This is a genomic window from Dyadobacter sp. HNCC25DJ183, from assembly GCF_056895175.1.
Genome location: NZ_JBXHAP010000004.1, coordinates 403,699 through 519,041, shown reverse-complemented (window position 1 = coordinate 519,041; position 115,343 = coordinate 403,699). Strand labels below are relative to the sequence as shown.

Annotated in this window: 90 protein-coding genes and 1 tRNA gene (2 of these 91 only partly in view); 45 read left to right on the top strand and 46 right to left on the bottom strand. The window is 47.1% G+C overall.

The window, feature by feature from the left end:
- From recN to AC1XTG_RS12570, 8 genes are all read right to left on the bottom strand, one after another.
- Window positions 1–698, bottom strand: the start of a protein-coding gene (recN, locus tag AC1XTG_RS12605) for a DNA repair protein RecN (protein ID WP_484842234.1). Its footprint begins 958 nt before the window's first position; only the first 698 of its 1,656 coding nucleotides appear in the window; the start codon lies at window positions 696–698; its stop codon lies off the left edge, out of view.
- Between the two features lie 51 nt (window positions 699–749).
- Complete coding sequence (locus tag AC1XTG_RS12600) at window positions 750–989, bottom strand: LSm family protein (protein ID WP_056281766.1); 240 nt, start codon at window positions 987–989, stop codon at window positions 750–752.
- A gap of 1 nt (window position 990) precedes the next feature.
- Complete coding sequence (gene porD, locus AC1XTG_RS12595) at window positions 991–1,920, bottom strand: type IX secretion system protein PorD (protein WP_484842233.1); 930 nt, start codon at window positions 1,918–1,920, stop codon at window positions 991–993.
- Window positions 1,905–3,110, bottom strand: a complete 1,206-nt coding sequence (coaBC, locus tag AC1XTG_RS12590; RefSeq protein ID WP_056281772.1) for a bifunctional phosphopantothenoylcysteine decarboxylase/phosphopantothenate--cysteine ligase CoaBC — start codon at window positions 3,108–3,110, stop codon at window positions 1,905–1,907. The genes porD and coaBC overlap by 16 nt, the downstream gene beginning before the upstream one ends.
- Window positions 3,111–3,238: 128 nt before the next feature.
- Window positions 3,239–3,553 carry a DNA-directed RNA polymerase subunit omega gene (locus tag AC1XTG_RS12585; protein ID WP_056281774.1) on the bottom strand — a complete coding sequence of 105 codons (315 nt, stop codon included), beginning with the start codon at window positions 3,551–3,553 and terminating at the stop codon, window positions 3,239–3,241.
- A 45-nt stretch (window positions 3,554–3,598) separates the two neighbouring features.
- Window positions 3,599–4,525, bottom strand: coding sequence for an outer membrane protein assembly factor BamD (locus tag AC1XTG_RS12580; protein ID WP_056283411.1), 927 nt, complete (start codon window positions 4,523–4,525; stop codon window positions 3,599–3,601).
- 75 nt (window positions 4,526–4,600) lie between these two features.
- Window positions 4,601–5,221, bottom strand: coding sequence for a T9SS type A sorting domain-containing protein (locus AC1XTG_RS12575; RefSeq protein WP_082489094.1), 621 nt, complete (start codon window positions 5,219–5,221; stop codon window positions 4,601–4,603).
- A gap of 175 nt (window positions 5,222–5,396) precedes the next feature.
- Complete coding sequence (locus tag AC1XTG_RS12570) at window positions 5,397–7,007, bottom strand: OstA-like protein (protein ID WP_484842232.1); 1,611 nt, start codon at window positions 7,005–7,007, stop codon at window positions 5,397–5,399.
- A gap of 188 nt (window positions 7,008–7,195) precedes the next feature.
- On the opposite strand from AC1XTG_RS12570, the gene tilS reads away from it, so the two are divergent.
- Both tilS and AC1XTG_RS12560 read left to right on the top strand, forming a co-directional pair.
- Complete coding sequence (tilS, locus tag AC1XTG_RS12565) at window positions 7,196–8,470, top strand: tRNA lysidine(34) synthetase TilS (protein ID WP_484842326.1); 1,275 nt, start codon at window positions 7,196–7,198, stop codon at window positions 8,468–8,470.
- 229 nt (window positions 8,471–8,699) lie between these two features.
- Entirely contained in the window at window positions 8,700–11,384 is a 2,685-nt protein-coding gene (locus AC1XTG_RS12560; protein WP_162242729.1) for a CHAT domain-containing protein, read from the top strand.
- Here AC1XTG_RS12560 and AC1XTG_RS12555 read toward each other — a convergent pair.
- Both AC1XTG_RS12555 and AC1XTG_RS12550 read right to left on the bottom strand, forming a co-directional pair.
- Window positions 11,361–12,065 carry a hypothetical protein gene (locus AC1XTG_RS12555; RefSeq protein ID WP_056281788.1) on the bottom strand — a complete coding sequence of 235 codons (705 nt, stop codon included), beginning with the start codon at window positions 12,063–12,065 and terminating at the stop codon, window positions 11,361–11,363. The two genes, AC1XTG_RS12560 and AC1XTG_RS12555, sit on opposite strands and share 24 nt — an antisense overlap.
- Window positions 12,062–12,628, bottom strand: coding sequence for an RNA polymerase sigma factor (locus AC1XTG_RS12550; protein ID WP_056281790.1), 567 nt, complete (start codon window positions 12,626–12,628; stop codon window positions 12,062–12,064). The genes AC1XTG_RS12555 and AC1XTG_RS12550 overlap by 4 nt, the downstream gene beginning before the upstream one ends.
- Before the next feature lie 165 nt (window positions 12,629–12,793).
- On the opposite strand from AC1XTG_RS12550, the gene AC1XTG_RS12545 reads away from it, so the two are divergent.
- The 10 genes from AC1XTG_RS12545 (at window position 12,794) to AC1XTG_RS12500 (ending at window position 25,439) form a co-directional block, all read left to right on the top strand.
- Window positions 12,794–12,973: a hypothetical protein gene (locus tag AC1XTG_RS12545; RefSeq protein WP_056281793.1), complete on the top strand. Its 180-nt coding sequence runs from the start codon at window positions 12,794–12,796 to the stop codon at window positions 12,971–12,973.
- A 224-nt stretch (window positions 12,974–13,197) separates the two neighbouring features.
- Window positions 13,198–13,953: a porin family protein gene (locus AC1XTG_RS12540; protein WP_484842231.1), complete on the top strand. Its 756-nt coding sequence runs from the start codon at window positions 13,198–13,200 to the stop codon at window positions 13,951–13,953.
- A gap of 194 nt (window positions 13,954–14,147) precedes the next feature.
- On the top strand, window positions 14,148–14,591 hold the full coding sequence (locus AC1XTG_RS12535; protein ID WP_056281800.1) for a hypothetical protein: 444 nt from the start codon (window positions 14,148–14,150) through the stop codon (window positions 14,589–14,591).
- On the top strand, window positions 14,591–15,877 hold the full coding sequence (locus AC1XTG_RS12530; RefSeq protein WP_056281803.1) for a hypothetical protein: 1,287 nt from the start codon (window positions 14,591–14,593) through the stop codon (window positions 15,875–15,877). The genes AC1XTG_RS12535 and AC1XTG_RS12530 overlap by 1 nt, the downstream gene beginning before the upstream one ends.
- 21 nt (window positions 15,878–15,898) lie before the next feature.
- Window positions 15,899–16,357 carry a hypothetical protein gene (locus AC1XTG_RS12525; RefSeq protein WP_056281804.1) on the top strand — a complete coding sequence of 153 codons (459 nt, stop codon included), beginning with the start codon at window positions 15,899–15,901 and terminating at the stop codon, window positions 16,355–16,357.
- 16 nt (window positions 16,358–16,373) lie between these two features.
- Window positions 16,374–17,942, top strand: a complete 1,569-nt coding sequence (locus AC1XTG_RS12520) for a hypothetical protein (RefSeq protein ID WP_056281807.1) — start codon at window positions 16,374–16,376, stop codon at window positions 17,940–17,942.
- An 11-nt stretch (window positions 17,943–17,953) separates the two neighbouring features.
- Window positions 17,954–21,532, top strand: a complete 3,579-nt coding sequence (locus tag AC1XTG_RS12515; RefSeq protein WP_484842230.1) for a hypothetical protein — start codon at window positions 17,954–17,956, stop codon at window positions 21,530–21,532.
- Window positions 21,529–23,073 (top strand): Hsp70 family protein, encoded by a 1,545-nt coding sequence (locus AC1XTG_RS12510; RefSeq protein WP_082489096.1) that lies wholly within the window; start codon window positions 21,529–21,531, stop codon window positions 23,071–23,073. Before AC1XTG_RS12515 ends, AC1XTG_RS12510 begins: the two co-directional genes overlap by 4 nt.
- A 6-nt stretch (window positions 23,074–23,079) precedes the next feature.
- On the top strand, window positions 23,080–25,149 hold the full coding sequence (locus AC1XTG_RS12505; protein ID WP_484842229.1) for a hypothetical protein: 2,070 nt from the start codon (window positions 23,080–23,082) through the stop codon (window positions 25,147–25,149).
- On the top strand, window positions 25,146–25,439 hold the full coding sequence (locus AC1XTG_RS12500; protein WP_056281819.1) for a hypothetical protein: 294 nt from the start codon (window positions 25,146–25,148) through the stop codon (window positions 25,437–25,439). Before AC1XTG_RS12505 ends, AC1XTG_RS12500 begins: the two co-directional genes overlap by 4 nt.
- Before the next feature lie 4 nt (window positions 25,440–25,443).
- Here AC1XTG_RS12500 and AC1XTG_RS12495 read toward each other — a convergent pair whose 3' ends face one another.
- Both AC1XTG_RS12495 and AC1XTG_RS12490 read right to left on the bottom strand, forming a co-directional pair.
- Entirely contained in the window at window positions 25,444–26,235 is a 792-nt protein-coding gene (locus AC1XTG_RS12495) for a hypothetical protein (RefSeq protein WP_484842228.1), read from the bottom strand.
- A gap of 109 nt (window positions 26,236–26,344) precedes the next feature.
- Window positions 26,345–27,292 (bottom strand): OmpA family protein, encoded by a 948-nt coding sequence (locus tag AC1XTG_RS12490; RefSeq protein ID WP_056281826.1) that lies wholly within the window; start codon window positions 27,290–27,292, stop codon window positions 26,345–26,347.
- A gap of 125 nt (window positions 27,293–27,417) precedes the next feature.
- Between AC1XTG_RS12490 and AC1XTG_RS12485 the strand changes: the two genes are divergently transcribed.
- Window positions 27,418–28,968 carry a caspase family protein gene (locus tag AC1XTG_RS12485; RefSeq protein WP_056281830.1) on the top strand — a complete coding sequence of 517 codons (1,551 nt, stop codon included), beginning with the start codon at window positions 27,418–27,420 and terminating at the stop codon, window positions 28,966–28,968.
- 53 nt (window positions 28,969–29,021) lie between these two features.
- Here AC1XTG_RS12485 and AC1XTG_RS12480 read toward each other — a convergent pair whose 3' ends face one another.
- Complete coding sequence (locus AC1XTG_RS12480; RefSeq protein WP_484842227.1) at window positions 29,022–29,765, bottom strand: hypothetical protein; 744 nt, start codon at window positions 29,763–29,765, stop codon at window positions 29,022–29,024.
- 258 nt (window positions 29,766–30,023) lie between these two features.
- On the opposite strand from AC1XTG_RS12480, the gene AC1XTG_RS12475 reads away from it, so the two are divergent.
- The 13 genes from AC1XTG_RS12475 (at window position 30,024) to AC1XTG_RS12415 (ending at window position 43,018) form a co-directional block, all read left to right on the top strand.
- Complete coding sequence (locus AC1XTG_RS12475) at window positions 30,024–30,605, top strand: hypothetical protein (RefSeq protein WP_056281838.1); 582 nt, start codon at window positions 30,024–30,026, stop codon at window positions 30,603–30,605.
- A gap of 50 nt (window positions 30,606–30,655) precedes the next feature.
- Window positions 30,656–31,564: a tetratricopeptide repeat protein gene (locus AC1XTG_RS12470; protein WP_056281841.1), complete on the top strand. Its 909-nt coding sequence runs from the start codon at window positions 30,656–30,658 to the stop codon at window positions 31,562–31,564.
- 11 nt (window positions 31,565–31,575) lie between these two features.
- Window positions 31,576–33,105, top strand: a complete 1,530-nt coding sequence (locus AC1XTG_RS12465; protein WP_484842226.1) for a hypothetical protein — start codon at window positions 31,576–31,578, stop codon at window positions 33,103–33,105.
- 24 nt (window positions 33,106–33,129) lie between these two features.
- Complete coding sequence (locus tag AC1XTG_RS12460) at window positions 33,130–34,569, top strand: C1 family peptidase (protein ID WP_484842225.1); 1,440 nt, start codon at window positions 33,130–33,132, stop codon at window positions 34,567–34,569.
- A gap of 147 nt (window positions 34,570–34,716) precedes the next feature.
- Window positions 34,717–35,328: an FHA domain-containing protein gene (locus AC1XTG_RS12455; RefSeq protein WP_056281852.1), complete on the top strand. Its 612-nt coding sequence runs from the start codon at window positions 34,717–34,719 to the stop codon at window positions 35,326–35,328.
- A gap of 27 nt (window positions 35,329–35,355) precedes the next feature.
- Complete coding sequence (locus AC1XTG_RS12450) at window positions 35,356–36,072, top strand: hypothetical protein (RefSeq protein ID WP_056281854.1); 717 nt, start codon at window positions 35,356–35,358, stop codon at window positions 36,070–36,072.
- A 36-nt stretch (window positions 36,073–36,108) separates the two neighbouring features.
- A complete protein-coding gene (locus AC1XTG_RS12445; protein WP_484842224.1) occupies window positions 36,109–36,825 on the top strand; it encodes a hypothetical protein in 717 nt (238 codons plus the stop codon).
- Window positions 36,826–36,842: 17 nt separating this feature from the next.
- Window positions 36,843–37,481, top strand: a complete 639-nt coding sequence (locus tag AC1XTG_RS12440) for an FHA domain-containing protein (protein WP_082489097.1) — start codon at window positions 36,843–36,845, stop codon at window positions 37,479–37,481.
- A 7-nt stretch (window positions 37,482–37,488) separates the two neighbouring features.
- A complete protein-coding gene (locus AC1XTG_RS12435; RefSeq protein ID WP_200942724.1) occupies window positions 37,489–38,730 on the top strand; it encodes a PP2C family protein-serine/threonine phosphatase in 1,242 nt (413 codons plus the stop codon).
- Entirely contained in the window at window positions 38,711–39,526 is an 816-nt protein-coding gene (locus tag AC1XTG_RS12430; RefSeq protein WP_082489098.1) for a caspase family protein, read from the top strand. Before AC1XTG_RS12435 ends, AC1XTG_RS12430 begins: the two co-directional genes overlap by 20 nt.
- 29 nt (window positions 39,527–39,555) lie before the next feature.
- On the top strand, window positions 39,556–40,131 hold the full coding sequence (locus tag AC1XTG_RS12425) for a DUF4339 domain-containing protein (RefSeq protein ID WP_056281868.1): 576 nt from the start codon (window positions 39,556–39,558) through the stop codon (window positions 40,129–40,131).
- A 27-nt stretch (window positions 40,132–40,158) separates the two neighbouring features.
- On the top strand, window positions 40,159–41,628 hold the full coding sequence (locus tag AC1XTG_RS12420; RefSeq protein ID WP_056281872.1) for a serine/threonine protein kinase: 1,470 nt from the start codon (window positions 40,159–40,161) through the stop codon (window positions 41,626–41,628).
- Between the two features lie 31 nt (window positions 41,629–41,659).
- Window positions 41,660–43,018 (top strand): serine/threonine protein kinase, encoded by a 1,359-nt coding sequence (locus tag AC1XTG_RS12415; RefSeq protein WP_484842223.1) that lies wholly within the window; start codon window positions 41,660–41,662, stop codon window positions 43,016–43,018.
- A gap of 715 nt (window positions 43,019–43,733) precedes the next feature.
- Here AC1XTG_RS12415 and AC1XTG_RS12410 read toward each other — a convergent pair.
- From AC1XTG_RS12410 to AC1XTG_RS12400, 3 genes are all read right to left on the bottom strand, one after another.
- Window positions 43,734–44,450: a hypothetical protein gene (locus tag AC1XTG_RS12410; protein ID WP_056281882.1), complete on the bottom strand. Its 717-nt coding sequence runs from the start codon at window positions 44,448–44,450 to the stop codon at window positions 43,734–43,736.
- Between the two features lie 39 nt (window positions 44,451–44,489).
- Complete coding sequence (locus AC1XTG_RS12405; protein ID WP_056281885.1) at window positions 44,490–45,284, bottom strand: sensor histidine kinase; 795 nt, start codon at window positions 45,282–45,284, stop codon at window positions 44,490–44,492.
- Between the two features lie 173 nt (window positions 45,285–45,457).
- On the bottom strand, window positions 45,458–46,006 hold the full coding sequence (locus AC1XTG_RS12400; protein ID WP_484842222.1) for a DUF5655 domain-containing protein: 549 nt from the start codon (window positions 46,004–46,006) through the stop codon (window positions 45,458–45,460).
- A 126-nt stretch (window positions 46,007–46,132) separates the two neighbouring features.
- Between AC1XTG_RS12400 and AC1XTG_RS12395 the strand changes: the two genes are divergently transcribed.
- Together AC1XTG_RS12395 and AC1XTG_RS12390 are read left to right on the top strand one after the other, a co-directional pair.
- Complete coding sequence (locus tag AC1XTG_RS12395) at window positions 46,133–46,945, top strand: SDR family oxidoreductase (RefSeq protein ID WP_229238584.1); 813 nt, start codon at window positions 46,133–46,135, stop codon at window positions 46,943–46,945.
- Between the two features lie 53 nt (window positions 46,946–46,998).
- Window positions 46,999–47,910 carry a helix-turn-helix domain-containing protein gene (locus AC1XTG_RS12390; protein ID WP_484842221.1) on the top strand — a complete coding sequence of 304 codons (912 nt, stop codon included), beginning with the start codon at window positions 46,999–47,001 and terminating at the stop codon, window positions 47,908–47,910.
- Here AC1XTG_RS12390 and AC1XTG_RS12385 read toward each other — a convergent pair.
- Window positions 47,907–48,941 carry a Fic family protein gene (locus AC1XTG_RS12385; RefSeq protein ID WP_484842220.1) on the bottom strand — a complete coding sequence of 345 codons (1,035 nt, stop codon included), beginning with the start codon at window positions 48,939–48,941 and terminating at the stop codon, window positions 47,907–47,909. The genes AC1XTG_RS12390 and AC1XTG_RS12385 overlap by 4 nt on opposite strands.
- Before the next feature lie 220 nt (window positions 48,942–49,161).
- The gene (locus AC1XTG_RS12380) at window positions 49,162–49,449 is read right to left on the bottom strand and encodes a hypothetical protein (protein WP_484842219.1); all 288 of its coding nucleotides are present in this window, start codon (window positions 49,447–49,449) and stop codon (window positions 49,162–49,164) included.
- A 416-nt stretch (window positions 49,450–49,865) separates the two neighbouring features.
- On the opposite strand from AC1XTG_RS12380, the gene AC1XTG_RS12375 reads away from it, so the two are divergent.
- Window positions 49,866–50,579 carry a RipA family octameric membrane protein gene (locus AC1XTG_RS12375; protein WP_484842218.1) on the top strand — a complete coding sequence of 238 codons (714 nt, stop codon included), beginning with the start codon at window positions 49,866–49,868 and terminating at the stop codon, window positions 50,577–50,579.
- Between the two features lie 13 nt (window positions 50,580–50,592).
- Here AC1XTG_RS12375 and AC1XTG_RS12370 read toward each other — a convergent pair whose 3' ends face one another.
- From AC1XTG_RS12370 to AC1XTG_RS12335, 8 genes are all read right to left on the bottom strand, one after another.
- Window positions 50,593–51,876: an SIR2 family protein gene (locus AC1XTG_RS12370; protein WP_484842217.1), complete on the bottom strand. Its 1,284-nt coding sequence runs from the start codon at window positions 51,874–51,876 to the stop codon at window positions 50,593–50,595.
- Entirely contained in the window at window positions 51,873–53,624 is a 1,752-nt protein-coding gene (locus AC1XTG_RS12365) for a restriction endonuclease subunit S (protein ID WP_484842216.1), read from the bottom strand. Before AC1XTG_RS12365 ends, AC1XTG_RS12370 begins: the two co-directional genes overlap by 4 nt.
- Before the next feature lie 2 nt (window positions 53,625–53,626).
- A complete protein-coding gene (locus AC1XTG_RS12360; protein ID WP_484842215.1) occupies window positions 53,627–55,102 on the bottom strand; it encodes a type I restriction-modification system subunit M in 1,476 nt (491 codons plus the stop codon).
- Entirely contained in the window at window positions 55,099–57,444 is a 2,346-nt protein-coding gene (hsdR, locus tag AC1XTG_RS12355) for an EcoAI/FtnUII family type I restriction enzme subunit R (RefSeq protein WP_484842214.1), read from the bottom strand. Before hsdR ends, AC1XTG_RS12360 begins: the two co-directional genes overlap by 4 nt.
- Window positions 57,445–57,578: 134 nt before the next feature.
- Window positions 57,579–58,691 carry a hypothetical protein gene (locus AC1XTG_RS12350; protein WP_484842213.1) on the bottom strand — a complete coding sequence of 371 codons (1,113 nt, stop codon included), beginning with the start codon at window positions 58,689–58,691 and terminating at the stop codon, window positions 57,579–57,581.
- 18 nt (window positions 58,692–58,709) lie between these two features.
- Window positions 58,710–59,030 carry a nucleotidyltransferase family protein gene (locus AC1XTG_RS12345; RefSeq protein WP_484842212.1) on the bottom strand — a complete coding sequence of 107 codons (321 nt, stop codon included), beginning with the start codon at window positions 59,028–59,030 and terminating at the stop codon, window positions 58,710–58,712.
- Window positions 59,027–59,449, bottom strand: coding sequence for a nucleotidyltransferase substrate binding protein (locus AC1XTG_RS12340; protein ID WP_484842211.1), 423 nt, complete (start codon window positions 59,447–59,449; stop codon window positions 59,027–59,029). The genes AC1XTG_RS12345 and AC1XTG_RS12340 overlap by 4 nt, the downstream gene beginning before the upstream one ends.
- Before the next feature lie 127 nt (window positions 59,450–59,576).
- A tRNA-Ser gene (locus AC1XTG_RS12335) sits at window positions 59,577–59,661 on the bottom strand.
- Between the two features lie 183 nt (window positions 59,662–59,844).
- Between AC1XTG_RS12335 and AC1XTG_RS12330 the strand changes: the two genes are divergently transcribed.
- The 10 genes from AC1XTG_RS12330 to AC1XTG_RS12285 all read left to right on the top strand — a co-directional run bounded on the left by AC1XTG_RS12330 (window position 59,845) and on the right by AC1XTG_RS12285 (window position 75,844).
- Entirely contained in the window at window positions 59,845–60,867 is a 1,023-nt protein-coding gene (locus AC1XTG_RS12330; RefSeq protein ID WP_056281921.1) for an LLM class flavin-dependent oxidoreductase, read from the top strand.
- Window positions 60,868–60,913: 46 nt separating this feature from the next.
- Complete coding sequence (locus AC1XTG_RS12325) at window positions 60,914–61,534, top strand: RNA polymerase sigma-70 factor (RefSeq protein WP_484842210.1); 621 nt, start codon at window positions 60,914–60,916, stop codon at window positions 61,532–61,534.
- 82 nt (window positions 61,535–61,616) lie between these two features.
- Entirely contained in the window at window positions 61,617–62,594 is a 978-nt protein-coding gene (locus AC1XTG_RS12320; RefSeq protein ID WP_056281926.1) for a FecR family protein, read from the top strand.
- 280 nt (window positions 62,595–62,874) lie between these two features.
- A complete protein-coding gene (locus AC1XTG_RS12315; RefSeq protein ID WP_484842209.1) occupies window positions 62,875–66,366 on the top strand; it encodes a SusC/RagA family TonB-linked outer membrane protein in 3,492 nt (1,163 codons plus the stop codon).
- Between the two features lie 43 nt (window positions 66,367–66,409).
- On the top strand, window positions 66,410–68,011 hold the full coding sequence (locus AC1XTG_RS12310) for a RagB/SusD family nutrient uptake outer membrane protein (protein ID WP_056281928.1): 1,602 nt from the start codon (window positions 66,410–66,412) through the stop codon (window positions 68,009–68,011).
- Window positions 68,012–68,115: 104 nt separating this feature from the next.
- On the top strand, window positions 68,116–70,812 hold the full coding sequence (locus AC1XTG_RS12305; protein ID WP_484842208.1) for a PQQ-dependent sugar dehydrogenase: 2,697 nt from the start codon (window positions 68,116–68,118) through the stop codon (window positions 70,810–70,812).
- Window positions 70,802–71,815, top strand: coding sequence for a Gfo/Idh/MocA family protein (locus tag AC1XTG_RS12300; protein ID WP_484842207.1), 1,014 nt, complete (start codon window positions 70,802–70,804; stop codon window positions 71,813–71,815). Before AC1XTG_RS12305 ends, AC1XTG_RS12300 begins: the two co-directional genes overlap by 11 nt.
- 56 nt (window positions 71,816–71,871) lie before the next feature.
- Window positions 71,872–73,092 (top strand): sugar MFS transporter, encoded by a 1,221-nt coding sequence (locus AC1XTG_RS12295; protein WP_484842206.1) that lies wholly within the window; start codon window positions 71,872–71,874, stop codon window positions 73,090–73,092.
- A gap of 7 nt (window positions 73,093–73,099) precedes the next feature.
- On the top strand, window positions 73,100–74,305 hold the full coding sequence (locus tag AC1XTG_RS12290) for an ROK family transcriptional regulator (RefSeq protein WP_484842205.1): 1,206 nt from the start codon (window positions 73,100–73,102) through the stop codon (window positions 74,303–74,305).
- A 117-nt stretch (window positions 74,306–74,422) separates the two neighbouring features.
- Window positions 74,423–75,844, top strand: coding sequence for a serine hydrolase domain-containing protein (locus AC1XTG_RS12285; protein WP_484842204.1), 1,422 nt, complete (start codon window positions 74,423–74,425; stop codon window positions 75,842–75,844).
- 56 nt (window positions 75,845–75,900) lie between these two features.
- On the opposite strand, the gene AC1XTG_RS12280 is transcribed toward AC1XTG_RS12285, so the two are convergent.
- Window positions 75,901–76,602: a low molecular weight phosphatase family protein gene (locus AC1XTG_RS12280; protein WP_056281941.1), complete on the bottom strand. Its 702-nt coding sequence runs from the start codon at window positions 76,600–76,602 to the stop codon at window positions 75,901–75,903.
- 106 nt (window positions 76,603–76,708) lie between these two features.
- On the opposite strand from AC1XTG_RS12280, the gene AC1XTG_RS12275 reads away from it, so the two are divergent.
- From AC1XTG_RS12275 to AC1XTG_RS12265, 3 genes are all read left to right on the top strand, one after another.
- Window positions 76,709–77,041, top strand: coding sequence for an ArsR/SmtB family transcription factor (locus AC1XTG_RS12275; RefSeq protein WP_056281942.1), 333 nt, complete (start codon window positions 76,709–76,711; stop codon window positions 77,039–77,041).
- Window positions 77,042–77,097: 56 nt separating this feature from the next.
- Entirely contained in the window at window positions 77,098–77,670 is a 573-nt protein-coding gene (locus tag AC1XTG_RS12270) for a DUF6428 family protein (protein WP_056281945.1), read from the top strand.
- Between the two features lie 126 nt (window positions 77,671–77,796).
- Complete coding sequence (locus AC1XTG_RS12265) at window positions 77,797–78,555, top strand: GntR family transcriptional regulator (protein ID WP_200942740.1); 759 nt, start codon at window positions 77,797–77,799, stop codon at window positions 78,553–78,555.
- On the opposite strand, the gene AC1XTG_RS12260 is transcribed toward AC1XTG_RS12265, so the two are convergent.
- The 18 genes from AC1XTG_RS12260 to AC1XTG_RS12175 form a co-directional block, all read right to left on the bottom strand.
- The gene (locus AC1XTG_RS12260) at window positions 78,546–79,247 is read right to left on the bottom strand and encodes an SGNH/GDSL hydrolase family protein (protein WP_484842203.1); all 702 of its coding nucleotides are present in this window, start codon (window positions 79,245–79,247) and stop codon (window positions 78,546–78,548) included. The two genes, AC1XTG_RS12265 and AC1XTG_RS12260, sit on opposite strands and share 10 nt — an antisense overlap.
- Entirely contained in the window at window positions 79,244–82,069 is a 2,826-nt protein-coding gene (locus tag AC1XTG_RS12255; RefSeq protein WP_484842202.1) for a glycosyl hydrolase, read from the bottom strand. The genes AC1XTG_RS12260 and AC1XTG_RS12255 overlap by 4 nt, the downstream gene beginning before the upstream one ends.
- A 7-nt stretch (window positions 82,070–82,076) precedes the next feature.
- Window positions 82,077–84,935 (bottom strand): glycosyl hydrolase, encoded by a 2,859-nt coding sequence (locus AC1XTG_RS12250; protein WP_484842201.1) that lies wholly within the window; start codon window positions 84,933–84,935, stop codon window positions 82,077–82,079.
- 24 nt (window positions 84,936–84,959) lie between these two features.
- Window positions 84,960–87,482, bottom strand: coding sequence for a hypothetical protein (locus AC1XTG_RS12245; RefSeq protein ID WP_484842200.1), 2,523 nt, complete (start codon window positions 87,480–87,482; stop codon window positions 84,960–84,962).
- Entirely contained in the window at window positions 87,469–88,905 is a 1,437-nt protein-coding gene (locus AC1XTG_RS12240; RefSeq protein ID WP_484842199.1) for a RagB/SusD family nutrient uptake outer membrane protein, read from the bottom strand. Before AC1XTG_RS12240 ends, AC1XTG_RS12245 begins: the two co-directional genes overlap by 14 nt.
- A gap of 23 nt (window positions 88,906–88,928) precedes the next feature.
- Window positions 88,929–92,135 carry a SusC/RagA family TonB-linked outer membrane protein gene (locus tag AC1XTG_RS12235; RefSeq protein WP_484842198.1) on the bottom strand — a complete coding sequence of 1,069 codons (3,207 nt, stop codon included), beginning with the start codon at window positions 92,133–92,135 and terminating at the stop codon, window positions 88,929–88,931.
- 75 nt (window positions 92,136–92,210) lie between these two features.
- A complete protein-coding gene (locus AC1XTG_RS12230; RefSeq protein ID WP_056281963.1) occupies window positions 92,211–93,707 on the bottom strand; it encodes an L-fucose/L-arabinose isomerase family protein in 1,497 nt (498 codons plus the stop codon).
- 75 nt (window positions 93,708–93,782) lie between these two features.
- Window positions 93,783–95,048, bottom strand: coding sequence for an MFS transporter (locus tag AC1XTG_RS12225; RefSeq protein ID WP_484842197.1), 1,266 nt, complete (start codon window positions 95,046–95,048; stop codon window positions 93,783–93,785).
- Between the two features lie 202 nt (window positions 95,049–95,250).
- Window positions 95,251–96,411 (bottom strand): FG-GAP repeat domain-containing protein, encoded by a 1,161-nt coding sequence (locus AC1XTG_RS12220; protein WP_484842196.1) that lies wholly within the window; start codon window positions 96,409–96,411, stop codon window positions 95,251–95,253.
- 87 nt (window positions 96,412–96,498) lie between these two features.
- Window positions 96,499–97,992, bottom strand: a complete 1,494-nt coding sequence (locus AC1XTG_RS12215; protein ID WP_484842195.1) for a RagB/SusD family nutrient uptake outer membrane protein — start codon at window positions 97,990–97,992, stop codon at window positions 96,499–96,501.
- Window positions 97,993–98,026: 34 nt separating this feature from the next.
- On the bottom strand, window positions 98,027–101,395 hold the full coding sequence (locus tag AC1XTG_RS12210) for a TonB-dependent receptor (protein ID WP_484842194.1): 3,369 nt from the start codon (window positions 101,393–101,395) through the stop codon (window positions 98,027–98,029).
- A 157-nt stretch (window positions 101,396–101,552) separates the two neighbouring features.
- Window positions 101,553–102,593, bottom strand: a complete 1,041-nt coding sequence (locus AC1XTG_RS12205) for a FecR family protein (protein ID WP_484842193.1) — start codon at window positions 102,591–102,593, stop codon at window positions 101,553–101,555.
- Between the two features lie 111 nt (window positions 102,594–102,704).
- Complete coding sequence (locus AC1XTG_RS12200; RefSeq protein WP_484842192.1) at window positions 102,705–103,265, bottom strand: RNA polymerase sigma-70 factor; 561 nt, start codon at window positions 103,263–103,265, stop codon at window positions 102,705–102,707.
- A gap of 140 nt (window positions 103,266–103,405) precedes the next feature.
- On the bottom strand, window positions 103,406–104,698 hold the full coding sequence (locus tag AC1XTG_RS12195) for an amidohydrolase family protein (protein WP_484842191.1): 1,293 nt from the start codon (window positions 104,696–104,698) through the stop codon (window positions 103,406–103,408).
- Window positions 104,685–105,773 (bottom strand): hypothetical protein, encoded by a 1,089-nt coding sequence (locus tag AC1XTG_RS12190; protein WP_056281986.1) that lies wholly within the window; start codon window positions 105,771–105,773, stop codon window positions 104,685–104,687. Before AC1XTG_RS12190 ends, AC1XTG_RS12195 begins: the two co-directional genes overlap by 14 nt.
- Before the next feature lie 22 nt (window positions 105,774–105,795).
- A complete protein-coding gene (locus AC1XTG_RS12185; protein WP_056281989.1) occupies window positions 105,796–106,008 on the bottom strand; it encodes a hypothetical protein in 213 nt (70 codons plus the stop codon).
- A gap of 12 nt (window positions 106,009–106,020) precedes the next feature.
- Window positions 106,021–107,442, bottom strand: coding sequence for a hypothetical protein (locus AC1XTG_RS12180; protein WP_056281992.1), 1,422 nt, complete (start codon window positions 107,440–107,442; stop codon window positions 106,021–106,023).
- Between the two features lie 218 nt (window positions 107,443–107,660).
- Window positions 107,661–108,302, bottom strand: coding sequence for a response regulator (locus AC1XTG_RS12175; RefSeq protein WP_484842190.1), 642 nt, complete (start codon window positions 108,300–108,302; stop codon window positions 107,661–107,663).
- 249 nt (window positions 108,303–108,551) lie between these two features.
- Between AC1XTG_RS12175 and AC1XTG_RS12170 the strand changes: the two genes are divergently transcribed.
- The gene (locus tag AC1XTG_RS12170; RefSeq protein ID WP_484842189.1) at window positions 108,552–108,932 is read left to right on the top strand and encodes a hypothetical protein; all 381 of its coding nucleotides are present in this window, start codon (window positions 108,552–108,554) and stop codon (window positions 108,930–108,932) included.
- Window positions 108,933–108,941: 9 nt separating this feature from the next.
- Here AC1XTG_RS12170 and AC1XTG_RS12165 read toward each other — a convergent pair whose 3' ends face one another.
- Window positions 108,942–110,894: a tetratricopeptide repeat-containing sensor histidine kinase gene (locus tag AC1XTG_RS12165; RefSeq protein WP_484842188.1), complete on the bottom strand. Its 1,953-nt coding sequence runs from the start codon at window positions 110,892–110,894 to the stop codon at window positions 108,942–108,944.
- Between the two features lie 170 nt (window positions 110,895–111,064).
- Between AC1XTG_RS12165 and AC1XTG_RS12160 the strand changes: the two genes are divergently transcribed.
- Both AC1XTG_RS12160 and AC1XTG_RS12155 read left to right on the top strand, forming a co-directional pair.
- Window positions 111,065–112,579 (top strand): peroxidase family protein, encoded by a 1,515-nt coding sequence (locus AC1XTG_RS12160; RefSeq protein ID WP_484842187.1) that lies wholly within the window; start codon window positions 111,065–111,067, stop codon window positions 112,577–112,579.
- A 55-nt stretch (window positions 112,580–112,634) separates the two neighbouring features.
- On the top strand, window positions 112,635–115,343 hold the 5' portion of the coding sequence (locus tag AC1XTG_RS12155; RefSeq protein ID WP_484842186.1) for a cache domain-containing protein. It continues 1,251 nt past the right edge of the window; 2,709 of the gene's 3,960 nt are visible here — the first part of the coding sequence; it begins with the start codon at window positions 112,635–112,637; its stop codon lies beyond the right edge, outside the window.

Genomic DNA, 115,343 nt, shown 5'->3' with positions numbered 1-115,343 from the left:
AGGTAAGTATATGCGAGTTGCAGCCGCTCTTTTATTTCAACTGCATTTTCAAGAATAGTCAGCTCTTCTTCCAGCTTCTCCTGCTCGCCAGGCCTTAAGCTCGCAGTATTGAGTTCCTGAAACAAAAATTGGTCATAGTCAAACTCTTTCCTGAGCTGCCCGGCTTTCTTTTGAAGCTGGTCAAGTCTTGCAGCTGCGTCGCGGTATACAGAGTAATGCTTCGAGTAGGTTTTTAAAAGATTGTAGTTGGTGGCAAACGAATCAATGACTTGTAACTGAAAATCATTGCTGCCCAGCAAAATCGAATCGTGTTGTGAATGGATATCCAGCAACTGACCGCCGATTTTCTTTAAGGTTTCAAGATTAACGGGGGTATCATTGATAAATGCCCGGGATTTGCCCGAAACTGCAATCTCTCTGCGGATAATGCATTCATCTGCAAAATCGAGGTTCTCCTCTTCAAAATTCGGCCCGAGATCGTAGCCGGTCAGATTAAAGCTTCCTTCAATGACGCATTTTTCCGAAGAATCATACAGCGATTTTACATCGGCACGGTTACCGAGCAACAAGCCTATCGCGCCCAGCATAATGGATTTACCCGCACCGGTTTCCCCGGTTATTATATTTAAACCCTGATCCGGCGACATTTCCAGTTGCTTGATCAGTGCGTAATTCTTGATAAGTAAATTAGAAAGCATGTCTGAATATACTTATGATATTCACAATACGAAAATATAACCGGCAAGCGGCTACGAATTAATGTTCAACGCTGAATTGGCGTCATAAACAACCTCATAGAGTTCGGAAATTACCAATGTATGCGGGTGGCTCCGGGTATCTTCAATAACCAGACTGTTTTCGTTGAAGCTGGCAAGCGTACCGAAATAAGTTTTGCCATTGTTCAGGACCGCTGTAATTTCCTGTTTCACGAGGGATTGAAGCTGCGCAGAAAGCTGCGTCGAAGAGATACGAACCAGTCTTTTACTCATATTATAGCGAAAGCCGCTGGTATAGTTGTGTTTTGGTAGGATCCAGGCTAACGAGCAAGTTGTAAGCCTGTGCGCGCTCAGCCGGTTGTGCCTCTATCAGGATCCGGTATAGCTCATCGGATTTTGCGTCAAAGAATGCATTTACGACGACGCTGGCCGGTCTAAGCTGATTAACTTCCTTTATTGTTGTCAAAAATTCAAGCACTTTCGCGCGAGTCTCTGCCGGATTTTGCGTCGCTACATCCAGCCCCTGACGATAGTATTTATACATACCTTCACGGAATGGGGTAAACTGCTGGCTCATCAGATTTTCTATCAGCCAGTACCTGTTTCTTGAATCACCACCGGAGTCCCATCCCCGCTTATTTGGCGACGAATTTCTCGCCTGGTTCACCAGATTGAAAGCTTTTTGAACGTAGGGCGCTCCGCCCATTCTGCTGAAAGAATCATAGTCAAATATCAGCGCCACGTTTGCGTAAAACGCCAGAATGTACGGGAGTTCTTCGGTATAGCTGTTTTCGTTGAAATAAAGCTGCGTGCTCGGCAGATAGGTGAAGGTGAAATTCTTATCTACATAAGTAAACAGCACTGTTTCGTAATTGGAATTATAAACCGGCCTTGAAACCACCAACTGCGCATTGCCTTCATAATTGCCCTGACTTAATGAGCGCGTCAGGTTTACATTCAGCTTGCATTTGATCTTCTCTTCCTTCGCAAACTGATCGTTTGTCCACCGGGTATTATTCAGAAAATCGTTCATGTAAGTTTGCAGCTGGCTCATCGATTGCGGATCTGTTTTCTGCTGCGCAACGAGCTGCTCGTAGTTCAGGTTTACGGTAAACTGAAACTCCTGCGCCGACGCATATCGGGGGCAACATAAAGCTAGAAACATTGCAAAAACCGACAAAATACCTTTCATGCTTCGCTCCATTTATCAATCACAATACGTAGGATATCCCTGGCAACTTCCTCTTTTGATTTTAATTCGAAGAGGCGCTTTGTACCATTCTTTTCAATAACGGTAATTTTGTTAGTATCGTGCGCAAAACCGGCACCTGCATCATTGAGGGAATTTAAAACAATGTAATCGAGGTTCTTCCGGGCCAGCTTTTCGGCGGCATTCTGTATTTCGTTTTCCGTTTCAAGGGCAAAACCAATCAGTAGCTGTTTTTCACCTTTATCACGACCGAGCGTTCCTGCTATATCCTGGGTTTTCGTCAGTTCCAGAACCATTTCACCGCCCTGCTTTTTGATCTTCTGGTCTGCTACGTATTTAGGCGTATAATCGGCAACTGCCGCTGCAAAAATGACTACATCCTGTTCGGAAAAATGTTTTCTGGTTTCATTCAGCATTTCACCCGCAGTGGTTACCTGAATGCGGTTTACTCCTGCAATTTCCTTCATCTGGGTAGGTCCGCTCACTAGTGTAACCTGTGCTCCTGCAGCCGAAAATGCGGCCGCAAGTGCGTAGCCCATTTTGCCGGAAGAATGATTACTGATAAAGCGAACAGGATCGAGCGGCTCAACAGTAGGGCCGGCAGTAATAAGTACTCTTTTGTTTCTGGCAACCGGCTCCTGTGCAAAGTAGTTGCTCAGTTGTAAAACGATGGTTTCAGGCTCGGCCATCCTTCCGTCGCCAGTAAGCCCGCTCGCCAGTTCACCATATTCAGGTTGTATAAAAATGTTTCCGAATGTAGTTAGCGCGCTGATATTCTGTTTCGTGGAAGGATGATGAAACATATCCAGGTCCATCGCAGGTGCAAAAAATACCGGGCAACGCGCGGAAAGGTAAACTGCGGTGAGCAGATCGTCACAGTTGCCGGTAGCGCATTTGGAAAGGGTACGTGCGGTTGCAGGGGCAATTACGATCGCGTCAGCCCAAAGTGCGAGATCAACGTGGTTGTTCCATTCACTGCCATCGCCACTTGTAAAAGCGCTGTAAACCGGATTTTTGGAAAGTACCGAGAGGGTAAGTGGAGTTATAAATTCAGTGGCAGCCTTTGTCATTACTACCTGAACCGTGGCTCCGGCTTTCACCAGAAGTCTGACCAGCAAAGCTGATTTATAGGAGGCGATGCTTCCTGAAACACCAACCAGGATCTTTTTGTCTTTGAGGTTCAAAGGCTAAGAAGTTAAAATCGGAACAGTAATCACACTTCTGCGTAGTGTTGCAAAAGTTTTCCGCAAGGTATAAAATAAGAAACCAGCCACAATCTAAATCGGGGCTGGTTTCTTAGTGTCAATGCTTGTTATTCTTCGTCAGTGCTGGTACGGTAGCTGCTGTAAGTTTTGCCTTCAATAAATTCATCGATTGCAATGCTACCTGCTTTCGGCATACGCTCGTAGAACTTTGAAATCTCGATCTGCTCCCTGTTCTCAAATACCTCTTCGAGATTATCTACACCAGAGGCAAACTCAGCAAGCTTGTTATTAAGCTCTTCTTTCATCTTGCTTGAAATCTGGCGCGCCCGCTTTGAAATAACGGATACAGATTCGTACAGGTTACCGGTAACGTCGGCTATTTTATCAGTATCCCGTGTAATGATCGATGGATTAGTTGCCATGATTGTCTTATATAGTTTAAAAAATTCTAAATCTGTTAATGTATTTTACTGACCCTTTGGTTCCGCAATGGCGGGAGTTGTAACCTTGGTCGGTGCATTTGAAGGTTCAGGCTGCGTTTCTTTCAGTTTCTGCTTTTCGAGTTCCAGCTTAGCAATAACCTCTATCTGCTTCTGGCTATCATCAAACATCCTCTCAGCGTCGCGGTTGTATCTTCCTGTCGGATATTTGTCAACCATCTCCTGATAAAACTTCACAACATCCTGATAACGTTCCTTCTGTTTATCAATAAAGCTGTTTGTTGCAAGATTGTACTGTGATTCTACTTTCAGGAATGCAAGTTCTTCATTGTACCGGGAGTCGGGAAAATCCCTCTTGAAGTTCTCAATGGAGATTACTGCCGATTTAAGCGATACAATATTGAAGTCGCTGATCTTATAGTACAATTTCGCTCGTTCGTAAGCTTTTCGTTCCAGCTTTGACCGTAGTTCAAGGATATACTTGGTACATTCATCACGAAACTGGCTGTCAGGATACGTGTTGATGAAATCCTGCATAGCCGAAATCGCCGTGTGCGTACTTGCCTGATCCAGGTTGTAAGGCGACGAGTCTTTATAGAGCGAAAATGCGTGCATATAATATGCTTCCTGCGCGTAATCGCTGCGTGCGTAAGTGTCGTAAAATTTCTTGAAAAGAAACTGACTGGTGTTGTACTGACCCTGCTGGTACTGTGAGTATGCGTAGTAAAACTGAGCTAGTTCTGATTCCGTGCTACCTTTCAGCAGCGGGATAAGTTCTTCAAACAAAAGACCTGATCTGTAAAAATCACCCTTTTTGTAGTATGCCATTGCGGCGTCGTATTTCTCCTGGTCAGTCCCTGTTTTCTGTAATCGGGAGAATTTGCTACAAGAAGTAGTGAGAAGCAGAACTGAAATAAAAAGCAAGAAATAGCTTGCAGGACTGTTTTTTCGCATATTGGCTGCAAAGGTAATAAAAAAAGCTACACCATTCATAACGAAAGCGTAGCTGATCTAGTGTTAATTAGTAACCTATTGCTGATGGCGAACGAGCATTTTTTTAGTGGCTACTTTCTTTCCATCAACAGACAGTTGGTAAAAGTACAGGCCGGTTGGCATGTCCCTGGTATTCACCCGAAGCTTCCTGTCGTTTTTGTTCAATGTAAACTGATCCATCTGCGATCCTAAGACGTTGTAGAAGATCAGCTTAGCTTCCCTTACTGCTGGCGAAATGTTGAAGTCAAGCTCCGCATATTCGCTTGCTGGATTAGGATAAATATTGGATACTGAAATCTTATCATTTACGTAAAGCAATTCTTCCACTTTCGCTTGCGCCTCAACCGCATTGGATCTTTTTTCTCCGCCTTTCTCAACAGCCTCAGAAGCGAGTAAGTTATTGCTATCAGAATTGGTAGAATTTGAGAATAAGAATGAAGTGTAGAAGTTGTTAAGTGCTTTTGGATTTTGTAAAGAAAGTGGTTTGTAACTGAGGCCTGAGGGCATAACCGCGAACTTTAAGTTGTTGGAAGTGGCTGGTTTCTTCTTTCCAACGATATTCAGCCGGCTCCCGCCGGAGACAGACTGGGCATTTAATCCCTCAAAACAGAGAGCAAATGCGATCACCAAATGTAAACAAAGTATATATTTTCTCATAGCTGGTATTCAGATACTTATTGACTAATTTTTTAGAATTTAGTTAAAAAGTACACTACAAAAATATAGAGAAATAATTGTATATTCAATATATATTGTGTGAACGGCTAACTTTATTTTTTTAACGTAAAAAACCGTGCCGTACACCTCACCAACTCCTCATTGCACTAATTTTTTATAGCTCTGCCCAAATTGTCTTTTCCTTAGTTGGCTTCTCTTTGATCCGCCAGCTGAATCCATCGAGCTGGCGCTCAGCCGGCTTGATCTTCGCCGGAGGTATCAGCTTTCCATCCGGTTTGCCGATAAATGATATTTTTTGTACCCGGTTGTCTTCAAAAATCAGGTTCATCCTTCCGCATTCAACCCGGTTAAGACCTATACTTTTTTGTTTGTCGTCAATGGCATAATAAGCACTTTCGCCATTTCCGTCGACGAGAACCTGTTTAAGTTTATTGCCTTTGTCAAAGAATGCATTGATCGTGCGTCCTTTAACCTGATTGAACTGACGAACGAGGGTATCTTCTGTGATCACAAATGACTTCCCTTTGAGTAACATTCTATCAATTTCGTTATTGACCAGAAACGCTGTAATGGAATCGGCTTCCATTTGGTAGTGTTGCTGACTCCACAGAATGGGTTGCCGGAAAAACCGGATCATCGAGTCGGCGGTATTGTAACTGATCGAGTCGCATTTGCCTTGAAAATCAGCTTTGTATATAAATACATTCTTGTTTCCTATCAATTTACGTGTTGAGTCGGCTGCATTCTCGTAAGAGTAAAGCGTATCTGCCCGGATATACAGTGTATCGTTTGAAACCACATTCCTGACGTAAGCATGACCAAAAATCTTTGAATAGCCTTTCGATTTCCAGTAGTAGCCCTCGTCCCCGTTTAAAACAGTTTTGTCCTTTTTTGCAACAATGACCACATTCCCTTTCCCCTGTCCGTTGTTAGTTTTCCCATCAACCACAAGCGAGTCAGCGGTAAGTGTATACGTTTCATTATCAACCGTTGTTCTTTTGTGAAAAGACGACTGTGTCGATTCCGTATTATACTGGCCTCTTGTTCCCACCACCGTACCATCTTTGTTCACAATCTTGGTTGGCCCATTGAAATAAGACCACTTTGTTAATGAGTTGTAAAGCAACGTATCGGTTGTAAGCGTGTACTTTTTATTGACCAGCTTTACATTCCGGTAATAGGTAAATTCCTTTGTTGCGGTGTTGTAAAACCCTTCTTTACTCGTCAGTACATTCTCTTCATCTACTGTCCGGCCCGGTTGCTTATAATAAGCGATTCCATTTGCCATCTCATATTCAATCTTGCGGGTAGTCAAGGTTCGCTTGCTATCTTTCAAGACGGTTTTGCGTCCGCTTACAATCGCGAGTCGCGTATTTCCGTAATAGTAGAGGGTATCGCCTGTCACGGTAACGGTATCCCCCTGTACGATTTTTACATTCCCGAAGGCTTCAATGACGTTTGTGCTGATGTTCTGAATCGCGAGATTACTGTATAAAAGAGCGCCCTTATGTTTGAAAACGCCATTGATCACGCGTCGGGAATCGACACCATTTGCATTGATAATTTCAAGTTCATCCGATTTGAGAATCTCTACCAGATCTTCACTTGAACTGGCATTATTTTGAGCCAATGCATTGAAAGACAGAATGACAGGTAAAAAAAACAGCAAGGTAAAGAACGTTCGGTAATTGATATACCCTTTGATATTGATGACGCGTGAAAGTTTAAAAGAGTTGCAGCCGCTATGGTAATTTTTTTTCTTCATGTTACTGTTCTTTCCTTTACCTTTGAAATTACCACAATTGCTATACTGAGGCCTTCCAGGCGAGGGTTGATCTATCTGGTTGTTTCAAAAGTACATCAAATACGTTTTTGAGGTTCAACGTGGATTCTTTTTTAACTTTTATTAACCAACACCGGCTGGAATTAAATAGCAATCCATGTTTGCTTGCGGTGAGTGGGGGAGTGGATTCGGTTGTAATGCTGCATTTGTTTCAGAAAGCCGGATTTCCGGCCGGCGTTGCACACTGTAACTTCGGGTTAAGGGGAGAAGAGTCGGAAGGGGATGAGCAATTCGTAAAAACGCTTGCCGAAGAATATCATTTTCCATTTTACTCCAGACGTTTCAATACCAAATCTTTTGCCAGGGAAAAGAGTATCTCTACTCAAATGGCTGCGCGTAACTTGCGCTATGAATGGTTTGAAGAACTCAGAGCTGCCCACAATTATACATATATAGCCACCGCACATCACGCCAACGACTCCCTTGAAACCACGCTTTTAAACCTTGTGCGCGGTACCGGATTATCCGGACTTCACGGCATTTCAGGTATCAATAACCACATTATCCGTCCATTGCTGTTTGCCACGAAGGAGCAAGTAGTAGCCTACGCACAAGAAAATGGGCTGCATTGGAGAGAAGATCGGTCTAATGAATCGGATGATTACAAACGCAACCTGCTCAGGCATAAGGTTGTTCCTGTTTTGCAGCAGCTTAATCCTTCACTGGAATCCACATTCATCCAATCCTCGGCAAAGCTTCAAAGCGCAAATCTCTTACTGAAAGCAATGCTAAACAAATGGGTGGAAGAGGTGGTGGTAGAGAAAGAAGGCCAGCTCCGGATTTCGAAGCAAAAGCTGATTTCAGAAAGCCAACCAGCGTACCGGCTTTGGCACGTGCTGGATAAGTTCGGCTTTTCTTTTCAGCAATCAACACAGATCATAGCGACGTTATCCGGCATTTCCGGCAGGCAATTTCTCTCAGATACGCACGCATTGTTGATCGATAGGGAGTACCTGATAGTCCAAGAGAAAATCAACAACGAAGCAAATTTAAGTTTTTTAATAGACACGCTGGAAGGCGAATTTGATTTTGGCAGCTTTTCTTTAAGCCTTTCGCACAGCCCAAAAAATTTTAGACTTCCGATGTCACACACTGCCAATTTCGCATTCATAAATGCCGATAAGCTCAAACTTCCTCTTACCATCAGGAGGTGGCAGCAAGGCGACGTTTTTCAACCTTTAGGAATGCAAGGCAAGAAAAAGAAGCTCAGTGACTTCTTCACAGACCTGAAAATGGATCTGTTTAAAAAGCAAAATATATTTATCCTGTTAAATGGAAATCAGGATGTAATCTGGGTAATAGGCTTGCGATTAGACGAGCGTTACAAAATTGATGAGGATACTGTGAATGTTCTGCAGGTTAGGGTAGCTGAGGGAGATAAGTGATGCTAATCTGGTAATCGTTTCAACAATCCACATCTTCTGCTTTACAGATTCCGTAAATAGGTAAATAGAAGTTATATTGACTTTGCTATTGTAGCCTATCAAGTTTGCCGGTACTATGAGCTGCTCGTCGAAGCGTGTTTTGAGTTTCCTTCTGGGATTCTTTACTTGTCTTTTTGCCAATCTGCAAGCGGATCCCATTGTTTCGCATCAGTCCTTATTTAAAAAGGCAATGGCGGAGCAAACTGTGGGTCAGGTTGAATCTTATGGTCGCAAAGCTTGCGAAATAGCTATCAGGCAAAAGCATTTTCAGGATGCGGCCAGTTACTATCTTGAAATAGGAAAGGTACTTTATAACAGAGGTAATTATTTGCCGGGGATTGCCCAGGCATTGACCGGATTGAAGGTCATTGATCGGTTTAAAATCAAGAATGATACACTGAAGTTTAAGCATTTCTCTTTACTGGCGGCATTTTACAGTCGGTTGCCCATGAACGATTCGGCGACTTACTGGTTTACGAAATCCAATGACTGGCTGAAACAACAGCCAATTGTTTCGAAAACGATTCCTGCGGAAGTTTGTGGGCACTATCTCAACCAGGCGCTTTTTCATGGGTGGACCGGCGATTTTGGCCGATCGACAAAATACCTTCATGAAGCATTAGTGTTGTCGAAAGAAGCGAAAAGTGTTCGCTTGGAATCCATTGTTTACAATTATCTGGGAAACAGTTATTATAAAGCGGAGAATTTCATTCAGGCTGATCAATATTACAGAAAGGCGCTTGCGGGTTACAAGTCCGGTTCTCTGGACAATTGTTGGGGTGAAATTATCCTTGCTAATAACCTCCGGGCAACGGGAAATGCGTCCAGGGCGATCCTGCAAATACAACGTGCGCAAAGGCAATATGAACAGATTGTAAAAAAAGATCCATTACAGTATGATTTTGACTTCGAAATTCAATCAGCCAACTATCTAGCGCAATGTTTCCGGCTAAACCATGACCTCGATGCGGCAGAAAAGGCATTTAAAACCTGCATTGACCTGCACAAGAAGTCGGGTCAAAAGCAGGGGGAATTCCTGGCATTCAGTTGGGTAGGACTGGCAAGGATCGCGCTGGACAGGCAACAGGCGGACGCTGCGCTGGATTATGCAAGAGAAGGAATAAATGCTGCCAGATACCCCGACGGAAGCAAGAAAACAGCTTTTCCTGCCATGGCGAGTGAAAAAGCCCATTATGAAGCATTGCTTGTTTCGGCAGAGGCGAAACGGGGTAAATGGGAAAAATCGCAGGATCTGGAAGCACTTGTTGCAACGGTGCTCGCTTACGACGAAAGCCTGAATGCAGCAGCCAGGCTTCGCCGAAATATGATCCCTGTAGAATCAAAGCAATTTCACATAGAAAAAGTCTCGAAAAGTACGGATACAGCGGTGCGCCTATGTTATGAGCTATTTATAAAAACAAAATCAGAGCGCTGGAAACGCCTGCTTTTCGACCTCACAGAACGCAACCGCAGCATGGTCATTTCCGATCTGCTACATGAAAAATATCGGGTGGTCAAAGAAGTGCCATCTGCGGTCATCACAGTCGAACGTTCGCTCAGGCACCGTACCTCCGATCTGAAAAAACAATTGGCTGCAAGCCAATCAAAAAGGCCGACGGACAGCTTGCTTGCTCTTATTAACAAAGTGGATGTGCAGTCCTTTAATTTCCTCGACAGCCTCGAAAGGGAGTTCAAGCCCTATTACGAACTTAAATATGATTTTAGGGAAATGAGCCTGGATAGTCTGACCGCCAGGCTGGATCGGGAGACCGCCTATCTTTCCTTCTTTCTCGACAAAACACATATTTACTGCATCCTGATCCATCATGGAGTTAGCGAAGTGAAGCGAGTGCTATTACCTGCCGGTTTTTCGCGGTTGGTGATGCAGCTTCGGCAGGCGCTTGTGGCTGATCCTGTGATGTTTGCCTTTTCAGGCCAAAGCCAGTCGGCAGCACTTTACGATATGCTTGTCAGTCCATTCATGAAATCAGTAAAGTCGACTACGCGACTGATTATCGCCCGGGACGGGATGTTGCATTATCTGCCTTTTGAAGTGCTTGCGCCGAAGAACAAAACGGACCAGTTTCTTGGAAGGCACTTTGCGATCAGTTACAGCTATTCAGCGAGGCTTACATTTGAAGGAGAAAGTCAGTTCAATGGCGCGCCGAAAGTCTTAAGTTATGCGCCTTTCGCAGGTGATCGGACACCCGATTCATCCAAACTGATCAGTTCGCTTTCAGAAGTGAATGCGTGGAAGGGAAAGTTTTTTACGGATTCTTCGGCCACAAAACCGTCGCTTTACCGGAATGTCAGTGAGGCAGATGTGCTGTTGCTCGCTACACACGCGATGGCAGATGTTAAAGTGCCAGAAAACTCATTCATTGCATTTCATCCGGATACGCCCGATAGCCTGCTTTACGCCACCGAGATCGTTAACATGCCGCTGGAAAAGCTACGGCTGGTTGTGCTGAGTGCGTGTGAGGGGCATGAAGGTTCTTTTAGCAAAGCAGAAGGATTGTTAAGCCTGGCTCGGGCATTTCGGATTGCAGGCTGTAAAACCATTTTGACCACTTCCTGGAAGGCTCAGAGCGAGAGCATTTCCGAGTTTTCTAAATTGTTCCACCAATTTTTGCGGGAGGGGCATCCGGCTGATATTGCGCTTTTGAAAACCCGGCAACGGTTCTTTGAAGACACCCGTTTGCTGAAATGGGCCCACCCATATTACTGGGCAAACTTTACATTGATTGGCAATGCAGCAGTAATCTATCCGCCCGAAACAAGCTATGATCCCTGGTTTTACGGAGCAGGTGCATTGCTGCTGGCGGCATTTTCAGTCCAGGCATTCAGGCGCTCAGGAGTTACCCGTCCATTGTGACCTTTTCAGGTGCCACCAGATCTTCCAGCGCTCGATCGCCGGCACGGAATATTCCCTGGAATTTTGAAGCTCCTCGTAGGTTTCGCTCGCTTTGCTGGTCTGCTCGTTTTTGAGATAACAGATCACCAGGTGCCATTGTGCTGCCTCTTTGAAATAAGGCCGGAGATTATTGTAAGTCAGCACCCTTTCAAATCGTTGCTGTGCCAATTGTGATTGACCTTCCGCCAGGTAAGATTGTCCTTCGAAAAACAGGTCGAAAGCCTGCTTCTTGGCAAGCGAAAGATCATTCGTCGAGTCTGCTTTGAACTTCGTCCGGAAATCGCGCAGGATACTCAGGTCGTTTTCCTGCTCGGGCAGCCTGAGCGGGGCATAGGCAAGGAAAAGAATGAAGGCTGCACAAGCTGCCGCGGCAAAGCTTCCCGACATAGCGATGATACGTGTGTTCTTTCTTTTCGACCGGCTTTCCTCCGTTAATTTCTGTAAAGTAGCCTTCGCATTCTTTTCAAAGCGGACTTCTTCCAGGAGCAGTATGCCGGCACGAAGACTTTGGGCTTCCCTGGCAAAATCTTCATCTTCTTTCATCTCTTTCTCAAAAAAAAGTTTCTCTTCATGGGATAGCATTCCGGTCCAGTATTTCTCGATCCATTCCCATTCTTCTAATTGTCCAACAGGGCGTTTCATAGGTGCGGATTAATAAAATTTCCCAATTTCTGTAAACAATGATATTTCTGCGCTTTGGCCGACTTCGCATTTTTTAATCCGACCATCACAGCGATGTCCTCCATGGACCATCCATCCATAAATGCCCTGAGTAATTTCTGGCATTTCGGTTCCAGCATTCCCAGCAGCTTATCCACAAGTTCACGGTTCTCGTAATCTGTAAACTGTGAATCATCCGCTTCTCCCGCCCACGAAAAGCTGTCGAAATCTTCGGTATTGCGGGGCGTTATATTCCGCTTTTTTAGTTCACTGAGCCATTTACGCCAGGCCACGCTGTAAACATAGGTGCTGATTCTCGCCTCCTGCTGCTCGTATTTTCCGGCACGGACATTCTTAAAAAATGAATAAACCACATCGTTCAGAATTTCTTCCGCTTCCTCCCGTGAGCCACTGTTGGTAGTGACCAGCCGGAAAATCATCGGCTCGTAAGTTTTGTACAGATACCCGAGCACATCGTTGTGCATACGGATTTCTGTCGACAGCAGCATTGAAATCAGTTCCTGGTCTGAGTAGCGTTTGGCCATGTGAAAAGGGTCATTTTACCTGTTAATGCCCTGTTTTTCAAATAAGGTAAAAATTAATTCAAAAAAGATGTGAAAAAGTATCGCGCTATCCGATAAAGAGGGGAAGAGCGGACCAAGGCGCCAGTCCTGCTCAGTTTTTTTCCTCACTTTAATCCATCGAAAAAAATGAAACTGACAGTGCTTTTGGCGCATGGTCGCTCCGTGGGAGTATGCCTTGCCGTAACAGGAATGCTTTGCCTTGCCTCCTGCGAAAAACAATCAACCAACATTAAGCCGGTTATCGAGACCGCGCCGGATTCCACAGGGCCTCCTGTGAAGCCAAGCGGCCCGGGCGGCGGGGCATAGCCGGAGTGATTTGGCTGTTACGACTCACGCTGTGGCAGCCAAATCAGCTTTGATTTCTCTTCAAACGTATATTATACAGCGTTAATTTAATTTAAAGTACAGACAAAAAAATATTTCAAATACACTTTACCTCGCCCGCTGCAATGTGCATTCAGTTATGAAGTGTCAAATCACATCCTCAACTCAAATCCTGAAAAAACACTAACCAAGCAACTCAACTCATTATGAAATCTTTTTCCATTTCTATTCTCATGCTGGCCCTTTGTGGAAGCGCATTCGCCCAAAGTATCAAGATTGCGCCGGTAATCGGGCCGGGTGTAACCGTTCCTATATTGTCGACCGCGCTGAAAAATCTTTACACGGATGGTTTTCTGGAAGATTACCTGGATGATTATGATTTATCTTCAAAAGGGACTTTTCCTCCCTTTGCTGGATTTCAGGCCGGAGCGCTTGTTGATTATGGGATCAGCGAAAAGATCAGTTTGCAAAGCGGGCTAATGTTCAACGTAAAAGGACTCACATACAAGTTGAAAGCCAATTTCACCGATTGGGAAGGCGATGTGCAATCTTTGAAAGCCAAAACCACCCATTCCATAACCTACCTTGAAATTCCGGTTTGGTTCAGCTTTCGCCTGGGAGACAGCGGCTTCAAAATAATTGCCGGCCCTGGCTTCAATTTTGCCGTTGGCGCAAAGGCTAAATCAAAATACAGTGGCGGAGGCGAATCAGGGTCCGAAACAGAAAAGCTTGATATCGGCACAGATCCTGATTTTGACAGTGTCAAGCCATTTGACCTGAATGTGAATTTTTCCGTTGCCAAAGAGATCCCATTAGGTGACCGGCCGCTGGAAATATCCCTTTTTGCACAACCGTCTGTGACAAAATGGATGCCGATGGCGAAAGAAGATTCCGATTATTTCGCAAGACATTTCACAGCCGGGATCCGCCTCGCTTATTTCTTCACGATCAAAGATTACTAAACGTTTAATGCAGGCACATTCCATTGTAAACCAACCTTTATCATGAAAAATACTTGCTCTTTTTCTTCATTATGTTCATCCTGGGAGGTTGTGACAACAACAATCTCCTAAAAAACAAGCCGGACATTTATGTGTATGCAAGTGTAAATGGTGAAGAGGTCGCTTTCGGGTGAGATACAATTAAATTTTTACAGATGAAAACCGCATTCCTATTCATAGCCTTTATCCTGGCCGTCCAGAACCTTTATGGGCAAAAAGCCGAGGTGTTGCGCAACGATGATGTCGTTGCCATGCACCAGGCCAAAGTTTCGGCTAACCTGATCAAACAGAAAATAAACATGAGCGAGCGCCGGTTTGATATGTCGGTACCCGGATTGCTGGCGCTGAAAAGCGTGAAGCTGCCCGAGCCCATCATAGAGGTCATGCTAACATCAACGACGCCCATCGACCTGATGCAAAACGAACATGTTATTCAGCTGCATAATGCCGGATTTTCAAAACGCCTGATCATTCAGAAAATTCAGGCGGGGCCAAGCCGGTTCAATGTCACGACGGACGGACTGATCCAGCTACGGATCGCGAAAGTCCCCGAAGCAATCACAAAGGTCATGATCAATGGAAATTCAAAGTCGAAATAATGATGAATAATTATTACACATCGCTCTTGGCGGTTGCATTGCTGGTCGGGCTGTCGGGAGGCTGCACGCAAACAACTAAAAAGGAGGCAGACAGGTCCGAATGGAATTTTGACAAATCGGAAATCACAGGCAGCCGGCCAACCGGCGCGGATAAGCTCAATGTAGATGTTTACCTGGATGTGACCGGATCAATGGAGGGATTCTCAGTTCCCGGGCAAAGCGATTTCGGGCGTTTTGTAGACGATATCGAATCTACCTGTCAGAATACCTGGAAAAAAACGGACATTAAGTATTTCAAATACGGTAGTCGTGTTGACAGCATTTCAAGGAGCGAATTCATTTCGGCGAAGAATGATAAAACCATTTTTACCGATCAAACCCTGAACAATAAAACAGACTTCGCCAACACGATCAAGAACACGGACCCGAAGCGCGTAAGCGTTCTGATCACGGACCTGTTTTACAACAACAACGACATTAACTCGGTTGTCGGGACAATCAAGGAACAATGCATTCAGAAAGGGATCGAGATCGGGGTAGTGGGCGTAGTCAGCAATTTCAATGGCTCGGTCGGTGACCTGGGACAGGGTATCAGCCGGTTGAATGTCAATGCACCACGTCCGCTTTTCGCATTGATTTTTGGGGACAAAACCAACATTAACCTGCTTTTCAAAAGTTTGCAAAACAAGCCTTATGTCAGCGGAAACCGGTTTTTGATCCTGACCCATCACCCAGCCGAGCGTTTTGATGTAGCCTTGGAAAAAGACAGAAAAAGCAAGTCGATCAATAGGAGCAGTCTTCCCAACAAGCAGCTCGAACAATATGGGACTGTATTCGCTTTCACGATGAGAGAACGCGAAAAGGAGGCGCTGCTCCACCTGGATGCGACCGTCCAAACGGATCAGTTCATGCCCGGTTTTGCCGAAAAAAATATCAAAGCGCAGGTTTTTAAACGCAAAGTTTCCGCCAGCGATTCGGTGGCAGCAGACACGGAGATCAAGCTTGAAAACCTGAAAATTTCCGGTGGAAAAATTTCTTCTGACATCAGGCTCACCAATTTAGATCCCGCAGGCGAATATTCTTACGCAGTGTACCTCACGCTGGATAACACGGTGCCACTGGTGATCCCGAAGTGGATTCAGGATATCAGCACCGATTCCATTGATGGCGTGCAGGCGGGTAAAACTCTGAACCTGGTGAAGCTCGTCACCGATATTGCCACCAGCCACACCACGGCAAAGCAGCCGAAAATCGCCAAGTTTTACATCTATCTCGAAAAAAAATAAACCTTCAAAACCGCAACCAAAATGAACAAGAGTCCGATTAATTATTTGCTGACAGCCGTAACCGGCGCATTGCTATGGGTGATTTTTTCCATTTTTCTCGCCAGTTATTTTACCGAAAACCCGAGCCTGGCTGAAAAATATCCGGAAGAACTGGCCGCCGAGCTGCGGCTGGTTTTCGGCGCAGGTACTCTGCTGAGTATCATTTTCGCAGCCTATTGGTATTATTACGGAAGCCAGGAGAAAGTCGCGGGTGAGCTCTCGGCTGCAAAAACCAAATGGCGCACGATGTTTTTCGCGCAGGTGCTCATTGCTGTGGCGCTCGCATTCGCGATCGTGATCCGCAACCGGAACGAAGGGATCGAATCGCAATGGTTCGTGATTTACTTCCTGGTGCTTTCGGTGCTGACATTTACATTGTTCTGGCTCACTACATTTCTCTTTTCTCCCCGGACTGTCAAGTTCGTCCCATTCGGTAAATAGCTAAACTCCCGCCACCATGTTAAAAAATGTATTGATCGGAATCGGGGGAACCGGTTCCCGGGTTATTGAATCGGTTATTCACTTATGCGCGGCAGGACTTGGCCCGGATAAGCTGCACATTTTCATGATCGACCCCGATCAGGGAAATGGTAACCTGACCAGGACGCACACATTGATCAAAAATTACATTGAGCTCAGAAATAAGTTCCAGCGGACTGAAAACAACAATTCTTTCAAAACAGAAATTGTGATCCCGCCGGGCGACAAGCAGTTCGTCTGGAATATTTTCGAAGAGAGCAATTACACCCTCGCGAAATACATTAACTATGACAATATCGTCAAGACCAAACCGGAAATTGCGGATCTCGCGAATGTCCTGTTTACTGAAAAGGAGTTAAACACTTCCCTTAACAAAGGTTTTCGCGGGCATCCATCCATTGGCGCGGTGGTCATGGCAGATCCGCCGATGGAAGAATATCCTTTCAAAATGCTGTGGGACGGGATTGATGCTTTCGGGGAAAATGAACTGCGCGTGTTTATTGTCGGCTCCATATTTGGAGGAACGGGTGCAGCCGGGTTTCCGACGCTGGGTTCTCGCCAGCTGATCAAATTCAACGATACCATGCAGGCGACGCTGAGTGGAGAACAAAGCCGGGTTTTGCTGGGCGGCGCATTGGTATTGCCGTATTTTAGCTTTTCGGTAGACAGCGCCAGCAGCGCGGGCGAGCCGATGTTTGTCACGACCGGGGATTTTCCCATTGCGACCAAAGCGGCTTTGCAGTATTACAATGACAAGCAGCTCGGTTTTGACCAATATTACTTTATCGGTGATTCGCTGGCGCAAAAGGTTGGGGATTTCAGCACGGGCAGTTCAACCCAGCAAAACAAGCCGCATTACATTGAAATGGTCAGCGCGCTGGCCGGATTTGACTTTTTCAGCCAGCCTGCGCAGTTACCCGCAAACAACAAAAAATACTTTCTGGCCAGTCGGGAAACTGAGAAAATTAACTGGAATGTGCTCCCGCTCACGAGGGACAGTGCAGGCCTGACCGCCCATAAGCGCAAATTCAAAACTGCTCTTTCTGATTTCACGGTTTTTGCCTACGCCTATCTCACTTATGGAAAAAAGGAGCTTGGCAGGACGCACAACGAGGTTTCCATGCAAACCTGGTACCGGGAAAATTTCGGCCGCATTTTGAAGGAAGATAACCACCTGCATAACCCGCGGCACAATCAGAATAATGACCTGTACGCGGCTGCGGATTATTTTCTGAATGCGTTTTTGTACTGGATAGCCTCCATGGATGATGGTGAGACCGTTTTTCTGATCGACAGCAAAAAGCTGGTAAACGGGTCGATCACGCCCAATAAAAAGCTTGACCTTTTTGATCCCGACACCAACATCGGGAACATTGGCGAACTGATCAAAGGCGATTCCAAGCGCAAGACTTTTCACGCGTTCCTGGGAGACGACGGACTTCAGGATGCCATTATCAGGGACAATATCACTGCTGGCAGCAAATATCTGAACATCTTTTTTGACGCAGCTGCCAGGTTTAATCGCAAAAATCAGGTCAACAATTAACGCGCTGATCCATGTCACAGAAACATTTATATCTCCCTAAATTGGCTGCGGGCGCTGAAATCAGCGAACCTGCTGCGGATGCACTCTGGGAGGACAAGCAACGAAGGGTAATCACCGACATAGGAAACGGGATCGAAATAGACGAGTCTGCTCAAACGCGGGGCGTCTCGTCCATTCCCGACATTTACGCACGGCCACTTACTTTTCAGGGCGCGCTGAGTTCCGAAAAACATCCGCTCCGCGACCGCATTGTGCAGGAATGGAAAGGATTGCTAAGCTTGCTCGCATTGCATTCCGTGAAGCCGGATTTAGGAAAGCTGCAAATCTCGCCGGTCCAATTCAACGATGAGAAATTCTGCCGCGCGTTGGTGAACCTGGCGCCGAAACCCATCGAGCTGCAATCCAATGGTACCACTTATGCGTGGACGGACATTCTGATCATTAAGTTCGGGGATATCGCGATCGGTGCAATGTCGCCGGCTACGTTGGTTTACACCTCGGCCGACTACAACCGAAAGTTGAAAGACCTTCGCGGATTTTCACTGAAAGACAGCGAAGGTTATCTGCGGCCGCCGCTGAAATATGAGGGGCTGGAATATGTGGGCAAATGGCTGGAAGATTTCCTTGACAAATTCAACAGGATCGCGCAGACCAATGACACACCTTCTCAGGGTCACATTTACATTGGTGACATTAACCGCCTGCTGGCCGACTGGCTTAAAGAAATCAAGCAGGAGCTGGGCCTTGCTCAGGATAAGATTATCCAGTCCAATAAGGTGAAAGTAGCAGAGGAAATGCCCGAGGCGATCCGCCGGAATCCGCCTGCATTTCTGTCGCGTTACGAGATTTATCAGCACATACTTACGCCGCTTGTGGAAGGGGATGTGGATAGCGAACGGACGAAGTCCGATTACAGCCTTTCTATGTCGCGTAATAAGTCGGGTTATCTCGAAAACAAATCGGGATACAAGGAAGTGGTTGTCATCACGCCCTCGCTGCTGTCGCAAAACAAAACTTTGTGGGACGGGTTAACGCCCCGCGAGCTGGGTGACGATACGCATTCGCTGGTAAGCAAATTCTTCAATGAAGAATCCGGTGCATTTATCAATAACATCAACCTTAAAAACCACGACTCGATCTGGATCAGACCCGAGCTTTATTTCCTGACAGACTCGCTGTTGAAGAATAAAACGGACGACGATATCCTGAATACGTCCGAGTCATTTTTGAATGGAAACGAAACAGAATTCATTCTGCCGTTCAGGAAAGAAATCCTTTATTTCTTCACCCCGGACGATATTCAGGAGAAACTGAAACCACGCTTTGTCAAGACAGACGAAAAGGTGATTTTTTCTTTCTTCCTGCCGCTGATCGACGGGCAGCGTGTGGAAATCAAAAAGACATTCAGGACGGCCAAGTCGGGTTTGCAGAAAGGGGAGGGCGAAATTGTGGAAGTGGAAGTGCCTGTCCTGGAAATCTTCCCGGACTATCTTGGCGATTTCTGGTGCCAGTATTTCATGCTGTGTTCCAACATTGATACTTTCAAAATCGCGCCCCTGAATTTTGCGGAGCATATCACAGTCTCGCAGAAAGAACAAAAAATAGAAACCAATCAGGATCGTGAACGGGCCGAGATCATCCGCATTTCGGGATATAACTCGTTCCCGGAGGCGGTTTCCATTAATAGCGCCAACCGGGGCAATCAGGCTTATGGTCTCGTTTTGCTCAGCAGGAACCCGGATGTAGAGGGTAAACAATTTACCGGCAAAAGCATTGTTGGCGTTGACCTGGGGACTTCCAACACGAATATTTATCGCTACTCCAATGAAAATACTAAGCGGTGGGTTTTCAGCTTTTCGAAGTATGTGCGATCCATCCTGAACTCGGACCCGCAGTCGCAGGGAGGAAACAGTGTGAAAAAAGAGAAGTCGAAAAGGGAAAAGATCACGCGCGCATTTTTCGTCCCCACCGAAGACCAGCATCTGCCTATCCCGACGTTGCTGCGAATTTTCAAGGCGGGAATTACAAAGGATATTCTGCTTGACCAGTTCATTTATTTTCCAAGCGAGCCCGAATATCCCAATTATGTTTTCACAGATATAAAGTGGCACGAGGATACGACCAACATGATCGCATTCATCCGTTCCACCATTTTCCTGGTTATTGTTGATCTTTTGCAAAACCGGACGGGAAAAATCGAGTTCAGGTGCACTTATCCCAAGTCTTATTCGGATGATAAAGTCCGCGCGATGAAAAGGGCCTGGACCGAGGCGCTTGAAAATTTTGTGCATGTAGCCGAAGACGGAGACAAGGAAATTCCGGAAGGAAAATTCATCTGGGTGGAAAAACGCCGTTTTGACGAGTACCAGGGCTTTTATAACATTACCACAAAGGATAATGGTAAAATCGTCATCAATACGCGGCCAAGCTTTACCACCGAGGGCATTGCGGCAGGAGAATATTTTTCCAGCGATCAGATCAATAATGATGGAACCAGCCCGGCAAACAAGGAAGATGGCGCGCTTTGCCTGGATGTAGGAGGCGGGACGACGGATTATAGTATTTGGTTTGACAGCAAGATCAGGCTGGATGCTTCGGTGAAACTGGCCGGTAAGCAGATCGCCAATTTGCTTAAAAACAATTCCAGGGTAAGGGCATTGCTATTTACAAATGAATCAGCGGCTGCCCTGAATGAGGTGAAGGATGATTCGCTCCTGTTCTTTTCCAGGCTGAATTTTGTGCTCCGGAAAGAAGAAAAATTGATCGCTTCCAATCTGAGCAGCAATGCCGGAAGCGTTGAAATCGCCTGGTTGCGGCGAATTCTGGCGATCGAGTTTGGTGCGCTGTCGTTTTACGCTGCGCACCTCTGCCTGGCCGTAGACGAGTTTCTGGACTCGGGCCTATCTAAGCGGGCCAAAGAGAATATTTTCAAGCTTCACTGGGGCGGTAATGCGGCCAAATTTATCAACTGGATCGACTATGGGCGGTATGAGCAGGATGGAATTGCTTCCCAGTTTCTGGACGGAATTTTCGCAAACACGATCTATGAAAAAAGCATTGGGAGCAGGGCTTTTCTGCCACTCAAAATCGGACAGATCCAATCTCCCGGACACAAGGATGAGGCGTCTGGAGGTATTGTGGTAATGGAAAAAGTGTCCGGCCCGGACGAACAATCCAGTGGGTCAGCGCGCAGCCTGATCCTGATCGATGACGATGTGGAGACGAAAGGCAGGCTGGAAGGATTGGTTCTGGGAGAACGTATCAATGTCAGCGGCAGGAAGTTCGAGCATTACGAAGTGATTGGTAAAAACGACTTTTTCAATGAAACCAGAAGCTTGTTCGAAAATACCGAAATGGTGCAGCTGGAAAGGTTTATTAGCCTCATTAACCGGGTCGGACGCAGTACAGGCCTCTTTCCGGAAGGCGCACAGATCAACCTTTCACTGGAAGAAAAGCTATCCATTAAGCAACGGGTAAAAAATGAGCTGGCCAAACAGGCTCAAAAAGGTCCGGATGAGCGTGATGTAGAGCCGGTGATTATATTGGAAGTCAAGTACTTGCTTGATATTTTAAGCCATAAAATGAAATGATCCCACGTGTAGGAATAGATCTCGGAACCACATTTTCGTGCATGAGCTATATTGACGAGCAGGGGCTTCCCGTGGTGATCAAAAACAGTGATAACCAGGAAACGACGCCTTCAGTAATCTGGTTTGATGGCAGGGTAGCATATGTCGGCAAAAAAGCAAACGACCGGAAGTTGCAGGCAAATTCACCTGTTTTTGAGTTTGTTAAAAGGGATATCGGCAAATCTGTGGCCAATCGCTATGTGATCGACGGCTATGACTACGGTGCGGCAGGAATGTCCGCCATTATCCTGAAAAAGCTGAAATACGACGCTTTCTATTTTTTCAAAAGACAAGGCTGGCTTTCTCCGGACGACAGTCTGCAAAACCTGGTGATACCCGCAGTGATTACAGTCCCCGCGTATTTCCGGGACAAGCAGCGGCACGAAACCCGGCTCGCAGGCATTGCAGCGGGCTTTGATGTGATTGCGATCGTAAATGAGCCCACAGCCGCGGCATTAACTTATGGTGTAGACCTGAATGCCGCCAAACGGATCCTCGTTTTCGACCTGGGCGGAGGCACATTTGATGTGAGTATCCTGGAAATAGCGGGTGGGAATGCAAAAGTGATCGCCTCTGACGGTGCCGATCAGTTGGGCGGGAAAGACTGGGATAAGCTGATCAAAGATTACCTTCTGGCTGAATTCGAGCGGCAAACAGGCCGCGAAGTTCCCGACGATCTTTGCTGGGACATCGACCAGCGTGCGAATGAAAGCAAGATCAATCTTACGGATCAGCAGGAAGTGAAAGTGTTCCTGAATGCAGAAGGAAGCACCGCAGAACTGATCCTGTTCAGGGAGCGCCCGACCGGAGGCGGCAATGTGCTTGATAATCTGATTTTTGATGATGAAGACGACGATTACGCGGGATTTTATTTCGAAGAACGCGCACAGGATTTAATGGCGATATGCAAGGCCATTATGCACAACATGCTCGATAAAGCTGGTTTTACCTGGAACGATATCGACGATATTGTGCTTGCGGGCGGCTCTTCAAGAATGCCCATGATCCCGAAAATGCTGGAACAGGTATCCCGTAAAAACGTGAGACGCAACATTCCCGGTTACAGCTTCGACACGGCCATCGCGCAGGGCGCCGCTCTTTATGCCAGGAACCGCGAGCGGGTCATTGATGTGGCTTCCAAATCCGTGGGGATCCAGATGAGGCAAGCGGGCAAAATGATCATTGAGCACCTGATCAGAAAGAACATGCCGCTGCCTGTAAGCATTACCGAAACTTTTCCAGCCGAAAAAAATACGACACTGAATATCTACGAGGGGGAAGACAGCACAGACCCGGAGCATTGCTATCCGAGGGGTAAGCTGCAGCTTGAAAATCCGGCCGGGAAAGTGATCGTCGGACTGGCGATTGATGCATTCGGGATCATCCACGCGTCCATTGATTCCAACGGCACCAAAGCTGAGCTGAGGATCCAGTCGGAGGAAGGCGAAATTGACATTACAGAGCTGAAAAGCAAAATCGACGCAATTGACCTAAGAGCATAACCAGATATGGAAAGTTCAGACGAGAAGATAATCCCGGGCACCGATAGTAGGCCAGGGGAGACTGGCCGGGCACAGGAGAAAATCATTCCCGGCGTGGGGACGCCCCGCGTGGATAAGCCCGATACGCCCACAAACCAAACCACTCCTCCAAGATCGCAGCCGGAAGAACCGGGGGAACAGACCGATGTGACCCAGCTTATTGCAGCTTCGACCCGTGCAGGCGGGCTGAACGAAATCCCGCACGATTTTGACAACCGGAATGGGTCGTGGAGCAGCATCAGCTCCTCCAATCCGTTCGAAATCCTATATCTGGATTATAAACAATATCGATCGATCACATCCGAAATGGTCCAGAAGAACTACCGGATCATCTCGGAATTCTGGGCGGATAAGCTGCTGATCATGAACAGGGGCGCGCGCGACCAGATCGAAAAAAAGTACACGGCCGTTGTCGTCAATGGCGCGGAAAGAAGATTGGAAGCAGCACTTAATAAGCTTAAAACGCCTGCAAGCCTGGAACTGAGCTTTCAGCAAGTAGACGGAAGGCGGCTTGAAACAGGTTTCGCCGCCATTTCCGAGCTGATTGAAATCTCTGTGCAGGATGGACATATTACCGAAAACCAGGCAAATGTCATTATTGCAAAAGGTTTGAAAAACGGACTGGAAGCGCACGAAATAGAGGGCCGCATCATTTCCATTATTACTGAAAAAGGATTCAAACCCAGAAAAGAAGTTGATAAATCCCGCACGTTCAGAAATCTCTGGATGACGGAGGATGCCTGGACCGCTTATCAGAGACGGGATGTAAGAGTGGAGTGGCTGGTCGAATATGCGTCGACGCTTGAAGAACTGGGGGAGATCACATTCAGAAAGAAAACAGAGTCTGAATATTATCTCAGGAACGCGAATTATCTTCCGGCACTTGTCAACAGGGTAACTAACAGCGCCTCGCGCGCTGCTGAATTCGAGCGGATTATCGAGGAAGAAAAGGATACGGAAAAGAAATACCTTAAAATCCTTTATCACTTGCACCCGGCGCTCCCGTTCCGGTTCCGCGGATCGGTTTATAACGACATTCACAAGCTTTTCGACGATGCCACACTGGCCCCGGAATCTTTCTGGATGGCGGCGGCTTTGTTCTCAAAGGACCATTTTCGGATCTGGCTCAATGAGTCGGCGCCACAGGTGGCTATGCTCATGCCGGAGACAAATGATGTCATTGCTTTTCTGACATTCCTTTATGCAGTCAACAGGCACTATCCGTTTTACCTGAACAACACGAAATTCACCAGCCCGGAAGATCTCGCACGTGCGATGAAAGTGAACCAGGGCATTTGGGTAAATGTGGCCCAGCACATGGAGAACGGCTATCTTCCCGCTTGGTTTAAAGCAATCGGCCGGGCGGATATCAACAGCCGCTACAATGCGCACCTGGAAGCAATTATCAACGCTGGATTGTATGATGCAAAAGAACTGAAACTGGCTGCGGCACAAACGCTGATCCTGATCATCGACGCTTCGGTCGCCGTGCCGACGCTTAGTGCAGATATCAGTCAGATCGTTCTACCGGAAGTGGAGGGTGGGAGCGTGGTGCGGTCCGGCGTGCGGCTGCGCGTTCAAAACGCCGGATTTGTTAAAGCAGCGGTGAGGCTCGACACAGATATTGATGGTATCACTATTAGCGAAAATGAGTTGACATTCAACAGTTACGCGCATGAAAGTGAACGGGAGGTTGTGTTAATCGTCGACTCTTCCAGGCTGGTCAAGGACAGGCTTTACATGCTTAACTTAACCGTAAACACCTCTTACGGCGCGATCAGTATCCCGGTGCAGATCAGGGTTGTGTTTCCCAAACGTGCGGTTACCATCAAAGTGGCGCAATATGCTGCTGCGACAGCTTTGTATTTCAGTCTTTTCAGATACCTGGTGAGCTTGTTAATGAATTTCGACGGTTGGCTGGCGGGCTACGGCTATGTTACCGGAGAATATCCATTCCTGTTTTTTCTGCTTGTGGCAGGATTTACTGCGGGGGCCTTTTATTCTTTCAGATATGTTAAAAAATTGGAGAAAATATGAAAAAGAAGAAGTCTTATTTTTGGCCAGCTGCCCTTCTGGTTACTATCCTGGTTATCATAGGCGATTTTCTGGCGAGGGTCAGCTCTGTGTTATTTCTTCCTGTTGAAAGGCTCCTGTTTGTAACCCCCGGCATCTCCCCCGTCATCATGTGGGCGTTTCTGGGAATGATGCTGGGGGCCATTTATGGCTGTTACGTATCAATTAGAAAATTCAGGCTGGACAACAAACTGATTGTGATCCCAGTGGGCATATTCGTTGTCGTAATCAACCTGATGATCATTTTCTCTTAGGCAATCAGTTTACGCCGAATGCAAATGCGTCCACGGCGGTAGAGCCTGTGGAAGGTTTTCCGGTAAAGAAATATTCGCCCGGCAATAGCTTTCTGCCAGGAGTGATTTTATAAACACCGGCACTTTCTTTTGAGATGTCAAGACTGATAACAGACTCACCGGTTTTCATCCCGCTGAATGAGCTGGCAGCCATGGTAACAACTTCTCTTTTTCCTTTAACTGGTTTGAGTTGGTATAAAACCAGTTCGGGAAGCGCATCGCTGCCTGTGTTGATCAGGAAACTGTTGATCTGGTCGCTCTCAATGCGCAGGCCCGATTTATCGCCGTCGACCTGCAGGAGGATTTTACCGCCGCTGAACCCTTGGCGCGAGCGAATACCCGCCACCAGTTTTTCCAACGGTTGCGCATCTTTTTTGGCCGTGAGAAGATATACGTGGTTTAATAGAGCGAGTGACCGGCTGCTGCTTTCGACAACTGGTTTCGCTTCCGATGTGGAAACGGCCACCGCTTTGGCCGCAGCAGGTTTTGCCGGTGAGCCTGACTGCTTTTCAATCATGGCTTTGATAACAGATTCATCAATTCCTGACTTTTTGAGTGTGACGAGGCCGGTAGGCGTGACATTGAATTTACAGACCGAAGTTTCAATGCTGGTTAAAATCACGTCAGAACTAAGACCGGCTTTGTGCATTTCAATAACGCCTTGATTGGTGAGGGCAGTTGAGGCGGTTTGGGCAAATACCGAAAGAGAGGAAAGAAGAAAAATGAAGGAGGAACAAAGGGCAAAAATAAATTTCATAAAATGGAAGTTTAAGATACGGCTATTAATAGGATTTCGGGCGAGAAGGTAAAATGCCCGTCGTGGGTTCAGAAATGCCGAGAAATAGATGATGTGCAATGCAGCAGCATTACATATTAGGAAGCACGACCCAGTAGAAGGTGACAACCCTTCTGCGCTTGTCGTTTTTCAGGGCGTCTTCTGTGAGTCCGGGCGGGAGTTCTTCTCCTCGTCCAAGGGTTTGCACGGTAATGTCTATCAGGTTGGAATGTTCCTTTTTACGGTCAGCAATAATGCGTTCCAGCAATTGCTTAACAGCCTCGGCGCGTAATTCGGACAGTTTGCGGTTAAGGTCAGGCTGAGTGGGCTCTGTCAGGTTTTCGGATTGCAACAGCTTTGAAGCAAGGTCCCTGTATAATGCTGACCCGGTTTCCACAGCTGTCGCATCGGAGTAACCGGTGACAATGATTTGTCCTTTCAGGCTGTTGAAGGCATTCTTGTATTTGTTCGCAAAGACATATAGCTTTTCTACGACGGGACCGAAGAGCCGCTGTCCTTCCCTGAACTGTTCGCGGATGAGCCTGTATTCACCCGGCCTGAACAAGGCGCCGATCTCTGACTTGGAAAAGGTTTCGCTTCCGAGAAAATCGACGATAACCTTTGTCTTTTCCTCCAAAATCCGGAGGATCTCGGCCGACTCGAACACCGTACGGCTGGCATTTGCCAGGATTTCGGCTTCTTTCTTGTTGCTTTTCTTGTCGCCGAAATCTTTCAGATCCTGCTGTGCTGCTTCCAGTTTTTGCGTGGTTTCATGGATTTCTTTGCGTTTCCCCGTCAGATAATTCTGAATGTCAATATTGGTGTTATGGTTGATCTTCTGCGTAGAATCGGCTTTGTTGGCCGTTTGGGACACTCTTTCCAGCATTGTCAGTGCATTTTGCTGCGACTCCAATGCAACTTTAAGCGCCAGGGAAGATTGTGATAATGCAGTACTCTTTTTTGCACATCCGGATAGGACTAAAATCAGTAAAAATCCGGGAAGCACGAACAGGAAGCGTGGTAAAAGTGCTTGATGCATAAGGGAATTAAGTGAGGTAGGGGTTTCGTGGATAAAAATTAAAGTGTATTGATTACAACACCAAGCTTACCACCCATTTTACCTGTTTATTTTTTAGTTTTGAGATAGCGCCCTATCGAACCTCTATGAAAAATTTGTGTGCCTTCCTTCTTCTTGTTGCGATTCCCGGCTTTGCACAGCAGTCTGAAGGGATCAGCTGGCGCGCGTTGTTTGAGATCCATGATGCCCGCGACCGGGTTTCAAGAGAGGCCAGGATCAGTTCGCGCTTGTTTCAGCAAAGTCCGGAAAGATCGAATATCTGGCGCAGGAACAGGTACGGTAATGGAACAACCGGCAATAAGAAATGGACCGAAGAAATTCACCTGAATGCCGAAAAACCAGAAACGCTGATCTTCATTACCAATGAGCCCGCCGAATATGACAGGCTGGTGCAATCACTTACCAGCGGGAATGAAGTTTCCAATGCGGAGGGGCAGGGATTTCAAATGCTGGAAACAAAAACGTTCCCGAGTGGACGGACAATGTCAAGTTTTTCAAAGGGTAGCCGCCTCGTTGAAGTGCTTTCCAACCAAAAGGGTGGTGCGCGCGAGTGGATTTTTCAATTGTCCAAAACAGAGACCGCAGCCCCTGTCGCTGCGAAAGATCAAACTCCACCGGAGATTACGATCATAGAACCAAAACTGGCACAAACGCGCTCACTGGTCGAGGTGAAGCTGAGCCGGGTTTTTGTTAAGGTAAAGGTTACTGACGACAGTGGTGTCAGAAGCGTGATGATGGACGACAAGGCGGTAAAGCCCGACTTGGATGGTACCTATAATGCCGTGTTTACTCTTCCCCCCAATCTTTCCCAAAAAACGGTTGAAATCCGGGCAACGGATCACGCCGGCAATGTCGCTTCGGTTCAGGTAATACTCAAATCACCTGCTCAGGTGCCCCTTTCCGCCGGAGACGAAGCCGACTTTGATGACATTGCCCAAGGTCGTTATTATGCGCTCATTATCTCCGTCCAGAACTACCAGCCTGGCATTCAAGCGCTTTCGAACCCGCATAAGGATGGAGAGGCGCTTTCCAAAGTGCTTTTGAGCCGGTATAAATTCAATCCTTCCGATGTGTTTACGCTCAAAGATCCGACGGTAGCGGAATTGGGACAAGCTTTGGAAAAGCTGAAAGCAAACCTTACCAAACGGGATAACCTGCTGATTTTCTTTTCCGGTCATGGTGAATGGGATGAAAAGATTGGACAGGGTTACTGGCTTTTAAAGGATGCTGAGCCTCAGAATCAGGCTACCTGGATCTCCAACTCCACAGTCAAGGATTACATTCGCGGGATCAATTCCCGGCATACGTTGCTGGTCACCGACGCTTGTTTTGGAGGTAGCATTTCGACAAAAGGCACGGATGATGCGGCCGAGAAAAAGATTTACAAACTGCCAAGCCGCATCGCCATCACCAGCGGAAATCTGGAAAAAGTGCCTGATAACAGTGTCTTTATGAAATATTTCCTGGAAAGGCTGCGCGAGAACAATAGTAAATACATGCCAGCCCTCACATTTTTCAGCTCCTTTTACACGGCTGTGATCAGTAACTCGGGTGAGAACACGCCTCATCAGCCGCAGTACAGCCGCATTGATAACACCGGTCACCAGGGGGGCGATTTTATTTTTACCCTGAAATAAATGCGTAAAGCCTGGCTAAAATGTGCCGGGCGATACTGCGCTCAAACCTATCCCTAGTTTTTTCTGAAAAGTTGTTCGCGGGAGTCTCCCCGAGCATTTTCAGAAGCATTCACCCGATGTCCGGAAGTCAGCCTGAATGTGTTACCTGATTCAGAAAAGCCGTCGCTGTCGTAGAAAGCCCGGCCGGTGTTGACCGGAATGAGATCGTCATTTACGTCGCCGTAATCATCCAGCATGACAATTGCATTTTCCAGATTTTTGATGCCGCTCGCCGTCACTTCTCCGGAATACACTTCCAGCATTCTTGCCTTGGTACTGTTGTAAGTGTACTTTGTCTCGGTAATAATAAAAATCGTAAAAAAGTTGCCACTCCCTGCAATATACGCGCCATCCTGCCCGATAGCTTCGCCGCGCAGATCGCCGGAAAAAGTATAATTCTTTGTATCCAGCGAGATAGTAAGCTTTTTAGAATCCTGATTGTACAGCCTCACTTTATAATCATTGAAACGGTGCCCTACTTTGTAGTAGTCGTTTGGTACTTCGGTGTGGGTCATAATCATGGGAGAGAGCCAGTATGTTCCTTCCAGGGCGGGCGGCCTGGTGCCCTCATTTACATCCACGCCCATTTCCCGGATCTTGTCAATGGTTTGCTGTGGAACATTGCTGCGAATGGCTTCACTAAATGGTTCTTCAGGCTGTGGGTCGTTGTTTTTGCAGGCGCCGAATGTGAGGGCAATTCCCATAATAAGTACCAGGCGAAGGCTGAAAATTTGCTGGAATAGCGTTGTTGTTTTCATGATTTTGAAAGTTTAAAATGGATGGTTGATTTTGCGTATCAGTGATACATCGCAGAAGTCCATCGATTTTCATTTTCATCCAGAAAAAAAATTGAGTTTTTTTTTCTGGAACACTTTACTTTCCAGTCCCACAGGTTTATTAATCAGATATATAGTCCTCTCTTTTCATTAAACATCCGGTTCAAAAAAGTCCGGCTGGAAAAATGAAAACTTTGGCGATTCTTCGATATATTTTGGTTACTAAACCTTCTTCTATTCATGACCACAGAAAAGCGGCCTTGTCCGGAATACAAAACGGACGCAGAATTATTAGAGGCCTTTCTAAAAAAGCTGGATAAGGCATATACATGCCTGTTGCACATTTGTTACACGCAGATTATCCCCAGTCTGAAAAGGAAAAATCTTCCTCTTCAAAAAGACGTGGAAGATATTGTAATCAATGCGCTGACGGAAGTGATCGTGAAAACGGATGTTTACGGCTCTCTGAAGCAACTATTATGGACCGTCAGCAACCTGCGCCTGATTGACTGGATCCGCAGGTTTGCGTCGTATGATGAGGAGGGAGAGGTGATTGTGAAAGAAAATACGAAAGAAAGCTGGGGCCTGTTTGAATCGTTGTTTGTTCAGGCCGATCCAATCATGGAAATCGCGTTTGAAGACGAATTCCGTTCTTTCCGACGAACGCTGAACGACCGCGAAGAAGAGCTGCTCAGGCTGCTATCGGAGGGTAAAACCGAGGAGATGATTGTGGTGATGATGGATTTGAAAGCTGGAACTGTGGACAACCTTAAATCGAGGGTGAAAAGAAGCTATCTGCAGTTTTTCAACATCAATAAATAATTCAGACGCGGCAGATTGTCGGCAAAGAATAAAATTAAAAACTTCTGAAAGTGGAAAATTTAAGCCAGGAAGAAATAAATCAGATCCAGCTCTATGTGCACCAGCTCATGGAAGCTGAGGAACGGAAAAGATTTGAATTAAGAATGCAGTCGGACCCGGCATTTGCTGAGGAAGTTGAAATCCGGCGCATTGCTCAAATATACCGTTTCACGAAAGTAAAGGACCATTTATTGGAACTGCGAGACCAGATGATGGCAAATGGCCAGCTTTCCCGCGAAAAGGAGGATTTGCCCCTCAAAGAGATTCCGCTGCTAAGGCCGCAGCAGGATAGCACGCCGGAAAAGGAAACGCAGGTGGTGTCTCTCTGGCCTACGCGGCTCGCTGCGGCTGCAGTGGTCCTGATCGTGCTGGGTTTTGGCGCGTGGCTTTGGAATAGTCAGAAACACACCGGTGACAATGTTGCCACAGATAGCAACGAGGAGAACGTGATCAATCCGAGTGCCGCAGACATGGTAGCAGTGTTTATCAGCGAAGCTTCTCAGCCGCGCGGAAATGTTCCCCGAAAGCTCAAAAAGGCGGTAGGCGCATTTGAAAACCAGCAAACCGACGAGGCGATCAGGTTGCTGAAAAACAGAAGGTTAAGTTTGTTACCGCGAAAAAAAGATGAATACGGCGCAGGGGAAAAAGGGGTCCAGGAGAACACAGATCCCGTGCTGGAATCTTTCCGGAAATTCTACCTGGGCGTAAGTTATTTGTCCAAAGGGGAAGCAGCGCGCGCATTGACTTATTTGCAGGAAGTGAAAAATCCGTTGCGGGACGAAGCGCGTTGGTATACTGCATTAGCCCATCTCAAAAACAACGACCCTGGCAAAGCCCGCGTGATCCTGCAATCCATTAAAAATGATAGCGCTTCGAAATTCAACACAGAAGCCGGGCAGTTATTGAATGAATTGAAATAAAGCACTGGTATATGAGAATACTGCCGTTCTTCCTATTCAGCCTGTTCCATGTAGCATTCGGTCAGGCGATTTCGCGGGAGGCTGAGCTGGAAGTCAATGATTCTGCTTACCATAGCATAGAAGTTGCGAATATGCTTTTCGGTGCGGAGGGAAATGCTGCTGTGCCAAAAAGTTTTAGCATGCGGATGTATTGTCCCGTTTCGCCCATTACTGCTACCGGGGGACTTGGCTGGAGTGCGGCTATCGGCAAAGCAATGAGCATTCAGGTAGGGATTGAAAGAAAATGGAACCGGGAGCAAACTGAGAAATACGCCTTTTCACCCTATTTTTTATTTGATATGCTGCCAAAATCCTCCCCGGTAAGCTGCAAGCTTCAAAAAGACTGGATGAGGCAAACGCAGGATCTGCTTACGAAGGTCGGGATAGTCAGGCTTGCAGATTACCGCGAAAAAGCTGCGGATTGTCACCGTCAGCCGTCGATGGAGCTGCTCAACGGGGTAGACCGCTTTCGGATCCGCGCCATGACGAGGCTATTTACTAGTGACCAGATAAATGCGCAGCAAAGCATCGGGCAGAAGCAATTTGTGATGAAACGCAGTCTGGGGCGCAAGCATCCGGTCGTCCTATGCATGCTGGCCGGTGAAGCATTTGAAAAACTGAAAACAGACCAATGGGTGCCACGCGCATCCGCGCAGGAGCTAAGGACAGTCGTGGTAACTGGCTATGACGATCAGAAACAGGCATTTGAAATCACGCATCCGGCCGGGAAAAATTGGGGTAGGGGTGGCTTTGCCTGGTTGCGTTATGCCGATCTTGCGTACGCAAAGTATGCCTTTGAGATCACGATGGAAGACGGGCTGGTGCCTGCTCAAAAATCGGTGGCCCAGGCTCCTGCACGTCAACAAACGCTAACTGGCAACTCCACTTCAAAACATGCGGCCATGCGGGGTTCGCTGCAGCTTAATGTGGTAAATGAGCAGGGGGCTTATGTGCCTGTTATATTGAACCTGCATGCGGATGGATATTACGAGACGGGCAGAGGATATGATGTGCAGTCGCAATTCCGGTTGGTTGGCTCCGCCACTGCCAGCAGCTTCTTATATGTAGTGGGTGTTGATCCCGAGGGCGGGGCGCAACTGCATTATCCTTATCAGAAGAAAACAGATGCGGGTGTTACAGAACATTCATCGCCCTTACTGGCCGAAGCTGGGAGCGAGGTGGTTATTCCAGAGCCTGTCCTGCATTACGAAGCGAATGGAAGGCAAACCAGGCGCGAGCAGGTTTTTATCAAAGAACAAGCGGGAACGGACTGGCTCCTGGCCATTTACAGCGCCACCAGACGGGATCGGGAAATTGAATCACTTGTTGAAAAGCTGAAAGGACATTCCGCCGATTTTCCGTTGCGCTTGCAGCAGGTTTTTGGAAAATATCTTGCTCCTAAATCGCTTATCAATTTTGACAAGGAGCACATGAAATTCGTTGCCGGCGCATTGCCTGAAAGGTTCGTCGTGCCCATTATCCTGAAACTGGAAGGGCATTAAATAATTAAAGATTCAGCTTAGTCAATGAAACCGGTACCTGCGCTTTGTCTTACAGCCCTGCTGATGCTTGTTTGCTCCATGGTTTTCGCCCAGGCGCAACAGGGCTTCGGGCTCATCTTTAATGAAGCGGATTTTTCGCGTATCCCGAGAATGCCGGAGCAGGCTTCCGGAACAAAGAGCCTGGAAACCATTTCGTTGACAAAAGATTTGCTGCAATATGCGCCTACTCCTGCCGCGCAGGGCACCATACAAAGCTGCGTTGCATGGGCGACTGCCTATTATGCCTACACAATTCAATATGCCATTCAGCACAAGATCACGGAGCGGGCTGCAATCGATGCAATCGCCCTTTCCGCCATGTATCCCTACAAAAAGTTGCGACCTGGCTGTGAAGGTGGTATGGACATTTTTGAAATTGCGGATTATATGAAGACGCAGGGTAATATCCCTTACGCGAAATTTCCGGTTAACGCCTGCAATGGAAAGTTACCGGCGTCTGTTTCGCCGATCTTTCCAATCCGGGATTATCAGGCGGTATTTGACTACAAAAAAGATCCAGGGAACAAGGGCGTTCAGGCCATTTTGCAGGCAATTGCGTTCAATGACCTGCCTGTGATCGTGGGTATGGAAGTGGGCGACGCTTTTGCAAGACTGAATGCATCGGACACTTATTATGATCCAAAAAAAGAAGGCGTCCGGAAATACGGTCACGCTATGACTGTAATAGGGTATGACCTGCCGAAAAAAGCGTTCAAGATATTGAACAGCTGGGGAAAAGCCTGGGGGCAGGAGGGGGCTTTCTGGATCAGATTTGATGATTTTTCAAAAGTGGCAAAAGCAGGGATTGTCCTGATCCTCCCCGAGGAAGTGCCTTTGCAATCTCCTGCAACCGCAGGGGTTGCGAAAGTTGGCGGGGTATTTGGGTTTCAATACCTGGACGAGAAGACCGGCGGTTTCGTGCGGATTGCTCCTACGCACGCAGGCAACGGCGTTTATCAGTTTGCAAAAAAAGACTGGAAAGTGGGGCAGGCATTTCAGCTGTTGACCAATAACCTGCACAATGGACTTTCGATGTGCGTTTTCAGCGTCAACAGCAAAGGAAAACCGACTTTGCATTGGCCGCGGGAAAAGGATTTCGGGCTGGGTACAGGCGACAAATTACCTGTCAGGAATTTCGACATGGTGATCCCTTCACCTGAAACTGCATTGCTTATAGAAGAAGCCGGATCAGACTATCTGTGCGTGCTTTACAGCAGCGAGTCTCTGATGCCCGACTTGCAAAGCATTTTTAACCGCATTGAAAACGGAACAGGAACTATTCCTTCACGAATCCGGGAAAGTCTGAGTGATCGGCTCATGAAGGCTGGTACCATTCGTTACGAAGCAGGCGAGATGCGGTTTTCAGGCGCAGGCGAACACGGCAATACCGTTCCTCTGATACTTAAAATTGAGTCAGTAAAGTGAAATTGGGCTAGTGTGCCAGCTAGTTGGGAAAGGCTCTTCTGCCCCCTTATTCCCCCCAAAGAAAATTCCTGAAAAAAAAAGTTAAAAACCACGTTACCTTTTTCATTCTGCGACGATAAATACCTGTAAACCTATAATCCTTTTATTATGGCGAAGCGGTACAGTATCGGCAGAAACCCGGATAATGCATTCAGCTATCCAGCTGAAACGACCGTTAGCGGAACGCACGCCTATCTGACGCTGGTCTCTCAGAGCCAACTTTTGATTGAGGATAACCGCTCAACGAATGGTGTTCATGTGAATGGACAGCAGGTATCGACCTACTTACTACAACGCGGTGATAGCCTGCGGCTGGGCGGCCTTTGGTTGAATGTGGAAGCGCTTTTCCGGGAAATCTGGAATCGGGAACATCCTGCCGAGCGCAAATCCAGCCAGCCTACTTCCAATCTTCCGGGTGTGGATGTGTCCGATCAATTTCTGCAACTCAGAGATGTGTTCAATAAGTACAGGGCTCACCTGGACGAGATCGACAGGCTCAGGCAGGGTACCCTCGCGGACAAAATTGTGCGCGTGTCCACTTTGGGGATGTTGACGAAGTTGGATACCACCAATCTGAGAAAGCTCGATCAGGATGTCAGAGACTGGTTTAAAATGAATTATGTATGTCCAAACTGCATGGTGCACCTCAACGATTTTCCCTGGGAGGCATTGGCAAGACAGAAGAAATGTGCACGCTGCAAAGCAATTTGGGTCAAATAACAGGGACAGAACGTAAACCGTACATAAATGAAAAAGGAACCAGATAAGAACACAAAACAAACGCTGACTGCCTCTGCTGCGGGAGTAGTAGGTGGACTAGGGGCTGCCCTGGGCACCCAGTATGCAGACGGGCTATCTCGGGAAGACGAAGAAGGTAACGATGCGACCAATGTTCATGCTGCAGAACCAGGCGGATTCGAAGCAGGGAACATAGAAAGTGAAAATGTGGATGCTAATACGATGAATGTAAGCCAGGACAACAGCTCAGAAGATGATGAGATTATCGAGGGAGTAGCATTCGATGCCAATGGCGACGGTGTTGAAGACTCCATGGCCTACGATCTGAATGGGGACGGCGTGCTGGATGCGGTGGCAATTTGCATTGACACCGATGCTAACGGTGAGATTGATGCAGTAGCGGTGGCGGCGGACATGAATGGTGATGGCGCCATAGATATGGTCCAGATGGATTTGGATGGGGATGGCGTGCTGGACGCATTGGCGATGGATTACGACCAGGATGGTATCATGGAATATGCGGGTGTGGATACCGATGGAGACCACGTGGTAGAAAGCCATTTTGTAGATACGAATGCCGACCGATCTTACGACCTGGTGATCCAGGACGAAGGAACGGGTGACTACGACGATAGTGCTGATGAGGGTGAGTATGACGCATCGGCAACGGGTGACGACATTGCCTACGACATGGACAATGATGCAGATGTATCCGACTGGGCGTGATCTTAACGAATTGACATATACCTAACTTCGATACACATGGCCGGTCAGACAAACGAACAAGACGCAGCTAAGAAAGGCAATAAAAAAGGCGACGAAAAAGAAATGCAGGGCTGGAAAAATGTGGGAACTGCCGGAGCAGGAGCTGCAACGGGAGCTGCTGCCGCAACCGCGATTAAATACAGCGACGACATAATCCACTTTGTTGCTGGTGGGGAGGAAGAGGACGATCAGACTGGCGATCCCGAGCAGGATCCCAACGTTCCCGGGTCCGATCCAGCGCATTCGGAAGGCGTTATTACTTCGGCTTCCGCCCTACCGCAGAATCAATCCTCCCCGCAAGCTACTCCCGAAGCGGGAATTGCAGGCGAAGTAGATGTGGAAGCAGACGGAACTGGGGATGAAATCAGGGATTCACAGGAGGGGTATGCGCAGGAGGGCGGCCCGATGGACGAAGATGAAGAGGTGATAGACAGTGTGGATGGCTTCATGACGGACACAGAGTTTCATAATGCGGCAGACGCGGTATCCATTAGCGAAGATCATGATGACATTATCGAATCGACTTACAGCACAGAGTCCGACGAGGTAGCGATCACTGAAGAAGTCAGCGAGACTGAAATGGATGATGAGAATGAGTTCATCGGGCCCCCGGAATATGATCTGGCTGACGATATGCTCCATCATCAAACAGACGGTACGGACCAGTCGGGCGACGAAGATTGGGATGCTTATAATCCTGAAAACATCATCTAGATACCAAATCTGCTGTCATGAATATCAAGTTAGGCGAATGCGCCACGTGTCGACAATGGCTTGGGCTGGACGATAAGCACCCCAAAGTAAGGCCCGGCAATGTTTTGCAAGTAAGGTGTTCCAAATGCGGTACGGTGAATGCTGTAAAAGTACCTGCCGAATCTATTCCCATAAGCCAGGCTGCACAGAAACCATCCGGGAACCAGGGCAAAGGTTTTCCCGACGAACCTGAAAGAGCGGGAGTGGAACCCGGCTGGATGGTGGTCCATGACGAAAACACGCCGTCCCAGACATTTTCTCTCAAACCCGGCAAGAATGTTATAGGTCGCTATTCGCCGGACAAGCCCTGCGAGATCATGATCAAAACCAATGACGCATTTATGAGCCGGAACCACTCCCTGATCGATATTACGAAACAACCCGATGGCAGCCTCGTGTTCGTGATTTCCGATGTTGGAAGTACCAATGGCACATTCATCAATGCGGTCAGAAAGCTATCGAGATACGACAAGTTGATCCTTAAAGACGGTGATACCATTCAGATGGGGAAAACAAAGATCGTACTTAAAACACGCCAGTCTACGCAGGATGCGCAGGAAGCTGAAAGTAAAGTGAAGCGGGGCGCTTACCTGAAAACCGTGATTATGTCAAAATGAACTGCCCATGATGATGAATATTGAAATCTATCCACCCCTGGCATTGCACGAGATAGGGAAGCGGGAAAACAATGAAGATTCCATTCTTCCGGCAAAAGGATCGGCAATGGAAACACAGCGGCTGTTTCTGGTATGTGACGGAGTAGGCGGCAGTGCGAAAGGAGAGGAGGCCAGCAGGCTGGTATGCCAATCATTTGACCACAAATTGCAAGGTGGCAGCCGCGCTTCTAATCCAGCTGTAATTGCCGATGCCCTATACTATGCGGAAAAGGAAATTGACCGTTTCGTACTGGCTACCCCGGAAGCTGCCGGAATGGCTTCCACGCTCACCTTGCTCCATTTGCACGAGAATGGCGCCACGATCGCGCACGTGGGTGATAGTCGCGTATATCATATCCGTAAGCGTATGATCCGCTTTGTTACGAATGATCATAAATGGGTAAACAAACTGGTACTCTCGGGTGACCTGACGCCCGAAGAAGCATTGCATCACCCCCGGCGCAACGTGATCGACCGCGCTATTCAGGGGCACGGGCAGCGATCCACAGAAGCAGACGTTGTGCAGATTACCGACATCCGGGCAGGAGATTACTTTTTCCTTTGTACCGACGGTATCCTGGAAGGAATTGAGGAAGAGCAACTGGTGAATATCCTGGCAACCAATGCTGGTGATGCCGAGAAGCTAGGCGAAATCGAGTCGATTTGCTCGGCCAGTTCCACGGATAATTTCTCGGCATACCTGATCAGAATAAAGTCCGTAAGCGGCACAGCTGTGAAATGGACGCCGTCTGTAATGCCAGAAGAGAAAGCTTCCGACATCATCATGACCGAAGAGCGTGAGGGTGAATCCCGCGAAACGCTTGCCCGAACTTCCCAATCATCAATGCCAGATTCTGTCGCTGCGACTGCCGTTTCCGCATTTTCCAATGAAACTCCCCCGCTCGTACGACAGACTCGGCCAGTGAACCAGGAGGAAAAGGCTGGTATGGGGCTCGTCATGCCTATTGTCATTGCTTTGGTATGCGCGTTGCTGGTATTAGGCGGCTATTTCTTTTCAAAAAGCATTTTTGAGGGCAAAGAGGAGACAACAGTGGAGCAGAACAAACCTGCGAGACAAGGTATCCTGGATCCTGATGACAATCAGGAAGAGATGAAATCAGCAGAAAACCAGGCCGGCAAGCAAGGCGACGCCAAGCCTGCAAAAAAGCCCGACTCAAATAAGAAAGCGGATGAAACCGGCAAAAAATAAGGGACCGTATCTTACCCGACTGTTCTGCACTTTCTCTTTGCTGATATGTGCAAATGAAATGGCTTTCGGGGGAACAACCTATGCGGTGGTGGTCGCTATTGCCGACTACAAAAACTTTCGTCCACGTGAAGGTGACCTGACCTACACGGTATCCGACGCCACGAGGTTCTATAACTACCTCAGAAGTAATGCTGGTGGTAATATACCCACCAACCAGATGCGGTATATCACGAACGACAAGGCTTCCAAAGCCGAAATCATCAGCGCTGTTCAGTACATTTTTAAGTTCGCCAAATCAGGAGATAAGGTCATTTTCTACTTCTCGGGCCACGGTGACAAAGGGGCATTCCTTCCGTACGACACCAGGCCGGATGGACATCAAATGCTGCAACACAGTGAAATAAAGGAGCTTTTTAAAGCTTGTCGCGCCGGTACCAAAATCTGCATTGCCGATGCCTGCTACTCAGGTTCTATCACACGCAAGGACATTCAGCATCGTGTAGCTGACAAGGCCTCTAACCAGGCGGATAGTAACGTGGTGCTACTGATGTCGTCACGACCGGATGAGACTTCACTGGAGTCAGCCGAGTTGAAACAGGGATTGTTCAGCTACTATCTGATCAGGGGACTTCAGGGACATGCTGATACAGACCGCAACCGAAAAATCACCATCAAAGAACTGTTTGGGTATGTGCATAAAAATGTGTCAGCAGTAGCGGATAAGCGTTTTCGCTCGTCGCAGCATCCCATGGCACATGGAAGGTTTTCCAAAGAAATGATCATCACTGCCTATTAAATCAATCCATAATCAATAACCTGAATGCAATGAAGAAGTATTACATCATGAAAGGCGGCTCTCAGCTGGGACCGTATTCTGTTGAAGAAATGCATGCCTTCAACCTGCCGGCCGAAACCATGGTCTGGTATAATGAACTGGAGGTTTGGAAAATGCTGAAAGATGCACCTGAGCTCAGGCATCTTTCCGTAAAGCCGGATCAATCAAAAACGTTCTGGTATATCGGTGGGGCAGTGGCATTACTGCTGATGATCGGTGTGTTTGTGGCGTTCGGGAAAAAAGAGGGATCTCAGGAAGTAGCTGATCAATTGGCTTCAACATTCGCTTACGACTCCATGAAAGCCTGTAATGCAACAACCGGAAGTGATGCTACTTATCATGTCAAGGATTGGGAATGCAAGGACAAACGCTATACCATGGATGTTGAGGCAAGCTGGAAAGGTTCAACTTATGAAGGTAACAGTTGTCTGCACGTAGTACGCTGCAAGGTCATGGTCGACGAAGACGGGACCGACCGAGAGTTTGTTGTAAATGAAACCAATGCCTGTATGGAAGAGGATGCCCGTGGAGACTTCAATGTAAGGCGCTATCTCGGAAGAAATTAAACCAGAACACGTTTACCTCCTTACTCAATGAACCTTTTAAACACCCAAATCAGGGAATATACGCTCCTGAGAGAACTTTCACGCGGGACAAACAGCGTTGTATACTATGCCAAAAATCAGCTTGGCGCCGAAGTGGCCATCAAAGTAATGGAGGGCGATGCCAACCTGGATGTTGAAAACCTGCGGAAGCATTTTCGTCAGCAGGCCCAATTGCTGGTAGCTCTTAAACACGAATACATCACGCAAGTGTACGATTTTTACGAAGACGACCGCTGCGTGGCGATCATCATGGAATACCTGAATGGAGAAAGTCTGGAATCTTACATGGCTGCTCATCCGGTTACAGAGGTTGCCAAAGTGGTAAGGTGGTACAGTCAGGTTTTGCCTGCATTTGAAAAAGCGCATCAGATGGGAGTGGTTCATAGGGATGTTAATCCGTCCATGTTATTCGTAACCAAGTCGGGAAATATGAAGATCCTGAGCTTCGGTACGGCGAAGATCGTGCAAGACGCATTGGCGGAAAGTCTGGCCGGAGGCATGAAGACAATTATCAGGCCGGATGTACCCTACTACAAAAGTCCGGAGCTTATAACCCGACCTAAGTCTGCGGATCAGGGAACCGATATTTACTCGCTCGGGGTACTTTTTTACGTGCTGACTACCGGAGTAGAGCCTTATGATAAACAGAATCTGCTGGATGATATTATTTATAAGACAATACCCAAACCGCATTTTTATAGCCAGGAACTGTATGATGTTGTGGCCAGGGCAGCAGCAAAGCAACGCAAGGACCGGTTTGCCAACTGTCTCGAGTTTTTGGAAGCGCTGCAATCGGCAGGTGTAAATCACAATGAAAGCGGCCCTGGTCGGCGAATCAAGCATGAAAATACGTCAACCGGCTTTAAGCCCGGGAAGACGGAAATTATTCAGGAAGGTCCTCCCAAAAAGCCCGAATCAAGGTCGGGAAGTGCTACTGTGATAATCAATGATCATTCGACTTACAGCAATCAGTCAACACGGCAATCGTACCAGCAAAGCGCGGCTAATTCTACGTCTTCCAAAGATGTAGGCCCGCCTCCGATCGGAGCAGCTGCTAATGGAAGAGAGGGTTTCGAATTGGATGTTGGTAACGAAGTCTTCTCATTGTTACAAATGCGCACGGCGGCTATCCTGGGCGGCCCGGCGGTGTTCGGCTATTTTATGTCTGAAAATTTCAAAGTCTTCAAGGAGTATGATAAATCGTCGAAAACGATGACGATTGCGATTATTGCTACGCTGGCTTATTATCTGTTTTCGGCATTGAGCGAGACTTATCCGCTTTTTGGATTTTTGATCTTAGGTAGCTGGGGCTACATGTTCTGGCTGGCTAATGAGCAGGTCAGGGAGATCCGCACTTTTATTGATAAGGGAGGTAAATACAAGCCCATCGGAACAGTGCTGATTGCATATCTGGTCAACATTGCCATTATGATTTTAATCAGCTTGAAATTCAGTTAGTGATCCGACAAACACAATCCAGCTCATTCCTATGACATACATTAATACAAAGATCAAGGATTATACCATTGTCCGGGAGATTTCAACAAGTGGAGGCCAGGGGGCGGTGTATTATGCTACCAACAGCCTGGGTGCCGGGGTCGCAATCAAAATCCTCCATAAAAACCTTACTACCAACGAATCGTTTCGCAAGCACTTCAAGAAGGAGGCCGTCATCACTGCATCTATCGGACATGATCACATCGTGAGAGCACTGGATTTCTATGAAGATGGGGAAACGGTGGCGATCATTATGGAGTACCTCGAAGGTCAGGACCTGCAAAGTTACATGGAGCAGCAGGGTGAATCGCGGGTAGTGCCCATTCCGTTAGCTATGAAATGGTATGCACAAATCCTTCCTGCATTTGCACATGCGCATCAGAAAGGATTAGTACATCGCGATGTAAAGCCTTCCAATTTTTTTCTGACAACATCAGGTAATGTCAAAATACTTGACTTTGGAATTGCTAAAATCCTTGAAAGTGCAGAGTTGAATGGAGATGTTGCAGGCAGTCCAAGTGTGATGTCGCAAGCGGGCACGGCGTATTACAAGAGTAAGGAACATGTACTCCGTCCCGCGTCCGTAAACCACCTGACCGACGTGTACGCGCTGGGTTTGATGTTTTACATTATTACTACCGGCAAAGAACCATTTGACAGCGAGCAGATTACCGACGATATCCTCAACAAGGAGCTACCGCCGGTAGATGGGTATCCTCCGCGCCTGATGCAGGTCTTGCTAAGAGCAACTGCCAAAGACCGTGACAATCGATATCGTGACTGCCTTTCTTTCTTGCATGCATTAGAAACTGCAGTTGCAAATCCGGACGAAAACGTGGAAGAATATGACGACTTGAAAGAAAATATCAAACCACCACAGGAATCTACCAGGCAGCAGAACACGACTACGCCGCCACCGCCCGTCCCGCCACCACCTGTTGGTCCCAGATATGGCATTTATTCATCAGCGGCAGTCGCGTTCGCGGCATTTGTCGGCGGAGGTTTCGGTGCGGGTTATTTTCTTTCTCAAAACTCGAAACGTCTCGAAGGCGGACGGAACTCGGTGGCCTACCTGATGGGGTGCATTGTAGTGGTATTCACTGCTTACATGTTTTTAGTCAGGGACTTTGATGAAACGGATGTGTGGATGGTGTTTGTATTGATACAAGTGATGACCGCTATCATAGCCTTCGTGCTTGTGGAATCCGGCCAGAAAAAGCGAATTGAAGAGCATCTGAGAATGGGCGGCACCTTCGAGCCCCTATCCGGCATGATCGGTCTCCTCATTACATTCGCAATCATCAATATGACAGTCATCTTTTTCGGTGTAGCGATGATTTATTATACTTAGGGAGGCCTCACAATATTCCTGGTGATTTTTTATAGACTGATTTCTTCATTCCATTTGAAAGCATAAGTGCTATAATAAACATGAGGTATTCCAAAATGTTGAAACCTTGATTGATAACACGGAGCGATTTAAATAGTACGGTATCATGTTTTTGAAGGGCATTAAATATACCGTTCATAACGAATGTACCAGAATGATAGATTATGATAGAAAGGCAAATCCAGAAAATGGGGAGTTTATAAAAAGCGAGTGATAAATTGGGCTTTACTGAAAACATGACAACCATTGCCCATAGGATTAATAGCGAGCCCTCTATATTCAGGTTAAGACCTGGAAAATGGGTCCAGCCTGTTATATAATGGGAGGATATAAAACTGATGATACAGAATAAAATTATAGATAGATACGCCAGTCTTCGGAACTTTAATTGTTCAATCCATTGTGACAGAAACGCAATGACCAAGGTAAATTCAACTGGGATGTAAAAATGATAGAGGGTGTAAAGTGGGAAGTTCAATTTACCTCTATCAATATAGAAAACCAGAACTTCAACGAGTAGTGCCCACAAAAAAATATACCTGAATATCGTAAGCGATCGATCGTGAAGATAAACATAAAAAGAAATGCCGCAGCAAATTACAAGCAATAGCATGTAAACACGATAAAGAATATAAGCAACACATTCGATTGAAATATCCTGCGGCATAACTTTCGCCTATTTGAAAGATGAAAATTCTTTAATAACATCTTCGAAATTATCACTATCTCCCTTTAATTCTTTCATAGTACGCGGAGGGTTTGTTTCCGACTGCATCGTGTCCGCAACTTTGGATCCCTTTCTGTTCATTATTGATGTATTTTTTTTGCTTGCCGAGACACCGAGATCGTTACCGTCGATGTCCATTCCTACTGCAACGAGGGTTGTTTCACCAGGATTTTTAAGTTTATACTGCGTTTCATTATCAACCTCCTCCGGAAGAACGCCGCGAGCTTGATAAAAGCGTAGTCCCTCACACTTGGGTTGCGACAAGATCATCATCAACATTTCTTTTCCAATTTCAACAGCAACAATCCGGTTATCGAGCGAAATTTCAAGGCTATTCACCAGTTGATCGCTAATCGCAATGGCTTTATCGAGAAAATCTAATTCCTTTGTATCGGTATTTTCTTTGTCAGTACCATCTGAGTTCTCTTTCTTGCGTTGTCTCAACTCGTCCAATTCCTTTTTTAACCGTTTCAAGTCACTCTCTTCCTTGGCCAAATCTTCCCAATACTCATTGATTATCATGATGCTGGATTTGTCATGGAAGAAAGCTCCATAGCCCGTTACTTCACTATCATTAGCAAGTTTATACTCGATATCAATCTCTGACAGGGAGCCGGGAGAAGTGGAGGTTACCGCCCTTGTTTTAAGCACACGTTTTCTTTCCATGATTGTTTATGTTATACAGGTTTACAATAATTAAAAGTATCATTCAGAAATGGATAAATTTACCTGGGTTCCGGATCCTGGGCTTGATGTGATGGTGAATGCCGAATTGATCAACTCTGCTCGCCGCTGCATATTCCGCAGGCCAGCTCCTGATGCATTGAGATTTTTATTTTCATCATGCCCGGTACCAAAGCCTTTCCCATTATCAATAATAGATAGACTGAATCCCTTTTCATAAGACATAAGAACCTGAATGTAATTCGCTCCTGAATGTTTTAAAATATTATTGAAACACTCTTGTACAATGCGGAAGAGCATAATTTCTCTTTCATAGCCCAAAGAGACGTGGCTTCCGGAGACAATTAACTGCGTATCATATCTGCCGGTCCGCTTAATTCTTGCTAGTTCGTTCACGAGGCTTTGGTAAAGACCGAACTCCTTGACAAAGTCACCATCAAAACTCTTGGTAATCGCACGGAGATTTACAATTGATTTATCAATAACTACGAGGGCTTCATGAATATGCACCTCCTTCTCGGAGACCTCAGCAACTTCCTCCAAAATATCAAGATTAATTCGGGCTACTACAAGGAGCTGGCCAATGTCGTCATGCAATTCCTGCCCGACTTGTTGTAGTATGGCGTTTTGAATCTCAAATTGCGATTGCAATATCTCTCGCGCATATTCATTACGCAGATTGGATATTTCTAGCAAACTGTTCCGTTTTCTATTCTGATAACTTACAATCGCGACTATAACTACAATGGACAGAAACAAAATAAATAAAGAGCTTCCTACAACTGTAATTATAATTTCCCGGTCGGAGGCTTGCATATCTGAATGATCAATATATCCCAAGGTAATGTAAAATTCATCTTAGCGCAAGTTGATGTTACCTTTTGATATATACGTGTTAAATCAGCCCCTCTGCATTAGCTTTTCCGAAAGCTTCATTAAAGATGCTGTTGGCCAATATGAGAATGCTTTTGTCTCGTGTCATATTTCAATCAAACACTCACAGTCAGCGCCTGCTTCACCAAACTCATAATGTATTCCAGATTCGTAGTGTCATGCACTTTTATCTCATAATCCCCATTGCCCCAGGTTGCGACATTTGAAACATCCCTGGACAGATTTTTTGGACCATCCAATTGTCCTTTTTTTAGGTTAATCCACCATTTCAGACTTGTTTTCAAAACAAGCACATCAGCAAAAAATTTTCCTTTCACCGTAAACCCGATCACCATCTTTTGTGGCTTAACCTCAATATCAGGTCCAAGGTTAAGGATCGCATTCTTAAAAGTCTCATATAGCTCAATAGTCTCGTCGCTTTTACCAGACAAATGACCTTCTTCCGGGTAAGGTTTGGTTTCTTTTGCAAGCTTGCCAATTTGCCATACGCTTCGTTGTATTCCACAATGAAGTCCGCCCGGTAATCGAGCATCAGATTGAGATACGAAGATTTTGAATGTCCTTTTCGAGTTTAAAAGGTACTTCGCTGAGGGGAGAGAGGGCAGATTGATTGGTGGTGAAGATTTGCATGCAAGCGTTTTCAATAATTCTCTGTATAAATCACTTCCGGGTTCAAAACCGTAAAAAGTATACAACAACCCTGAATTCGTATGCATACCGGCCCCGTTTTCACCCCGACCTTTGATGCATCATTTTAAAAATCAGAGATCATGAAAACCATTTTAATTACAGGAGCAAGCAGCGGTATTGGTAAAGAAACTGCTAAGTTATTTCACGCCAAAGGCTGGAACGTTGTCGCTACCATGCGCAATCCGGAATCCGACATTGAACTAGGGGAATTAGAAAATATACTGGTTGCCAAACTGGACGTGCTTGATCCTTCCTCCATTGATCATGCTGTGAATGAAGGCATTGCCAGGTTCGGGCAGATTGATGTTTTGTTGAATAATGCCGGTTATGGCGCGTATGGTGTGCTTGAATCTTTTTCGAGGGAGCAGATCATTCGCCAGTTTGATACAAATGTGATCGGGTTGCTGGATGTGACAAGAGCTTTACTGCCGCATTTCCGCAGCAACAAAAGCGGGATTATTATCAATGTATCGTCGATTGGTGGCAAGATGAGCTTTCCACTCGGGACCTTGTATCACGGGACAAAATTCGCGGTCGAAGGCATTTCCGAATCGCTGAACTTTGAAGTGCAGGAGTTTGGCGGAAAGGTCAAAATCGTAGAGCCGGGCGCGATCGCTACCGATTTTACGGGCCGCTCGCTGGATTTCAGCAATGATGAAAGCATGACGGAATACCAGCTGATCATCGGTAAATTGCTGGCAGCAACGCAGGCCATGTTTGGAGACGCCTCCCCAGCGAGCGTTGTGGCCGGTGTGATTTTCGAAGCCGCCACCGACGGCACAGACCAACTGCGCTACACGGCGGGCGACGACGCAAAAGCCATTATTGCCCAGCGCCAGCAGGCCGACGACGCCACTTTTACCGGCATCATTAAATCCCAGTTCGGTTTGTAATTTAGAGATTATTTACGCCTCATTGTCAGCACAATGAGGGTATCTTTGTTTTTATGAGCACAAATATTCACCTGCACACCATCGAGGAACTGTTGAAATTTTTCAGGCTTGACCAGCCTGTGCACCACCCGCTCGTGGCGATCATCGATTTCAGCCAGGTTCGCGAGGCGGACATTGGGAATACCAAAATCTCGACAGATTTCTACACGCTGATTTACAAAACTTACAACCGGAATCACGTAAAATACGGGCGGAAGCTGGTCGATTTTACAAATGGAAGTTTGATCTGTCTGGCACCCAATCAGATACTGGAAATGGACGACGATACCGATGGATCATCGCAGCCATTGGGTTGGGGCCTGGGCTTCCATCCCGATCTGATCCGGGGCACGCCGCTGGGTGACAAAATGAAGAGTTACAGCTTTTTCTCCTACGAGGTTTCAGAAGCGCTGCATTTGTCGGAAAAGGAAAAGCAGATTTTGACGGACTGTGTTCAAAAAATCGAAGCTGAACTACACGAAAATATTGATGTGCACAGCCAGTCTATCCTCGTATCGGGCATTGAAATGCTGCTAAACTATTGCTCCCGGTTTTACGGCAGACAGTTCATCACCAGAAAAATCTCCAACAATGCGGTAATCGTGCAGGTGGAGAAGCTGCTCAACGAATATTTCAGCCTGGGAGACCTCAGCGAACGCGGCCTGCCGACGGTCAGATACCTGGCGGAACAGGTAAATTTATCGCCCAATTACCTGAGTGACCTCCTGAAAAAAGAAACCGGCAAAAACGCGCAGGACCATATCCACTATCACTTGATCGAGGAAGCCAAAAACATCCTTTTAAGCAGCAGCCGCTCAATTGGCGAAATCGCCTACGGCCTAGGCTTCGAATATCCCCAGTATTTCAATAAGCTCTTTAAACAAAAGACCGGGACGACACCGGTGGCGTTCAGGAATATGAATTAAAAATAGGTCTTCACCGCGAAGTTGAATTGGTCAATGAATATCTTTTTAAACGGGCTGATATTATTCTGCTCGTAAAAGATTAGCATTGCTTTTTTGTATTCAACTGCGTCGACGGTCCTGAAAGAGATTGGGCAGTGTTGGTGAGCAATCAGAATTGCATTACTGACAATGCGGGCTGTTCGTTTATTACCATCATTGAATGCCTGAATATATGACAGCAATACCAAGGCTAGCAGGGATTTTTCAAACACATTTTCTTTCCGGTTGATCAATCTGCACATATCTTGCAGCGCTTCCCTGATCTGGTGTTCATTGTCGAGCGGCTTATAGTTTGTCCCGGAAATACCTACACGCCTTCTCCTGATATTGCGGTCAACGTCAAGGTCCTTGATGAGAAGGCTATGGATATCTTCTATTCGCGCGATGGACAAAGGCACTACATAATCAGGGTTCTCCACAATGAAGTTGATCGCTTCTTTGTGATTCAACAACATGGTCGCATCATCCTTGGGCTTGCCGGCGGCAGTTTCTTTATCCTTTAATAAACGTTCGGTCTCCAGCAGCGAATAGGTATTACCTTCGATTTGTGAGGACTTCCAGCTTAGGTCAATAGCAAGCCTTTCCATTTCCTTACTGTAGGCGGCCGGGCTCATCTCGGCCACATTATTGCGGAACTCTTCTTGCAACTTTTGCAGGCGATTTGCTTCTTCGACCGTGAATAGATCTACATCCCAGAGTACTTCGGTGATCAACTGGAAATTGAAATCTTCCTGAATCTTTCGCTCGTCTATTTCCTGTTCGAAATAAGCAGCCATGTCCAGTTGACCAAAAAGCTTATTTGCCGGACTAACCACATACCTTGTCGCTCGCGTTTGACCCTCCACCAATAGCTGGCCCGTTTCAACCAGTGCGGCGATAGCTCTTTTGGTTGTCGCGAAAGAACCTCGGCCTACCGCTTTATGGATCTCAACTGAGGAGGATAAGGGATGATCCTTTACGAAATCAAGAATATCAGAATCTTTTCGTGACATGATTACGGCTCATTTTATAGAGAATTAAAGTTCAAATTTAATAGAAAATGAGCTATAATTTTAGCATGGATGAGCCGTAAACCAATTATAGCTCATAACTGATCCAATTACGGATCAATTTTCGATATTTTTGAGCTGATTTCTAACTAGTCATGAGCCATAATCATTTTGCTTCCGATGGAAAGACAAAAAAGGACTGTCGCCAACAGTCCTCCAATTCCTAAACTTTCGCCCCCATCTTCTCGAAGCCTTCCCAAAGTACCTTCAGATCAAAAAGTGCCGACTTTTCGGCCGCATCAAACGGAATATCCGAATGATACAGCGCCAGATCGTGGACCATTTTGAGCGAATGCGCCAGCTCCTTACAGCCCTGACATTCGACGAGATACCAAAACTCGGCTTGGGACTCCGTCAGCGGGTCGCCGACATTTGATGCGTGACGTGCATCATTCGTTGGGTTGACTGAATTTGCATTCGAGTCAACACCGTCTCCATTTGACGTTTGCATTGTTTAATGGATTTGGATGAAAAGAAAGGAGAAGTCACTGCAAACGTCAACAAAGCGAACTTTGGCAGGTCCCGGGACTTTCACCCGTCTGCTTCTCCAGTGCCATTTCTGGCCTGCGTTTTGGTTGTCTGTTCATAGAAATTTTGTTAATCGTTTGCGGGACAAATATAGGGGAAAGATTTGAACCGCGAAGGATCAGTGAATTATCGGTTCAGCTGTGTAGGCATGCTTAGAAATATAACCTATCAACACAAGAGATGCAGCCAAATTGCTGAAAGCTGTACATTACTACCAAGCTATGAAGTCATAGCAGATGTCTAAAGTGTAGCCAGACATGATATACAAACATGTAGCTGAAACCCTGGATTGTTTAAACTAATTTTTATCTTAACACTTTATCCCTCAAAGCTACCCTTATGTCAAAAAAAGAAAAGCAATCCGGACTGTCGGAAATTGCTGACATGAAAGAATTAAAAGAAAGGTTTTCAGGCAAAAGTATTGACACTGAGTGCAAACAATTTCGCGCTTATGAAAAAGCATGGGACGCCAGAAAGCATGAAATAGACAACTATTGGAAACGTGCCACATATTTCTGGGCGTTTCAGGTAGCCTCGCTGACCGCGTACTCGTTAATGATTAATTCCACGAACTATAATTCCAATCCTCGTAATCATCCGTTCACGCTTTTCTTTTCAATAGCGATCGGCTTTGTGACAGCGCTAGCCTGGCTTCTGACCAATAAGGGAAGTAAATTTTGGCAAAGGCATTGGGAAAAACAGATTGATATCCTAGAAGATGAAATTACTGGCCCATTGTACAAAACCGTCTACGCTTATAAATCGCCAAAAACTTTCTCCGTATCAAAAATCAATGAGATTGTTAGTGCCTTCTTTGTGACAATTTGGTTGTGCTTCGGAGTTAATTATTTTCTTGAAAATTTAACTTTTGCCAGGCCTTGGTCTCGGATCGCGTACGAGGAAATTATTATATCCATAGCCACGGCCTACTCTGCTTACTCCATGTTATTTGATTATGGCCGTGGAAGGTTCGGACCCGCAAAATTTAACTATTATCGCCGAAATGCTTTTAGTAAAAAAGAGTCTGACGTTAAACAAGATGGTACTAAGTGAATAGACGGTGTCTTTATTTAAGCAATCCGAGAAACTCGAGTATCCAATCAACCACAGTTTTAGGCGGTCTTTGCAGCTGTATTTCAGAAACCTCAGGATCAGAAGCGACTATTTTTGGCTTTTTAAACCCAATGGCGTGTCCTCGATACCGTATTTCGTTTTTAGCTAGCCGAAGGATTTGCTCCACATAATCATAGCTGCCTTTGGGAAACCAGATCGGAGTGATACCAAGGTTCAGCAAGTACGCGTTGCGATCAGACACTTCTGTTGCATCGTCGGGCATTGATTCAAGTGAAAAGTGCTGTGGTCTGTCTTTATCTTTCAACTCTTTTTTGACGGCCCGGAAAACTTCCATCGTCCTGTCACGGCTGAGACTACAGCCAAGGAACAACAAACTACTCGTACGGTAGTGAAAACTTAGAACCTTCGGAATTGCTTTGGATAGGTCTAATTCCCCTTCACCGTAGGCAAGATCATATTGATTTTTGCTAATAATGCAATTAGCCGGATGTCTGATGTCACCATGTATTTTAATAACTGTCGTTTTATCCACATCAAGCAAATCAAGGATATTGGAACTCTCGAGTAATTGAATTTCGTCGCTTCCACCTGTGTCGAAAGCTTGCTCGATCACATGGTCGTAATTTGTAGTGATGATTGTGTCTGTGAAAAGTTCTGTTAGGCGTAAAGTCGTCTGTGTTATCGCACCAGTTTTCGAAAACACATCTTTGATTTCCTGGATAAAAGCATCATGACGGTCTCTTGCCTCGATCTCCTCAATCACCGCCTCGTAAGCTCCTGCGTCTAGTAACTCCGCCACGTGATCCGGATCGAGACCTGATGTTCTACCTTGTTGTAAAAGATGCCCCTTCCAAGTCGGAAAACCACATTCAACTGAAATGCCCGCTCCTATGAAAGGTACTACTGCCCCTTCTCTTAAAGCTTCGATCAATTGCTCAAATCGTTCTGTATTTCGATCAAACCAATGGGCGTCATTAAAAGTAGCATTGATATAATCTTCGCCCAACACCTGATTCCTTCTTTCTATTCTAAAAACCTGAAACTCCTGCTTATATGCTCGGAGATCACCAGCGAACAATGCTTTACTTGGATTAGATAGGTCAGTGATCTGATACCGTATTTTAATATCGAGCCCTTCGTCACCGTCCAGCCATTCATTAAAGTCCGCGAAGTATTCATAAAAGTTATGGTAGCCCTTCTCACACCAATTGGTCTGTGTAAGGGAGGGTAGCGCGGCCGCTGGGCTGTCTGAATAGATCTTGTCTAAAACACTCATGTGTTTATACTTTCGATAATGGTCTTTGAAAGCATAGTTTGTAGTTCTTGACTCTTTGTAATTTTCAATGAAAGAGAATTACATATTCTAAAAAGTTCTTCAATTTTAGAAACGATTCGTTTTTGTTCCTCAATAGGGGGATAAGGAATCTCAAATTGTTCAAGGATGCGTTTACTCAACCCCTCACGATTTGCGCCTATTTGACGTCCCCATATCATATTTTGAATAAATGGTGACAGTATACAGTAGTGGAGAAAGGAAGTTGATTCTACGATTGTCGGACGAATTATGGTCACATGTTGGCTTACATTAGCAATTTCTGCGTAAAGAGGGAAAACGGTACTGCGACCAAGCGACCCTCCTGTGATATTAAGCAAAATGTCATTTGGGTAAACAATGGTATTAGACATTTTACTATTCGTCTCCTCATCAATGTAAACTACATCATCTAGTTGGAGGCCATCATTTCGTATATTTTGAGATCGAAGGAAAAGAATCCCTGAACTGGAATAAACATTATTGCCTCCTCGTGGTGTGCTACCGGAGCCAATTTTATTCGCTATGTTTCCTAATTTCACCCACCTCCAACTCTCAGGTATCACGTGCGGTTGATCTTGGTCTCTAACGTCTTCCAACTCGACTTGCTTTTTGATCTTTCCTTCCATTTCTAGCCTTTGCTTCTCTGCTTTGATTTTTCTAAGCAGTTGGCTCGCGGAAACCTCTATCGAATTTTGCTTTACCAATTTTCCCATCACAGCCAATTGCAGGATTGTCTGTCTTAACTGTTCAACACTATCTTCAGTACAAAACAAGGTATCAAAATGTTCTGACAGTCTATTCCATGACTCTTGCAGTTCATCAGCATCAGCTGCGTTGGTAAGAGAAGCCAACAATGTTCTTACTAATGCTTGATGTGTAAATAGGTTTTTGGTTTGCTGGTTCTCCAACTCATCACATAAGGACATTAGTTCGTTGACTTTGGCAACAATGCGTTTTTGCTCTTCGATAGGCGGAAGTGGCACCGATAATTCTGCTACAAGGCCCATATTCAACCCTCTGCGTTGATTTTGGCCCGTTATTTCCCTTATTTCATAATAACGGTATTTTAAGGCGATAAAAAGGAATGAAGAATCAATCACTGATTGACTAAATGGAACTATACCAACTAATGACTGATTACAGGCAGCTCTCGTTTTAAGCAGCGCAACAGAAGCTCTGGTTTTCCCTTGCCCGTTTAATGCTATAAGCACAGTATCGGTAGGTAATATTTTACAGTTGCTATTCTTAAGACCTTCCTCGGTTATTCTCCCCTGGCAATCTTGGATTACACCTTGATTAATGTCTCCGGATACCAACCATTTAATATCGCCTCCATAATATTCAGGATTTCCAGTACTAGGTGTAGCTCCGGTTTGCAAATCACATAACTCTCCGATCCTTTTCCATTTCCAAGATTTTTGAATCGGAAACTCATTTATCAGTGGAGAGTTGAATTTTTGTTCTTTAACTGTTTTTCCTTGTTTGATGTAATATTGTTTACGAGCAATAACAAGCTCGTCTTCTATTGAATCTTTTAAGTAAGCGGCGTTCTCACTAAATCTACCACCAAGTGCTAATCCAAGAATTAATTGCTTCAAAGATAAAATCCCCTCAATACTTATATTACTAATGCTATTTGTCCTACCCTTAGATTTTACCCCTTGTGCATTGGTCCAAATTTCAAATCCATTTAAAATGCTATCTCCCATGCTCAACCCTGATTAGATAGTGCTTCTGCTAAAATAGCTTTTAACTGGTTGCGTAGGTCTGAAATACCTTGTTGTTCACGGTAATATTGAGCTAGCAGTTCATCTGGGTCATGGCTTACTTGTTCACCTATATGTGGATTTTTAAAGTCAAGGTTGTAATTCCTGGAGACAACATCTTCTGACGAAACTTTCCATGCCTGTCCATTTTCAACTCTTGCCGCAAATCCATCTTCTTCCGTGCCCCACCAACTAATTTCTGTTGCGAATTCTTCAAAAAGCATAGGGCGTGTTTTATTATAGTTTGTAATTCCCTCGGGGTAAGGGTGCTCGTAAAACCAAATGTGCTCCGTCGGTGTGCCCTTCGTGAAGAACAAGATATTCGTTCTGATTCCTGTGTAGGGATTGAAAACTCCATTCGGGAGGCGAACAATGGTATGGAGGTTACACTCAGTTAATAATTTTTCCTTTAACCGAGTCTGTACACCCTCTCCAAACAAAAAACCGTCAGGTAACACTATTGCTGCACGTCCTTCATTTTTTAGGATGTGAATTATCAGCGTCATAAATAGATTTGCTGTTTCTCGGGTTCGGAATGCTGAGGGAAAGTTATTTTCGATGCCGTCTTCTTCCATCCCACCAAATGGAGGGTTTGTCACCACCACGTTTACTCGGTCAGAATTCGAATAATCACGAAGGGGCCGGGAGAGTGTATTGTCGTGTCTTACATTTATTGGAACATCTATGCCGTGCAAAATCATGTTCGTAGTGCAAAGCATATGAGGCAATGTTTTTTTCTCTACTCCAAAGATTGTTTTTTGTAGCACTTCCTCATCTGCCGCCGATTTTACAAAATGTTCGCGCTTGTATTCAATCACGTTGGTCAAAAAACCGCCGGTGCCACAGGCTGGATCTAACACAGTTTCATCTAATTTAGGAGCGATCCGGTTGACTATAAACGTTGTCACAGCACGAGGCGTGTAAAACTCTCCTGCATTCCCCGCACTTTGCAGATCCTTTAAAATTTGCTCATAGATGCTGCCAAACGTGTGGCGGTCACCGGAAGCATTGAAATCAATTTCACATATTTTGTTGATCACCTGCCGAAGCAAAGTGCCTGACTTCATGTAATTATATGCGTCCTCAAATACATTTTTGATAACTAACGCGCGCTGGTTATTTTCTCCTTCGGTTTTCAGGCCAGTTTTAAATGTAGGAAACAATTCGTTGTTCACGAAGTTTAGAAGATCTTCCCCCGTAATGCCCTCTTTGTTTTTAGCCCAATTCCGCCAACGCAGTTTTTCTGGTAGCGGGGATTGATAATCATCTTCTGTTAATTCAAGTTCATCCTCTCTATCATCTACAATTTTTAAGAAAAACAGCCAAACCAATTGACTAATGCGTTGTGCGTCTCCATCCACACCAACATCTTTACGCATTATATCCTGAATGGATTTAATAATCCCCGAAACGTTACTCATGCTACTGATTCTTGTTTAAATAACTCGTTTTCTAACTCTTTTACTGCTTGTTCGTATTTTTCTTTTCCACCAAATATCTGTTTGATTATCTCAAGAGGAGTTCCAATATCGCTGAATGGTTTAAGTTTAAGCACCTTTGGGTTTTCGATACTGGAAACTCCTTTGTCAGCATACATGTCCAGCAGGCCATCTAAAACCTTCCTTGCCTGGTCGCCATACTTTGTAAAATAGTCACGCTTTTTTACATTGTTTGTTCTTTCCGCTCTAGTCAAAGGTGGCTGCCCAAAAGCCACGTGACATATCAAATCGAAATCACTGAAATCTTTGCCAACTAATTCAGCAAGACTCTCTAAATAAACTCCGTGTTCCTCTAACAGTTCAATAATTGCCTGTTTTTTATCAGCGTCATTCCACTTTGTCAAGAAATCGTTCAACGATTTAAATTCTTCTAAAACTCGGCTCTTACTAAAATCCCTATAAGATTCTGTGATTAGCTTGCCGTCGTCGCCCAGATACTCAATGCGCTCATTGATGATGTTCGCTTGAACACCACTTACAACAATTTTCCGTCTTCCATCACCATCGGGCTCTGGCCTGTCCTCATCTTCATTATCGTCATCTGGATCTGGATCTGGTGGTACTGGATCACCATCAGGTTCAGGCTCATAGATAACAACCGGGTCGCCATCAAATACGGGATCACTAAAATGCTCAGTCGCTTTTTTGAAATCCATAATGGTGAAAAAGAACTTGTTGTGCTCTTCATCAATACGGGTTCCACGACCAATTATTTGCTTAAAAGTGGTCATGGAATTAATGGTTTTATCAAGGACAATCAGCTTGCAGGTCTTGGCATCAATTCCTGTTGTCATCAAATCTGAGGTTGTCGCAACTACTGGAAATTTGCTCTCAGGATCAATAAAATTATCGAGCTCATTTTTCCCTTCAATACTATCACCAGTAATGCGCATCACATATTTTGGGTTATCCGTAGCTAGCTTGCCAGCAGCATTTACGATTGCCTTACGCATTCTTTCAGCATGGTCAATATCCTCGCAAAAGATGATAGTCTTTGAATAAGGATCAGTTGCTTTGAGCAATTGCATGACTCGTTGCGCAACCAATTTTGTCCGTTGGTTGAGCACCAGAAGTCTGTCCATGTCAGATTGGTTGTAAATCCGGCTTTCTATTTCAGTTCCAAGATCATCTGTCATTCCAGCGGGTGGTACCCAGCCATTAACATCCTTATCAATGTCAATTTTAACAACTTTATAAGGTGCCAAAAAACCATCCTGAATTCCTTGCCTTAAACTATAAGAATACACAGGTGTACCGAAGTATGTAATGTTAGAAGCATATTCCGTTTCCCTTGGCGTAGCGGTTAACCCGATTTGGATAGCATTCTTAAAATACTCAAGAATTTCACGCCATGAAGAATCCTCTGCCGCACTACCTCTATGACATTCGTCGACAACAATAAGATCAAAAAAGTCACGGGAGACACTTTTGTAAATCTTATCTACTTCATCAGGCCCTGTCATCGCCTGATAAAGCCCTAAATGAATTTCATATGACGGATCGATCTTCCGGTTCCTTATTTTGGTCATAACTGACCCAAATGGCTTGAAGTCGTTTACCAATGTCTGATCTGCTAGGATATTTCTATCAACAAGAAACAAAATTCGCTTTACAGCTTTCGCTTTCCACAACCTCCAAATTATCTGAAATGTGGTGTATGTTTTACCAGTCCCGGTAGCCATAACAAGCAAAATCCGCTTGTCCCCTCGTGCAACTGCCTCAATTGTCCTATTTATAGCTTCTACTTGATAGTATCGAGGCTCTTTGTTTGAACCATCAGAATAATATGGCTGCAAAACAAGGTGCTCTTCATCGTCCTTAATATTGTGTAGCTTCTTGTACCGCTTCCATAATGCCATTGGATTAGGAAAATGCTCAAGTGCAAATTCGATTTCTGTATCCTCCCCATTTTCTGGAACCTTATTATGCGAAGCAAATGCATCTCCATTCGAACTAAAAGCACTCGGAACGCCCAATATGTCAGCGTAGCCTAATGCTTGCTGCATTCCATGACTTACACTAAATGTATTATCTTTTGCCTCAACCACGGCAACCCTTGTCCCAGGTTTCCATGACAATACATAGTCCGCGAACTTTTTCTTTTTCTTATTTCTTGCTGACATTTCCCCGCGCACAATCACGGGTCCCGGAGTAAGAGTCACCTGTGTTCTTATTTGAGTATGCAAATCCCAACCAGCACCTGTAATTGCAGGAGTGATGAACATATTTTCTATATCCCGTTCGCTTAGTTCCTTTTTATCCATATTGATTTGCTACTAGGCATTTCGAATGTTGAGCTTTTTCAAGTACAAGTTAAAATATCAGAAAAATATTGATTTGGATTGCACTTAATTAATAGTACATCGAGTAGAGCAACCTCAACGCCTGATCTACTGAACTAATCTAAATCCCCCGCCCGCTCCTGATACTCATCCAACACCTTATCATTCATATACTCAAGCCTCTTCTCCAAAGACAATTCTGTAACCGCTTCATAGGAAATGAAAGTGCAAGACTCTTTCAAAGGCCCTTTCTCTAAAAGCGCGAAAACTGGCCGGGAGATTTCTTGCAGCACCTTTTCGCGCCGCTCGGCTGGGGCTACGATGTGGGCACTGATGTCAAGATTGGGTTGCAAGGCCATGAGATCGGCCATTCGGAGGATGCCGGAATAGATGGAAGTCGTATGTTCCACTTCAAAAGCACGAACGATCGACCGGCCTTTGATCCAGAGTACATCGATATTTTCAATGGTCCGAAGCGTGATGGTATCATAATTCAATGGCAGCGTGGTAAGGAGTGAGTCGGTTTCTGGTTTCCAAACTGCCAGGACTCTTTGCCTGTCACTTTTCGGCAGCCAGATTTTCAACTTCATTCTTTCGCCAATTCTGGATAGCATGGCCTGCACCCGGATCGACTCGCGCACATCCTCTTTTTCAGACTTCGGAGAAAATTCCTGCTCTTCCTTCGTCGGTACCGACACTTCGACTTCCTTACTTTCCTGCGTTTTAACGGTCAACGTGACCAGCTTCCGGCTATCACTTTCACTGAGCGGAAAACGCTTGGGAGTTGACAGTTGTCTTTTTAAATAGGATTCGATCCAATTCCCATCCTCCTCTTCAAAACGGCGTAAGTTTCCCCGCACCATATTGGTCCAGGCTACGCTCTTTTTGGGCAAGTTTTTAGTAAAAGAAAGGCTGGTCCAACATTCTTCATCATCTACCGGCAGTGCCTGATCGAGCGGAAGCCAGACGATTTCTTTAACCGGGAACCGCAGTGTATAAATATCATCCTCTGAGCTGTAAACTGGCGTATCGCTGATAAAGTAGTCTCCCGTAACTTCCAGGATACCAACCCAGCGGGATAACTTTGTCACATAAGCAATGAGTTTGTCACCTTTTTTGATAGCATTTGCCTGCATTTTTTGCGACTCACGAAATCCGGAAATCGATCGCTCGGTTTCAGTGAATGTCTGGTAGGTGTCGGGAGAGAAGAGGGTGATGTAGTATGCCATTTGCGTTTTTAAAACCTTTTATGTGCTGGTCGTCGATTCGCTTTCGAAGAAAATTACCCCAATCCGATCAATATGACTAATTAATTCATGATTTTCAATCTGATGATAAGCCCCCAGATCAATTTTATAGGGAAGCATCAAATCATCCAGCTCAATTTCAATCTTGAATATCAGCGATAAATCCAGCTCGGCGCCCACCAGCACCAGATCGATGTCAGAGCCGTTTCGGTAAGTTCCTTTTGCGCGGGATCCGTATAGAATGGCACGGTCTATTTGGGGATATCTGGCAAAGACGCCTTGAATGGCGTTTATCGTTTTTTCTGATAATCCGTACATCATTCTTCGTTGGCTTTGATCGCCTCCATTGTTTCCTGAAATGCTACGAAAAGCGGATAAAACTCGCTAACGATATTTTTGTAAATCTCCTCTGATATTTCTTCGTTGTAAGTGTGGCTGGTGAGGTTCCTGTTCTTAATCATTTCCATCCAATGATCGCCGTCTGTGATCAGGTCGGCACTGAAAGCCTGGCGGGTTGCATCCCTCGAACCTCTGATTTCTGAATTGCCCTGATAAATAAAGAAGTCCTGCATCACCTTCCAGGCCAGTTCGTGGGTGTACTCAAACGCTTGTATTGTTCCTTGCTTTTCAAGCTCGCTCAGCTCACGCTCAGAATCCAGTTGCACTGCTTCGCCAAGTTTTGCAAGTGCTTTTTTGTAGTTCTCAAAGCGCTGCTCCCAACGGATGTCCTGCTCTTTCATAGGTTCGTGGTTTTGCCATATTCAAGATAAGCTAACCATTCCAACTCATTACTTGGGATTTCGTGGCAGCTTTAAAAGCAAAAAACCCCGCTCAAAGCGAGGTTTTGTGACTCTTTCAATAAAATTGCAGAGAGAGAGGGATTCGAACCCCCGGACCTGTAACAGTCAACGGTTTTCAAGACCGTCGCAATCGACCACTCTGCCATCTCTCTAAAATGTTTCGGCGTATCCGAAACGTGGTGCAAAAATAGGAACAAAATCTTTAAGCGCAAGATTTGGGATAAAAATTTTTGAAAGTTATACGTTTTGCCACCACTTACATCTGTCACCAAAAAGGAACTCAGAATGCATTAAAATGTTTTTTATGAATAGCAATCTTACAGTTAGTAATCGACATGGCAGACAAACTCATTCAGGATATACCTTTTTCCATTCTTGATCTTGCGCCGATCACGGAAGGGAATAATGCAGCAATCACTTTCAAAAACAGCCTCCGGCTCGCGCAGCGTGTTGAGGAACTGGGATATAAAAGATACTGGCTCGCTGAGCACCACAATATGGCGAGTGTTGCGAGTTCGGCGACGTCCGTGCTGATCGGCTACATTGCCGGCGGCACAAAAACGATCCGCGTCGGCAGCGGTGGCATTATGTTACCCAACCACGCGCCGCTGGTTGTGGCCGAGCAGTTCGGTACCCTCGCGTCGCTGTACCCCGACCGCATTGACCTCGGACTGGGCCGTGCCCCGGGAACAGACCAGGTTACTGCCCGCGCGCTGAGACGCAATTACATGGAATCCGCGCAGGATTTTCCGGATGATGTGATCGCATTGCAAACCTACTTTTCAGCAGAGAACAGCAACTCCAAAGTACGCGCCATTCCCGGCGAAGGTCTGGATATTCCGATATGGATTCTAGGTTCAAGTACGGATAGTGCGAGGCTGGCGGCGCATCTGGGACTCCCTTATGCATTTGCAAGCCACTTTGCGCCAACGCAGTTTATGACCGCCATTGAACTCTACCGCCGCAATTTCAGGCCGTCGAAATACCTCACGCAGCCTTATGTAATGGCCTGTGTCAATGTGATCGCCGGAGATACCACCCAGGAAGCCGAGCGGCTTGCGACTTCTTTCTTTCAGCTAGCTACGGGCATTATCACGGGCAAGCGCCGGCCTTTGCAACCTCCTGTTGATAGTATGGACGGACTTTGGGGAGAATACGAAGAAGCCGCTGTGCGGGAGATGATGAAATACACATTCATCGGCGACAGAAAAAAGATCGGCAGCGATCTGGCGTACTTTCAGAAACATACCCAGCTCGACGAGCTGATGGTCACCAGCCACATCTACGATCCCGAAGCGCGGATCCACAGTTATGAAATTTTAAAAAGCGTACAGAATGAAAGTGTGCTCAGCGCTTGATTTATTCCTCAAAACACATTGTCGTTATTTCGCATAATTTTGGTAATTGCAGTCCGTAAATTACCACGTCATTAATCCAGAGAACCCTCACCGGCAAGAAGAAGAAGAGTTGCTTAACCGTTTGCGGCAGAGCGACAGGAATGCTTTTGCCGAGCTATACAGGAAGTACTGGCGACGGCTGTTCGATTCCGCTTACAAGCGACTGCTCCTGCGGGAGGAATGTGAGGAGATTATCCAGGAAATTTTCGTTGACATCTGGGAAAAAAGGGAAACGCTGATCATCACCGTTTCCCTGGAAGCCTATCTTTTCGGGGCACTTCGCTACCGTATTTACAACCTGATCCGTTCGAGAAAAATCCGGAATGCGTATCTGGACCACCTCACCAATACGCAGGAGGTTGAACAAAACTATATTGAAGACAGCCTGTATTACGAAGAGCTTGCCGGGGCTTTGGCGAAAAGCATTGAAAATTTACCTGAAAAGATCAGAAAAGTATATCAGCTCAGTCGTCGTGAAAACCTTAGTTACAAGGAAATTTCAGTCCGGCTGAACATTCCTCTCGATACCGTAGAGAAGCAGATGGGCAAGGCGATCAGGATTATCCGGGCCAATCTGAAAGATTTTACATTGTTGCTGATCTTGCTGGCAGAGCGTGGTTTTAAATGAGGTATCAGAAAAAAAGAATGCATTGAATGACGGAAGTCAATCCTGAGTGTTACTAGTAACTATTAAAGAAGTTTGATCATCAATGGACAGGGAGCGGTTACAATACTTATTGGAAAGAGAAAGGGGAGGGGCGGCTTCCGTTGAAGAGCGCGCGGAGCTGGAAGCATGGTACCTGAGTTACGAAAGTCAGCCTGATTTTACGAAACGCCTTTCAGAAAGGGCCTTGCCGGCATTGGAAGCAAGCATATTTGAACGAATTGAAAGTGCTCTGGAGCAGGAAAGTCCATCGCTGATCCAACCGGGAAGAAGAACGCTTTATGCAGGAATGCTGCGGATAGCGGCTTCTGTTCTGCTTGTTGTACTGGCTGGCGCCGGCATATACTTTTATCTGAGCCGGGCTGAAATGGTGCGGGAACAAACGGGTTATGGCGAAGTGCGTAAAGTAATGCTCCCCGACGGTTCGGAAGTGACCCTGAATGGTAACTCGGAAATCACCTATCTTTCCAACTGGGGGAATGAGCAGCTTCGCGAAATTAACCTGAAAGGGGAGGCTTACTTCAAAGTAACCCACACCAGCGACAATCGTAAATTCCGTGTCCGTACCGCGAAGGATTTTAGCCTTGATGTACTCGGAACGCAGTTTACCGTGGCCAGCAGAAAAAGCGGCACGCGCATTGTGCTCGCCCAGGGGAAGGTACAATGCAATCTGAACGCTGCTGAAAACGAGACGCTCATTATGAAACCCGGAGAAATGGTGAAGTTTACCGGTAACCCTTCCGATTATGTACGCAAAAACGTGCAAGCCTTCGAGTATTCAGCCTGGAAAGAGCATAAGCTGATTTTCAACAACACTACTCTTGAAGAAGTGTCACAGATATTGGAAGACACTTACGATTTCAAAATAAATGCAGAAACCCCCGAGCTGTTGACGCGCAAAATCACAGGCTCTGTGCCAACAGACAACATTGAGATACTTATCCAGGGTATCGCCGAAGCTTCGGGCGTAATCATCGCTCAGAACGGCAAGGAACTAACAATTACAAACAGGAAAAGGCAATAAACACAGTCAGTACGCAAATTCTGTTTGCGAAAACTGTGCACTTTGATTTAATAAAATAGATTATTAATTAGTAAATTATTTGTATTTTAAAATATAAACTGTTGATTTAAAGGCAAGTTGAATTGTGTGGGCAAGTTGAAGTATTGCCATTTCATAAAATTTTCAATCCGAAATGGCGGTAAGGCGAAGGAAATGTTACTATACAATCACAATGCAGAATTAAATGCTTGTGATCCAATCATTTCCTTACTTAAACAAAACCCTTTTGCAGCCTTTGCCTATGAAACGATTAATTATTACACTCAAACTTTTTGCGCTTTGCAGTTGCTTCCTGGCACAGGCAACCGCGCAGTCCATTGCACTTTCGCGGGTGGACAAAGTCACTGCTCCCAAAAGCGACGTGGAGCAAGCTGTCACGCTGGAAAGTAAGCTGCGGGACCTCGAAAAGCAGTTTAATGTATCCTTTCTTTACAATTCCGGGTACGTGGCCGGCATCAAAATCAAGGATTCAGGAAAAGCATCGTCCCTTGAATCTTACCTAAAAAGAATCCTGGAACCCAACAAGCTGGCATTCCGGAAATTGAGGGACAACTTCTATGTGATCTACACCAAAGAAGAGATCGAAGACAGGGAAGGGCAGAAGTCACAAAAAGATCAGAACACATCGGGTATTCAGCGTTCGCAAGCAAATGCGCTCGCTTCTGCTACCAATGTCAATCCGGCTGCATTGACGGTTTCAGGCGTTGTTGCGGATGCGGTTACTGGAGAGCCGCTACCCGGAGCAAGTATCATTATCAAAAATACAAGCAACGGAACAACCACCGATAACACAGGTCACTATACGTTGTCCAATGTACCTGAGGATGGTACGCTGGTTTTCTCTTTCATCGGTTACCTCTCGTCTGAACTTCCGGTCGATGGAAGATCGGTTATTGACATGAAGCTGTCGGCTGATTCGAAGGCACTTTCGGAAGTGGTCGTGGTAGGTTACGGTTCTGTTTCCAAGAAAGATGTTACCGGTGCAGTCTCCTCTGTGGGCGGAAGCGAAATCCAGAACATGCCGCTTCGCACCGCATCTGATGCATTGCAGGGCAAAGCGGCCGGAGTAATGGTGACGCAGAGCAGTGGTAGTCCGGGATCTGCCGGCGTGGTGCGGATCCGCGGTATTGGTTCGATCAATAATTCAAATGAGCCTTTGTACATCGTTGATGGTCTTCCGCAAAGCGGGATCGGCTGGCTTAACCCGAATGATATCGAGACGATGGATATTCACAAGGATGCTTCGGCTGCTGCTATTTACGGATCACGTGCTTCAAATGGATTGGTGATTATCACCACCAAAAGAGGTACCAAATCTGAATCTGTGAATGTTTCATTTGACAGCTATTACGGGCTGCAATCGCCTTGGAAACGCCCTCACATGCTGAATGCAGAGGAGTTTATCACATACAAAAACCGCGCTGCCGAGGCAGTGGGCGTCACTCCGCCGATTTCTCCTTCCATGAAGGAACAGGCGCTGGCATTTGTGCGCGCCAATACCGGACAGGAAGGTACCGACTGGTGGAAATACATCACACAGAAAAACGCGCCGGTGCAGAGCTACAACATTACTGTATCGGGTGGAAGCAGGAAAGTGGATTTTGCTTCATCGGTAGGTTACATGGATCAGAAGGGGATTGTGCGCGGGTCCGACTATCGCCGTATTTCGTGGCGAAATAATGTGAATGCTGATATTAATGAGCGTGTGCGGCTTGGAAGCAACATAGCTGTCGTATACGAAAGCCGTCGGAATATCGACGAGAACAATCCATTCTCCGGTACCATATTCAGCGCGATGACTGCCGATCCGATCACGCCGGTTTACCGGGATAACCTTACCAATATCCCTTCTTTTTACCAGACGATCATGCAGAATTACGATGCGAGCAATGCATTTTCAAAGTATGCAGGTGTACTCTATTCTAACAAGCCAAACCCGGTTGGTCAGATCGAAAGAATGCGCCAGAGTATCTGGGAAGGAATCAGTTTAAAAGGTGGTGCCAATCTGGAAGTGAAGATCATCGAGCCCCTCAAATTCAGAAGTAATTTCGGTTTGGATATCAACCGTGCATTGTCGAATGGATTTACGCCGCAATACTATCTCAATGGATATGATTACAGTAACTTCAACACGGTGAGCAATTATTCGTATTGGTCCAATTACTTTGTCTGGGAAAATACGCTGGCTTTTGATCAGGTGTGGGGCCAGCACCGCGTGAATGCGCTGGTGGGTACATCGGCGGAGCAAACAAAAGGACTTGAATATGGTGCATCCAAGCAAGGTGTCGTGAACAACGATCCTGATATGCGGATCATCAACTCCGCTACCATCAACCCGGCTGCCTCAGGTTATACTTACTCGAATGCACTAAATTCATTCTTCGGAAGGGTAAGCTATTCGTACGGAGGCCGCTACGTTCTGACAGCCAATGTGCGCCGCGACGGGACTTCACGCTTTGCAAAAGATTACCGCTGGGGCACTTTCCCCTCCGTTTCCGCCGCATGGAACTTTACTCAGGAAAGCTTCATCAAAGACGCCGCTCCGAAATGGCTGACGAGCGGAAAGCTGCGGGCGAGCTATGGTATGATAGGAAACCAGAATGTATCTAACGGTGCGTATCTATCGACTTATGGAAACAATGGGCGCTATCTTTTTGGAAATAATACAACGGCTTACCTGGGTGCAGGCCGGAGCAGCATTGGAAATGCTATGCTGCAATGGGAAACCTCCACGCAGACTGATCTGGGTTTAGATCTTGCATTCCTGGATGGTAAGCTCAATTTCACTGCCGATTATTTTAATAAGGCAATCGATAACATGCTGCTCATTGTCCCGTTGCCGACCACGCTGGGATATCCCAACTCGCCTTGGTCGAATGCAGGTAAAATGGTGAACAAAGGCTGGGAATTTGCAGTTGGATACGACAATGCGGTTGGTGATTTTCAGTATGGCATTAAGGCGACTTTCTCGACTTTTACCAATAAAGTGACTACACTGGGCGGCGGCGAGCCGATCTATTCCACAGCCCACCTGGGTGAAACGATCAGCAAAACAGAAGAAGGAATGCCAGTAGGTTATTACCTGGGCTGGCTGACCGACGGGATTTTCCAAACACAGGACGAGGTAAATGCAAGTCCGCAAAAAGGGCTTTCTTCCCCCGGCGACATCCGTTTCCGCAACATCAATGGTGACAACATTCTGAATGCTGACGACCGCACGAAAATCGGGAACCCCTGGCCGGATTTCATTTATGGTTTTACGGTGAATGCAGCTTACAAAGGATTTGATCTGAGCGCATTCATCCAGGGCTCGCAGGGAAACGACGTCATGAACATCCTGCGTTACGACACCGAGGCCGGAACAGGCTGGTACAATGCACCGAAAGGTTTTCTTGAAAAAGCTTGGAATGGTCCGGGTAGCACAAACGAGTATTATAAAATCTCGCAGAATGCAGGTCTTAACACGAATGTGTCCTCTTATTTTGTGGAAGACGGATCTTACATGCGGATGAAAAACATCCAGCTGGGTTACAGCCTTCCGGCCGGTCTTTTACAAAAGGTTAAGACCAAGCAGGTGCGGTTGTATGTAGGCGCTCAAAACCTTTTTACCATCACCAAATACAGCGGACTTGATCCTGAAATGGGATCGACAGACCCTAAGCTGATGGGTATCGACCAGGGGTATTTCCCTCAGGCGCGCACCTGGATGTTTGGTATCAATGCGAAATTTTAAATAAATCCACTCTCGAAAATATTCTTAAAACAGGAATAAAAATATGAAAAAATTATCATTCATGATGCTTGTATGGTGCCTGGTTATGACCGGCACATCCTGCTCCGATGAGTTTTTAGACCGTACCCCGCCGGGTAATTTGACTGACGAAACATTTTACAAATCACCAGATGCCGGTTTTAAATCACTGATCACCTGTTACCGCGGATTTTACGATTTCTGGGGTTATGAGGCTGCGCGTGCCGAATTGGGCAATATGACCACCGACGACAGCGACAAAGGCGGCTCGGATGCAGGTGACCGTCCGTTCGTAACCGACCTCGGTTTTGGCCGCGCGATCGCATCCAATGAAACGCTTACGGGTTACTGGACAGCACGTTACAATGCGATCGGAAATTGCAATGTGGCATTGGAAAAATTACCCGCAGCGGATCTGATCGATGCGAGCGGAGCGCCGCTGGACGAGACCCTGAAAAACCGCTATCTCGACGAAATCCGCTTTTTAAGAGCGATGTTTTACTTTGAGCTGGCCGAAGTTTTCGGGGGCGTGCCTTTGGTGACAAAAACGCTCACCGTGGATGACCGCACGAAACTGAACCGCGCTTCAAGCAAAGAAATATTTGCATTCATCGAATCGGAACTGCTGGCAGTTAGCAGTGATCCTGCCATGCTCTCGGCCACGAGCATTCAGCCTGGCGAGATCGGGAGAGCGACGAGGGAAGCGGCGCTGGCATTGTTGGCACGGACTTATCTGTTTTTTGCCAAAGATGATGTTGCATTATATGCAAAAGCCCGTGACGCAGCCAAGAAAGTAATCGACTCCAAGGCATTTGCGCTGCATCCGCAATTCCAGGAAATTTTTCTGGAACATGGTTACAAGACCAAAGAAGCCGTGTTTTCCATTATCATGGGCGATGATCCCGCTATTCCTATTTACGGCAGTACAACTCCTGTATATTGCTCGCCGCGCGGGGCAACAGGTGGCTGGGGCTTTGATATGCCTACGCAGGACCTGGTAAATGAGTTTGAGCCGGGTGATCCGCGTTTACTCTTCACCGTAATCCAGCCGGGTGATGTGTTCCCAAAAGTAAACGGAACGAAAGAAGTCCTGGATTTTTCTACTTACCCTAACACAGGTTACCACAACAGGAAAGTGTACCTCCCCGAAGTACGGCGTGGTCAGGGCTGGGGAAATGACGCGTGGACTTACCATCCGATCCGCTATGCCGATGTGCTGCTGATGTATGCAGAAGCGTTGATTGAAAGCGGAGGCAGCAAAGCCGAAGCCGCAGATTATATCAACCAGGTTCGCAAGCGCGCTTCGGGCAGCATGAGAAAAGATGTGGAAGCCGTGTCAAGGGTTACGAGCATTGCCGAGAAAGCTTTGCCCGATGTGAAGGCAACCGACGATCTGCGCAAGGCGGTCCGCCACGAACGGCGCGTAGAACTTGCTATGGAATACCACCGTTTGTTTGACCTTATCCGGTGGAATTCATTGGTAGAAACCATGAAGACCTATTCTCAGAAACCTGCGTCCAACGGCAAGGGGAATAATTTTACTGCGGGGAAAAATGAAGTCTTCCCTGTTCCGCAAATTGAGATAGACAGATCAGGCGGATCTATCACCCAAAATCCTAATTATTAAAGATTACAGACTTGCCACATTAAAGATGTGGCAAGTCTGTGTTTCTACATTGTAAATTAGTCCGACGTATCTGACTGATCAGTAACATACCTAATATGTTTCAAGTGAAAAAAATCTTGTATTTGAGCGGGCTGCTGTCTATCGGCCTGTTAAGCATTGCCTCCGCTCCGAAAAAGGAACAGCCGCTGTTCAGGGCTGTTGATCCCCGGCAATCTGTTCCGGTCAATGTGCCGGATTCGAGCCGGTTTACCTACACAACGATTGTCTCGGGCTTAGATGAGCCTATGGAAATGGCCATTTTACCAAATTACGACATTGTTGTGGCGGAGAGGAAAGGCGGCGTCCGCTACTTTGATAACAAGACCAAGGAACTCTCGACCATCTCTCAGTTCAATGTTTTCAGTGGCATTGAGGACGGTTTACTCGGGGTAGCCGCAGATCCTGATTTCAAGAATAACAACTGGATCTACTTCTACTACGGCGTCGGCGGCGACAGGCACGTCAGTCAGTTAACGCGCTTTGAACTGAAAGGCCGTAAGCTGATCCAGGAGTCTAAAAAGGTGCTGCTCGAAGTGCCAACTCAGCGACAATATTGCTGCCATTCAGCCGGTTACCTCACCTTCGACTCAGCCGGATTTTTATATTTGTCAATTGGCGACAATACCAATGCAGAAGAGATAGAAGGACATAACCCGATAGATGAAAGACCGGGAAGGGAATTGGCGGACGATCAGGCATCGACGGCTAACAGCAATGATTTTCGGGGGAAAATATTGCGGATCAAGCCGGAGGCGGATGGAACTTACAGTATTCCTGACGGTAATTTATTTCCAAAAGACGGTTCACTCGGCAAGCCCGAAATTTTTGCAATGGGGGTGAGAAATCCATTCAGAATGTCGGTAGACCCTAAAACCAAGTACGTGTACTGGGGAGATGTGGGCCCGGACACCGAAGTGCCGGCCAGTGAAGGGAAGCTGAGCTATGACGAGATTAATCAGGCACGCAAGCCGGGCTTTTTCGGATATCCCTATTTCCTCGGTGATAACGAGGTTTTCCCGGACTATGATTTTGAAACTAAAAAAGAAGGCCCCGGAAAAGATCCGAAACGCCCGATCAATGATTCGCCGAATAATACGGGCGTGAAAGAGCTGCCAGCCGCGCAGCCTGCATTCATCTGGTACGGAAAAGGCCCTTCGAAAAAGTGGCCGCTGGTGGAAAAAGGAGGAGCGAGCGCCATGGCTGGCCCGGTGTATTACAGTGATCTTTACCCCAATGCGCCCTACAAATTGCCCGAATATTACAGCGGGAAGCTATTTATCTACGATTGGATCAGGAAGTGGATTATGGCTGTCACAATGGATAAAGAGGGGAATTATGTAAGTATGGAGCCTTTTCTGCCTCAACTGAAAGTGGTGGCGCCCATGGACATGCAGATCGCCCCGGATGGTGCCGTTTACCTGCTGGCTTATGGTACCAACTGGTTTGCAAGAAACACCGATTCTGGGATCATCAGGGTTGAATATTCGGAAGGTAACCGCAATCCGGTTGCTTCATTGAAAATCGACAAGACCATAGGAGCGGCCCCGCTTACTGTTGCGTTGTCGGCCAAAGATTCAAAAGACTTTGACGCGGGTGACAAGCTTTCCTATTCCTGGAAAATCGGTGGTAAAACTGCTGCCGGCAAAGAGTTGAAGCACACATTCAGTAAGCCCGGAACTTACAATGTAGTATTAACCGTGTCCGACCAGAATGGGGGCAAAGGAACAGCCACCACGCAGGTAAAAGTAGGGAATACGCCTCCCGACGTGACGATAGCAACAAACGCAAACCGCACCTTTTACTGGGATAATTCAGCATTTGACTACCAGGTAAAAGTGAGCGATAAGGAAGACGGGAAGGTTGATCAGCAGCGTGTAAAAGTGAGCTTCAATTACCTGCTTTACGGAAAAGACCTAGCAGGCGCCCTGACCTCCGACGGGGAAACTGATCTCCGTTATGCAAGCACCGCTAAGCTGTACGCTTCGCTGGACTGCAAAGCTTGTCACACACCTGATACCAAATCAATCGGGCCTGCATTGAAGGAAATCGCTAAAAGATACGCAGGCAAAGAAGGTGCCGATGCGCTTCTCGCCCGCAAGATTATCACCGGAGGAAGTGGTAACTGGGGATCGTATCCCATGCCGCCGCACGCAGATTTATCAGAAACGAATGCCAAGGAAATAGCGGGCTATATCTTATCAATGGGGCAGGCAACGCAGAAAACGCCTTTGTCGAACAGCATGAAGCTTACGGAGCACATTGGGAAAGGAAACGAAGGCGCCTACGTTTTGCATGCGTCGTATGCAGATAAAGGTGCAAACGGCATTGAATCCCTGAAAACCGCCAGCCATATTGTACTTAAAAACCCGCTGATCCAGCTGGAAGATTACCACGAAGGCAATGTGAATGTAGTAATCGCCACGAGGAACACGGGATATATTTCGTACATCGCTCACATTACCGATGGTAAGTACACCCGTTTCAATGCCATCGATCTAAACCACGTCAAGGCGATCCGGTTCCGCATTCAGGAGCAGGGAGTCGGCGGGACTATCGAAGTTCGGCAGGGTTCTAAGGATGGTTTGCTACTGGGAAGCTTGAAAGTGCCGGAGGGGAAAGTTGCAGATCCGAAGACGGATTGGAAAGAATTAGTAATGCCCGTTACCTCGTCCAAAGGGGTTCACGATCTGTTCTTTGTTTTTAAAAATGAAAACAAAAAAGGTCCGCTGTTCCATATTGACTGGATGTATTTTGAAAATTGACCCTTACCCGAAAACAGATATGATGAACAGGCGCAAATTCATTTGCAATACCGCAATTTCAGCAACAGGAATGATCATCGCCAGCAAAGCGATGGCTTTGGGAAGCGACTTTAACGCAGCCGCAGGAAAACGGATCGGGATCATTGGATTGGATACCAGTCACAGTGAAGTATTTACCCGGATGATCAATGCGGGCGGGGTTGATATGAATGGATACAAAGTAGTGGCAGCTTACCCGCACGGCAGCAAAGACATTGCATCGGCGTTGAAAATGAAGCCTGACGTGATTAATGCAGTGAAAAGCCTGGGCGTGGAAATCGTGGATTCCATTGAAGAGCTGCTCACAAAAGCCGACGTGATTTTACTAGAAAGCAACGACGGAAGGCCCCATTTGGAACAAGCTCTGCCCGTTTTTAAGGCCGGTAAAAGGATTTTTATTGACAAACCCATTGCTCCCTCCCTGGAAGGTGCAAAATCCATATTCAAGGCTGCCGCACAATACAATACGCCCGTTTTCACTTCTTCCGCGCTTCGTTTCGATGCGAGCGTACAGAAAGTAGCGGGCGGTTCGATCGGCAGCGTAACCGGTGCCGACGTGTACACTCCCGCAGAAATTGACAAAAACCATAGCGACCTCGCCTGGTATGCCATTCATGGTGTCGAAATGCTTTTTACGGTCATGGGGCCGGGGTGCAAAAGTGTAAGCAGAACATACCAGCAGGGTACAGACCTCACAGTGGGAGTTTGGCAGGATGGCAGGATCGGCACAGTAAGGGGAATAAGGAAGGGTTCGGCCAATATAGCAGGCACTGCCTTCGGCGAAAAGGGTATTGCAGCCCTGGGGCCATTTGCCACTTACGAGCCGCTTGTGAAGGAGATCATCGCATTCTTCGATACCGGAAAGCCGCCGGTGGAAGCCAGTCAAACGCTCGAAATTTTCAGTTTTATCCAGGCTGCGGACCAGAGCAGAAAAAGCAACGGGAAAGTTATCCTGTTGTCATAAATTCAAATGCTGGCATAACGTAAGATCTATAAAGAGCAATTACCTTAAAGCCTGCTATGGCGCAAATTCCTTTATCCTCCACTTACTCAGGCGCAGACAGCGGTCAACAAAACTATGTGCCCGCACTTGCTGCATTGGGTGTGCTGTACTTTATGCTGGGGCTGATTACCTGTTTGAACGACACGCTGGTGCCTTTCTTCAAAAACAGTTTCAGCCTCACCTATACGCAGTCGGCATTGGTGCAGTTTTACTTCTTTTTTACCTACGGAATTGTGTCCATTCCTGCGGGTTCATTGGTGGAGAAATTTGGCTATAAACGCAGTATGGTGTTGGGCTTTCTGGTTGCGGCGTCCGGTACATTCCTGTTTTTTCCGGCGTCGATCATGCACCATTATAACCTGTTCCTGGCTGCATTGTTTGTACTGGCGATCGGGATTGTGATTCTGCAGGTAGCGGCCAATCCTTACATCAGCATACTCGGCCCGGCTCAGACAGCTTCTTCCAGACTGACCCTCATTCAGGGAATAGGTTCGCTGGGCACCACCATCGCCCCGCTTCTTGGCTCCTGGCTGATCCTCGATCCGGCTACCTCGGGTTCGCAAACCAGTGACGCGGTGCGCTTGCCTTACCTGGGTATTACCGCATTGTTGGTTCTCATTGCTACTATTGTTTCTCGTCTGCGCTTGCCCGACCTGCGGTCACGTCCCGATCAGGTAAAGGAAACCGGCTCAGTCTTCCGCTTCCGCAACCTCAAATTCGGAGTGATCGCCTTGTTCTGTTACGTCGGCGCCGAAGTCTCAATCGGCTCTTTTCTGACCAATTACATTGTAGATACCCTGGCGGTCAGCGAGAAGCTGGCCAACAGCTTTGTCGCATTTTATTGGGGAGGTATGCTGGTAGGCCGGTTTTTAGGCGCCGGGTTGCTAAAATTTATGAGACCGTCGCTAGTCCTGGCGATTTGCGCCTTATCGGCCTTTTTATTGATCCTGATTTCCATTAACACCGCAGGGTACCTGGCAGTCTGGACGATGATCGCGGTGGGTCTGTTTAACTCCGTGATGTTTGCGACGATCTTTTCAATGTCACTTTCGGGCGTAGAGAGCTATGCGACAAAAGCGTCCGGCTGGCTTTCCACAGCTATTGTCGGAGGAGCTGTGGTGTCTTTTGCGCAGGGTTGGCTGATTGATCATTATAGCTGGGGGATCGCATTTATCCTGCCTTTGATCTGTTATTCTTATGTACTGTTCTTTGGTTTGAGCGGACACAAGCAAATGTAAATACCTTATGAGCAGACCTCTCAATGTGACGGCTAACAGCAAGATTAAAGACCCGGGACGTATCATTCTCGGTTACCTCGCCAACAATGGCGGCATGACTTTGCCGGAACTTGGGAAGCATATCAATGTGAGCGTTCCGAAAGTGACGACACTTGTGAATGAACTGAAAAAAGATGGTCTCGTACAGGACTATGGCAAGATCGATTCTTCAAGCGGTCGCAAACCTACACTCTACGGAGTAGCCCCCGACGCGGCTTATTTCTTGGGAGTAGATGTAAAGCAAAGCTATATCAGTTTGGGTCTGTCGGACCTCGATAAAACCCTGGTAAAGAACTCCGGTAAGATTCCCTACAATTTAGAGAACACCGTTGCATCCCGCGACGCCCTGTGCGATCATATCCTTACATTCATTCAGGAGCTTTCCATTGATAAAAACAAGATCCAGGGTGTAGGGATCAACCTTTCCGGGCGCGTCAATTACAAAACGGGCCATAGTTACAGCTACTTCAATTTTGACGAGCGGCCGCTGAGCAAGATCGTGGAAGAGAAGATTGGGTACCCGGTTTACCTCGAAAACGATTCCCGCGCAATGGCTTTCGGCGAGTTCTGTATGGGCGCGGTGGAAGGTGAAAAAGACGTATTGTTTTTAAACCTGGATTATGGAATTGCGGTCGGGATTTTAATGGATGGCCAGCTCTATTATGGCAAGTCGGGCTATGCGGGCGAATTCGGGCACATGCCTATTTTTGATAACGAATTTATTTGTCGGTGTGGCAAAAAAGGCTGCCTTGAAACCCAGGCATCCGGCTGGGCGCTGGTACGTATGTTCCGCGAAAAGCTGCTGGAAGGATCATCCTCACTGATCACCTCGAAGGTTAGCAGTAATGCAGAAATAACCATGGAAGACATCATCGAAGCCGCGATAGCGGACGATGTACTCGCCATTGAGCTGATTGCAAGGTTGGGCGAAAACCTGGGTAGGGGAGTCGCATCGCTCATCAATGTCTTCAATCCCGAACTCGTTATCTTGGGCGGAAGTCTCATGGAAACAGGTGAGTACATCTGGTTACCCATCAAAACAGCGATCAATAAATATTCCCTCAGCCTGGTTAACAACGACACAAAGCTCACTATCTCGAAACTGGGCGAAAATGCCGGATTGCTAGGCGCCTGTTTGCTAGTAAGAAACAGATTTCTCGATCTTGCGGAGTAGTGGCGGGTTTCTGTTTTCAGAACAAACTCACAGAGTAAGTTTTGAGGAAAGCCGGGTTTATGTATGATGTCAATGCAGATTGACCTTCGTCAATAATTCTTGAAACCATACTGCTTCATGTTACGCCAGATACTGCAATGCCTTGTACTTGTTGCCTTGTTTGTAGGAAATGTACAAGGCCAGGACAAACAACCTCAATTTGCGGCATTGTTTGATTCTCTCAAAAACTTCAATGGATCCGTACTGATTTCGCATCAGGGCAAATTACTGTTTCAAAAAGCTTACGGCATTGCTGATCAATCCACAAACCGCCAGCTCACCACTGAATCGGTATTTGAACTGGCCTCGGTTTCGAAAGCTTTTACGGGTATTGGCATCATGCAGCTAAAAGAAAAAGGCTTGCTGTCTTATGACGATTCCTTACGTAAATTCTTTCCGGAACTGCCATATGCGGGTGTTTCGGTCAGACACCTTTTGGCAAACACATCTGGCATTCCGGACTTCCTGGGGTGGACAGAGGAGGAGATCAACGTCAATGCAAAAAACACGAATGCAGCAATTCTTGGCATTTTACCCAAAAAGTTTGCTGCTGTTGCATTCGCTCCGGGTTTGCGATTCCTGTATTCCAATACCAACTATGTACTGCTGGCAAGTATCATTGAAAAAGTATCCGGCTTGTCGTACGCGGAGTACATGAGAAAGCATATTTTCCTGCCTTGTGGAATGTCCAATACTGTGGTTTCACCGAGATATGCAGATAAGCTGCCGAAAGACTATGCATTCGATTATGCCTGGGATGGAAGTGAAAATCGCTTCTTACCTGCGGATAGCCTGAAACGGTATATCCACTATTTATCTGGAGTCACAGGCGCATTTGGCGTGATCAGTAATACGGCAGACCTGTACAAATGGTGCCGCGCGCTTAACACGAATTTGCTGGTGAGTGAAGCAACAAAAAAGGAGGCTCTTTCTCCTGTTAAACTCGCAAGTTCTGGTGAGACCGCCGGGTTGTACCCGGGACTTCCCTACGTTTTCGGGTGGCAGCTTTTGGAAGATCCTCCGGTGAGTGGAGATATGTTTTCCTCGGGAAATTATGGGGGGTATAGATCGCTGGTTGTCAACAAGGTATCGCAGGATCAGGTCGTCATCATTCTGTGCAATATGGGCGAAACCAGTGACGTGATTTCCCTTATGAATAGTGTGGAAGAAATCTTTGAAGGTGCTCCTGTTTCGCCGCCGGACGAGAAAGAAATGCGAAAAGGCATTAAGCTCTCGTCGGAGCAGATGCGGGCACTCCAAGGTACCTACACAACAAAGGATGGAACCTTTCCACCTATGAAAATCAGGTGTATCGGAAACAGATTGTATGCAAAGTTTGGTGAAACCATGGAGCAGAATATCTTTCCGGAATCTGCGGATACTTTCTTCGTAACCGGCACGGACGGGAAGGTAATATTTAACAGGAACAACCAGGGCGCAGTGATTTCTCTCTCACTGAATGGCGCCGGTATGAGTCAGACTTTCTTTTTGAATCAGTAACAAGGCCCCTCGATCATCGGGGGCATTGCAGGAGCTCCCGGGAGCTCAATCGCTAGTTACTTGCCAATTTTCGAGAACACGTACAACGTTTCCGTTGCAATCTGCCGGCAGCGCTCGTCGTATTTTGCTGTTTCCTGCGCTGTACCGTCGAATGCTTTCGGGTCGTCATACGGTATAGCAACGCGTTTTGAAGCGCCGTTGACAACCGGGCACGCTTCATCGGCCTGGGAGCATGTCATGATGGCGCAGAAATCTTTTTGAGGATTGGCGGCATCGTTATATTTCTTGGAAAACGCTTTTAAAGGCGCAGCGTCGGGCGCATAGCGAACGTCATAAATCGGGTTTTTACCATCAGCTGTTTTCGAAATCTCAAAGCCCGCCCGCTTGCAGGCGGCGACTGCTCTCTCGTTGAATGCGCTGATCTCCGTCCCGCCAGAGTACGTTTTTACATTCGGAATGCCATAGTAAGCAGCAGCAGTAGCTGCCCAGATCTGTCCGAAATGACTTCTTCTCGAATTGTGGGTGCAAATGTAAGTCAGTTCAACAGGCTGGTCCGCGGCAACCCGCTGCTGGATGAAAAGGGCGATTTTATCAAGCTCCGTGATCCGGTCAGCCGGGATTTCTGAAAAACCAGCTTTGGCTGTTTCAATGTATTTTGTGAGTGCGCTATTAAGCTTTTGCTTTTCGCTCAGATCGTTGGATTGCATGGTTGTGGCGAAGGTTAATAGTGTAATAATCGACAAATTGATCAGGTTCATGTCCGGTGTAGGTTATAAATCAATCGTAAATATACGATAGACTTGATCAGACTTAAAAATATTATCGTAATATTGCAATTAATAAAGTGAGCTTTATATTCGCATCATGGGAGCTACCAAAACCGAAGTATTCACCGAACAACAGAACCGCATTGCTGATCTGGCAAAAGCATTTTCACACCCGGCCAGGGTTGCGATCCTGCAGTTGCTGGTAGCAAGGAAAGCCTGCGTGTGCGGCGACCTGGTGGAAGAGCTGGATCTTGCGCAGGCAACAGTTTCCCAGCATTTGAAGGAATTAAAAAGGATAGGGATCATCCAGGGTGAAATCAATCCGCCGAGGGTATGCTATTGCATCAACCCGGTGGTATGGGAGGAAGCGCGGAAAACCTTCGGGTCGCTGCTGGACACTTTCGCTCTTACCAGTTCCTGCTGTAACTAGGCAGTCCCTTTTTTTAAGTATATCAATCGTAATATTACATTTAAATAACAGAAAACATGAGCCAGTCAGATCAAGAGTTACAAGCGCCGGTGACCTGGGGTAATTTCAAGAAGATACTCGAACAAAACCCCGATTTACACCTGCAATTCCAGTACGCAGAGGGCAAGTTTGTCGATAGTTCCTACCATATTACCGAGATAAAGCAGGCGCCGATTGTATCTGTGGATTGCGGCGGACAAATGAACAGCTGGACGGAAGTGATCGTGCAACTCTGGGAGCCTTCGGTAAAAGAAGCAGAGCGCTCCATGAAAGTGGGTAAGGCACTCAAAATTGTGAATCTCGTCGAAAAAACGCTGCCGCTGAATCCGAATGCAACGGTTAAGATCGAGTTTGGTAATTCCAGATTTGATACACGCCAGATGTATCCGGGTGAATTCAGGGTTGACAATGAAACCTTCACCGTTAACCTTGTCCCTGATTTTACCCAATGCAAGGCCCTCTCGCGTAACCAGAGCTGCGGTACTTCGTCAACGGATACATCCTGCTGCGGACCAGCGCCTGTGAAAGAGGAGCTGAAATTGGTTGAAAATGAAAGCGCAAGCTGCCGCCCCGGTTCAGGATGCTGCTAAGCCTGGTTACTTCCCGGATTAAAGTTGGTGTAGCGTGGAGTTCAAAGGACAATTACAAACGTAGTAGCCGTTAATTGTTTATTTTTAGCTTTTATTTGACACCATTTCTGTGGAATGAACCTGAACATGAGACCCAAGTTTCAAAGCATAAGCGATGCTGTAATAGAAAAGATCAAGTCTGGGGAATTGCAGCCTGGTGACAAGATCCCTTCTGAAAACGAGCTGATTAAGAACTTCAACGTCAGCAATACAACCGCTCGTAAAAGTCTGCTTGAGATTGAAAACAAAGGCTGGGCGAAACGCATTAAAGGGAAAGGGACCTTCGTACTGAACCGGACCGTAGACCATCACCTGATCCGCACATTAGGCTCCATTTACGCCACCCGCCGCGGCTTTCACGAAAGTCTGCTGGCAGAAGGATTTGAACCGCATAACCTGGTACTCGAAAAAACGGTACTGGAAGACGGTATCTCCTCCCAGATTGGCGGGAAGCATTTCATTATCGACGGGCCCGTTTTGAAGATCCACCAGCTGCGCTACGCTGACGATGAGATCATTAAAGACGAAATCAAATACATTTCACTGCGGTTATGCCCGAAGATCAACCGGATGCCGACGGAGATTTCCTATTTCAAAGTGTATGAAGATACTTATCGCCTGCGCATTGAGGAAGTGAAACAAACCCTTGGCGTGGAAATCATGGACCCGGATTCGGAGACCAACAATTTCGAGCTGAACCATTCCACGCCGATGTTCATCTTGGACAGTGCGGTGATTTGCAAGGGAGAAAAAATCGTGGAAATTGAGCGTTCCTACTATCGCGGCGACAAGTACAAATTTGCGATCAGCGCCAACCCGGACTACGAAAATCCTGATCAGAAATAGGGGAGCAGCTCTTTTACAATGAGCATGTGCCCGGCCTCATTCGGGTGATTTACCGAAGCCATTACTTCCTTCAACTTTCCTTGCCGGGCCACTTCTTTAAACTTCGCATTGGGATCCGCCAAACCTACCTGATGTTCGTTTGCGAGCGATTTGATCATTGCAATGTAAGGTTCCAGCGGATTGGCCGCATCGTTGATTTCAATGCGCTGGTCGGGCGAAGGAGTAAGTAAAATCACCTTGATCTTCTTTTCCAATGCAGCCTTAATCATCTTTTCCCAGGCTTCCTTCACTTTTGCAAGATCGGAAAACCGGTCGTTTAATGCATAATCGATAAAAAGCACATCGGGCTTGTGAACCAGCACGTCGCTCTCGAAACGCGTTTGCCCCTTGATCGAATTCTCACCACCGATCGCAGTCACAGTTACATTGATCACCGCATACGGATACTTTTCTTTCAGACTTTTCAGCATCAGGTTGGGGTAGGATTGCAGCGTGTTCACCTCGTGCCGGTCGCCATATCCCGCCGGTACCGAATGCCCGTGAAACACCAGGTTGATCATCCTGTTTTTAGGCCACTGAATGGTCAGTTCACGCTTGATGCTATCCAGGTACTTACCAGCCTCGGCAGCCTGGGAATATGCTGAAACGGGTATCGCTAAGCTCAAAAGGAACAGTGCAAATAACTTTTTCATGGTTGAACGGTCTGAATGGATACAATGGTAACTGGGCCGAGCAGACCCGATTTTTTCAATGGAACTTCTGCCCAGGGTGTGAGGTTTTTATTCGCTTTTACAACGTTGGTTTTGGTGAATTTCTCGCCGGTAACTGCATCGCCGGTCAGTCTGTTCGACCAGGTATTTGCGACCTCCACCCGCAATTTATTTTCACCATTGATGACAAAGTTCGTTATATCAAAACGGTGTGGTAATGTCCAGCTGATGCCCAATGGTTTGTCGTTCAGCCACACTTCTGCCACTTCACTCACCTGGCCCAGATCCAGATAAATGCGCTTTCCTTTCTCCGGCATCTTGAATGTGAATTCCTTAGCATAAGTCGCAATTCCTGAAAAATACTTGATGCCTTTCTGCTCCGCGTCCGGCCAGGAGATCCGTTCAGGAAACACTGCCTGAGCCGGAGCTCCCCACCTTTCCGGAAACGATAAATTCCATTCCCCTTTTATTTCCAGTTTTTCAGGTGTATGGGTGATGTTAATCCCTTTTTTACCCGTTTTCAATTGATGGTTTCCGGCTTCCAGGAAAGTCAGCTGATTACCCGCATAAGCTATCAGAGGAGGATTTGCGTTGCCGGATGTAATTTCGGTAAAATGTGGCCTGGCGGTTCCTTCCGTGAAAACGACAAAATAAGTCCCGAATGGAGGCAAAGTAAGTGGCATATGCATTTGTTTTCCGCGCTGTTCAAACACGCTCACCGCATGCACTTTCCCGGTAACCGGGTCCCAGATCTCAGGTACTTTGTTTTCCTGACGAAACGCGCATTGCCGCGAAACCCACGCATCGGTCGCATTTCTGATCAGATAAAAATCCTGTTTATCCCGCCGGTAATGAATGTAATCCAGCGTCCCTTTTTCCTGATCGTTATAAGCAAAATCGGGTGGAATATTCAATGCAGCCGGCACATTTTCATTCACGATCACGCCGCCTTGTTTTTTCAGCTTATCCAGTTTAGCCTGCGCTTCTGCGCCAACCGTCTTGCCCTTACCAATGGACAGAACCTTGTATCTACCCACGCCAGGCAGCACCCATTCCCCATTTTCGACAGTCAGGTCCCGGAGCAAAATTTCTGTATTCATGACCTCATAATCAAACCCATTACCGGCTTTGAAGACGACGTTTTTAGGTGGAACTAGATTCGGAATGTCGTCACCATAATAGTAAAGAACATCCGCCGCAAATTTCGCATTCTGAAAAATGTAAGAGATGCGGCTCAGGTAATCGTTAAATGGTTTGATTTTCGGCCACCACGTATTTCTATCATTGAAATGAGTACCGGCAAAATAAGCGATGCCCGGGTGACCCATCTCCTTCGGATTGTGCGGAAATCCGTGAATAACCAGTCGGTTCATCCCTTCGGAAAATGCGCGGTCCGCATGGGTTTTCAGGTCAGCCGGACCTTCCTGCCAGTCCAGATAACTCGTAAATGCCTCTTCCTCGGCAATGCCCAGCTTGTAAATATTTGCCGCCGCAGCAATTTCTTTTACCAGCCAAACCATGTCAACAATGCCTTCCTTGTCAAAATAAGGACGTTTGTACCAGAATTCCCCGCGAGGCACATCCAGCGAACCCAACGCTTTCAGGGTTTCTACCGGAATATGGTGCATATGTCCCGGCCCGCCTGCTTCTGATATGATCTTCAAACCATATCTGTTTGAAATCTCTTTGGCTTTTTTGTAATGATTGTGGATCATCAACTCCGAAAACGTCTCTAAAAAATCGGTATTAAATGCGTCCGCCGTTTTCTTTGCAAACAGTTTCTGGTCATAAATCGCAGGCAGAAATTTATAAATATCATAACCATTCATATGCTTGAAAGCTGCTGGCAATGAGGTCGTCCACGCAAACTCTTTGGCCTCATAACTTGCCAGGTACAGGTTTTTCAGGGCTGTTTTTGAAAAATCTCCAAGCAATGGTTTGAGCTTATTAATGAAATACATCAAGTGCATTTCCGTCGCCGTGGAGTCGAAATGATCGAGAATGGGCCCGGCAGAATTTTCCGAGGGACGGATCAGTTGTTCGCCCGAATTGGAGCAGATGTAGCGGTAAATATCCCAGTTTCCAGCCGGTGCTTTCCAACTGAGCATTTCCGTTTCTGCATTGTAAAATGCCGTCACATTCACAATTCCCGACGTATCCGCCAGGTTTTGCGCACCCGCCGGGACTGCAATCACAGCCACTTCCTGTCTGAAAACCGGCTTTCCGTCTTTTCCATATTCGATCAGCCGGGGCTTGCCCGTGCGGTCGGGTGTAATGGTGGGGAAAGGCAGACGAAGCTGCCCCGCTTCCTTGCGGCTGGCCGTTGTTTTTGAATAGTATAAAGTCTTGGAAGCAAACCTGGGTTCTACCCAGCTGCCACCCGCATTCCAGCTGCTGGCCAGGTTCAATCCCACTTCGAGCCCGAGCTTACCCGCCTCATTGATTGCAAATTGTATCATTTTCAACGAAGAGTCGCTCATAAATGCGGGACCGGCAGGAATAATGTGATTGGGATCGCTGGCAGGCGGCACACCAATTTCAAAGAGGTCGACGCCGCCCAATCCCGCATTTTTGACCGCCACCAATTCTTCTTTCAACCTTGCCTGATCGGTATACCCATTCAGCCACCACCAGTAAACCTTAGGACGCGCAGTACCTATCGGATTCGCAAACCCTTTTTTTAATTCGTGTTCAATTCGCGCATTCGTGGCATTACCTATCTGACCATAAGAAGGAATAGCACTAAGTATTCCCACAAACCAAAATGCGACAAAGAAATGACAGATAAGGGTTTTGAATCTCATAGCAGGATTAGTTAATAATCGTAACCGTTTTGATAACCACAGGTCCAAGTATTCCCGAAGGAACCAGCGGAGTTTCCGTCCACAGCAATTCGCGCGAGCCGCGCACATTCAGGTTGGTTTTCGTGTACTTTTTCTCGCTGGTAATGTCGCCGATAATGCGGTTGGCCCAGGTGTTGATCACCTCGATCCGCAGTTCGTTTCTGCCAGTTTTCAATGAGCCGCTTACATCAAAATGATACGGTTTCGTCCAGCCAATGCCCAGCGATTTGCCGTTCAGCCACACTTCACATACTTTGGAAACATCGCCCAGATCCAGATAAATGCGGGTGTTTTTGCCAGCCGTGAGGTTGTTTTCGAATGTTTTGGAATAAATGGCTGAGCCGGAATAATGGCGGATACCTTCATTGTCCGACTTGGTCCAGGAGATCAGCTCCGGGAATGTAGTTTTGTCGGGAGCGCCCCAGTTTTTAGTAAAAGCAATGTCCCACGAGCCGGTAATGGTTTGTGATTTGGCGAGATTATCAATGGTAATATCCCTGCTATTTTTGGTCAATGTCACATTCCCCTTTTCCGGGAGCAAAATGCCGTTTTGAACATATTCAAAAGCGGGTAATGCCGAACCTGAGCCAATGGAGGTATAATTCGCAGGTCTTTGATCATTGGTAAAAACAACAAACACAGCGCCAAAAGCCGGCAGCGAAACAGGCACTTCAATATGCTTTTCGGCCTGATTAAAAATGCTAACCGGAACAATTTTGCCTGTCATCGGGTCCCAAAGCTGCGGCGACTTACCCGTTTGCCTGAATGAACAAATGCGTGTCACCGTTTCTTTGCCCGTATTCCGGATAAAATAAAAGTCCTGATCTCCCTTTTTATGATGGATAAAATCCAGGACCGGCTGGTCGCGGTGCATATAGTCGAGCCGCGCGGACTGTTTATCGGGATAGTCAAAATCGGGGCCGATACCCTTGAATTTCAGCATTTCGCCAATGCGCCCGGCGGGCATGGCTTCGGTGATTACTGCGCCGTCTTTTTTCAGCTGTTCGATTTTCTTGAAGATTTCCGGATTTTTCCCTGAAATTTCATCCAGCGCCAGAACCTTGAACTGCGCACCATAAGGTAATGTGAGCAGCCCATTCTTCACCGTGAGATCACGCAGCAGAATTTCGGTATTAATAATTTCATAATCATACCCCGACTCCACTGCAAACCGGGTGTTTTTGGGCGTGACAAAATTGGGCACTTTGTCGCCGTAGTAATAAAGCACATCTGCCACAAAATCAGTCTCTTGCAGTACATAGGAAACGCGGGAGAGGTAATCATTAAATGGTTTCACTTTTGGCCACCAGGTGGTTCTGTCGTTGAAATGCGTCCCGGCGGCATAGTAAATGCCCGGACTGCCCATTCCGCGCGGATTATGTGTAAATCCGTGGATCACAGGCCGGTTCATTCCTTCGGCAAAAGCGCGGTCGCCATTGGGTTTCATGTCGCCGGGGCCTTCCTGCCAGTTCTGAAAGCTCGTAAATGCTTCCAGTTCCGTGATTTTCCGCTGGTAAATGTGCGACGCAGCCGCAATTTCCTTCACGAGCATGAGCAGATCAATGCTATCGGGTGTGGCATCATATTGCGAATGGTTGATCCAGAATTCGCCGCGGGGAACATCGAGCGCACCCAAAGCCTTGATGGATTCCACCGGTACATTGTGCAATGGAGGTCCCGGTCCGCCGGATTCAGAGATCAGGTTCAGACCATAACTATTGGCAATTTCCCTGCCTTTCCGGTAGTGATTGTTGATCATCAGTTCGGAAATCGTGAGGTCAAAATCATTTTTAAACCGCGCCGACTGGGCAGGGTTGAAAGCATTTTTATCAAATAAGGCTGGTAAAAATTTGCTGACGTCGTACCCATTCAACTTCCGGAACTCGCCTGCCAGCGAAGGTGTCCAGATTGTTCCCGTTGCTTCGAAACTAGCCAGATAGAAATTTTTCAGCCCTGTTTTCCTGAAATCTCCGAGTAAGGGTTTGAGTTTATTTATAAAATACTCGAAATGCACGCGGGTTGCCGTCGAGTCAAAGTGGTCGATGATCAAACCTTTGGAATTCGGGCTGGGCAGTTTCAGCTGTTCCCCGGAACTCGCGCACACATAGCGAAATACGTCCCAATCGCCCGCGGGTGCCTGCCATTTCAAAGTTTCGGTTTTCGGATCAAAAAAGCGTGTCACATTTACAATCGCGGCCGTGTCCAGAAAGCTGCCGCTTTTTTGAGCAGGAATGGCTAATACGGCAATTTCCTGCCGGTATACGGGCTTTCCATCCGCCGCAAAAGCGATGACGCGTTCTTTTCCCTTTTCATCCTTTTTGGAAATAGTTGGAAAGGGAAGTTTCAATGCATTACCGGCCGTTTTATCCAGTTTGGTTTTGGAAAAATAAAGCGATTTCGCCCCATGCTCGGGCTTGATCCACGCTCCTCCCGCATTCCAGCTGCTTGATAAATTCAGTCCTACTTCCAAACCCAGCCTGGTCGCTTCTTTAATCGCAAAAGCAATGGTTTTCAACGAAGAGTCGCTCATGAAAGCAGGTCCCGCAGGTACAACCCCATCCGGCCGGAACCCAATCTCAAAAATATCAACCCCACCCAGCCCCGCATTCTTAATCGCCACCAGTTCTTCTTTGAGCCTGACCTGATCCGTGTACCCATTGAGCCACCACCAGTAAACTTTGGGTCTGGCCGTGCCCGTCGGATTCGCAAACCCTTTTATTAATTCGTGGTTAATTCGCGCATTCGTGGCATTACCAACCTGTGCAAACGATTGTACAGACAACAAAAGCAACGTCGCTGAAACCAGCGAAAATAGTAACTTCTTCATAAGTAAGGGTTTAGGAATAGTAACTTACCAGGATACCACCAAACTGCCGGTTATATTTTCAACCACAAAATGTTTCCCCAATTTCGGATCACCTTCCTTAAAAGTGATCTTACCTTCTTTCCACGGATAGTTCGCATTGAGATAAGCGTGAAAATCCTTTGCGGTCACCTTATCATCCGCATAAATCCGCACGGTAGCATTCTTCAATCCGCTGACCCTGTACCGTTTAGATATACCAAGCTCCCCGGAATGCAGTTCTTTGTAAGAAACAATCCCGTCATTTTGCTCGATAAAAATGCGCGACTCGCGGTTCCAGGAAGTCGGCAGCGTGTATGCGGAATGTCCTTTGTCCAGCTTGGTTTCAAGCCCGAGCAGCAACGGCGCACCCTGCGGCAATTTGAATGTATTTCTAATCGTGCTATTTGGATTATAACCCGAGAAAATGAATGCATTGTTGCTTCTGGAAACCGTCAAAACCGGGTTTTTAATACTTGGATCTTCTTTTTCAATGGCGAAGTTCATTCCGAATTCCTGCAAAATGTAGCGCATTAACAGCGGCCCGGTGAACAGTTTCGAGGGATCGTCCGGAGTCAGCAATTTGCCGCCGGTAAACTTGCTCGAATTTGTGCCCCGCACGTAAGCCACTTTCCCGCCCTTCCAATCCGGTTTTTGACGCACCCAGGCCGCATCACGCGACTGACCAGCCTGCGTCATCTGCGCGAGTATCCTGGTTCCGGCATCTTTCTGGTCTTTTACATTCGTAGCAATGCCGCCCCCGGAAAACAATGCGCTATGGACGATTTTGGCAGGATATGCGACACTCATTTTGTCACCAGGGTAAGTTGATTTCATGTTAAACTCACCTTCCAATGCAGCCGTATTCTGCAAATTGAGCATATCTAAAAACGCTTTCCCGGCATGACCAGCCGGCCCGTAAACCAGCAGCTTCCCGCCGTTTTGAACAAATGAGATCAGCGCCTTTTCGAGCTCAGAATCCGCATCAGGAACAATGGTAACTAGCACCGATTCCTTGAAAGACGCGGGGTTATTTTTGATCACATTCTGAAATGAACCCGTAGAAACAACCGTATTGAGCGGCATTCCGTTGTTGATCGCCTGGCGGATCAGCCAGTCGCCGTAATAGATTTCCGGCAGCCGGTCTTTGTATTTATAAGCCCATTCGTGGTATTCGTCAAACGGGTACACCCACACGAGCGGGCCGGGCGCAGTGGGGGAATCATATCGGCCTTTGAGAATGTGCGGGGTAACTTCGTCGGGAACCTGCGTGGGCATGTTGCCGTACGAATCGTCGATACTCAGGAAGTTCAGGTGCGTCGGCAGCCTCACTTCTCCTTTTTTATTGATCCGGGAAACGGCCATCGGCAGGTAAATATCGTGCGGCTCGCGGCCGTAACGGTCGAGCCACGGACTATTAAGCCACCACGGATCGTGGGTGTAATACCGGAAAAGATAGCGCTCGTCGGGCAGCTCGGCCATTCTCGACATATATCCCACCATTTCCAAACCAAAATCACCATCCAATGCAGCCCACGGAGAATTCGGCGGCGGCAAAAGGTTTTTGTCTTTATAAATCGATTTCAAATCCACGCCATCCCGCGCCAGATCCGCGCCTGTTGAAAGGTTAGTACCACGTGTCTGGATCTGAATATCAGGACATTCCGCGCGGAAATATTTCCAGAAACCAGCGATCTTATCTTTGGTCGCATTCAGTTTCGCCTGATCAAACCCTTTACCATTAAAGATTGCTCCCGTGGACGACCAGCCTTCAACCCCATAACCAAAACCATTGCTCAGCCAGAGAAAATTAAAGCCCATATCTGCCAGGAAATGCTTGCTTTGCCTGCCCAGGAATGTGCCGAATGGCGTGTTGGCCGGGATACCTTTTGGAAATCCGGCATACGCTTCACTATCCGCATTCAGCACCGAATAGCAGCTTACCATCGTATTATGGCCCATCGCGCTGCCGCCCAGGATCTCGGGGTGTTTCTTGTATTTAAAGTCTGATTTGGCAAATTCCGGCCCCGGATCGAAAGTTTCGCCGATCAGGATCGGCTTGCCGGTTACCTTTTTCCCTTCTTCTTTTAATGTCTGCACAATGAATTTTAAATCATCGTAAGTGAACTTGGGAGGCTCGGGAAGGTACAGATATGCCCGTTCGTGGATCGATAATTCCTTCGGGCCGGAGTTCACCGCATGCTTCGTGTTGGGGTTTCCCATATACTGCGCCCATTCCAGCGGCTGGTTTGGAACGCCTTTGTAGTCAAGTATTTCGGAGCCGTCGCCCGTCCATAACATCACCGAAACCGTGTCCGTGTGACGCAGCAGCGAATGCCATTGAACAAACATTTCTTTGGCCACTTCGCGGATGTAGGCCTTATCGTTTTTCTTGAAAGGTTTCAGGGAAACTTCCAGGGTGATGTTATTGAAATTCCTGCCTTTCAATGTTGCGAGTTCATATTGCGCATGAACTCGGTTAAGGCTCATGCACAATACGAAAAGGATCATTACCTGCTTAATACCCCTCATTTTGTTTCAGTTTACTGTTCAATTCGATTTCTGCCAACGGGATCGGGAAGAGCAGCTCGTGCCCGGCCACCGAGAAATTCTGGTTTTTGCTCGTATAGTAAGCATTTAAAACGTCCCTCGCGCGGCCTGTTCGCACGAGGTCAAACCAGCGCAGGCCTTCAAACATGAATTCAACCCGGCGCTCTTTTTCCAGTGCGGTACGGAACTGCGCCTGGTCGAGCGCGGTCAGGTTTGGTAACGCCACCCGCGTACGGATCATATTAAGAAAGGGCAGCGCCTGAACGGTTTTACTTTGCTCGTTCAATGCCTCCGCGTACATCAGCAGCACATCTGCATAGCGCATGACCGTAAATGTGACCGCGCCATCGGAAGTTTCCACCACTTTGAAGTCCACGAATTTCAATGCATAACGGGCGGGGGACTTGCTGCCATTGATCAGCCGGACCGAGTCATTTACAGAAGTAGCCTTTCTTTTGTCACCAACCTCGTAAGCATTGAACAAGCTCGCCGTGGGCGTAATGCGACCGGAACCTTGCAGGTTATTCGGGAAAATGGCCATACTGGTGATCGCCGGCGTGAAAATGGCCGAGTAATTGTTGCCAAGGCTGCGTCCGCGGATGTACTGGATTTCAAAAAGCGATTCTTTCAGATTGTTATTTCCCTCCGAAAACAAGGCAGCATAGTTCTCGTGCAGACCATATTGATTAAGATCGATCACTTCTTTCAGCTTGGCTTCGGCCGCCGCATAGTTTTTTCGCGTCAAATGTACCTTCCCGATCAGCGCCTTCACAGTACCGATGGACGCGTGCGTTTTGTCGTTGTTTAAAGTTGCCGGCATCAGGCCTTCCGCAGTGGTGAGGTCGCTCAATATCAGCTCGTAAACCTGATCGACTGGTTTCCGGCTGAGGTCTGCCGACTGGATTTCACCCGGATTTCCATATTCCTGTTCAGTAATGGGGACGTCGCCGAAAAGCTGCACCAGATAGAAATAGCTGAATGCCCGCAGGAAGCGCGTTTCACCGATGATCTTGTTCTTCGCAGCGGCGTCAAAATCAACAGCTTCAATGCGGTTAAGTATCGTGTTGCATCTTGAAATCGTGACAAAGCAGGTGTTCCAGATACCTCTTACCATGTTGTTTGTGGAAGTCAGCGCGTTTTGTTCAAACTGCATTTCATCCACGGTAGGTGAGGACCAGTTGATCTCGGCATTATCGGTACGGAGCTCTGCCGCATACAGAATGGCACTGCCGCTGTAAAGCCCGCGAAAGCTGCTATATGCGCCAATCAAGGCTCTTTCAAAGTCGTTTTGGGTTTTGTAAAAAACATTATTGCTGATCTGATGCTCGGGAACAAGTTCCAGAAAATCGTTACAGGATGAAAGGCTGGTCAGCATCAATACCAGCGCCAGAATATTCCTTTTCATAGTATTCTATGTTAATGGTTGTTTCAAAAACTTACTCTCAGACCCACTGTAAAAGCTCTCGGATTGGGGTAGGAGAAGAAATCCACGCCCGTTTGGCCGATGTTGTCGCCGCCTGTGCTGCCTTCGGGATCATAGCCCGGGTAGTCGGTGAAAGTGAAAAGGTTGGTAACATCCGCGTAAAGCGATAATCCCTGCAACCTGAGTTTCTCTGTGACAGTACCAGGAAATGTGTAAGCCAGGTTTACATTCCGGATGCGTATAAATGAGCCATCGAACATATACTTGGTCGTTCCCGCGCTGAAACCGAATGCATAATCGTTGCGGATCGCACGTGCATATTTTCCGGCACCTGGGTTCTCCGGTGATTTCCAGCGATCGGCCATCACGGCAAGCTGGTTTTGTACACCTGCGCCATTCAGTGAAACCTCACCGCCCTGGAAGTACATTTCATTACCCTGCGATCCGTAAATATTCACACTTAACGCCAGGTTTTTGTATGAAAAACGGTGACCCATTCCCCAGGTAAACTTTGGCCAGGGATTTCCTACGATCATCCGGTCGGCCTGGGTAATGGTACCGCTTCCGTCTGCATCCTGAAAACGGTGATCACCCGGCTGCACACGTGGGTGCTGAATGGGATTTGCTTTTACTTCTTCCTGCGTCTGGAAAATGCCCTGTATGTTCAGCAACCTGAAACTCGCAATCGGCTGGCCGACTTCCGCGACCTGGTAAGCCGAGGTATTAATCCGGGCAGATTCTGTGTTCAGTTTCAACACTTTATTCCGGTTGATACTCAGATTCACATCCGAAGTCCACCGAAAGTTGCCTTTGGCGATGTTCTCCGTGTTTAATGAAAATTCAATCCCTTTGTTTTCCAGCTCACCCACGTTTTGCACCGACGAAGAAAAGCCCGAAGCTGCGGGTAAGGCAACTGATAACAGCAGGTCTTTTTTATGCGTACGGTACGCGTCCACAGTCAGGGCAATCCTGTTTTTGAACAAAGCAAGGTCAACACCCACGTTGGTCTGGAAAGACTTCTCCCAGCTCAGTACATCATTGGCGAGGGTAGATGGCGAGATACCCGAAATATTGGAGCCATTAGAAACCATAGGAGATATGCCCAGCAAGCCCAGACTGGCGTAATTGCCGATCAGGTTATTACCCGACACCCCATAGCTGGCCCGGAGTTTCAGGTCGCTGACTGTGCTGCTGTTTTGCAGAAATGCTTCCTGCGACAGGCGGTAGGCAGCCGACACGGAAGGAAATGCGCCCCATTTGTTTTTTGAACCAAACCGTGAGCTTCCATCCTGGCGCATGGTGGCAGTAAGCAGGTACTTGTCGTCAAAGGAGTAATTCAAGCGGGCAAACCACGACAGCATCGACCATTGAGACATGTAATCAGTCCCGGTTGTGACGATACCCGCTGCAAGGTAAGGCACATCGTCAGTAGGGAAATCGGTTGCGCCGGCTTGCAGCACATCGTCCGTATTTTTTTGGGCTGAGAAACCTACAAGTGCATCGAAATCATGCTTTTCGCCTACTTTCTTGCGGTAGTTCAATGTGTTTTCGTTCAGCCAGTTGATGCTGTTGAATTTGGTAACACCGGCCACCGCCGCACCTGTCCGGCTGGTAGCGACGCCAATTTTAGAGGATTTCCAAAGGCGCGTCTGGTTGCTGGAATAGTTGATACCGATGGTTGTTTTGAAAACCAAACCGTTCGCGATCTCATATTCCAGGTAATTATTGGTAAAAATATTGGCATTCTTCCGTTTGTCGGAAAACTCGTCGTTGATCAGCAATACGTGCTCCACCGGAATACCCGTCGTTGATGAGAATTCGGAATAGTAGCCGCCATTATCGTCGTAAACAGGAATGGTAGGGTCGGAGGCAACTGCCGCTGAGATGAGACCGCGGTGCTGCAAATGACCTTCTGCCCGGGCAAAATCACCAAATGAATATGTTCCCGAAAAGCTGGTTCCCAGTTTCAGTCGCGGCGTCAGGTTTACATCCAGGTTGGTCCGCATATTGAATTTCTTGAACTTAGAACCGATGATAATCCCATCCTGATCCAGGTATCCACCCGAAACAAAATAGCGCATATCCCCTTTGTTACCGGTGGCCGAAAGCTGGTAGTTCTGTACCAGCGAGTTTCTGAAAATCAGGTCCTGCCAGTCGGTTCCATATCCATTGTCTGCAAACTGGTCCAGATTCCGGAAAGCGGGTTTTACATATTGACCAGTCCCGCGTTTTTCATTGGGATCACTCGCATTACCTCCCGTAAACACCCACGCATTATCACGGCCTTCCGCCACAAACTCGGCATATTGCCGTGGCGACATCAGATCCATTTTTTTGGCGAGCTGCTGCAAGCCCGTTGAGTGCTCAAAACTGATGTTGGAACGTCCCCGCGTTCCTCTTTTTGTATTAATGATCACCACACCATTGGCACCGCGCGAACCGTAGATCGCCGTCGCAGAAGCATCTTTCAAAACCTGAATGGACTCGATATCAGACGGATTAATCGTACTTAACGGGTTGACCCTGTTTACCGCACTCGCCCCGACAATGCCGTTTGCTGAATAAGAATCCGAAGCATAGTTGGCAACGCTGGAACCACCTCCGCCCGAGCCGATCGCAAAGCCGTCCACGACATAAAGCGGCTGGTTTCCACCGGTAATGGAGTTCACACCACGGATCAAAACGTTGACATTTCCGCCCGGTGCACCCGAAGTTTGCGTGATCTGCACGCCGGCTATTTTCCCTTGCAGCATTTGGTCAAAACTGTTGGCAGCAGGTACAGGAACAAGGTCTTTTGCTGATATATTCACAATGGAGCCAGTCACATCTTTCTTGCGCTGCGTACCGTAACCGACTACCACCACATCCTGTAATTGCTGCTCATCAGCTTTCAGGGCCACATTGATCACCGATTGACTGCCAACCACCACTTCCTGTGGAAGGTAACCGATGAAACTGACCACGACCGTTGCACCTGAGCCGACGGTAAGCTGATAGCTTCCATTTGCATCGGAAGTAGTCCCGTTTGATCCGCCTTTTTCTGCAATCGTTGCACCGATCAGAGGTTGCTTGTCTTCGGCAGTGGTGATCACACCGCGTATTTCCTGTTTGCCCGCAACCTGCGCGAAAACCGTGCAGGCGGACGTCAGGATGAGCAGCAGCAAAAGACTGGAAAGCTGCCGGAAGCGTTGATTAATACACTTTTTCTTCATAGTGAAAAGGGATTTAGATATTAGCAAGAGGTTAATGCGCAATCCTGTAAACAATGAATCAGTGGGTCATTCTGGTTAATCTGCGCCGATAACGACGGCTTCCAGGTTGAGATAATTGGCCACTTTCACGATCGCACCCGCGTGATGCCCGACACCCAGTGCGAAATGGTGTGTTGGTCCTTCTTTCATCCATCTTTGCAGGAATGTCCGTACGTTGGGTTTGAAATAGCCCCGCGTGTTGGTGTTGCCGGTAGGAGGGATCGGTCCTTCAACAGACTGCCCCTCGGCAATTACAAACTTGAACTTTCCATCGTAAGTGGAGTTGATACTCAGCATGGTAATGGGCCCTTCCTTGATCTTGAACTCGACTCCCGCGCCGAATCCTGGTTTGCCATGGTATTTGGTTAAGCTGCGTAAAATCGGCTTACCGTCGGCAATGGCCACGTTATGCGGACCATCGTGACCTACAAGTACAAACCCTTCCTTGAAATCGACGGGGTGGAACTCGGCGAAGCTACCGCCTATGCCTAAACGTTCCATGATCAGCATCGCAAAACACGTTTTAAGGTCCGACTCCCCGCACATCGGAAAACCGGCGCCCGTCAGCAGTGAGTTACCCACGATCAGGTTTGACATCACTGTGCGCGTCTCGCTGTTTTCTGCACCTTCATAATAGTAGGCCAGCCCGTCGAGCTTTCTCTCCTGAATAAATTTTTCCAAAGCCACTGTTACCCGCGCAGCTGTTTCAAGATCCGAATCCCTCAGTTTCTCTGAAATGGGGTCAGAAACTGGATCGGGTGTTTCAAAGAAGTCGAGAATGCGTTCTTTAACCGGATCAATTTCCTCAGGAGTGGATTTCTGATACTGGGAGACAATCTCATGCGCTTCGCATTGTACAATGTGCGCGCCGAAATGGGCGGTGAGCATTGTTGCATCGGAATGCATATCCAGCATCGCCTCGATGGGGTGTCCGATGTGACCAATGCGTGAAGTTTTCAGATCATGTAAAACGGCGGCGATCCGGCAATACTCTTCAATCTGTGCGTCAGCCTCAGGATCATCGTACAGCGTGCCTATGATCATATCCGGCACCTTTTTGCCCATTCTCGCGGCCACTCCGGCAAATTCCGGAAGGGAGCAGATATCGTCATTGTAGAGCTGCATGTAGGTGGAAGCGCGGGTGTAATCCATTGCCTGGTCGGGCTGCAATGCCACGAGTACAATGGGCACATTGATGCTCTTGATCACCACCCCGAAAGTGTTGGAAGTGGCGTAGGTGACCATATCGCAAAAGATCAGGTCGAGATTTGCCGCATTCAGCTTTGGTACCAGTTCATAGGCTTTCTCGACATTATCCACCAGACCAAAATCAATGACTTCCGCGTAAGATCCGGTCTGGATCTTTTCGATAAAAACTGCCTGCTTCTGCATCATCGCGTCGAGCAGACCATCGAACTGGCTCCAATATTTGTAGTAGCCAACGCCGAAAACGCCGATACGCGGGCGGGTAGGTTTGCGTTTTTCAACAATAGCGGCAGTTGCTTCCTGCCCGTTGGAGATGGGATTCACCATTTAATTTGATGTTATGTGTTTTTCTTTAATTCTTAACGCACTAAGTTTTTTCGGGTAAAATTTTTTCTGCTGCCGTCATGGATCAGCTTTCAGTACAGCGGCATCGGCCGGACTGTCCATTGCTTCCCGGAACAGTGGCTGGATCCTGGGGATGAGGAACATAAATCCGATGAATGCGAGCGGGTAAAGTACCCCGCAGGCGATCCACATAGGTTTGTACGAATACTCCTGCACGATTTTTCCGATCAGCGGATTTACCAGCAAGCCTGAAATTGCCCCTGCTGTTCCCGAAAGTCCTACCACCGTGGAAGTTGCTCTTTGGCCAAAAACATCCGAAATGGAAGTGATGTAGTTGGTAATCCAGAAGCCGTGGGCGAACATATAGAGCGCCATCAAACCCACTGCTACATACACAGAGGAAACATATTCGGTAAATGGAACAGCCAGGGTTAAGGCGGCTGCTATGCCCATGACCATTTTCCTCGCCTTATTGATGGTGAAGCCATTTTTAACCAATCTATCAGAAATGAATCCACCCAGAACATTGGAAACGCCCAGCGCCAGAAATGGTACCCAGAACAGATTTCCGATTTCCTGATAAGCCACTCCCCGCACTTCGCTGAGGTATTTTGGTATCCAGAACATCATAAAATACATCACCGGATCGAGCAGGAAACGCATCAGTATAAACACCCAGGTTTCCTTTATTTTCAGTACGGAAAGCAGGGAGATAGCGGCTGTTTTCTGTTGGGTAAACTGCGTATTTACCTGCGAAACAACATTTTTCCACGGTATCAGCAGCCAGCCGGCCACCCAAACTATACCAACCAGACCGGGTATCACAAAGCCTGCCCGCCAGCCATAGTGCTCAGAAATCAGGATCGTGAGCGGCGGGGCAATCACAGCGCCGATCGCCGAGCCGCCGATGGCGATACCATTGGCAAAGGCCCTTTCTTTTTTGTCAAACCAATCATAAACCGTTTTTGCTGCACCTGGAAAACAGGCTCCTTCACCTAACCCGAGCAAAAAGCGGAATGCAATAAGCTGCGGCAAAGAGTTCATCAGTCCGTGCATTGCATTGGCTAGCGACCATACTCCCACGGCTACTGCAAGTCCCTTTTTGGCACCAACCCTGTCAATGATCCAGCCGCCCATGGTGAACATCAATGCGTAGCTGAGCAGGAAACTGGTGTTTACCCAGCCATATTCCACGTCTGTAAAATAAAATTCCTTCTGGATTTTGAGGATAGCAATGGAAAGCACCTGCCGGTCCAAAAAGCTCAGTCCTGTTGCTATGAACAGCATCAGGACAACAAACCAACGCATAGAGTGTAGTTTCATATAACTTAACGCACTAACTAGAATCGAGTCAAAAATAAATTCAAAAAATGCAATAAGCAAACGTTTGGAAAATTATTTTGATTTTAGTTTCTGCCAGTCGACAGCACGTCGCAGCCGAGATATGTCACGATCGCACCCGGACTTTACCGGATGCGATCGTGCAAGAGTATATCAGAAGAAAATTCGCTTCGCCGCGGTAAGCTTATTCGTTGCCTTTATTGAAAAATACAGCCAGTCCGTCCTTCCCGGCGACGATAATGTCTTTCCGGCCGCTGCCGGTCAGGTCGGCTACGTCAAAGTACACACCGATTCCCTTGCCCTCACCGTAAGGGCCGTAGGAAATGACCTGCTTCACAAAAGCTTCGCCGTTCCATTTATAATAATATAACCCGATCAGATCCTTTTCGCCCGGGTCGCCGCCGTTGTGGGCGCGGTAGCGTTTGCCGGTGAGCAGCTCCATTTTACCGTCGCCGTCAAGGTCAATCCACGCCAGGGAATGGAATTGTGAGTTATCGGGATCAATGCTGTGTTTGGTCCAGCTGATTTTTCCGCCGCTGTTTTTCTGCTCGTACCAATGGAGGCCGTAGCTGTGCGCCTGGCCCACGATCACGTCATTTTTACCGTCGCCATTCACATCCGCCACGATAATGGGTACGCTGGCATCGCCAAAATTGAAATCGTTGTGCGCGGTCCATTTGTCTTTCAGTACATTTTTAGGCGCTTCCAGCCAGCCTGTACTGATGATGATATCACCTCTTCCGTCGCCGTTAATATCTCCGTAACCTAATCCGTGGTCCTGGCGGTCTGCTATCTGGACTTTGGTGAATTTGCCGGTACCTTTTCCATTCTGGTCTTTTTCCAGTTTGTAAAATTTGAGGGGCTGATTGGGGTTGTTAGGTACGATTTCCAATGTTCCGTCTCCGTCAATATCCCACGCGCGGCCCGTTTCCACATTGCCCGTTTCATCTATGATATGGTCGGTCCATGGTTTGTTGTTGCCCGGGTTCTCGCGCCATAACAGCGATTTGTTGAACCATCCGCCGGTGATAATATCCATTTTTCCATCCCCATTCACGTCCATCGGCACAGTCAGGAATTCGTCCCAGTATTCGCCTACGCGCTTCACTTCGCCGAGGTAGGCCCGCTCCCAGAACTCGGGCCCCTTGTACCAGTACGAGCCGGAAACAATATCCGGTTTTCCATCATTATTGACGTCGAGAACGGCTACCGACTCGAAGCTTTCGGAGGCAATCATTTTCTTCTCGAAACGGACAGGCGGCTGTGGCTTTGCCTGCTGCGCATTAGCCCCGGCTGCAACGAGCGTCGCGGTTAGCGCCAGGAAAGTGTTTTTACAGAAATACATGAAATATCAGGTAAGAAGTTTAAAAAATGTGCGGCGGCAACCTGCGTTGCCGGCCGCACGGGTCCAGGGTTTAGGGAATAGTAAAGGTCAGTAGCCCGGGTTCTGTTCCAGGTCAGGATTTACCTGAATTTCCAGGAACGGGATCGGGTATAGCAATTTGTTTTGGTCAAGATTGTAGGTGGCTGCGGTGAGGTAATAGTAGCCCGGACTGGCTTTCAGCTTTGCGCCGTGTGCATTCATTACCGTAATCGCATTGCCGGTACGTACCAGGTCCAGCCAGCGTTTATTTTCAAAAGCAAGCTCCACGCGGCGCTCTTTCAGGATAGCCGCGCGCAATGCCGCCTGGTCCTTTGCAGGCGAATCTGCGAGCCCCGCACGTTTGCGTACCTGGTTCAGGAAACCGGCTGCATCAGCTGTTTTGCCTTGTTCGTTGGCAGCTTCGGCGTGCATAAGAAGTACTTCCGCGTACCGGTACACCGGGAAATTCTGGTTCGTTTGCCCGTAAATGGAGTGCGGGTACTGGTACTTTTTGATATAAGGCAAATTGACATAGCTCGTATCCGAAACGAGCGAAGGCCCGTTGATAAAGCCGATCGATGCATTGAAACGCTGGTCTTTGGTACGGTCTTCATAAGCGGCCAGCAGATCCTCCGTCGGCGTGTTCCAGCCTGAGCCAGGCGCGGTTTGCGAGCCGGTGGGTCCTTTGGTATACTGCGCGTGGTTGACGGTCAGCGGCACAAAGTAGTAGGGGAAATAGCTGTGCAAATTTAGCGTGGTACCTTCCAGAAACTGCGCTTCAAATACCGACTCTACATTGTTTTTATTATTGGGGTCAAAAACGGAGGCATAGCTGCTCAGCAGCGAATAGCCCGTTACTTTGGCCAGAGAAGTTTCCGCGGCCGACCAGTTTTTGCTATTGAGATACACATCAGCGAGCAACGTGTTGGCTGCACCCGAAGTAGCCCTGCCAGGTTCCGCAGTGGCTTTGTCGGGCAGTAACCCTGCCGCTTCGCTGGCGTCTTTGATGATCTGCTCGTAAATCTGTTCCGCTGAGGCGCGTGGCAGTGAGGCGGTGGCAAGATCCGAAGCGGGAACCAGGTGCAGCGGCACGCCGCCAAAGTTCCGCACAAGATCGAAATAGGCAAATGCACGGAGGAACAAGACCTGGCCTTTAAAATTAGCCACTACTTTGGGGTCAAATGTAGCATCGTCGATCACCGCCAGAACCTGGTTGGCACGGTTGATCATGTCGAAATTGGAATAGTACTTGGCGGCCGTGATCGTATTTTCTGATCCGTTCGTAAACAAATCGATCTCTTCCGGGATCGGTGAGCGATAGTCGATATTGTAAAAGAAGTGGGTGTTGTCAGAGCGCATTTCGCCCATTGCCCAGCCCGATTCGGTGTTATAAAGTGCCTGCAAAGGCGCATAAGTGCCGTCCACAGCCTGCTTGAAATCCGATTCTGACTGGAAGAAATTGGAAGGGACCACCGCGTTTTGCGGCTCTATGCTCAGAAAGTCGCTGCAAGAGCCCAGTGCCGCAGCGGCGAATAATATTGCTGATAGGGTCTTTGATTTCATGACCTTATTGAATTTTAGAATGATGTCGGGAAAATTAAAAACCTACATTTAAGCCCAGTGAATAGGTGCGCGGAACAGGATAGGAGCCTCCGTCAATACCCAAACCGGTAGTCGCCGTGCTCAGACTTACCTGCGGATTGGCTCCCGGGTATTTGGTGAAAATATGCACCTGCTGAATGCTGGCGTAAGCGCGCAGCCTTTTCAATGCGCTGGTACTTTTCAGCGGAACCGTGTAGCCGAGCGTGATATTGTTGAGCGAAATGTGGCTCGCATCGTACATCATCTGGCTTCCCCACCAGTCGCGTTCCAGGTAAGTGGTACCTGCCGCCAGACTTCCATACCGGCCTTTTCCGGGATTCTCCGGTGATCTCCATCTGTCTTTCACATCGGCGAGTACATTAAATACCCCGTCCAGGTTGGTCAATGTTTGCTCGGCGCCGCGCACCACGTCATTTCCATAAGTACCCGACAGGGTTACCGAGAAGTCGAAGTTTTTGTAAGACAAATTGTTGGTCATCCCGAAAATGAAATCCGGGTGCGGGTTACCGATAATCGTCGCGTCGTCGACTGTGATGACGCCGTCGCCATTTACATCGCGGAATTTGGCGGTACCTACCTGCGAGGTGCTGTGCTTGGGCGAATTGTCGAACTCCTCCTGGTTTTTGTAAACACCTTCGTGCTGCATTCCGTACAGCATTCCGATCGGGTAGCCTACGCGGGTAATGTGGTCGCCGCCAATGAGCCCGCTGCCGCCGCCAGTAATGAGCTCGTTGGTTTTCGTGCCCATGGAAGTTACCCGGTTTCTGTCAAAGGAAATGTTGAAATCCGTCGTCCAGCGCAGCGATTTACCCTGCACATTCACGGTATTGATCGCAAACTCGTGTCCCCAGAATTTCAGCTCCCCGATGTTGGTCTGGATATTCCCGAAGCCCGAAGCGCGCGGCACGCGTACATTGAAGAGCAGGTCGCTGGTGATTTTGTGGTAATAATTGTAGACGAAGCTGATACGGTCGTTCAGGAAATTCACGTCCAGACCAATGTTCAGCTGTTTATTATTTTCCCAGCCGATACCCTGGTCAGCCAGGTTGTCTACCCGCCTGCCGCCTGCTACTGTTTTTCCAAAAACATAATTGGCAGTTGAAATGGTGGGAATATGGGTGTAGTTACCAATGTTAAAGTTTCCTGCGATACCGTAGCTCGCGCGCAGTTTCAGGAATGAGATGGTTTTGATGTCAGCAAGAAATGCTTCCTCGCTCAATATCCAGCCCAGCGAAACCGATGGAAAGTTACCCCAGCGGTTGCGTGCGCCGAATCGCGACGAACCGTCGCGGCGAATGGAGGCGGAAACGAGGTATTTGCCTTTGTAGTTATAATTGACACGCGCCAGGTAGGAAAGCAGGCTCCATTCCTGAATGCTGCTGGAAGCCGTGACCGTACCCGCAGCAGAAATTGTTTTTACTTTATCATCGGGATAGTTATTTCCATTAATATCACTCACATCCTGCCGGAAACGCTGCGCCGTGAACCCCGCGATCGCATCGAAATTGTGTTCGCCGAAATTCTTCTGGAAAGTCAGGATATTTTCATTGACCCACGACAGGTATTTTCCCTGGTTCAGGTTGGAGAATGGTACCCTGTAAAGTCCGGTGCCGCGCGCGCCGGTAGTAGTTCCGTTGAATGCAAAATTGCGCGAGTCGCCTTTGTCGATGTTCGCTGAGGTTTTGAATGAAAGCCAGTTTGTAAGCTGATATTCCCCAAAAATATTGGCCAGAATGCGCGTATCTGCATTATCTACTACGCGGTCCTGCAAAGTGCGGGCATAGTTAGGTGTGGGAAACATGCCCGGGGAGGTCGCGGTAAGTGTATATGTCCCGTCTGCATTGTACAGGGGAGCGAGCGGAGTTGTTTGCAAAGCTTCGTTCACAATGCTGCCCACGCCGTCCACGCCGGTATTGGAATTGGTTGAATAGGTAGGGGCCACATTGATACCGATGTTCAGCTTTTCAACGGGACGAAAACTGGTATTTACCCGCAAAGAATACCTCTTATAACCAGAACCCAGTATCACACCATCCTGCTGCAAAAAGCCCGCTGTGGCCGTGGTACTGAACGTTTCCGTACCCGTGCTGAGACTGAGGCTATGGTCTTGCATCAAAGCCGTTTTGGTAATGGCATCGTACCAGTCGGTACCTTTTCCGTATTGTTCGGGGTTTTGAAAAACGGGATCAACGGGCAGGCCGCGCTCTTCGGCCATTTCCTTGCGCCAGGTTGCAAACTCGCTTGCATCCATCATATCCGGGCGGCCGCGCTGCGGTACCTGCTGGGCGCCGATGTAAGTATTGTAATCAATGCGCGTTTTGCCGGGTACTGCCTTTTTCGTTTCGATCAAAACCACACCGTTTGCCGCTCTCGAACCGTACAATGCAGTCGCGGAAGCATCTTTCAATACACTTACCGATTCAATTTCATTCGGATTGATGTTGGCAATGCCGCCCACGATCGGGTTACCGTCCACAACATAGAGCGGGTCGGTGCCGGCTGTGATGGAAGCTGCGCCGCGCACGCGAATCGCCATTCCCGCGCCGGGTGTTCCGGTCGTTTGGGAGATTTGCACACCGGCGAGTTTGCCTTGCAGCTTTTGTGAGAACTGCGTGACAGGCAGATCCGCAAAATCCTTCCCGCTAACCGTAGAAACCGAGCTGGAAAGCTGGCGGGTAGACTGTTTTCCGTAACCTACCACCACCAGCTCATCCAGCGATTTCTCATCGTCTTTCAAAACAATATTGAACGTACTCTGCGCACCTACCGCGATTTCCTGACTGACATACCCCACAAATGAGAAGATCAGGCTTGCATTATCATCGGGAACAACGATCGAGAAAAGCCCCTCACCGTCGCTGATCGTACCTTGCTGCGTGCCTTTGACCACAATGCTCACGCCCGGCAGCGGCCCGCCTTTGACGTCGGAGACTTTGCCTGACACTTTCTTGTCAGCCGGAGCGGGTTGCTCAGGTGTTTCGGCCGGTGGAGCCGCTTCAATGGACTGGTTTTGAAGCATAATCTGTCCGCCGACGATCGCGTAGCTGATATTCAGTGGTTTTAATGTCAGGTTCAGTACTTCGGACAGTTTCAGGTTAACTGCATTCACAGTCACTTTCCGGTTGGCGCCGATGGTATTGGAGCTGTACACGAAACGCACGCGGGTTTGCTGCTCAATGGTGGTTAACACCTTGCTAACCTGCGCGTTTTCCATTTTGATTGTTACAGAACGGTCAAGCAAATCCTGCGAGCGACCATCGTGTGAATGGGCAAGGGAAATGGTCAGCAATGCCAGGACAGATTGTAAAAAGCTGATCCTCATAAGGTCAAGGAATAGAGGATGGAGACGTATCCGGTTTTTCATTACTTTTACATGTTTTGTTTAGGACTGTGAAAAGGTTGAACAAAGCCCCGCCCGCTCCATTGCCGTGATCAAAAGCCGGGAGAGAAAGGGAATTAACGGGAGTCGAAAGTGCTGGTAACACCTTCGGCTCTTTTTTATTGAAGGTATTGGTATTCAGTTATTGAGGCGACGAACAACCTTTGCCGCTGATCAAAATGCGCGTTCCACGCACTTCGTAGCTGGCGTTCACGGAGGCGCAAAGCAGGTCCAGTTTGGTAAATAAAGGTTCCTGCGTCATATCAGCCGTAAACAAGCAGCTTTTCATCGCATCGTTTTCCAGGATAATCTCCACACCAAATGATTTTTCCAGCTTGGCAATCACGTCCGTAAACGGGGTATCCCTGAAAATGAAGGCTTCCGCAGCCGGGAGGTTTGCTGAAACAGCTGCATTCACAGGCTGAGGATTGGCGATCAAACCGGTTTCGAATGCGTGCGTTTGTACCGAATATTTCACGCGCTGGTTGGCTGTCAGTATCACACCATCTTTGATCTTGCTGTTTTCAGCACCGACTGGGGGCTCGTTTTTAGATACCGACACTTTCCCGGACACGACGGAGACTTCAATGGCTGTGTTGTTCTCGCGGCCTTCCACCCAAAAGCTGGTACCCAATACCTTGGTGACTACTTCGCCGCTATGCACCAGAAAAGGGCGCTCGGTATCGCGCGAAATGCGGAAAAAGGCTTTCCCCGTCAAATGAAGCACGCGATTTTTGCCTGCTAACCCAGCAGGGTAGGAAATCTTACTTCCGGGCGACAAGATCAAAGTGGAGCCGTCGGGCAGGGTGATATTCTCTTCGTTCTGAGATTGGTTTGAATGCGAGATCCGCGATTCACCTTGCCGGGCCGAGGTAACCTGGCGCGAGTTGCTGTTCTTATAAAAAGCTTTATAGGAGCCGAATGCGATACCAATCAGCACAACTGCCGCAGCCGCCCATCTCCACATCGGGAATGAAACCGCCGGCTGCACGGGTTCGGCCGTGTCGTTTTGCATGATTGCATTCCAGATCCTTTCTTCAATTTCACTGTTTTCCTGCTCGCTCCGGACTGGTACCGGCTCGTCGAGCATGGCAAACCATTGTTCGACAAGTCGTTTTTCCTTGTCGGTGCAATCGCCTGATCGGTAGCGGTCAAGTAAGTGGTAGAAGTTTTGTTTGCTCATAAAGTGCTTTCGTGTCTTTTTAGTAAGACTGAAAAGCAGGAGCGCACCGCAAATTGTTTAAACTTTTCTTTGAAAGTTTATGTACAATCGCAGTGGAAGGCACTTATTTCTTTAAAATATAATATTGCAGATAACCAGGAAGAGCGTGATCGTGTTGCGCACGGCGGATTTCAGCTTGCGCAGAGCCTGGGTAATGTGGTATTCCACGGTGCGGGCGGGGAGTTTGAGCAGGTTGGCGATCTCGGGTGCAGATTTCCCCTCGAAACGGTTCAGCAAAAATATATCCCGCGTTTTCTCCGGAAGCTGGCCCATTGCTTCCTGAAAAAGCATTTCAAGTTCTTCGAGGAACAATGGGAAATCCGGCGCAGCTTCTTCGCAGGCGGAATCGAGGTCGTAGAAAACCTTCTCCTTGAAATGATCAATAATGCGGTTGCGGACTGCGGTAAAAAGGTATGCGCGCGGGTTGGCGATCGTGAGCTGCTGGCGTTTTTCCCAAAGGTTAACAAAAAGCGCCTGGACGATTTCCTCGGCAACATCCTTGTCCCGCGTTTTGGAAATGGCAAAATCATACAAATCCCGCCAATTATCCCGGTAGATAATTTCAAACTCCCTTCTGCTCAATGCAGATCCGGAAGCAGCAGGTTCAAAATGATTCAGTGGGTCAGGATTCAATGGTATTCGCCAAAGAAGTTACTGAGCGTAAATATCCAATATTTTTCTGATTTAGTATTATTTTAAAAAACTTGAAAGCTGCAGTTCGGCTGGAAAAAAGGCGTCGCATTCATCTTCTTGATTTCAGCTGCCGGCCTGGTTCAGGTGTTTGCTACCGGATAGTACTTGCTCTGCAAAAACGTTTCTGCATTTGTCGAAGCCATTATTTCCCATGCATTTGTCTTGTCAAAGGTCTCTTTCAGAGCAGCTTTTTTGAATGTTGCATAATCGTCCTTTTCAGGTAACAAACGTTCCGTCATGAAGAAATCGGTGCCAAACAGCATGCGGTTCCTTAGCTGCGGATTTTGGAGATATTTGAAAAATTCTTTGTGCGTTTTTGAATTTCCCACGGTAAAGGAGATATCTGTAAAAACACTCTCAGGATATTTCACAATGAGCGATTTAATCTGCGAACACCAGTTTTCCTGCTTCATACCGTAAAGCTTTTTGGTTATTGCTCCTGAGGCTTCTTCCAGAACGTGGTCATCTCCCCCGAAGTGCGCTAGACATATCTTCAACGGCGTACCTTTTTCAGTAAAGTATTTTAAAATAGATTCGAAGCTGGCTGGTTCCAGGAAGTAGGAGCAGGAATGCAGGTTTCGATGGTTATCGTTCTGTCCCAATGCCCATTTGAATACATTGAAAGAATCGTCCGGAGTGGGAGGTGGGGTATTTTCGTCAAAGTTTTCGGAATAGCGCCGTCCTGAGTAAACGTCGAATGGGTTCAGGCTTGCGTTGACAAATTCGGTATCGTTATTGTAAATTCCGCCCAGGTAACTGCAGTGGCTTAAAACCGGGACGCCATTTTGCGCAGCCCATTCGAAAGTCTCTTTCAGTTTTTCATCAAAAGCATAGAATCCAAGACTTGGATAGATCTTCAAACCCGCGAACGGGTACACGGACCGGTCAGCGCTGACCTGGATCTTTGTTTCAAAATACCTTTCCACCGTTTCCTTTAACTCCTTACCGCCGCCTTTCCAGCGAGGATCAATTCCCATAAAAACCAGCAGGTTATCAGGATTCTCTTTTTTTACTTCAATGATCCCCTCTAGCTGCCCTTCGTAACCTGTTTGCGACGGCCCGGCGCCGCAATGCTCCATGTACATGGTGAGCGCAACGATCTTGATAGACGGGTCATCGGCGTACTGCTTTCTGAGCCCTTCGAATATTTCGCGCTGATTCCGGCTTTTGCCTACCTGCAAGAAGCTGGCGTACCTTTTGCCCAGGTTTCCGCCCAGCTTTGAGAGCAGAAACTGAAACACGGCTGCGCCCGGAGCCGTGTTGGTAAACCAGTCCACCAGCCGGGCCGCACTATCCGGCAAAAACATGTTGAGGAAGTTTCTGGGTGCATTCCGGATATTGAAAATGTGGCTATGTATATTATAGAACTGCATTGTCGGGCTTTGGTTTAGTTACTTTTTTCAAAAGGTCGAACCAGAATGGGGCGCCGAAGCTGGCGGCAAACCCGGAGATAAGCACACCCAGTATTTTGAGCAAGGTTGTGCCCCAGTTTACAATGTGCTGTTGATAAGGTGGTTTGAAAACAATGCTGTGTTTCAGTCCGACAGGCAGCATGGTTTTGCTGATCAAGGTATCAAGCTCTTTGGTAAGCTGCTGCTGCGCTTCGCTTGATTTAAGTTGAAGAAGCGCCATTGCCTGCTCTTTAAGCGTGTCAATTTGTTGCGTTTCCGCGGGAACGGCGGCCAGAGTTGCCTGTACCTGAGCGAGTGCAGCCGCATCTGTATGCAGGGAAGGATGTTCTTCATAGAAACGCACAACTTTCGCCGCTGCCTGAGGGTTACTTTCGAAGAATTCAAAGAGCTCAATACTATCTACATTAATGGCGAACGCGATGATCACACCCAGGTAGAACAGCCTTTGCCTTGTGAGTTTCTTGTACCATAACGTGAGCCTTTGCGTGAATTCGCCAAACCACTTTTCGAGGTATTCCGTCAGATAGTTGTGTAAAGCCACTTCGTTGATCGCCCCTCCGGGACCGGTTGCAGCATGGAGCTCAGCATACTGCATGGCTTGTCTGAAAAGCGCCGAGAGGTCACTTTGATTGAGGACCAGGGTAGCATATTTGAAATTCCGCAACAGCGCAGATTGATATGCGACAACAATGCCTTGTGCATTCAGCGTGCGGATGTTGCTTTGAACAATCAATGAATTTCCCACTACTTCTAAAAGCGTTTCGACAAACAGTTTAGGGGAAATTTCATTGGAAGGTTTTTTCGGGTCACGGCTTAACAGATCAATGGACCCGTGAGAATAAATCCGGTCGGCCCAGTTGATGCCATTGATATTATCCATGAGCTGTTTATAAAGATAATCCTTCATAAACTTTCCACGTTCGCCGATGATCTGGATGAAGGCTTCGAGAATGTAGCTGCAAAACAATGCGAACAAAGCCCAGCTAACAACAATCGCCAGCGCTGTATTGAGAATGGGGATGTCGGGGAGGATCATGATTGTTAGTTTCTAATTGCTGTCACTGATCAAACTGATCTAAGCTGAACATCATGGTTTGCGTTTGTTTCATTTCCAGGCTAACCGCATGCGACTTTTCGCCGCTCTGGTGATTACGAGCATCGGCCAATGCTTCTAATTCATTCTTCCACCCGCCAACAAAGTCGCCTTCATCACACACGGCCCGGTACTTCAATGTGAATGTCGCAGAACCATTACTAAGAGTCTTTCCCATGTTTGTATGTTGTTATAGTTTGAATTCAATCGGAAATGCTAGCCTTACGCCCAGGCTACTGGAATGCTTGATCGCATTGGCGTCAAATACATTCAGGAGATTATAGTACAATTCTGCATTGACTGTCGGCTTGTCTTTTTCTTTATTCCGGAAAGGGAATATCAATCCGCTTTCAAGATTAGATACAGGATCATCGCTTCCCCTGACCTGAATATTAGGGTTAAGATGAACACCCAATAACCATTTTTTAAAAGGATAGAAGTATAGTTCCGGATTTAGGACCACTTCTATGATATTCTTCTTCAGGGTACCCGTGTATGCTGTCAGCGTGCTCTCCGAGTATCTTCTCACACCGTTCTGACCATACTCTTTTACATCAGTGACCTCAATCTTATCAAGATCTGCCAGGTTGCTCGTATTGCGGACAATAGCACGAACGGAGAAATAGATGTTTTTGGGACCTGTTTTTGACCAGTCGTAGTAAGAGAATTGAATAAATGCTTGCTGAGAAATGAAATTGCCTTTTACGATCTGACTGGCAGGATCTTGTTTGTCGTCAAACGTTCTGAATGCGTCATTTCTAATCCCAAGCCCAAAGGAGATCCAACTGAATGAAAAACCTCTGACTTCAAGATTGGAGAAATTATTGGCTTTCAGTATTCCGGCCCGATTATTTCCAATATCCTGAATTTTTCGGCTTCTCCAGAGTGGGTCTTTATTGTTAGCCAAATCTTTCTGAACGGAAAGCAATTCTTTGTTTGCTTTGATGTTTTCAAGCGAAAGGCTGTCGAGACTAAGTTGAAGTTTTACTTTGTCCTCTTCCCGTGCCTTGCTCAACATACTTGTAATAACTGCTCCTTGTTTTCCGATGCTTGCAACCTTCTCTTCCAGCCGGATCTTTTTTAATTCAAGTTCACAAGCCTCATATTCTGTGAGGTAAATAATATCCTCATTGTATTTTTCATCTGCATCAACTTGATTCTTCTGGAGAGCTCTTTTTCTAGCTGGGTCAATGATTACACTCTTATTTCTTTGACCAAATATATGAAACTGGAAGTCAAGGGATAAGTTGGTATTAAGCTTGGATTTATTGAACAGTTCCAATGCTCCCTCGGACACTCCGCCAGCAGCTCTAGCCGTGAGGATATTGCCATTTTCGTAAAAGTGATTAGGAGCAAAGGATACGGTGCCTTCTTTTACGTCAAACGAAGCATAGGAGCCAATTACACTTGTTGAAGTCCCGGTAATCAGGGCAGCAAATTGCTTGTTAAGAATGTTGTCGAATTGTTGTTGTGTCAGAGCCGTGGTATCAAGAGGCTCGCTGGCTTTCTTTGAAGAATTGGCCTTACTCGATTGTTCTACAGCCTCCTGTCCGAAAACAAACACATTGGAGAACATAATAAGCAAGAATACCTGGCAGATCCTGATTGACATAGGAGTAAGGATTAATATAATTGACTAAAATCTTCCATTCGCCTCTTCCTTCCGACACATCAAAATTCAGGGTTATCCCGGTCGTAGTAAATACTTGATTATGGTGATTTTATATCCTAAAATCAGGGGATATTAGGGGTGCGGGGGAGTAGCGCCAACAGGAAGGCTGTGGCGGAGAAATGCAGGAAAAGGCGCAACACGGGCGCGGGTAGGGGATACTAGATAAGCTGGAACTTCAATGCGTATTTGACGAGCCCGATGGTAGACTGCACGCCGAGTTTTTGCATCAGGTGTTTGCGGTGCGTTTCCACAGTGCTTGCACCGATGAAAAGCTTTTCAGCGATTTCTGTCCCTGAATATTCCTGCGCGATCAGTCTCAATACTTCCAGTTCGCGCTTGGTAATCGCTATGCTTTGTGGTTTATCTCCCGCGACAATCAGGTCGGGCGCCGTGTCTTTGGCGAGGGCTGTGAGGACTTCTGCACAGAAATACTTGTTTCCGTCGCAGATCAGGTTTATGGCCGTCTCTAAGTCTCGCCGGTCAGCACTTTTCAGTATATAGCCGTCAGCGCCGGCGCGGATCGCTTCTTTAATGGTTTCAGGTTTGTCTGCGACGGTCAGTAAACAGATCTTAATGCCGGGAAAGCGTTCACGTAATTTCAGGGTTAATTCAATCCCGCCCATCACAGGCATCTGAACATCCGAAACTACCAGATTAATGTCGGGATCCTTTTCCAGTGCTGCTAAAACCTGGTGTCCGTTCGTATGCTTCGAAACTACCTCCACATTTTTCATACTCGATAAAAGCATGGCAAGACTTTCCAGTAATATCCTGTGGTCCTCGGCAATCAGAATTCGCATATAGTTCGGGTTTAGCAATCCTTGTTTAAAGTAAGAAGCGGGCGGGATCTCTCTATCGAAATACCAAAACCCGCTGCCAAAAATCCCATAATTATAGGATGCAAAATCATGATAACCAAGGATTTTAGCTGGTGTAAAAACCGGCCAACTTTGCGCTATCCAATCGCAAATTTTCTTCGAGAGATGGCATTGAACTAACTATACAAGCTTGCTATATAAACCTTCAATTTTTAACTACAATTCAGAAATATGTCTTACCCATTGAAGTATGTTCGTTTGCAAGGCTATGCACACATTGGCGTAGCCGTTGATGGCCGGCTTGCGCTCCGGATGTGTGATAACCGCGGCACGCCCTACCCGGGGATTGAGCCCATCGTTTTCTCATTTATTCCAGGCACGAAAAAGGATAAAGCACCGCCGTTTCCGGACAACCCGCCACGGATTTCGTTGCCTGTAAACCCACCTATCAAGTTTTTGAATATTGACATGTACGCGCAATTCAGCGAGGCAGACTTCAAGCGATACCAGCCGCTATGGAATATTATCAAGCCTCAGCTCACCTGGGCGAGTGCAGATCTGCCCGCGCCTGACACCATGGAGCATATGAACCCCACCGGTCCGCCTCCCTGATTTGGCCAGCTACAAAACTGAAAAATTCCCATCGAAACAATCCGATTCGATGGGAATTTGAATAGCCACCCTTGTCCCGGATCCGGGCGGATGTGTAATGTCCAGCGTCCCGCCAAGCGATTCCAGGCGGGTATGTATATTCTGCAGACCGATTCCCCTCTCTACTTTATTCTCTTTAAAACCGATTCCATTGTCTGTAATGGCGATTGCAACGCCATATTCGGTTTTTTGAAAACTGATCCCTGCAAATGAAGCTTTGGAATGTTTGATTACATTGTTAATAAGTTCCAAAACAATACTGTAAGCATTAAACTCGATCTCCACCGGGAGTCGCTGTTCCATTCCTGAGATGTTCAGTGCAAATTTCATGGGAGCGTTTTGGTTCAACCGCGCCACCAGCACGGACAGCGTTCGCACGAGTCCTTCCTTTTCCAGTTCAGCAGGAAGGATATTGTGGGAAATGTTACGTACCTCCACATACGCATTCTGGACAAGATACTTTACATTCTGATATACGGATTGCTCCGACTCGGATAAATGCTGCGGGTTGAGGTGCTGAATGCTCATGTTAACAGCGCTTAAAAGACTGCTCAGGTTGTCGTGTAATTCAATGGCTACGCGCTTACGTTCAATGGCCTGGCCTTTAAAGAGCGCCTGCTTGATTTCTTCATTTTTACTGACAAGCTCCCGGTTTACATTTACCAGTTCTTCTGTACGGGCTCTCACCCGCATTTCGAGGGTACTGTTGCTGAATGCAAGTTCAGCCTTAGTCACTTCTAATACAGCTTTTTGCTTGTCAATCAGCCTGTTTTTGGCTTGCAGGCGCTTGTTACTCCAGAATAATAGAGCGGCAATCAGCAAAATAGATGCAATACCAATGAACAACCCGTTTCGTGTCCGCCGCTGCGTTATCAGCTCAACCTGCTTTTTTTGAAGTTCATTTGTTTTATTGATATTGTCGTACTGCGCCTGCAAAGTTTCGATCCGGTGTTCGGTCTTTTCCTTTGAAAGACTGTCGCGCAGCAGGACAAAGTTTTCGTACGCGGCAAGTGCTTTTTCCGGTTTGTTGATTTTCTTGTAAATCTTTGAGAGCGCTTCAAAAGCTTCTGCCTCAATACTGCTGTTCCTCACGCGCTGGGCATTTTTCCTGGCTTTGTTGCAGTAAGAAAGGGCCTCGTCCCAGTTGGCCTGCTTGAAAAACAAATTGCTGATATTTAGCAGGATACTTCCTTCTAAATCGACACTGCCCGTTTTCTGGGCCAAATCCAGTGCGCGTAAGAAATAGTCCAGCGCTTGCGGAAATGCATTCATTTCCTTGTAAACCCAGCCAATCGCATGCAAGCCCTGCGCCTCGTACCAGGTATGCTGATTGCTTTTTGCCAGTTTGTACAATTCCTGGTTGACTTTCAATGCGGCTTGCAAATTGCCCTGCTGCCTGTAAATCGCGCCCTGCACATTCAGGATTGATGCCTGTACGTATGAATCCGGATGGGCGCGCAACACTGCCAGACCCTGCAGGCAAAGCTTTGAAGCTTTACTGAATTCCCTGAGACTTGCATACGAATGCGCCAGCCAACCCAGCGATGCAGCCATTCTGGAGTACTGCTTCATCTTTTCAGCCAGTGGCAGGGCTTTGTAATGGAACCGGATACTTTGATGATAATCCCCTCTGACCTGATATAAATAACCTGCGTACTGGTAACCGTAAATAAGGTATGCTTCCAGACCGGGCTTTTCACTCAGCCTGATGAGCAGCTCGTTGTACCGTGATGACGAATCGATGTTGATGTCAACATAAGCGCGCATCAGCGCCTTGAGTGTTCTGCAGGTAAGGGTATCGCGAACCAACCCGGCCGATGCATTCCGAACTGATAACAAATCTTTTTTAAGGCTGTCAACCGCTTGAGTGGAGGCATTGCCCGCAGGTGACCATAGAAGCAGCACAAGCAGCATTTTTTTCATAGAGGAGGCGTTTAGGTAAACTTAGCTAGTATAGCGCTATTTACAAAAAGAATATCCCCAAATTTTAGGATACAATATAGTAGTAATCAGGTATTTATATTGATGTGGCAGCGGCTGAACTTTGGGGTATCGGTTATTCATCATTCTCACCTTCAAAATCCCAAGTTGCTATGTCCAGCGTAACAGTAGTTCCTCCTCAGAAAGTCGAAAGACTTGCCCACGGTTTCAGAAGAACCATGTTCGGCTTTTCGCCTTCATTTATTGAAAACAGCAGGGTGGACCGCTTTGGCTATTTGTTTGAAGGGGCATCGGAAATACCCTATACCGACGCAAATCACCAGTTACTTGAAAGGCTCGGCCTCAATATGCTGGAAGATGTAAGTACGTTTCAGGCGGATAACAGTACTATGGAGTCCGGCTACACTTACTTTGGGCAGTTTGTCGATCACGACATTACCCTCGATGTGGATTCAGATATCAAGGTTTCTCAGGATGCCAAAGATCTGATCAACTACAGAACACCCAATCTCGAACTGGACAGCGTATACGGCGACGGGCCCGGGGTGGATTCATTCCTGTACGACAATGACGGTTTGAAGCTGCTGCTGGGGAATACTGTTGTAGGCCAGATTAACAGCACCATTCCCGTCATGCCATTCGATCTGCAGCGAAACGCGCTGGGCAGGGCAATCATCGCCGATCCGCGGAATGATGAAAACCTGTTTGTAGCCCAGTTTCACATGAGTATTATCAAATTTCATAATGCGGTAGTGGATGCAATTAAGGCAGAGGAGCCTGAGTTGCCAACGGACAAACTTTTTGTAAAAGCACAACTGGAAGTAAGGAGGCATTATCAATGGGTGTTAATGCACGATTATCTGTCCAAAATCATTGGTGCGACAAAGGCCGCCCAGGTTTTGCAGGACGGTCCTTCACTTATGCCCGTGAATCAAAAATTCTTTATGCCCGTAGAGTTTTCTGTTGGAGCCTACCGGTTTGGTCACAGCCAGATCCGGGATACCTATCGTTTTAATCAGGTATTTACCAATTCGGAGTTCTCCTGGGCATTCAGATTCACAGGCAGGCCGGTACCGAGTGACTGGATTATCAGCTGGAAGAGCTTTTTCAATGCTGATGGTGTACAGGCGGTTAACATGGCCAGAAAAATTGACACCCGCGTCGCATTCAGTATGGGAGAGCTGCCCGGCCCGGCGGCACGCGGTAATTTGTTTGCGACACTTTCTTCCCGGAACCTGATCAGGAGTATGGCGCTGAGGGTTGGTACCGGACAAGCTATTGCAGCGAACCTCGGAATTGATCCGCTTACGGAAGAAGAGTTGCTGAGGTCTCCCTTCCCGAATCCATCTCCTCAGCAGATCGCATTGCACCAGGGAACCATCGACATTCTCAATGCGGACAATCAGCTGTTGCTCAAACAAACCCCGCTCTGGTACTACATACTGAAAGAAGCCGAGGTACGTCAAAACGGAAATCAGCTCGGTGAAGTGGGAGGTACGATTGTCGGTGAGGTATTTATCAGACTGCTGGAACAGAGCCGCGATTCCTTTCTCAGGGATCCTCAATGGAAGCCACGGTTCGGATTGATGACAGAGGATCCGGCTGCATACAAAATTGTTGACCTGCTCCGGTTTGCAGGGACATTGAACATCCCGGACATCAATTAAACCTATCAATTACAATGCAGTTTTCCTGGTAGTAACTACAATATAAACGTAAACAATGATGGACGGGGAAGCTTCGGCCGTTTCGCTTTCAAGCTTTTTCCGGCTGGATCGCAAGCAGGTTATTGTCCTGGCGACACTCCTGTTTATCCTGGTAGCCGGCGCTCTTTACTTCTTTATCTACATTCCATCCAACAGGCGGCATGTGGAGGATCTCCGGTTCCGGGCTATTCAGAATATTGATCGGAATATTGATAACAAGATCAAAAATTCGGTCGAACTGATGAACCGGTTGCTCATAGCTTATGAAAGAGATTCCACCAATGCGCAAACGTATATCAATACCTTTAAAAGCATTAATTTCAAATTATCTCTCATCAGTAAAGCAGACCGGCAGGATAGTTCTACATTTATTTCGATGAACCGTAATCATGTCAAGATTGGATTGATAAACAAGAGGTTACGGATCAATATGGAGTATCTGCTCCCTAAGTTTGTTGATCCTTTGCTGTCGGGCGAGGCTTTTGACAATTATCTGCTGGTCGGCAGCAATAATGAGATCATTTACCAGACATTCCCCAGCGGTATAACAACTCTGGGGCTTGACTCTCTTGACCGGAAACTATACGCCAATAACAGTGTCAGAAACATCCGCCTGGGAGGCACCGCTTATAAGTTGTTCCGGCAGAGGATCCGATTGGATTCGACTAATTACGTAACGCTCGCAGGTTTATTGAAGGCGCAAAAGTACCAGCAGCTCAACACCAGCTTACCCGAGAATCTGGTCGTATTGATGCTCTTTATCATGCTGGCGCTTGTTCTCTGCCTGCCCTGGATCAAGCTCTATCACATGGGCAGCCAGGACAGACTTACAGTTTTTGATGGACTTTTTGCATTCGCCTCGTCGCTGCTGCTGCTCGCATTCCTGGTATTTGCGTTTTTAAAATACAACAAAACCATGCGGCCAGGAGAGGATCCATTTCTGGTGAGCTCCCGGAGTCTCGCGCACGATATTAAAAATGCATACAAGCAGGACATTATCAGTGCTTATCGGGTGATTACCTCCGTTGACTCTGCGCGCAGAAAAGATAAGTTAGCGCGCAGTCTCAGTGATATCTCGCCGGCAATTCTTGATAAACAAACCTCGCTTACTCAATCATTCCAGGATCTGCAATCAGCTAAACTATTGGCTGGTCTGTTAAGAGGCGTGGATATGGTAGAAATGTTTGGATTGGACACCACTGGTGAAGAAAAATACAATTACAACCGCAGGCAGAGTGCGCCGTTGTCTAACTATGGGGACAGGATCTATTTTAAACAGATCATTGAAGGACGCCCAAATCATATCAAAGTCGGTAAAGAGGAAATTGCATTCGGTCTGGAACAGGTTGTTTCCTGGACTACCGGCAGCTTTATAACCGTAGTCTCGAGAGCGGCCGAAAAAAATGATTCCGTGACTTGTGTTGCAATTGCATTTACTCCCAAGAGCGTTACGCGACCCCTGCTCCCCAAGGGGTTTACGTTTGCAATTGCCGACCAGACGGGTAAAGTGTTGTACCATTCCTATCCATTCAAAAACTTAAACGAAAACCTGGTAGAAGAGTTTTCTGAGACAGATCTGCTGCCGATACTTAGCGGCAAAGAAGCCACGGTAATGGAGACCAAGTACGGCGAAAAGACATTTAACGTATATGTTTCACCGTTTAGTGAGCTGCCCTACAACATTGTTATTTTCGAAGATGCCGGGTTCACTTCCGAGCGGGATACCAAAGTATTCGTATTTACATTTTCATTGCTGCTGGTATTCTTTCTGTTTCTTGCTATTCTCTTTGTGGTTATCTACCTGCTCTATCAGCGGCCCAGCTTCCTGAAAAAGCATTATTTCGACATTACCTGGCTTGGTCCGAATGCAAAATTCAAACCCCGCTATTTACTTGTTATCGGCTTTAATCTGGTAATCATCTGTTTGTTGTTGATCTTCTCCTTGTACACTTCTCTTTTGCAATTCCTGTTTATCCTCCTGTTTGCTGCGACCTCAGTATCCATATTCCTCAATAGTCAGTATAAAAGGAGCTATTTCAGACTTGGCGACGATAAGTTCAAGCAAAAGAAAAGAGCTGTATCAACGCTCTGGTGCATTGTGGGGATTATAGCTACCGCCGCTTATGTAAATACTGATTTCAAATATTTCGGACTTTTTGCGGCAATTGCCGGAGTTTTTTGGCTGGTTTATGCAAGGTTCACTTCACAAATGCGGCAAAGACGTTTATTGCTCATTTTCACAGGTAAGTTCCGTCTGAGCGCCTGTTTTACGACTATGGTATTTACAAGGCTGATTATCATGAGCGGTTTACCCGTAGCCTACTTTTTCACTTTTGCATACAACCACGAATCTTCATTACTCGCGAGCTACCGGCACAGGCAGTTTGTCAGCGGATACGGGGCACGACAAGGAGCGGCGGGTCTATCCACAGATACAGGTGTGTTTTACGACGGAGTGTGGATATTGCCAGGTAAGCAGTTAAACGCAACAGAGCAGCAGGCCGACCAGCTCACGAAATGGCTGCAGCGAAAGTTGATGGATTATGTACCGCACGGTGAAGAAATGTTCTATGCCGGTGCGGAAAAAATGGGCGGGTATACCAGGGTAGGAAGTTCAACTATAACGCACTTTCCAGACGGAACAAAGCCTTATGAGATACTGGCTGCTAGCACCGCCTATGTGCTTCCCACACCTGTTGAGGTTGGTGGCATTGGCTGGAAAGGT

Bases quoted from the DNA above. Each gene is read 5' to 3' on its own strand.
- AC1XTG_RS12600 (WP_056281766.1), bottom strand. From the start codon at position 989: ATGAGTAAAAGACTGGTTCGTATCTCTTCGACGCAGCTTTCTGCGCAG.
- porD (WP_484842233.1), bottom strand. From the start codon at position 1,920: ATGGAGCGAAGCATGAAAGGTATTTTGTCGGTTTTTGCAATGTTTCTA.
- AC1XTG_RS12585 (WP_056281774.1), bottom strand. From the start codon at position 3,553: ATGGCAACTAATCCATCGATCATTACACGGGATACTGATAAAATAGCC.
- AC1XTG_RS12580 (WP_056283411.1), bottom strand. From the start codon at position 4,525: ATGCGAAAAAACAGTCCTGCAAGCTATTTCTTGCTTTTTATTTCAGTT.
- AC1XTG_RS12575 (WP_082489094.1), bottom strand. From the start codon at position 5,221: ATGAGAAAATATATACTTTGTTTACATTTGGTGATCGCATTTGCTCTC.
- AC1XTG_RS12570 (WP_484842232.1), bottom strand. From the start codon at position 7,007: ATGAAGAAAAAAAATTACCATAGCGGCTGCAACTCTTTTAAACTTTCA.
- AC1XTG_RS12560 (WP_162242729.1), top strand. From the start codon at position 8,700: ATGGCGGAGCAAACTGTGGGTCAGGTTGAATCTTATGGTCGCAAAGCT.
- AC1XTG_RS12555 (WP_056281788.1), bottom strand. From the start codon at position 12,065: ATGAAACGCCCTGTTGGACAATTAGAAGAATGGGAATGGATCGAGAAA.
- AC1XTG_RS12550 (WP_056281790.1), bottom strand. From the start codon at position 12,628: ATGGCCAAACGCTACTCAGACCAGGAACTGATTTCAATGCTGCTGTCG.
- AC1XTG_RS12545 (WP_056281793.1), top strand. From the start codon at position 12,794: ATGAAACTGACAGTGCTTTTGGCGCATGGTCGCTCCGTGGGAGTATGC.
- AC1XTG_RS12540 (WP_484842231.1), top strand. From the start codon at position 13,198: ATGAAATCTTTTTCCATTTCTATTCTCATGCTGGCCCTTTGTGGAAGC.
- AC1XTG_RS12535 (WP_056281800.1), top strand. From the start codon at position 14,148: ATGAAAACCGCATTCCTATTCATAGCCTTTATCCTGGCCGTCCAGAAC.
- AC1XTG_RS12530 (WP_056281803.1), top strand. From the start codon at position 14,591: ATGATGAATAATTATTACACATCGCTCTTGGCGGTTGCATTGCTGGTC.
- AC1XTG_RS12525 (WP_056281804.1), top strand. From the start codon at position 15,899: ATGAACAAGAGTCCGATTAATTATTTGCTGACAGCCGTAACCGGCGCA.
- AC1XTG_RS12520 (WP_056281807.1), top strand. From the start codon at position 16,374: ATGTTAAAAAATGTATTGATCGGAATCGGGGGAACCGGTTCCCGGGTT.
- AC1XTG_RS12515 (WP_484842230.1), top strand. From the start codon at position 17,954: ATGTCACAGAAACATTTATATCTCCCTAAATTGGCTGCGGGCGCTGAA.
- AC1XTG_RS12510 (WP_082489096.1), top strand. From the start codon at position 21,529: ATGATCCCACGTGTAGGAATAGATCTCGGAACCACATTTTCGTGCATG.
- AC1XTG_RS12505 (WP_484842229.1), top strand. From the start codon at position 23,080: ATGGAAAGTTCAGACGAGAAGATAATCCCGGGCACCGATAGTAGGCCA.
- AC1XTG_RS12500 (WP_056281819.1), top strand. From the start codon at position 25,146: ATGAAAAAGAAGAAGTCTTATTTTTGGCCAGCTGCCCTTCTGGTTACT.
- AC1XTG_RS12495 (WP_484842228.1), bottom strand. From the start codon at position 26,235: ATGAAATTTATTTTTGCCCTTTGTTCCTCCTTCATTTTTCTTCTTTCC.
- AC1XTG_RS12490 (WP_056281826.1), bottom strand. From the start codon at position 27,292: ATGCATCAAGCACTTTTACCACGCTTCCTGTTCGTGCTTCCCGGATTT.
- AC1XTG_RS12485 (WP_056281830.1), top strand. From the start codon at position 27,418: ATGAAAAATTTGTGTGCCTTCCTTCTTCTTGTTGCGATTCCCGGCTTT.
- AC1XTG_RS12480 (WP_484842227.1), bottom strand. From the start codon at position 29,765: ATGAAAACAACAACGCTATTCCAGCAAATTTTCAGCCTTCGCCTGGTA.
- AC1XTG_RS12475 (WP_056281838.1), top strand. From the start codon at position 30,024: ATGACCACAGAAAAGCGGCCTTGTCCGGAATACAAAACGGACGCAGAA.
- AC1XTG_RS12465 (WP_484842226.1), top strand. From the start codon at position 31,576: ATGAGAATACTGCCGTTCTTCCTATTCAGCCTGTTCCATGTAGCATTC.
- AC1XTG_RS12460 (WP_484842225.1), top strand. From the start codon at position 33,130: ATGAAACCGGTACCTGCGCTTTGTCTTACAGCCCTGCTGATGCTTGTT.
- AC1XTG_RS12455 (WP_056281852.1), top strand. From the start codon at position 34,717: ATGGCGAAGCGGTACAGTATCGGCAGAAACCCGGATAATGCATTCAGC.
- AC1XTG_RS12450 (WP_056281854.1), top strand. From the start codon at position 35,356: ATGAAAAAGGAACCAGATAAGAACACAAAACAAACGCTGACTGCCTCT.
- AC1XTG_RS12445 (WP_484842224.1), top strand. From the start codon at position 36,109: ATGGCCGGTCAGACAAACGAACAAGACGCAGCTAAGAAAGGCAATAAA.
- AC1XTG_RS12440 (WP_082489097.1), top strand. From the start codon at position 36,843: ATGAATATCAAGTTAGGCGAATGCGCCACGTGTCGACAATGGCTTGGG.
- AC1XTG_RS12435 (WP_200942724.1), top strand. From the start codon at position 37,489: ATGATGATGAATATTGAAATCTATCCACCCCTGGCATTGCACGAGATA.
- AC1XTG_RS12430 (WP_082489098.1), top strand. From the start codon at position 38,711: ATGAAACCGGCAAAAAATAAGGGACCGTATCTTACCCGACTGTTCTGC.
- AC1XTG_RS12425 (WP_056281868.1), top strand. From the start codon at position 39,556: ATGAAGAAGTATTACATCATGAAAGGCGGCTCTCAGCTGGGACCGTAT.
- AC1XTG_RS12420 (WP_056281872.1), top strand. From the start codon at position 40,159: ATGAACCTTTTAAACACCCAAATCAGGGAATATACGCTCCTGAGAGAA.
- AC1XTG_RS12415 (WP_484842223.1), top strand. From the start codon at position 41,660: ATGACATACATTAATACAAAGATCAAGGATTATACCATTGTCCGGGAG.
- AC1XTG_RS12410 (WP_056281882.1), bottom strand. From the start codon at position 44,450: ATGGAAAGAAAACGTGTGCTTAAAACAAGGGCGGTAACCTCCACTTCT.
- AC1XTG_RS12405 (WP_056281885.1), bottom strand. From the start codon at position 45,284: ATGCAAGCCTCCGACCGGGAAATTATAATTACAGTTGTAGGAAGCTCT.
- AC1XTG_RS12395 (WP_229238584.1), top strand. From the start codon at position 46,133: ATGAAAACCATTTTAATTACAGGAGCAAGCAGCGGTATTGGTAAAGAA.
- AC1XTG_RS12390 (WP_484842221.1), top strand. From the start codon at position 46,999: ATGAGCACAAATATTCACCTGCACACCATCGAGGAACTGTTGAAATTT.
- AC1XTG_RS12385 (WP_484842220.1), bottom strand. From the start codon at position 48,941: ATGTCACGAAAAGATTCTGATATTCTTGATTTCGTAAAGGATCATCCC.
- AC1XTG_RS12380 (WP_484842219.1), bottom strand. From the start codon at position 49,449: ATGCAAACGTCAAATGGAGACGGTGTTGACTCGAATGCAAATTCAGTC.
- AC1XTG_RS12375 (WP_484842218.1), top strand. From the start codon at position 49,866: ATGTCAAAAAAAGAAAAGCAATCCGGACTGTCGGAAATTGCTGACATG.
- AC1XTG_RS12370 (WP_484842217.1), bottom strand. From the start codon at position 51,876: ATGAGTGTTTTAGACAAGATCTATTCAGACAGCCCAGCGGCCGCGCTA.
- AC1XTG_RS12365 (WP_484842216.1), bottom strand. From the start codon at position 53,624: ATGGGAGATAGCATTTTAAATGGATTTGAAATTTGGACCAATGCACAA.
- AC1XTG_RS12360 (WP_484842215.1), bottom strand. From the start codon at position 55,102: ATGAGTAACGTTTCGGGGATTATTAAATCCATTCAGGATATAATGCGT.
- hsdR (WP_484842214.1), bottom strand. From the start codon at position 57,444: ATGGATAAAAAGGAACTAAGCGAACGGGATATAGAAAATATGTTCATC.
- AC1XTG_RS12350 (WP_484842213.1), bottom strand. From the start codon at position 58,691: ATGGCATACTACATCACCCTCTTCTCTCCCGACACCTACCAGACATTC.
- AC1XTG_RS12345 (WP_484842212.1), bottom strand. From the start codon at position 59,030: ATGATGTACGGATTATCAGAAAAAACGATAAACGCCATTCAAGGCGTC.
- AC1XTG_RS12340 (WP_484842211.1), bottom strand. From the start codon at position 59,449: ATGAAAGAGCAGGACATCCGTTGGGAGCAGCGCTTTGAGAACTACAAA.
- AC1XTG_RS12330 (WP_056281921.1), top strand. From the start codon at position 59,845: ATGGCAGACAAACTCATTCAGGATATACCTTTTTCCATTCTTGATCTT.
- AC1XTG_RS12320 (WP_056281926.1), top strand. From the start codon at position 61,617: ATGGACAGGGAGCGGTTACAATACTTATTGGAAAGAGAAAGGGGAGGG.
- AC1XTG_RS12315 (WP_484842209.1), top strand. From the start codon at position 62,875: ATGAAACGATTAATTATTACACTCAAACTTTTTGCGCTTTGCAGTTGC.
- AC1XTG_RS12310 (WP_056281928.1), top strand. From the start codon at position 66,410: ATGAAAAAATTATCATTCATGATGCTTGTATGGTGCCTGGTTATGACC.
- AC1XTG_RS12295 (WP_484842206.1), top strand. From the start codon at position 71,872: ATGGCGCAAATTCCTTTATCCTCCACTTACTCAGGCGCAGACAGCGGT.
- AC1XTG_RS12290 (WP_484842205.1), top strand. From the start codon at position 73,100: ATGAGCAGACCTCTCAATGTGACGGCTAACAGCAAGATTAAAGACCCG.
- AC1XTG_RS12285 (WP_484842204.1), top strand. From the start codon at position 74,423: ATGTTACGCCAGATACTGCAATGCCTTGTACTTGTTGCCTTGTTTGTA.
- AC1XTG_RS12280 (WP_056281941.1), bottom strand. From the start codon at position 76,602: ATGAACCTGATCAATTTGTCGATTATTACACTATTAACCTTCGCCACA.
- AC1XTG_RS12275 (WP_056281942.1), top strand. From the start codon at position 76,709: ATGGGAGCTACCAAAACCGAAGTATTCACCGAACAACAGAACCGCATT.
- AC1XTG_RS12270 (WP_056281945.1), top strand. From the start codon at position 77,098: ATGAGCCAGTCAGATCAAGAGTTACAAGCGCCGGTGACCTGGGGTAAT.
- AC1XTG_RS12265 (WP_200942740.1), top strand. From the start codon at position 77,797: ATGAGACCCAAGTTTCAAAGCATAAGCGATGCTGTAATAGAAAAGATC.
- AC1XTG_RS12260 (WP_484842203.1), bottom strand. From the start codon at position 79,247: ATGAAAAAGTTATTTGCACTGTTCCTTTTGAGCTTAGCGATACCCGTT.
- AC1XTG_RS12255 (WP_484842202.1), bottom strand. From the start codon at position 82,069: ATGAGATTCAAAACCCTTATCTGTCATTTCTTTGTCGCATTTTGGTTT.
- AC1XTG_RS12250 (WP_484842201.1), bottom strand. From the start codon at position 84,935: ATGAAGAAGTTACTATTTTCGCTGGTTTCAGCGACGTTGCTTTTGTTG.
- AC1XTG_RS12245 (WP_484842200.1), bottom strand. From the start codon at position 87,482: ATGAGGGGTATTAAGCAGGTAATGATCCTTTTCGTATTGTGCATGAGC.
- AC1XTG_RS12240 (WP_484842199.1), bottom strand. From the start codon at position 88,905: ATGAAAAGGAATATTCTGGCGCTGGTATTGATGCTGACCAGCCTTTCA.
- AC1XTG_RS12235 (WP_484842198.1), bottom strand. From the start codon at position 92,135: ATGAAGAAAAAGTGTATTAATCAACGCTTCCGGCAGCTTTCCAGTCTT.
- AC1XTG_RS12230 (WP_056281963.1), bottom strand. From the start codon at position 93,707: ATGGTGAATCCCATCTCCAACGGGCAGGAAGCAACTGCCGCTATTGTT.
- AC1XTG_RS12225 (WP_484842197.1), bottom strand. From the start codon at position 95,048: ATGAAACTACACTCTATGCGTTGGTTTGTTGTCCTGATGCTGTTCATA.
- AC1XTG_RS12220 (WP_484842196.1), bottom strand. From the start codon at position 96,411: ATGTATTTCTGTAAAAACACTTTCCTGGCGCTAACCGCGACGCTCGTT.
- AC1XTG_RS12215 (WP_484842195.1), bottom strand. From the start codon at position 97,992: ATGAAATCAAAGACCCTATCAGCAATATTATTCGCCGCTGCGGCACTG.
- AC1XTG_RS12210 (WP_484842194.1), bottom strand. From the start codon at position 101,395: ATGAAAAACCGGATACGTCTCCATCCTCTATTCCTTGACCTTATGAGG.
- AC1XTG_RS12205 (WP_484842193.1), bottom strand. From the start codon at position 102,593: ATGAGCAAACAAAACTTCTACCACTTACTTGACCGCTACCGATCAGGC.
- AC1XTG_RS12195 (WP_484842191.1), bottom strand. From the start codon at position 104,698: ATGCAGTTCTATAATATACATAGCCACATTTTCAATATCCGGAATGCA.
- AC1XTG_RS12190 (WP_056281986.1), bottom strand. From the start codon at position 105,773: ATGATCCTCCCCGACATCCCCATTCTCAATACAGCGCTGGCGATTGTT.
- AC1XTG_RS12185 (WP_056281989.1), bottom strand. From the start codon at position 106,008: ATGGGAAAGACTCTTAGTAATGGTTCTGCGACATTCACATTGAAGTAC.
- AC1XTG_RS12180 (WP_056281992.1), bottom strand. From the start codon at position 107,442: ATGTCAATCAGGATCTGCCAGGTATTCTTGCTTATTATGTTCTCCAAT.
- AC1XTG_RS12175 (WP_484842190.1), bottom strand. From the start codon at position 108,302: ATGCGAATTCTGATTGCCGAGGACCACAGGATATTACTGGAAAGTCTT.
- AC1XTG_RS12170 (WP_484842189.1), top strand. From the start codon at position 108,552: ATGTCTTACCCATTGAAGTATGTTCGTTTGCAAGGCTATGCACACATT.
- AC1XTG_RS12165 (WP_484842188.1), bottom strand. From the start codon at position 110,894: ATGAAAAAAATGCTGCTTGTGCTGCTTCTATGGTCACCTGCGGGCAAT.
- AC1XTG_RS12160 (WP_484842187.1), top strand. From the start codon at position 111,065: ATGTCCAGCGTAACAGTAGTTCCTCCTCAGAAAGTCGAAAGACTTGCC.